Source organism: Mesorhizobium sp. L-2-11, from assembly GCF_016756595.1.
GTDB lineage: Bacteria > Pseudomonadota > Alphaproteobacteria > Rhizobiales > Rhizobiaceae > Mesorhizobium.
This window is the reverse complement of the sequence record NZ_AP023259.1, coordinates 57672-173014: the sequence shown is the minus strand read 5'-3', so window position 1 is coordinate 173014 and position 115343 is coordinate 57672. Positions and strand designations below refer to the sequence as shown.

Here is a 115343-nt window from a genome sequence, read left to right as displayed (position 1 = left end):
GGCGATAATTTCGAACTGAAAATCGCTCCCGCTTAGCATAAATAAAAATCTAGAGAATCCTTCATATTCCTCATTTTTATAATTTTCTGCCAGAACAACATCGTACGGAAGCTGCTTCTGGCTATTTAGAATGCCATTTACCGACATATGTATGCAAAACTCAAAATACAATTCGGGAATGCGATCCTTTCCGCCGGCCCGATACCTAAAATGCACCCTCGCATCGGTACCGACATAGGAGACGCCAAAGTCCCCATACCCACTTGAGTCATAAGGCAATTGCAGGAATTCTTTCATGAGACTTGCCTACTCTTACCAGAGACCGGTTGCACGACCTATTGCGCCTAGAAGTCCGCCACCCGAATTCCCGTTAGACGCACTCGCACTTCCGGCAGATGCACCTGAACTCTCGCTCTTTGGCGCAGAAATGGTCTGCCCAGGAGGTATGTTGTTTCTTTCAAGCTGAGCTCTCAATCGATCCATTGCGTACTTGTCCTTCGTCTTATCTACAATATTCCATTGTGACCGCGGTACATTGGCGCGCTCCAAAGCAGTCGCCGTGCGGGTGTTCATAATATACCCTTTTCCATTAACTCTCCCGGTTTCAACCGAGAGTTGGCTTGGTTTTACTTGTCCACTTTTTATCGCAGAGGCGAGGTCATCAATCGTACTTATTTTCGTTCCAGCCAATTTTGAATATTGTGCTCTGCCGAACGAGCTGAATGTTTCGCTAAATGTCCGTTGAGCGTAGCTTAGGCCCCTTAAGGTGCTTGCTCTAGCCATGCCTTGGCCGATACCCAAAGCGACGCCGCCGGTAGGAGCAGACGCAGCGCCAAGCGCCATATTTGCCAACGCTTCCGTCTCACTTGTCTGCGCTATATCGTCAGGCGTGGTGGGGGTATTGGCTTCGGTGGTAGAAGCGAAGTAGCCTACTATCGCACCGGCGACCCACCCTCAAATATGACCATTTGGATCGCTTTTATTGACAGGATCATTTTCGGCGTAGGCGTATCTGTTTGTTCCGACCCCCGGCATTGTCGGGTCCATCGTGTCGGGAGATATGAAACGCACCGGAGTAGCCTGAGCCCCGCTGGAAAGTGGCAACAAGTGTGGTCTGAATGCCGAAGCGGCGTAACCGCCGGCCGTGCCGGCGACCGTCATCGAGATCGCCAGCATGACCGCCAGCAAGCGTTGAACGATCCTTCCAACTCCCATTTTCAGTCCCCTGCCTCTTCAAATGGTATTCGGTATTCAGTTCAGTTTCGGCTCGCGCCAGCCAAGCGCTTCTGCCTTGGCGAAGGCGTCCTGATTGGCACGTGAAAGCTCAATGGCGCGCGGCATTTCTGCCGGCGGAATGTCTTTCTCGGCCGGATATTTGCGAATGAAGTCGCGTTCGAGCAGCCGATAGTAGGCCGTGCCTTTCTTGGTCAGCGAGTAGGCATCGGCCGGATTGGCTTCGATCAGCACATCGGCAACGGCGATGGCTTCGTCATAGCGGCCTGCCGCCAGCAGAGCATCGAGAGCGCCGGTCGCGATCAGCGCAAGTGTTTCGTGGCGATTCAGTGTCTTGAGATAGACGCCATTGGCAACCGCCTGGTCTGTCATTGGCGCAATCTTGCGATAGTGTTCGTCGCGGGCGAAGCCGGCCCCGCTTGTCGTTTCAAGATTCCATGTCTTGCCTGTCGCTCGGTCGGTGAACTTTACGAACACATGGAGCGGCGCTGTCGAGAGGGCGAGATCGAGGCCGAGCTTTTCGCCAAGGGCGAGGAACAGCATCGGCATAGAAACGCAATTGCCCTTTTTCGTGGCAAGGTAGCGCGTCAGCATCTGCGCGCCGAACTGCTGGCCGAAAGGATCGGCCAGATCGTACTGGAACGGTTTCTGATCGTTCCAGTGTCCCGGCTCATAGATGAACGCCCTCAGAGCCTTCATCTTTTCCATGTCGGTTGCCGCCTCGGCCGGCGGCAAGGTGGACAGCATCTTGCCGACAATCGCCACCATGCCGTCGAGTTCAGCAATCGTGGCCGCTTCATTAATCGACGGATCGGCGAACCTGTCGACCGCGATTTTGGTGCGGGCGAAGCTCATCTCGCTGGCGGGGGCATTGAGGATCGAGCGCACGAAGGTGACTGGCGATTGCGCCTCGCCGGCAATAGCCGGCCACGTCGCTACGACGAGAAACAGCGTCAAGCCGAGCTTTGCGACGGTGCGATGCATAGGCCCCTCGTAACCGCATCGACTGCCATCATAATCGCGCCCGGGCCCAAAGATAGTGGGCAATCTCCAGTTGCGCACAAAAAACGATAGAGGGCGCGACTCTCGGTCGCGCGGTGGGCGAAGATACTCCGCCACATTGATTTTCGCGCCGGGCCGTTTTTGTCATGGAGCAGCGCGAAGGATGGCCTCAACTCGCTTGGTGGGCTTGGGCCATCGGTACTCGCCGGTGAGCAGGATATGCGCCCAGCCGAGCGGCGAGATATGGGCAAGCAGTTCCGGCGGCACGTCGAGCCCCGTATTTCTGCGCTGCAGGACGGCTCGCCCGAGATGAACCGTGTTCCAGTAGATGATGATGGCGGCAAGCAGATTGAGACCCGCTATGCGATAGTGCTGGCCTTCCGTGGTCCGGTCACGAATCTCGCCTTGCCGGCCTATCCGCAGGGCGTTCTTGAGCGCGTGATGTGCCTCGCCTTTATTGAGACCGATGCGCGCACGACGCTGCATGTCGACATCGAGGATCCATTCAATGATGAACAGCGTGCGCTCAATGCGGCCGACCTCGCGAAGGGCGAGCGCAAGATCGTGTTGGCGCGGATAGGAAGCGAATTTGCGCAGCAGCTGACTGGGCGCCATGATGCCGGCGACCATGGTCGCAGCACTACGCAAAATGTCGGACCAGTTCGAGACGATGAGGTCCTCTCTGATCTTGCCGCCGACGAGGCCGCGCAACTCGCTAGGTGTGCCGGCAGGATTGAACACGTAAAGACGCTTCGACGGCAAATCCCGGATATGCGGAATGAACCGGTAACCCAGGATCGAGGCGGTGGCGAAGACATGGTCGGTGAAGCCGCCGGTATCGGCGTATTGTTCACGGACACGCTGGCCGGCTTCATTCATGAGGAGACCGTCAAGAATATAAGGCGCCTCGCTGACGGTCGCCGGAATGAGCTGGGTCGCGAAAGGGGCGAACTGATCGGACAGGTGTGTATATGCCTTTACACCTGGTTCGTTGCCATATTTGGCGTTGATGAGATTCATCGCCTCGCCCTGTCGCGCGGTCGGGAAGAACTGGCCGTCACTGGAAGCGGTCGCTCCCATTCCCCAGAATTGGGCCATCGGCAGACGGCCTTGAGCCGCGACCACCATGGCGAGCGCCTGGTCGATGGCGTCGCTTTCGACATGCCAGCGCGAAAGGCGAGACAATTGCCAGTAGTCGTGGGTATTGGACGCTTCCGCCATCTTTCTTAAGCCCAGATTGAGCCCTTCGGCCAGCAGTACGTTCAGAAGGCCGATCTTGTCCTGGCAGGGAGCACCGGTTCGTAGATGGGTGAAGGCTTCCGTAAATCCGGTTGCCGCATCGACATCCAGAAGAATGTCGGTGATCCGCACTTCCGGCATGCGCCGGTAAAGATCGAGGATCAGTTCGTCGGCGTCCTGCGGTGTTGCCGCAGTCAGCCGTTCAAGATGCAAGGTACCGTCTTCGATGCTGCCGAGCGGAATGGTGCCGCTCCGGGCGGCTCTGGCCAGCCGCTTCAGTCCATCCGCCATTCTGGCCTTGCGATCGGCAAGCCATGAGCCGGGTTCGAACGGGACCGCCAGCCTTGTTGTGGCCAGAGCAGCCGACATCGGCACCAGCGCTTGTTTGAGATCGGCATAGCGGCGGGAATGGGCGAGCCATACGTCGCCGGACCGGAACGCGTCGCGTAAATGGAAGAGGACCGCTACTTCCCACAAGCGATGGTCGCCGTCATCCTGCGCCTTGAGATGGCGGTTCCATTTTGATGTGGGACGCAGAAAAGTTGTCGGTTGCGACGGTGTTTCGCGCTTTTCCCGGATCAGGGCGATTGCTCGCATGAGCGGTTCGGCCACGCTTGCCGCCTGTATTTCCAGGCAGCGCAGCATGCGCGGCGCATAGCGGCGGAAGCGATGAAAGCCCTGGATGACATGAGCCAGTGGATCGGCGGCAAGGGTGTCGGTCAATTGAGATGCCGTAGCGACCAGTTTCTCCAGCTCCGGCCAGCCTGGCGATGTGGCAATCGCCGTTTCAAGCGAAATGCCGTCGTTTCGTGCTTCGAGCATTGCCGTGCCGAGACCGGAGAAGGCGCGCAAGGTGTCGGTTACGGCCGTTTTGGCATCAGCAACGCGTCCATCGCAAAGCCGTTTGGCCTCTCGCCAGGTCTTGCCGACGATCCGGTCATGCGTCTCCACAACAGCATCGCCAATCGCCGCGGCCCACTCCACTACGCAAACGGCAAGAATAGCCAGGCGCCGCTCCGTTCCGATATCGCGCAAGCCATCGGCGAAATATCTCTCGCCCTGCCGTCGCAGACGGGCGATCCGATGTGGCGGAACATCATCGAGAACCTGTGGCTTCAATCCTAGCCCTGCCAGAAATTCAAGGCGGTCGAGCAGACGGTTCGCCAAGGCAGAGTTGTCACCCGGTTCGGTTCTGCGCAGCCAGACGAAGCGGCTGACATTGCCCTCCGTCATTTCTGTCAGCAGCATATCGAGCCGATCGCGGATCGGCTGATCGAGGCGATCGGTAATCCGCATCTCGATCCGGCGTTCGGCTGCCACAAGGGCGTCGGCGCAGAGTCGCTCAATCATCGAAATCGCCGGCAAGATGGTTTGAGTTTGGCGGCATCCATCGACAAATCGCCGTGCGAGATCTTCATTGGAGCGGGAATCTTCGGCCTGCGCGTCAAGCGACTCTTTCAGTTCCCGTGCGCCGCGGCCTGCGAAATTCTTGTAGCCGTAGATAGCGCGCAAGGCCTCCATATGCTGCTGGCGCGTTTGCCGGCGAACGGCATAGTTGAGCAGCGCGTCGCCGGCCACGCCGATCTGCGCGGCGATGAACGCAAGAACCTGGTCAGGAATGACCTCGCCCTGATAAAGCGTCCGCCCGGGATATCTCAGCGCGCAAAGCTGAAGCGCAAATCCCAGTCTGTTCTCGGGACGCCGCCGTTCCCGAATATGGACCAGATCGTCGTCGGCCAAAGTGTAGTGCCGCAAAAGTGAGACTTCGTCGGTCGGCAGGTCGAAGAGGGTAGCGCGTTGGCGATCAGTCAGAACGGAACGATGAGCCATGTTTCTTTTTTATCCCGAGGAAAGGATTGAGAATTCTTGTTTGTGAAATGGAATAAGGTATATTCACAATGGTTATCGCACCTGGTTGCGCGTCAATGCCTCAAACACTCGTTTGTGAAACATGCTGATCGGATACGCCCGCGTCTCCAAAGCCGATGGAAGCCAGTCGCTCGACCTCCAGCGCGATGCGCTCCTCAGTGCCGGCATTACAGAACAGCACATCTATTCTGACCGTGCATCAGGCACGAGAGATGACCGTCCCGGTTTGGAGGCCTGTCTCAAAGCACTCCGTAGTGGTGACGTGCTTGTCATCTGGAAGCTCGATCGGCTGGGCCGCAGCCTGCATCATCTGGTCAAAACCGTAACCGAGCTCACCGATCGCGGTGTCGGCCTGAAGGTCTTGACCGGTCAAGGGGCGCAAATCGACACGACAACGCCAGCCGGGCGGCTTTCTTTCGGCATCTTCGCCGCCCTGGCCGAGTTTGAAAGCGAACTTATTCGCGAACGAACGATCGCCGGCCTGCAGGCCGCACGCGCCAGAGGCCGAAAGGGCGGGAGAAAATTCGCCCTTACCAAGGCCCAAGTTCGGCTAGCGCAAGCCGCGATGGCAAATCGCGACACCGCCGTCTCCGAACTTTGCCAGGAACTCGGGATCAAACCGGTGACATTGTATCGATACGTCGATCCTACCGGCCACCTTCGCGACTATGGCAAGCGTGTCCTTGCCGCTTAGGGTGTCATTTCACACTCAGCCGGAACCGACCCCAGCTTCTCTCGGTGGTGCCCTACGGCCTGATCGTCTTTCCCGGCTCCGGCATCACCGACAACCTTGCCGACAAGGCCCGTCGGCTTGGCATCCCCGTATGGCGGTTCGCGGAGGGCGGCGCGTGAAGCGCCGCGCACTGTGCCGCTACCAGCGCTATCTCGACCAAGCTCCCGGCGCTCGAAACGCCGGGGGCTATGGCTCGTTGCCACGTTTCAGAATGTCGTGCTCGCCTGCTGCGTTTGCATTCGACGACAGATCGGGGAGGATCCTGCGGCTCGGCGCCGGTTCTTGCAAACCTCGTTCGGACTCCCGCCTGAGCTTGGATTCGCCCACGACCCTTCTTGCTGCGTCGCTTGATTTCGACCGTGAAGCTACGGACAGGAGATTGCATTGGCGTCGTTCTTACGCTTGGGCAAAAAAAGCCGGGAATGCTGTCGGCCGATCTTCGCCGAACGAGCCGACGCCCATTCGATCCTGCATGGCGGTCAAATCGTTGCCTGTTGATTTAAGCAGTTGTCGGTCCGCTATGCTTCGGCTTTGGCTGATGCAGCCGACGCCTAACATTCGCGCGCAGTGCATTGCGCACGTCCTTGTCCACCACGGCCAGGTCGAACCATTCCCGATCGAAATATCCTCCACACCACCGCTTGGTGTCGGCGTGTTCGGGGTCTGTCTTGTCCGACATGATTTCCAGGAAGTGCTCATACCCGGGAATACCGCCAACATCTTCGGGCGGCCTGGCGCGCGCTCCATCGATGCAGGTCCCGTGTTTGGGCGCGACTTCAAGGGCAACGAGTTCCTCGATCATGACAGTGTGGGACCAATTATCGCCGAAGTCATAGATGTATTTGAACACGGCTCCCCGCGCGAAGTCGCGGAGGCGAACCTCACGACAATCAAAGACGCGGGGGTCGTCTTTAGCGGCATCCTCCGTCAGGAGCTCGACATCGCCATAGCGCAGACCACCGATGTTGAACTCGTGCAAATGATAGTTCCACCAGTTGAAGGCCGCCTGAATGGCAAGGTGGAGCTGCTTAAGAGTCCAGCCTGACGGCAAAACAAGTCGACGCCATATTTTCTGCTGGATCTCATCCAGCGAAACGTGAATCTGGACTGCGTTGATGGCTTTGAACATTCCACAAATGAACAGGATGGTTCGCCGATGATCAAGTCGTAGCAGTCCATCTACCTGTCGGAAAAGCCGTGCGGAAAATCCGCATGGCGTTTTGAGACGCTCTGGTCGGGCCGTCATCGTTCCTCAAGATATGCACATCCCCGACATGCGCGCGAGGGAGAGCGAGGCTGGAGAGGGGCGGGCTATTGGAGAGAAAGGAGAGACACCATGGCGATGATTTTTGTTGGCGGCTCGCGCGACATCGTCGACCTGCCCAATCCCGTGGTGGAACGCATCGCGTCGATCGTGGCAGCCGAACACGGCGTTCTCGTCGGCGACGCACCCGGCGCCGACACCGAAGTGCAAGCTCTGCTCGGTGGGCACGGCTACGAACATGTCGGCGTCTTTTGCGCCAGTGATCAACCGCGAAACAATCTCGGTGATTGGGCCGTCTATACTGTTCCACCGCCACAGGGTGCCCATGGCTTCGCTATACAGGCGCAGAAGGACCGCGAAATGGTCCGGCGCGCCGACTACGGTCTGATGATCTGGAACGGGACGAGCCCCGGCACCATCCTCAATGTGCTGCGGCTTGCAATGGCCGAAAAGCCCTGCGTCACCTACGATGTTGGCAATGGGTTGGTCACGACCACCCGCGACGTCGCCGACTGGCAAACCATGCTGTCATGCGCCGACCCGGAGATCTGGGATGTGTTGGCAAAGCGCATGACGCCCGATGAGCGGCTCGCGATGACACCGGGATGAGCGCCGGAGGCCACGCAATGGTTGGCTACGCTATCGCGCGGCACCGCATGCGGCGAGTGACATCGCGGCGGCGGCTCGGAGCCGACGACGGGCGTTCCGTTGGCCCGTCGGCGACAATGCCCGCGCGCCTGGGTGCTATCCCGATTGCGGCCGTGGCCAATCGGCCCCTTCCTGGACCGGCCGGCCACTGATACCTCACTGCAGGTCGCCCCAGAGGAAGTTCAACATCATGTTTTGCCTCGCCGTCAGCGGCCGGCGCGACAGCGCGGATACACAATGAGGCGAGCGCCGCACTCGGCGAAGTAGCCCCTCGCCGGACCGCTGCGACCGGCGAAACCACAACCGTTCCGATTGCCGGGGTGGGCGGGCTGAGGCTGTGCGAGCCGACGCGCTCTCGCTGGAGCAGGCGCTCTTGGGATGACGGTGAAGGGCGGATGACGGGTGCGGCCAACCCGATCCAGCGGTCGCCGGCGGGAGCTGGCGGGGCGCGATCGGAGCGGCAGGGGTAATCGCCCCGGCTTCGGCTGCAACGCGAACCAATCCCTTTTCATGTCGCCTGTGTAGAGGACCGCCTGCTTACTACGGTCAACCCCTGGCGGGGTACTCTCGACGAAAATTCAGGAAAATTCGATTTCTGTTTCTTGGTTTGCGGGCAGGCGAAGGGCCTGTCCGCATTTTTCGGCAAATAGAATTTTCCAGAATTTGCGCCGCGATGACCGCAGCAGGACGGCCCTCTCCTTCGACGCCATCGGGAATGGTTTCCGATGCAACCGAAAAGGAGACATCACCATGGCTACCACGATCGCTAACCTCACCACCAAGTCCGACGGCTCGATGGAAGGCGTCTTCGCCACGCTCCGGGTCAACGCCCCGATCACCGTCGTGCCGAATCCCTCCAAGGCCAGCGAGGAAGCACCCGACTACCGCATCCTCAACAAGCGCACCGGCTTCGAGATCGGCGCGGGCTGGTATCGCCGGTCGCAGCGGTCCGGCGAGGAGTACCTCTCCGTCAAGATCGAGGCGCCCGAGATCGGCGTGATCTTCGGCAACGTCGCCCCGGCCCCCGGCGGCGAGGAGAACAAGAAGGTCATCCTCTGGAACAACCCGCAGTGAGGTATCAGTGGCCGGCCCCCCCAAAGGGGCCGGCTTCCCAACCGGCAAAAGGAGGTTGCAATGAGCCGCTACATCATCACTGTCACCGGACACGACCGCTCGGACCCGGAAGCCATCATCGGCTACGACCCGCCGCTGCGGACCTTCTTCCTGCAGGCGTTCCCCCACGACGTGACCGACGACCCCGCACTCTGGCTCGGCACTCAAGGTCACGCGTTCGAGAGGCTGGAGGATCTTCACGACGCAGCCATCACACGCGGCTATGGCTTCATGCCACTGCCGGCGGATGTCGCGGCGAAACTCATCGAAGACGCTGCCGGAGCGGCAGCCGACTGGGCCTCGCCTGATTTCTGAAACGGGTGGCATTCATAGGGCTGGCGACGGAGTGATCCGTCGCCAGCCTTTTATGCGTGCCGACCACCACGACCCTCAATTGCCGAACCTCGTCGATGCCCCGGTCGCACGATCGAACCTCCAATTGCCGACGCGTCTTTCATGGCGGAAGGCGAAAAACGGTATCGGGGAATGTCCAATGACAACGATCGGCCGGCTCAGCAGCAGACAGCCGCAGAGCCTCGGAAGCTTCCTTCTGCTCCGGGGCTGGTCAACCCGGTCAGCCGGTGAGCGCGTCCTCAAGCGCCTTGGCGGACGTAGGTCAGCTTCGTTGACAAACAGGGCCGTCAAAGATGGACAAACTGGCCGCCAGGCGCGACCTGCTGAATGAGATCGAAGTCGATCGTGTTGGCCGTAAGCAAGGGCAGGCCGGCCTTGACGGCGGTGAGATAGATCAGTGCGTCGTTCAGGCATTCCTTGCGTTGATGTTTCTGGAAATTCTGGGTGCGCGACAGCGTACCGGCAATGACGCCGGCATCGATCCAGATCTGATGGTCGGGGATCAGCACGCGGCTGTCTGGGATACTGGCGAAGAGGGTGGCGTAATGATCCCGGACCGGATGCCAGTCCGGCCTTGCCGGATCGTAATTGGCGACGCCGGTGGCGAGTTCGGCCAGACAGACCGAGCAATGGAACAGCAGCGAGCGGTCGACCAACCGCCGCGCCACATCCGGCAGGGTACCGGCCGCGGCCATGATATAGATATTGGTGTCCGGCACGAATGTCGGCCGCCCGGTAGAGCCAATATCGGCAACGCCGACAAGTTTGTCATGCGCTCTCGGTATCAGCTGGGCGCGGCGTCGTTCTGGCTTGTAGCGCCGCAGCGGGGCGCGCAGGTCAGAACTCAAGCTCGTGACCCGGGCCGAGCTTGCCGTGGGTGCGTTTGAGGAAGGAGACCACCGGATCAGGCTGGGCCAGTGTGGCCAGCGCGAGGATACCGAGATCGGTCGGGGAATCGATCCCGCTCTCCCGCTTGGCGGCTTCGACCAGCGCTTTCGGCGCACGGAAGGAGAGATGTTCCGTTCTGTCGCCATCCAGCAGACCGGCGCGGCGCGCATCCTCAATCGCCACGGCCGCCGCTGATCGGTTCGCGGATTGCCTGGTTGCGGAGACTTTGCTTTCCCCCCGCTTCAGTACGCGCGCAGTCGCCATGTCCAACTCCATCTTGCCTTGTGTGCAAGATAGAGCGTATTGTCACACAAGGCAAGATGCAGTGTCAGTGATAGGATGAACTCGACCAGGTGTTGTGTGCGGCGGGCAGGCTGCCTGTCTTGATGGACGCGGGCGAGGGTTTAGCTGCCGGCGTGCGTAGCCCAATCCTGGTGCAGAACGTTTCGATTTCCGTCTGATCGAGAAGGCGCAAATTTTCGAGCGACGTCGAGAAGCGGGCGCAACCGCCGACGACATCGCCGTTCCAGTAGGAAACCTCCTGCGAAATCCCGGTGAACAGGCGCGAGAGGAAATTGCGCCGGCGAATGGTGCACGGATTGCCCCTGGCGATAAAATCGTCGGTGTCGAGTTTGATCCTGGTGATCTCTGTCGCATGGAAATACGGTATCGGGGCGGATGCGGAAGCAGACTGTTCAGTGAGCAGGAACAGCCTGATCCAATTCAGTCTGACGCCCTGAAGGTCGTTGGCCAGGATGCGGTTCAGCACGATATCGCGGCCGAAGCCGGAACTGTGGAACGACGCCATATGGGAGAGGCGGCTGACCAGCACGATATCAGCGCGCGCGATCATGTCGGTGCGATCGAGCACAATCGCATATTCACCGACGCAAGGCTCGCCGGCATGACCGGGATAGAAAACCTGCTGCATATTTTTGTCCCTCTTTTTGTTTGAAAGGGCGATCGAGAAGCCCATTGTGCCGGAACAGTCCTCAATCATCACGGCAACGCCCTTGATATCGGTTTCGCGCAGTTTTTGGTCGAGGGTCAAGAGCGTGACGTCGGCGACCTTCGTGTACACATAATGGAAACAGTCGAAATTGTTGAGCGAGCGTTTGCCGATGCCATGTTTTTCCGCCACGGCTACGGCGTTGGTGAGCGTCTACCGGAACACCGGCCTTTCAAATGCGGCTCCTGCTCCTCGACGAACCCTCGTCCCCCGCGTATTGACGATGATCCTCCCTGTCCTCCCCATGACCTCACCCCCGGTGCAGCAATTCGCCGCTGTCGATCATGCGCAGGTTCATGTCGGCGGGCGTCTTGATGAGCAGTTGGGCGTTGAGTGCATGCAGGTCACGCGGCTCGGTGCAGGCCAGCCAGGCGCGGAGCTTGTAAAGACCGGGCTGAAGATCGGCGCCAAAGAGGAAGGAGACGGTTTTTTGCTCTCTGGCGGGCATCGGGATTTCGCCATGCTGGGAGCCGATCGAGCGATCTTCGAGCCAGAGCGAGGCAATGCAGCCGGCATTGACAAAAACGTTGGATCCGGTGGTGGCGCGGTATTCGACGGCGAGTTGCGTGCGGCCGGGTTCTGTGACCTTCAGCCAGCCCTGGAGTTCGACTGAGGTGAGGCCGGTGTAGAGCACACCGTTGCGGGACAGTTCATTGAGGGGAATGGCGCCGCCGATATAGACAAAACTGCCGACGCTGTCGGCCGGGATCTCTGGAAGATCGTCTTTTTTGGCCGGCGCAACGCGGGCGATGGCGAGCGCGCCCCGCTGGTAATCTTGGCTCGCACCGGCATCGTAGAAACCCTGCTTTTTCGCGCCATCGTTCCCGGTGGCGGGCAGGCGGTCGTTGCCGTTTGATGACTGCTGTCCGGCAGTGCCCAGACGCTCGATCAGTGAATCGAGTTTCTGCTCGATGCGGTCCAACTGCTTCTGGGTTGCTGCCTGCTGGTCTTGCGCCAGGGCGACGCCGGAGCCGTCGACAAAGCTCAACGCTGCGATCGCAATGCCGAGCGCCAGTGCGCGCATACTTCTTCTTTGCATCATGGTGATGATCCTTCCTTGGGTACGGTTCCAAAATCTTCGCGCGGCGCTGGCGCCACTTTTATGCCTTGCAGCGGCCGGCCAGGAGCGACAGCAGGCGTATCGTCGAGAGCCGGCTCTAAGGTTGATCCGGGCGCGGGCGGTTGCGACGTCTGTGACCCTGCGGCCGAAGACGCATTGCCCTGTTCGAAATTATCCGGAGCCGACGTCGTGCCGGCGTTCTTTCCAGCGCCGGTCATGGGGCCGTCTGCGTGGCGAGCGACATCCTGACCGATACTGACAGCCAGAAAGATCAAAGCCAGAACAGCGGCGATCGTGGCATAGCGGAACAGCGGATCGCGCCTGAACAGGGCAGGAACAAGTTTGAGCCAGCGCAGAAGCGTCGCGCGCACAGATGAGAAGAGGGTTTCAGGCGTCATGTGGTTGACCCCTGCCGCTCGTGTGTCGCCAGGGCCGTTTCGATGTCACCTGGCTCGATGGTGATAATGGCGTCGCGGCCGGTATTTTGGCCACCCTTTGTCGCGAGGCGCATGGCCTGCGCCTCACGCGTGCTTTCCCAAAGCGTGCGGATTGCGCGGGCATTGCCGAAGGACATTTGGTCCGACTTTTGGCCCCCACCCCGCTCCGCCTCCATGCGCACGCAAGCAAGGTTGGCCTGGCCCTCGGCCGCGGCGTCGAGCACAAAGCCCTCGCGTGTTGCGAGGTTGCGAAAAATCCCCGCCAGCTCTTCAGCCGAATAATCCTCGAACATTATTGTCCTGGTGAATCGGGAGCGCAGGCCGGGATTTGATTCGAGGAAGCGGCGCATTTCGCCGGTATAGCCGGCGGCGATGACACACAATCGATCGCGATGGTCCTCCATCAGCTTCAGCAGCGTGTCGATCGCCTCGCGGCCAAAATCGTTTTTTTGGCCCTCGGGGGCCAATGCATAGGCTTCGTCAACGAACAAGACACCGTCGAGTGCAGCCTCGATGGCCTCCCGCGTTCTGATGGCGGTCTGTCCGATATAGCCGGCGACAAGCTGGCTGCGATCGACCTCGACGACATGGCCGGATCTGAGCAGGCCGAGTGCGAACAGAATCTCGCCCATGAGACGCGCCGCCGTGGTTTTCCCGGTGCCTGGATTGCCGAGAAAGATCAGATGCAGGCTTGGGGGTGCGGTGTTGATGCCGTGGCGCCGACGTTCCTGCTCGGCCTGCAGCACCGCGACCAGCTTTTTGACTTCGGCCTTGACGGAGCGCCAGCCGGTCATGGTGTCGAGTTCGGCCAGCACGTCACCGAGTGGCCGATGTTCTACTGGACGGATCGGCTGAGACGGTTTCCGTTCAGCGCCTGCTTGCGCGTCCCATTCACCCATCGAGAATTTCGGCGATACCGGCACGCCATATTTGTCGGCATGCGCCAACCGCCAGCCCATGACGGTAATCGCAACGATCAGAATGATGCCGGAATAGGTTTCCAGCAGGGCGAGCACGATGATCAGGACGGCAAGGCCAGGGATGATGGGGGCCAGAATGCGCTGCATCTCTTGCCGCCTCAACCCGACTGAGCCTGGGGCGCGAAACGGTTCTGCGCGACCTTAGCGACCATTTCGGGTCTGCGGAAATAGATGGCGCGGCCGCAGCGCAGCGGTTGTCTGCCCTGGACGAAAACGAACTGCTCGTCGGCCCGGGCGTCGGCGAGGATTTCTGAGACGGTCGCCAGCCTTCGGCCGCGTTCGGATCTCTGTTCCGACGCGCCAGTCGAGGCGGTCCCGATCTCGAGCGGTCTTGCGCTTTTTCCGCGATTTGTTGTCGCCGAGCTCAACACCACGCCGTGTTCGCCCAGCGCCTCGGAGACAACGCGAGCCTGTTCGAGCGAGCCGATCGCCGCATAGGATCGCCAGGAGGCACTTTCGAACCAGGCGCTCTTGCCGCCGTCGCCCCACTGCTCGCGCAGTTGTCCCTCGGACTGATAGAGCATGACCAGTGTAATGCCGTATTTGCGGCCGGCATCGCGGGCGCGGGCCAGTGAGGTCATGTAACCGAGGCGTGCGACCTCATCGAGCAGGAAGACGACACGTCCGCCGGGCAAGACGCCGTCGGCCTCATAGACGGCATTCAGCAGCGCGCCGACAACGACGCGGGCGAGCGCCGGCGTCGATTCCAGCACCTTCATCGGGATGTTGATAAAGAGATCGAGATTGCCGGAAACGAGATCGCCAGTGCGAAAACTGTTGCCCGACACCAGTTTCGCATAGGCGGGATTGGCGAGCCATTCGGTCTGCTCGCTCATGTTGCCGTAAACACCGGAAAAGGTTTCTGCGACCAGTCCCATCAGCTGGCCGGCGAGATGGCGGGCGCGATGCGAGGAGGAGTGTTCAAAAATGCGCGCCAGTTCTTCGCGCATTTTCTGCTCCGGCAGAGCGAGGCGTTCCGCCAGCGTGACGAGGTTGCGTCGGTCGTCCGACAGGTTTTTGTCGAACACGATGTCGGAAAGCAGGGCCTCGACAATGGCCTTGCCACGGCCCTCGAAAAAGGCCTTGCCGGAGGCGCCGTGCGGCGCGTCACGGGTGGCTGACACTTTCTCCCCACAAATCCAGTCGACGACCGAGCGGATGTCGCCGTCGATGAGCGGCGACCCTTTTTCCAGCCAGTCGAGCGCATTGAAGGCTCCGGTGCCCTTCATCGGATCGATTGATACGCCGCGCCGGCCCATCGCCGTACGCGCGCCAGTGAGCATCGGCGCCAGCTCGGCGGAGGGATCGAGGGTGACGATCGGGCCACGCCAGGTGAGCAGCGTCGGCACGCAGACGGACACGGTTTTATAGGCGCCCGAGCCGGCGAAGACGAGGCCATGGGTGCCGCCCCAGGAGAGGTCGAAAGTGAGCAGAGGCGACTTGCCGCCCTTGCCCCAGCTTTTTGGTTCGCGCGGATCAAACTTTTGCCCCCGCCGCGCGGGCGCATCCTGATCGACGCGGTAGGCTTCGCCGACGACGACGCCGCCAAGATCTTTTGTGCCCGGTGACCTGTTGGCGCCGCCAAAGAGATTTTGCGCTTCGCGAATGTCCATCCAGTCGGCGTGGCCAAAAATGTCGGACGATGCGCGCTCGACCGGTTTGACGTCGTGGGCGCGCAGTGATTTGCCCATCAGCATCCTGATGCCTGCGACGGTGGCGAGAAAGCCGATGACGGCGGCGTAGAAGACGGACATATCCGCCGTATTCAAAATGGCGAGCCAGGGATAGGTCGGCCTCAGCTCGAGCAGTCGTGTCGCTTCCGGCCAGACAGTGAAAACCGTTGCGGCGGCCATGCCCAACACGCCGGCGATGGCAGTGAGGGGCAGCACCATGCCGGATCGGCGCAGCAGGGGCGGATTCAAGCGGTCGTCGCAACACCTAAACGAAGGAGGTTGCGATGGGCATCCAAAAGCGACGATCACACCGTTCTGGACGAGCGCCGTTGCCGTCACCGGGACGTCCGCCAGTGGCGGAGAGATCTGAACTCCAGCGATTCTGGTTGGGGATCGCGCAAGGAATGACAAGCGAAGATGCTGCGCTGGCTGCTGGTATGTCGCAGCCTGTTGGAACCAGATTGTTCCGACAGGCGGGTGGCATGGCACCAGCGATGTTCAGATCTTCGAGCAAGCCGCCGTCCGGGCGGTACCTCTCGTTTGTGGAACGTGAGGAGATCGCACTACTTCGCGTTCAAGGCCTTTCGAGACGCGAGATCGGTCGCCAACTTGGCCGATCCGCCTCAACCATCTCCCGCGAGCTACGACGCAATGCCGCGACGCGCAGCGGTGGCCTGGAGTATCGTGCATCGACAGCCCAATGGCATGCCGAGCGATCGGCCCGTCGACCCAAACCGACCAAGCTTGCGCTCAACACGACCTTGCGCACTTATGTTGAGCAGAGACTGGCCGGCGTCGTCATGACTCCGAGCGGCGCTCCCGTTCCGGGTCCCGCCGTTTCGTGGAAGGGCCGCCGGCATGGCCCGCGAAAGAATCGGCGGTGGGCCACGGCCTGGAGCCCGGAACAGATTGCCCGACGCTTGCCGATCGACTTCCCGGACGACGAGACGATGCGCATCAGCCACGAAGCCATCTATCAGGCCCTTTTTGTTCAGGGCCGGGGAGCGCTACGCCGCGAACTGTCGGCCTGCTTGAGAACGGGGCGCGTGTTGCGGGTCCCCAGGGCGCGCGTACGCGGGCGAGGCAAGAGCTTTGTCTCGCCGGAGATCATGATCAGTCAACGCCCCGCCGAAGCGGTCGATCGCGCGGTGCCGGGTCACTGGGAGGGAGACCTCATCCTTGGTCTTGGCAGCTCGGCGATCGGCACGCTGGTTGAGCGTACGACGCGCTTCACGATGTTGCTGCATCTTCCCCGACTTGCAGGGCTGTCCGGGGAAAGTTTTGAGTGAATCGAAATGCCACATGTGCATGCCCCGTAAAACGGGGTTTGTCCGTCTTTTCTCTGGTTGTCGAGACTCAGAAAAGGAACGGGGCATGCGCTTTGCACCTAGCATCTTCGGGCAGCTTCTTGAACCCATCGATCGGCGTCAATTCCAAGCAATTGTGGATCGCCACGACGGGGATGCGTACGACAAATCGTTCAGAAGCTGGGATCATCTGGTGGCGCTGATCTATGCCCAGTTCTGCGGCAGCAGCAGCTTGCGTGGCCTGGAAGCCGGCTGGAACGCCAACAGCCAGCATCATTATCACCTGGGCAGCGGTCCGTTGATGCGTTCGACCTTGTCGGATGCCAACAGACGGCGTCCGGTCGCCATCTTTGCCGAGGCGTTCGGTCTGGTGGCGAACCTGCTCGACAGGCAAATGCGGCGCGAGGGCGAAGCAATGCTGCGGCTGATCGACTCGACCCCCATTCCGCTCGGCAAACTGTGCGATTGGGCCAAGTCGAACGGGCGCATTCGCGGCATGAAGGTGCATGTCGTCTATGACCCGAAGACCGACTGTCCGCGCGTCCTCGACATCACCGACGCCAACGTCAACGACGCCCAGGTCGGTCGCCAGATCACGATCGAAGCTGGAGCGACCTACGTGTTCGACAAGGGCTACTGCCATTATGGCTGGTGGACGGCGATCGCCGAAGCCGGATCGATCTTCGTGACGCGGCCCAAATCCAACATGAGGCTGGCGCTGCTGCGTGATCGCCCTATAGCCGAGCCGCAGGGCGACGGCTTCCTGGTTGTGGAAGACAGTGAGGTAAGCTTGGTCAGCAAGGCTGCTTGCAAGCTGCCGATGCGGCTGCGTCGCCTGCGCGTTCAGCGCGAAACGGGCGACACCATCACGCTTTTGACCAACGATCTGGAGCGCTCTGCCGTCGAGATTGGACGGCTTTACAAAGGCCGCTGGCACATCGAGCTTCTGTTCCGATGGATCAAGCAGCACCTCAAGATCCGCAAGTTCCTCGGCAACAACGGCAATGCAATCCGCCTGCAACTCTTTGCCGCAATGATCGCCTTTGCGCTGCTGCGCATTGTCGCGCGCACCCGCCGCGTCACTATTCCTATCTTGAGGTTCACAGAACTGGTCGCTCAATACTTGTTCGGGCGGCGGAAACTGCACACCATCGATAAGCCGCCACCGGTCAATCCAAGCCGACCAAGGGACCGAGCCTCTCCCAATCAGATGGCCTTCATTTATGAATAACTTTCCCCGGACAGCCCTGCGACTTGCGGGGCATGGCGAAGCTCCGCGCATGAAGAATGGCCCTGCTCTCGCGGGACACGGAGCTGAAGCCGTGCGTGACGCGATTACGCGCACCATCATCACCTTGCCCGAAGAGTTGCGGCGTTCGCTGACCTGGGATCAGGGAGCCGAAATGGCTCAGCATGATCGTCTCAAGATCGACGCGGGTGTCCAAGTCTACTTCTGCGATCCGCAAAGCCCATGGCAGCGTGGCACCAACGAGAACACCAATGGACTGCTGCGTCAGTACTTCCCGAAAGGCACCGACCTGAGCGTCCACAGCGCCGACGAGATCGCCGCCGTGGCCGTGGCCCTCAATGCCCGACCGAGAAAAACTCTGGGATGGAAAACACCCGCAGAAGCGCTTGACGAGTTGCTGTCGCGAGTGAACACAATCGGTGTTGCGACGACCGCTTGAATCCGCCAGGAGAGCCGCCGCCATTGTGATGGCCGGTCCGAACAGCGCGATCGATGGCCATGCCGCGTAACCAAGTCTGTAGATCACCGATGCCGGCGACAGACCAGTCCGATACCAGTCGAGCAAGGCGTCGCCCCACAGTGCATGCGCGTAGCGCCAGGCCGGGTACCAGATGACGAGCGGCAGGATGGCGACGGCTGCCTTGAATAGTGTCTTGACGAGATCGTAGGACAGCCGCCCGAACATTTTTTGCCCCCCGCGTCAGTGCCAATGGCCGTTCGGATCAAGATTTTGTGTTGCGCTCGCGATCGGACTCTGCCGCGGAATGAACGCGCCGCACGCTGCCGCTCTGTTCCGCGGCAAGTGCTGCGACGACGTCGTGATCCGCCAGCCCTTCCCAGTGCTGCATGACTTTGTTCCAGCGCAGGCCGGCGCCGCGCAGGCGGGTCGCGAATGGGGTCGGCAGCGGTGCAGGGAAGATGACGATCAACGGTTCGGTTGTTGCGTTCTTGCCGACCGTAGCCTGATCGAGCGCGGTTTTGCCAGCCTTCGTCCACCCGGCGATTTTTGCCCTGTCGCCTGCGTCAGCAGCAAGCGACAACAACGCACCATAAAGGGCGGTTTCCTCCAGGTCCAATAATCCGGCGCGCTCGATGAGGGTCCCGGCTTCGACGAGGCGGCGGGTGCGCTGCTTGCGTTCGTCCGCCTTGAGTTTTGCCTCCTGCTGGGCGAGTTTCGCCCGCTGCTGCTCCAGGCGGCTCATGCGTTCGGCAAGTGAGGTGCGGGCCATGAGGAGACTCTCCGTATTTTCTCCGTCCACCAAGCCCGACCGGATTTTGCCAGCCGAAGCCAGGCTCTGCAACCCCCTTTTGTACGCGCTGTGGGCTGCAACCGGCGCCCCACGCAGCTTCCGCAGTTCCGAGTTCTGCCACGTTGCCACGGGTGTGTCCATGGCAGGCCCTCTCGATTTGTCCAGACGCAATATGCATTCTTCGAATGCTTGCTTGCGTCGGGCCGCCGGTGATGGCATCCTGCGGCAATGGCCATCGCTTTCGCCCGTGCCCGCTACATCTCCCGCTCTGACGGCGGCAGCGCGGTGCGCTCGGCCGCCTATAACGGCCGCGAGGCGATCAAGGCGCAGCGGACGGGGGAGGTGTTTTACTTCAAGCACCGCGAGGCGCCGGACCATCACGAGGTGCTTTTGCCGGATGGCGCGCCGGCGGAACGGGCATCGAGCGATGCGCTGTGGAACGCGGCCGAGGCCATGGAAAAGCGCAAGGACGCGCAATTGGCGCGTGAGCTCGTGTTGGCGCTGCCAGCCAATCAAGAGCTTGGTCATGACGATCGCGTCGAACTGGCGCGGTCCTTCGCGCTGGAGCATTTTGTCTCGAAGGGGCTCGCGGTCCAGCTAGACGTCCATGCGCCGCACGGGGCGGAGAGCGAGGGCGAGCGGGCCAATCATCATGCGCATTTGTTGATCACGACACGGCGGCTGGACGAGAACGGGTTCGCAGCAAAAAAAGCGCGCGATCTCGATCCGGTGATCAAGCGGGGCGGCGGCCGCGCGATTGTCGCCGAGGGCGAGGCCTGGGGGCAATTGTGGCGCGATCATCAGAACGGGTACTTTGCCGAGCAGGGGCTTTCGATCCGCGTCGATGCAACGAGCGCGGTGCCACAGGAACATATCGGACCGATCCGCATGCGCACGCCGGGCGCGGAAGCGAATGTCCTGGCCGAGCAGATCAGGCGAGCGAACGAAGAAGCGGCGCGCGATCCCGAACATGTGCTGGCTGTCTTGACGCGCAACCAGGCGAGTTTTTCCGAATACGATCTCGACCGGCATCTGAAAAAGCACATTCAAGACGAGGGCGAACGCGCGGATGTGAAGGGCAAAGTGCTCGGGCTTGACGATGTGCTGGCGCTGCATGACCGGGAGACAGGCGAGCGTGCAGGGCGCTGGACAACGCGGGCGGTGCGCGACCAGGAGATTTTGGCGCTTGCCGATGGACGGCGCGTGGCAGGAGGCGGGCATCGCGCTATCGGCGTTGGGGATCGGGACCGTGTGATGTCAGCGCGGGAGCTACGTGCGGATCAGCTTGCCGCGTTCGATCATGCGACTGGGTCCGGCGGGCTAAAAATAATCGAAGGGCGGGCCGGTACGGGAAAGAGTTTTGCGCTTGGCTCCATTCGGGAGGCGCATGAGGCGGCGGGTTACCGGGTTGTCGGCCTGGCGCCGACAAATGCCGTGGCGCAGACGATGAAGGAGGATGGCTTTGCGCGCTCATCAACCGTTCATGCCGAGCTGTTCCGGCTGAAGAACGGACGCGCGCAGTGGGACCGGCGCACTTTGGTCGTGGTCGACGAGGCGGCGATGATGGACGCCAAGGTGACCGGCGAGGTGTTGCGCGAAGCCCGGTTGTCGGGCGCCAAGGTTGTGCTGGCCGGCGACGACCGGCAGCTCGGCTCGATCGAGCGCGGCGGGCTGTTCACCGAACTGAAAAAAGACCACGGCTCGGCCGAGATCACCCAGATCACCCGCCAGAAGGTCGACTGGCAGAGAGAGGCGGCGCACGATCTTTCGGACGGTCGCTTCGAAGACGCGCTGCGGGCCTTTGCCAGAAACAAGGCGGTGGTATGGACGTCGAAGCAGGATGAATTGCGAGAAAAACTGGTCGAGCGATGGGCCAAGGATGCTGCTTCCAATCCGTCGGCATCGCGGTTCGTGTTCGCCTACACCAACAAGGATGTCGATGCGCTGAACAAGGATTTGCGCGCGGTGCGTCGCGAGCGTGGTGAACTCGGCGAGGATTTTGTGTTTACCACCAAGCATGGCGAGGCCGCGTTCGCGGTCGGCGACCGGGTGCAGTTCACGGATACGCTGAAAGGCGCTGGCATCTACAACGGCAACGCCGGCGTGATCACCAACATTGACCGGAACTTTGGCCGCATCGGTGTCGTGCTCGATGCGGCGGCAGGCCGTGAAGGGCGCAAGGTCGAATGGTATGCGTCGGAGTTTTCTGGATTCCGGCACGGCTATGCCGGCACCATCTACAAGGGCCAGGGCAAGACGCTCGATCATACCTATCTCATGCACACGCATCACTGGCGGGCGGCGTCGAGCTATGTCGCGCTGACGAGGCAGCGTGAGAGCGCGACGATCTTCGTGGCGACGCAGACTGCGCGGGATTTGCGGCAGCTCGCCCGCCAGATCGGCCGCAACGAGATCAAGGCGGCGTCGGTGGCCTATGCGACGCGCGATGAACTGAGCGCGGAACAACGGGCGAAGCTGGACGAGGGACGGGCGGCGGAGAATGCTCGGCCGGCGTTGCATGTTGGGCAAGTTCAGGATGGCCGGGAAAAGGAGCAGCAGCCGATGGCTTCAGTTGTCGAAGAGGCACGCGCGGGTACGCTTCGGACAGATCCGCGCACACCGGAAATGCAGGCCGGCGCAATCGCAGGGGACGCGGAGAATCAGCGCCAGGGTACTGAGCATCAAGGCGCAACGCCTGAGCCCGTCGTGGCGCAGAAGTCAAAAAAGGCAGGAAACAGCGATCGTCGTGGGCCAGCCGATGATCGGGCCGTCGCAGGCAAAACCGAAACTCGGCAGTCTGTTCCAGGCGCCAGAAATGAAGAGGGATCGCCCGGCACCACGGCCGACCGGCCAGCGGACGTGAGGGTGCTGATAGCTGCATTCCAGGATGTGAATGCTGGTGGCAATCGCCGCGACAGCCTTGGGCGAGCGCTCGACGAACGAAGCATCGCTGCTGCTGTCAGTCGCGATGCGGATGTACAGCGCGAGCGCGACGCTCGCCCGATCTATCTGGAGACCGCCTACCGTGATCCGAAAGCGGCAACCCAGCGTCTCGATGACATTATCGCGCGGGACGGACCGACAAGTGCTGCGCTTCGTCTATCGGCGGATGAAGGGCTGCTTGGCGAACTCCGGGGCAGGGAAGGGTTCTTCGCCGGCGCTAAGGCGCGTGAAGAGCGGGAGGCAGCTCATAGAGCAACCGAGGCGATCGGTCCGAACATTGTCCGGACCGCCGAGTTCGAGAACCGGGCCGCGCAGGCCTATCGCGGTGATGTGGAAAAGCAGATGAAGGCTGACGCGGTGGAGGTAAGGGATGTTTCGGATCGGGCGAAAGCCGCGCTCGGAAAAATTGCGGTGGCCAAGGATGATCGCGAGCGGGCGGAGGCGTTCAAGGCGGTGTCAGCGGATCGCGAGATTGGACGGGAAATTGCGCTGTTTCGGAAATCGGTCGAGGGACGTTTCGGTGAAGACGGCGCACGCGAAATTGCTCGTGCGACAGCCTCGAACAAACCGTTTGAACATCCATCCGTGCCGAAATCCGAACAGGGCAGGTTGGGTGAGGCCGCCAAGCTCTATTCCGCGGCCCGATCTGGTGAAGTCGCGTCCAGGCAACAGGCCGAAACTGAGCGTCTTGCAGCGCGAGAATCGCAGTCGACACGGCTGAAACAGTAGGGAAGCGCCGGGGGCCGGCTGTCGTTATCCCGTCGGCGTCGCAGGCCGCGGCGAATGACTACTCTTTAGGCAAGGTGGTCGTTCATTGTCACAAATGGGCCCGGTGCAGTTCAGAGCTGTAGATCAGCAATCGGCGAGTTGCCAAAGATGCTCTTGTACTCTCAGCTGAACTGCGAGGGCTGAGGTCGCGCGATGCACCTTCAGGAGCCGGGCGACCTCGGCCGGCTTGATATCGTCGTTGATGAGCTGTCGCGCATGCGCGACCTGGTCGGGGGAGGGCAGGGGAAAGGGCAGGTGGCAGTCCCAACCGCATCCCGCGCGCCCTGGCCGCGATCCGGCGCGGGGCATCAAATAGCTCAAACTTCCCTAAAGTCGTAGCGAAACCCGCGAACCTCCCAAAGCTCCGACAGGGTCGGGGTTTCTTTCAAAAAACGAAGAACCTTCCGAGCCGCGATCAAATTGTAGGGGAACATTCCAATAGATGCGTGCCCACAATTCAGCCGCACGACCTCAGGTGGAAGATTGCACTTCGCCAGCAACTCAATGAGACGCTCAGAGCCTCCTGGGCGCGCAACCGTATCGTCCTTACCGAGCAAGAACATCAAATCCAGACGAGGACGTGTAAGGCCGAAAAGATGCTTCTCTAGATCGATGAGACCCCAAGCGGTTCTTAGCCCTTCCAGTGACATGGACGGTTCAATACGACCACGTAAGGCCGTCATGGTCTCCGCAGTCCAGACGAGATCAGCAGGGCTTCCCGGCGATACCATGAGAACCGCCTTATCAACCTTCTGCTCTTGGGCAGCAACGAGACCCGCAACAGTGCCACCCAAACACATTCCTACAACCGAGATTTTCTGATACCCCTGACTATAAAGCCAACGAACAATCTTACGGCCATCTAAAACAGCCTGTCTCATCGACTGGACGGTGCGCCCTAAATTCGCGTTGAAAAGTTTTTCCTCAGAATAGTCATTCGAAGCCCGCCCAAAATGATACGGAAGTGTAGCTTCAATAATCGTTATACCCTTTCCAGCGAAGTATTTGGAAAACTCCGGATATCGGCTCCGAGCATACCAATGATGGAACACAACAAGCGCATGCTGTTTCAATCCGCTATCCGTAACAACGCATTCAAACGTGTTGTTCGCCTGGTCTTCAGTTGAAATATCAGATTGGAAGATAACACTATCAGCTTCTTCCCTTAACGGAGTGGCTGGCAATATAGGCGCGAAAAACGCCTCGCCCTCGGAAATTTTATTGAAGGCCAATTCGTCAGAACCATCGCAAGAATATGGAATCGCCTTATCATGAATTCGCCTCTGACGTTCCAATGATCGCAGGATGTGCTTACGATCATAACGGCGCGCTAGATAACGGAACATTTTCTCTCCTTTTTCTTTGCAGGTTGGAAACCTTCATCATGAAACCAATGCTGAAATCCCACCGGACTTCATTCGCCCGACAAAGGCGCGGCTGGACATCCCTCCACGCTATTTAGCGCCCTATAAAGGGTTGCTCGATGCACCTTCAGGAGCCGTGCAACCTCAGTCACTGGCTTGTCCTGGGCGATGAGCTGACGGGCGTGCGTGACCTGGTCGGCCGATAGAGTAGGGGAGGGACCGAACCGCACTCCACGTGCCCTGGCCGCGATCCGGCCGACGCTGGTGCGCTCCACGATCAAGGATCGCTCGAAATCCGCAACGCCGGCGAACATGGTCAACACCATGCGGCCCGCCGGCATCGTCGTGTCGGCCCATGGCTCGGCCAAAGATCGCAAGCCGGCCTCGGCCTCCCTGATCCGCTCGGCAATGTCGAGAAGGTCGCGCGTCGATCGGGCGAGGCGGTCTAGCCTGGTGACCGTCACCACGTCGCCGGGTTGCAAATGGTCGAGGAGCTTCACAAGCTCGGGCCGATCGCGCTTTGACCCGGAAACCTTTTCCTCAAAGAGGCGAATGCAGCCGGCCGCGCCAAGCGCCGCGCGCTGCTGGTCGACGTCCTCGCCCTGGGTGGAGACCCGGGCATAGCCAATCATCATGGTCGGGTTTCCTGTCGCAAGTTATGTCGCAACGACAATTACCACTTGCGACAAAGACATGCGACACAAAAACTGCCTGATTTTCAGGGCAGACGGCCGATCTGTCGCAGGTTTTAGGAACTATGCGACGCAGCAACGATCTGCCGAATAATGGGGAAATAAGGGAGACGTCGCTCTGGACAACCTGATCCGGAAAGGCGCCGCGACGCTCTGAGGGTAGAATGCTGGCCAAACCAAGTGTCCTATTCGCAAACCACGCGGTACCGCTTGCCGGGCTCGCTGACGTTCTTGCAGGCAAGCACCTTGTGCGGCTCGGAAGAGGAGAGCGGCGGACTTGCGGCCCGCCATACGACTCTCTTTGATGTCTTTTGACTTGCCGAACGGCGCGGTTCGAGCCTCTCCGGCTCCTGTGGCGCAACCGGAAACACGCTGGTTTCGATCTGTTGCTGCTGCAGGCGTGGCGGCTCTTTGTCAAAGAATCGCCTGGCATCAAGCGATCTCGGAATAATCACCGTACCATCATCGCTGTGCGCGCAGCCGCTGCCCAACAGTAAGGCCAGCCCCAGGAAAAAAGGCAGTATCCGTCCAAACATAAGCATAACCCTTGGCGGGCATCTACCCCGGCTTGCGGGTCGCCGACAACCGGCGCAATGGACACGAAGAAAGGGCGGCATTGCTTGCCGCCCTTTCCGAGATTGTTGAGTTGCGTGGACCTCAGAAGCCGCCGCCGCCCATGCCGCCGCCGCCCATGCCGCCAGGCATGCCGCCGCCAGCCGACTCCTTCTTCGGAGCCTCGGCGATCATGGCTTCGGTGGTGACCAGCAGGCCGGCGACCGAGGCCGCATCCTGCAAGGCCGTGCGAACGACCTTGACCGGGTCGACGATACCCATGGCGATCATGTCGCCATATTCGCCGGTCTGGGCGTTGTAGCCGAAGGTCGCGCCCTTGTTGTCGAGGATCTTGCCGGCAACGATCGAGGCTTCCGCGCCGGCGTTGGCCGCGATCTGGCGGGCCGGAGCCTGCAGCGCACGACGCACGATGCTGATGCCAGCGGTCTGGTCGGAGTTTGCGCCGACAGCGTTGATGCTCAGCGAAGCGCGCAGCAGGGCAACGCCGCCGCCGGGAACGATGCCTTCTTCGACGGCTGCGCGTGTCGCGTTCAGCGCATCGTCAACGCGGTCCTTCTTTTCCTTGACTTCGACTTCCGTCGCGCCGCCGACGCGGATCACCGCAACGCCGCCCGCGAGCTTGGCGAGACGCTCCTGCAGCTTCTCCTTGTCGTAGTCCGAGGTGGTCTCCTCGATCTGCTGCTTGATCTGGGCGACGCGGCCCTGGATCTCTTCCTTCTTGCCGGCACCGTCTACGATGGTGGTGTTCTCCTTGGAGATCGACACCTTCTTGGCGCGGCCGAGCATGTCAAGGCCGACGTTCTCGAGCTTGATGCCGAGGTCTTCCGAGATGACCTGGCCACCGGTGAGGATGGCGATGTCTTCCAGCATGGCCTTGCGGCGATCACCGAAGCCCGGCGCCTTGACGGCGGCGATCTTCAGACCGCCACGCAGCTTGTTGACGACCAGCGTGGCCAGGGCCTCGCCTTCGACGTCTTCCGAGATGATGAGCAGCGGCTTCGAGGTCTGCACGACGGCTTCGAGAACCGGCAGCATCGCCTGCAGGTTGGAGAGCTTCTTCTCGTGCAGCAGGATGTAGGCGTCCTCGAGATCGGCAACCATCTTGTCGGCGTTGGTGACGAAGTAGGGCGAGAGATAGCCGCGGTCGAACTGCATGCCTTCGACGACTTCGAGTTCCGTCTCGGCGGTCTTGGCTTCCTCAACCGTGATGACGCCTTCGTTGCCGACCTTCTGCATCGCTTCCGCGATCATCTTGCCGACCGACTCGTCGCCATTGCCGGCGATTGTGCCGACCTGGGCAACCTCTTCCGAGGTCTTGATCTTCGTGGCGTTCTTGATCAGCGTCGAGACGACGTCGCTAACCGCGAGGTCGATGCCGCGCTTCAGGTCCATCGGGTTCATGCCGGCGGCAACAGCCTTGTGGCCTTCCTGGACGATCGACTGCGCCAGAACGGTTGCGGTCGTGGTGCCGTCACCGGCGATGTCGTTGGTCTTCGAAGCAACTTCGCGGACCATCTGTGCGCCCATGTTTTCGAACTTGTCTTCAAGCTCGATTTCCTTGGCGACGGTGACGCCGTCCTTGGTGATGCGCGGGGCGCCGAACGACTTGTCGATAACGACGTTGCGGCCCTTGGGGCCGAGCGTCACCTTCACCGCGTCGGCGAGGATGTTGACACCGCGCAGCATGCGCTCGCGGGCGTCACGGGAGAATTTTACGTCTTTGGCAGCCATTTTGTACTCCTGGGCATTTCGCCCGAAATTCAGATTGGATGGTACGGATGAAAGGCAGCGGCGTGTTAGCCGATGATGCCCATGATGTCGGCTTCCTTCATGATCAGAAGGTCTTCGCCATTGAGCTTGACTTCGGTGCCCGACCACTTGCCGAACAGGATGCGGTCGCCGGCCTTGACGTCCAGCGGAACGAGCTTGCCGGCTTCGTCGCGGGCGCCGGAACCGACGGCGATGATCTCGCCTTCCTGCGGCTTTTCCTTTGCCGTGTCGGGTATGATGATCCCGCCGGCGGTCTTGGATTCGGATTCGACTCGGCGAACGACCACGCGGTCATGAAGCGGCCGCAAATTCGACTGTGCCATTTTTACTATCCCTGGTGCGCAGGTTGAAAGGTTCTCCGTTGCCGGAGGGTGGTTAGCACTCGCTATTGGGGAGTGCTAAGATGATCGTGAGATAGGCTGTAGGTTCGTACTTAGTCAAGACGGGCGGGGGGACGGACCGGAGGGCAAAAGATGTGGAATCGGCGCGGAAGCCTGCCCCCGTTACGGTGCATCCAACTGCCTAAGCGAGCGTTTCGGCGTAAGTTCTGGGCCGACTTTCGTCTGTGTTAAAAAATGTGAAATTATGTGAAATTAACGGCCGAGCAGTCGGCCGGAATCGACGGCCAGCCGAACAGTCTTGAGCCTTTTGCAATTCATCCCTAACCTCGGGTTGCATCGCCAAAAGGAGCGCTCATCGCTTCGGCAGGCACTTGCAGAGCATGATCGGGAACGTCGTGTTGAGGCGATATTCCCTCGGGTTCGGGTAGCCTATCGAAGCGAGATCTTCGACCAGTTGCTTACGGAGCTCGATATCGTGATGAAATACCCAGACGTTGAATCAGGTCTTAAAGATGAAGTCCCTTGGTCGGACAGCCTGACCGCGTACGACAAGGAGCACTTCACGACCTACATGAGGTTTCTGGATGCGTCCGCCGACGATGCCAGCTATGAGGAGATGGCGCAGGTCATCCTCGGCATCAATCCGGCGGAAGAGCCGCAACGCGCGCGGAGAGCCGCGAGAAGCCATCTCGATCGGGCGAACTGGATGATGAAGACCGGTTGCAAGGAGTTGTTCGCCTAAATGAGGGTGAACGGGCGGCGACACACGCTGCTTGTTCAGACGTGATCACGGCGTCCGCCACAAGAATGGCGTGACATCCGGGCCTGCGGGAATACAGGCTTCCGCCGACGTCTATTCATTGTCAAACTCCGCTCCTCGTATAGGCGGAAGATTCGCTGCGCCGATGCGTCTGTGCGTGGCCGTGCAGGTCAGCGGCGGCCGCAGTAGCGGAGTCGGCTTGCTCGCCTACTGGGGGACTTCTCGCCGCTACTTTCTCTTGAAATCGTCATCGCCCTGACAAGAGCGCGACGCTGCGCGAGCGGCTGCTCGCCTGCATCGGGGCCACGATCAGTATTGCGTTGACCGGCGTGATCAGGGGGATCGCCATGGCGCGGCGGGCCACATGTGGCGCTGCTCGTGGCCCCGATGGGCGCCTCCGCCGTCCTGCTCTTTGCCGTGCCGTCAAGCCCGCTCGCGCAGCCCTGGTCTATCATCGGCGGCAATTCGATCTCGGCACTGGTCGGCGTGACGGTTGCGCTTTTCGTGCAGGACCCGGTGAACGCGTCGGGCCTCGCTGTGGCGCTGGCAATCGCTGCCATGTCATTCACGCGTAGCCTGGATCCGCCGGGCGGTGCCGCGGCGCTGACGGCCGTGCTCGGCGGACCGGCCGTGCTCAGCTTCGGCTTCCTGTTCCCGCTGGTGCCGGTGGCGCTGAACTCGACAATTTTGGTGGCGCTCGGCTTGGTCTTCCACCGGCTGTCACGGCGCAACTATCCGCATGTCCATGCACCCGCCGCCAGCAGCCACGGCACCACCGATCCGCCGCCCGCGAAGCGCGTGGGCTTCCGTCCCGAGGATGTCGATGCGGCACTCGCTGCTTTGGACGAAACTTTCGTCGTTCGGGCCGACGGCTTCCTCCCGGCCTTCCCGCAGCTTCGCCTTCACACGCGCGGCGGCGGGACTTGTAGTGATAGGTCGACGTGTCGAACTCCAGAACCCGGCATGCCCGTCGGATCGAAACGTTCCACTCATCACACGTCTCCGCCACCAGCTCGCGTTTGCGACCAGGCCTCACAGTTTTCGGCGAATGACGTCCTGCAGCATCTCCTTGTCCAAGGACAGATCGGCCACCAGCTTCCTGAGCTTGCCGTTCTCGTCCTCAAGCTGCTTCAGCCGCTTCATCTTGGTCGGCAGCAGTCCGTCGTATTTCTTCTTCCAGTTGAAGTACGTCGCCTGGCTGATCCCCGCCCGACGACAGATCTCCGCGACGGGAATTCCGTCCGACCCCTGCTTCAGAATGAACGCCTTCTGCGCGTCCGAGAACTTCGATGCCTTCATCGTCTTCCGCTCCTCCCAGCCAAGGGATGTTACCGCGGAAAACTCCGCTTTCGAACGATCCAGTTTTCAGGGATCAGAGCATTTCTGTTACGCCGTGTGGTGCGGGCTGAGCAACCGGCGGAGGCGCGGAGCCTTCGATCAGCACAGCAGTGACTATGAACCACGCTTGGCGCAGCGCAACGCGTCAATGACGGCCCGGGGAGCCAGAGCTTATCACCACCAACGTGCGACCCGCTTACGCGCTTAGGCCGCGCTGTTCTTGATCACGCGCAGTTCGTGGTTCCCCAGCCGCCGGGAAGCGGCGGCCCTACCATTGCCGATCGTGTGCTGAGCGAAGTCGGAAATCGGGCAGGGTCGGCCAAGTAGGTAACCCTGGATCGCATCGCAGGCTTCTTGCCGCAGGAAGGTCAGCTCCGCGTCCGTTTCAACGCCCTCGGCCAGGACCGGGAGCTTGAGGCCCCGAGCGAGGCCAAAGACCGCACGCATGACGGCAGCCGCCTCATCGCTGGTATCCACCGCCCGCACTAGAGACTGATCGACTTTGATCTTGTCAAACGGGAATGCCCGCAGATTCGATAGCGACGAGTATCCGGTGCCAAAATCATCCATGGCGATTTGAACCCCAAGGCTTTTGAGCTGACGCAAGACAGCGAGCGCCCGCCCGATATCCTTGATCAGGCAGGTTTCGGTAATTTCCAGCTCGAGGCGGGACGGATCGAGACCGGTTTCTTTCAGCACTGCCCCGACCAGCTCGGATAAATTTCCGCCGTGGAGTTGCATAGCCGAAACGTTGACGCTGATTGCCAGCGGTTGTTGCCAGCTTGCCGCTTCGGCGCAGGCGGTCCGGAGCACCCATTCACCGATCTTCAGAATGGCGCCACACTCTTCAGCGATCGGGATGAACACCGCCGGCGGAACGGCGCCGCGTTCAGGATGATCCCACCGGAGCAGCGCTTCGAAACCGAAGACCTCGTTGGACACGAGTTGCGCCTGCGGTTGATAGACGAGGCGGAGTTCCTTGCGCGAGATCGCGTGACGGATGTCGTGCTCGAACTGACGGCGATCGCGCAGATGCTCACCCATGGCCGGCTCAAAAACGCAATAAAGGCCACGCCCCTGCATTTTGGCCTCATAGAGCGCAGCATCGGCATGGCTCAAAAGCGTCTCCCGATCGGGTGCATCGTTCGGGAATACAGCGATGCCAAGGCTGGTGCCGATGGTGACGCCGGCGGGCAGGTTGCCGCCTGTGTCGTTGAATGCGTCCAGGATGGCCTCAGCAGTGCGCGTCGCATAGCCCGCGCTCGGCAGACCGGGAACAATCACAGCGAACTCGTCGCCGCCCAGGCGCGCAACCATCTGCCCGGGCTTAAGGACGCCTCGGATCTTCTCGGCCACGCACTGCAGCACGGCGTCTCCGACGAGATGGCCGAAGAGGTCGTTGATCTCCTTGAAGCGGTCGAGATCGAGGAAGAGGACGGCAAGGCACCGCTCAGCGCCGCGATGCGTCGCAAACTCGGCCTCCAGCTTTTCGTTGAAGCTCGTGCGGTTTGGAAGCTTGGTCAAGGGATCGTGGTGGGCAAGGAAATGAATTTCCTCCTCCGCCCGCTTGCGCCCGCGGATATCGCGCACGGCAAGAACCTGGTGTTGCTTGCCGGCATAGAGCATGCTGTGCCGGATCAGCTCAACCGGGACCGTACTGCCGTCCGTCGCGCATAGCCCCACCTCCAGCGGCGTTTGTGCAGTGCCCGTGAACTCGCCTTGGGAAACCGTGGGAAAGAAGGACGCGAGCGGGCGGCCGGCTGGCTGAGAGCCGTCGACGCAGGCAAGCGCGGCGAAACTGCGATTGGCTGCCACGATCTCGGTTTCGTTACAAACGATCAGCCCCTCGACGGCCGCGTCGGCCAGCTCCTGCATACGCGCAGCCTCCCCGGCGCGACGGAGATCGCGCACATCGAGGGCGAGGCCGATGATGGCCAAAAGGATGATGAGGATCGAAACGATGGCTACGCCAGCCGCCATCCAGTCCGCAGGCAACGCCGTTGCGGAAATGACAATGCGCGGGTCTGGCATGATTGCAGCCGCGGCCATCGCCGTGAAATGGTGGCAGCAAATCGCTACCGTCAACACGAGGGCGCCGAGCGACTTCCACTTGACCGTGTTGGCGTGAAGGGCAACCGGCAATGCGGCCGCGCCGAACAGCCCGCCAAGAATGATTGACGCGGCGACGAGCGGCAGATCCCACACGACGCGGCCCGCGATCTCGAATGCGGCCATGCCAGTGTAGTGCATCACCGCGATGCCGCCTCCGACGATCGCACCGCCGAGCCAGCGTCCATGTGGAACGCGTGGCGAGATGCCGATCGTGAGACCCGTGCCGGTCAAAGCGATCGCGGCCAGCAACGACATGATCGTCAAGGCGATGTTGTAGCCGCTCGGTACGGCGGGCTGGAAGGCCAACATAGCTATGAAATGCGTCGCCCAGATGCCGAAGCCGGTGGCGACCGCGGCGACGGCTAGCCAGATCCGTCGCATCTCGCTTTCACTGCGCCCGACATGGTGGAGGAGGTTCACGGCCGTGAAGGAAGCCAGGGCGCAGATAAAGGCCGCTAGCGCGACCAGACGCAGATCATGCTGCGTCGCAATGCAAGTGTAGACTTTCAACATGCACTTCCCCCAGGCAGGATGATCACCCGTCTGGCGAGATATCTACGGCCAAAACTTGAACAAAACGCTTAAGCGGAAAACCCGCTTCGAGCTGGCGCTTGCGGTCGACGATGTCAGGCGGAGATCCCGTGCAGGGGCTAATCGCTGCGCAGCATCTTTGCTTCAAGTGCGGCTGCCACGAAAGCTTTTCGAAGAGCTAGTGGAAGGGCCTCACCACGCAATCCTGCAGACAGGCGTCCATCGCTGCCTTCCGTTGCTCGGTCTGATCATGAAGATCGCGCAGCAGGATAGCGGCTGCATCACTAACATCGAACACGATGCGCTCTGAGCTATGGCGGCTAACCTGAACAACGACCCGCCTCTCAAATCTGCATAAGCCGGTCATCTCCGCGCCCCAAGGCGGCTATGCGGCAATAGGCTCAGCTCGTCTTCTTCCCGAGCCGAGCGTGGTTCCCGCTGCGATCGTGAAATCTCTACGCAAGGCCCTCTCGACGTGCCCTGCGCCAGCCTCACTTGCGTCGCCGACGGCCTACGCGCGCACTTTTCCACTGCCCGACTTGCAGGCTGCGAGCCACTGCATGGCGGAGGTTGCATCTTCCAATATGGCGGCCTGTTTCGCAAAACCGAGAAAGGCGTTGCGCGCTGCGCTAACAAGTTCTCGCCCAGCGTGTGCCTCATAGCACGCCCTGAGGGCGGCATCGTGAGCCAGGTCTCTCCGATCTTCTGGCCATTCGTTTAGGAAATCGATAGCGTCGGCAAGACTGGCAATCTCCTGCACGATGTATGCTGCACGTTTCACGAAAAGTGGGCTACTGAAAGCCTCCGGGCTCATTCGTTCCTCCCCATCCTGCTGAACCGCTAGAGCGGGATGAGATTACCTGCGGTCATAGCCTGAGTTTGCGAAGTAATTTGAGCACTCGAGCGGTGTGACGCGGTTGAGAATCTGGCCGATGGCGTTGCAGACCGTTTCAACGGTGCGCTTTGCGGCCTTTCGCAGCCAGTGCTTGAGCTTGGCGAAGAGCTGTTCGATCGGATTGAGGTCAGGCGAGTATTTCGGCAGGAAGAAGAGCCTCGCGCCGGCCTTTCGGATGGCGCGACGCACGGCCTTGCCTTTGTGGCTGCCGAGATTGTCCATCACAACGATGTCGCCCGGCTGGAGAGTGGGCACGAGAACCTTCTCGACATAGAGGAGGAACCTCTCGCCGTTGATCGGCCCGTCGATGAGCCAGGGCGCTTCGACGCGATCATGACGCAGCGCAGCCAGAAAGGTCATTGTCTTCCAGTGGCCATTGGGAACTTTGGCCTTGATCCGCTGTCCGACCGGTGCCCAACCCCTGAGCGGGGCCATGTTGGTCTTGGTCCAGGTCTCGTCGATGAACACCAGGCGGGCGGGGTCGATCCGGTCCTGATACAGAACCCATTGCCTCCGTCGGCGCGCAACATCGGGACGATCTTGCTCGGCGGCGATCAGCGTCTTTTTTTGTGAGACAGCTTCTCGGCGTGCACGAACTCCCACACCGAGCGGTAGTCAACCTTCAGGCCACGCTCGCCAAGTTCGGCCACAAGCCCGCGCAAGGTGAAGTCCTTCTCCCGGCAGCGCTCGACAAGCCAGTCGCGCCACGCTCCCGATATCTTCTTCGGCTTGTAGCCGCCCACTTGGCGGGGCGCCACGCTCCCCGTCTGTTCCACCCGCTTCAGCCACTCGATCGCCGCGCTGTAGCTGACGCCAAATCGAGCAGCCGCCGCGCGCCGCGAAAGCCCTTCAACCTTGACCGCCGCAACAACCCGTTCGCGCAGGTCCATTGAATATCCAACCATCAATGCTGGCCTCCTGCCCAGCAGCAAGGTTGAATCAGATCATCGCTGATTTGGGAATCCCACGACTCCCATAAATCTCATCCCGCTCTAGTTTGCGTTAACAGGCGCCTCATCGCACCCGCCGACGATTGCAAAATGTGTTGTCAGGGCAATGACGGTTCAAGGGGGAAAGCAGCGGTGTGATGCTCCCCGGTAGGCCAGCAGGCCGAACTGCTGCAAGAGCGGCTCATCAGGTGGCAAAAAAATCGACATCGTTGCGACCATTGCGGACGAATAATTTTTGTATCCTCCGGCGTTGACCCACCACCAGGATGCGGCTCCGACCTCTCCGGAAAAGTCTGGCGCATATGAATGCCGGTCGATCGCGCGATCTCCGAAACACTAGACTTAGACTATCGTCAGCCTCAAACGTCGCTGCGACCAGCCGCTCCTTTGCCTCCGAGACCACCGCCGGCGCTGCTCGGCCGACGTGATCACCTCGATCGGATGCTTCGTCACAGGGCTATTCGCAGTGCTTGCACAGGACTTGCGGCCTTCAGCCTGCCTGAGCAAGGCAACGTGACCGTCGAGATACGAGACAACCAGACCATCGCCGCAAAAGTGCCGGTCCTGCTATTCAAGTACCTAGCTCCTGACCCACCGGCTCCGCGGCAATGCCAGGAATTTCGCTTATCCGGACAGGCTTTCCGATTAAATAGCCTTGAGCTTCATCACATCTGACGCATCGCAGATAGTCGAGCTGTTCGGGAGTTTCTACGCCTTCGGCTGTTACCTCAATTCGAAGCTCATGCGCCAACTCAACCAAGGATCTTACAATCGCGGCACAGTCCGCATCGGTGAGCATATCCTGGACAAAAGATCGGTCGATCTTGAGGCGCGAAAGAGGCAATTTACGAAGATAAGTCAGTGATGAATAGCCGGTGCCAAAATCGTCAAGAGCAACTGTGACGGATAGCGAAATTAACGATTGTAATAATGAAATCGTTTCTTCAAAATTCGAAATCAGCACAGTTTCTGTGATCTCGACCTCGAGTCTTCGGGGCTCCAACCCGGCTTCAGCCAAGGCCACTACAATTCCATCAAGCAAGGCCTTGTTCTTAAGCTGCACCACCGACAAGTTGACGGAGACCCGCAAGTCGCGCGGCCAGCGCGCCGCTGCCAAACAAGCCGTTTTGACGACCCAGTGTCCGATGGAGTGAATCAAACCCGTTTCTTCAGCGATGGGTATGAACTCCGACGGAGAGATCGGGCCAAGGGTCGGATGCTGCCACCGCAGAAGCGCTTCAAAACCTCGGATGCGATCGCTCCCGAGGTCGAGAAATGGTTGAAATGCGAGCCAAAGCTGGTCATTGGTCAGCGCAGATGGCAGATCGCGTTCAAGAGCATGGCGCCTTGCAGCAGCTTCATCGTCGTTTGCGCTGAAAAACTGAATGGAGCCCGCCCCCAGCGTCTTGGCCCTGTATACCGCGGTGTCGACGCACCGCAGGAGTTGGTTGGCATCCAAACCGTCAGCGGGGGCCAAAGCGACACCTATAGAGGCCCTGCAATATATTTCGCGCCCTTCGATCAAGAACGGGGCGCGCATGGCCTCTATGATCTGTTTGGCCAAGGACCTGATCTGATCTGGCCTGATATCGCGCGTAGCGATTATTGCAAATTCGCCGCCCTCCAACCTGGCAATGCCATCGCTCTCCCGCGTCGATCTCCGAAGTCTCGCAGCTACTTCGACCAAAAGGGCATCCGCCATGGCTCGGCCAAAGCGATCATTCACCTCGGCAAAGTTGTTAAGATCGAACAAAAGCAACGCACAGTGCTGGTCAAACTGCTTTGCGTCCGCCAACGCGTTCTCCAGCCGCTCGTTGAAGCTGAACCGGTTTGGCAGTCTCGTTAGAACATCCCTGCGAATGGCATTTTCGCTTTCCGCTTGCAGAATGAAGCGTCGGGTAAATTCGACCGCGTGGGCAAGCACTGCACGAAACAGCGTGATGGCGTAGCTCACTATCAGGATTGCGACGGGCAGATTGACTGCGTCTCCCACCCACACAATGGCAACCGCCGAACCGACGAAGATGGGCAGCGTATACGCGATGGCCGCAACAGGAATCGTGGAAAAAGAAGCGGCACCGCCTGCGATCATCCCGGCGCTCAGGCAGGTAATGACGACCTGGGCTGCGTTTGTTGCCCCACCGAAGAACAGAACGGGAAGGGCTCCCCACCAGGTGCCGAACAGGAACGCGTTCCGCACCAGGTTTTGCGTTGTTCGGCGAGACACTGACCTTGGTTTGACTGACTGAAATGATGATCTCGCTCTTAGGCCTACGAACCCGGCGGCGACGATGATAACACTCGCCCAGAGGATGGATTTCGTCTGGTCCGGGGAGCCCCAAAGCGCCATGACAAGAGTGGCCGCATTGAGTATGTTCGCAGCCATACCAAGAGGCGTGTTGCGAAGCACGATACTGACCTGCTCCGCCCTGATTCGGCCGGCAAGTGGTTCGATCGTCGAGGGGCCGCCAAAAAAACGCAGGTCTCCCGCCAGAAGATCACCGAGCCTTGCGGCAGACAGACGCTGCATCACTCTTTCACCCCCCGCGCGAGAATAGTTAGCTGCGTGTTGGTCCCCTAGCACCGAACAATTCGGAAAAAGTAAATTCAAACCGCAAAATTTGGACAACCCGGTTGGGAACCAAAGAGGTTCCTGAATTCGAAATAATGAAAAACCCGGGGACGACTGCAGGTCAAGAGAGCGCGCATCCTCCATAAGCAAAGATTGGTCTTAATGGGTCAACATGTGACCAGCACAGCACTTACTCTGCGGTGATCGAGGCGGGCAGCAGGGGCAGCATTGTTGGAATGCGAAGCCCGCGTGGACCGAGGGGGCGTCTGCCGTCCCCGCCTTCCCCCAAAGTTGAGAGGGGGCTGGAACATACCCAAATGGCGCAATCGATCTTGTGCACGTAGATGTTTGGCACGCGCTGCGGATTCCGAGATCATCGCGCGCACCGTTCCGATTTGATCGCGCGCGGCATTCCGAAGTGATGGCGCGCAGCATTCCGAGAATTACCCGCGCGGGATTCCGACACGATCGCGCGCAGTTCGGAGTTAGGAGAACCTGATCCTTGGGGCATGTTCCGGTCGGGCAACGACCGGAGGAATGGATGCCGACGAGGAGGGTTAGGATGCGCCACGTGCGCGAGATTTTACGTCTGAGCTTGGAAGCGGGGCTATCGACGCGGATGGCTGGCGAGCGTGCCGGGGTCGGGCCGACGACGGTCCGGGATATGCTGAAGCGGTTTGCACGCTCCGGGCTGAACTGGCCGGTCCCGGCCGAGATGAGCGATGCCGACCTGGAAGCTTGCCTATACGGCTTACCTGGGATGAAGCCCGGCCGGCGCAAACAGCCGGAACCGGACTGGTCGGCGGTAGCACGTGAGCTGAAGCGCAAGCATGTGACGCTGCAGGTTCTGTGGGAAGAGTATGTCGCCGCCCACCCGGATGGCTATCGCTACAGCCGTTGGTGTGACCTGTTCCGGCGCTGGGAAGGCCGCCTGCCTCTGACGATGCGGCAGAGCCACGCGGGCGGTGAGAAGATGTTTGTCGATTACGCCGGCGACACGGTGCCGGTTGTAGTCGACCGCCGGACCGGTGAGGTGCGCGATGCCCATCTGTTTGTGGCGGTGCTCGGCGGATCGAGCTTGTCATTTGCCTGCGCGACGTGGACCGAGCAGTTCGCGGACTGGATCGAGGCGCACAATGGCGCCTTCGCCTTCTTCGGCGGCGTGGCCCATCTTCTGGTCCCGGACAACGCGAAGGTCGCGGTGATTAAGGCGTGTCACTTCGATCCGATGGTCAACCGCAGCTACACCGACATGGCGCGTCATTACGGCACGGCGGTGCTCCCGGCAAGACCGAGGAAGCCACGCGATAAGGAGAAGGCTTCATATTGCACCTTGTTCGGTTGATTGAGCGGTAGTGGATTGAAGGCGAGCGGGATAAGGATGTTTTCCAGCGTTTCCCTTAATTATGGTGCGACCTGCGGGAAGTTCCCAGAGGCCGCGATTATGGTTATCACTAAAGCATTTGGTGATGAGGCCTTGGCGGCCCCACGCATGGACAGTCGTCAGAGATATATTGAACCGGATTGCAACTTGCTTTGTGGTGAGCATTCCTTTGTCGAGAAGGCGCTGACGACGACTTGATAATCTATAGGCATTGCGGATGTGGGCGATCTTCTTGAGATTATAGGGTGAGCCTTCCCACGTTCGAAGGCCGCGCTCGTTGAAGATTTCGGCGATCTGGCGATCGCAGTGAAGATCGAGCAGGCGGTCGACCTCGGCGACCAGATCAGGCTTAAATTTGCGGATCTGAGCGATCGGCAGCGGCCGATCCAGGGTCAAGGAGCGCGTCGCTCCGCCAGACAAGCTAACATGGACCGTGATCTTGTCCGCCTTGATTAGGGTCACGTCGGCGATGAGCAAGCGCAGGATGCGCTTGCGTTCACGCACGTCGACGCGGGGGTCGCTCCAGATCCGAGGGAACTGCTCGGCGAGATCAAGGATGCGTTGGCGCATCTCGGTGTCGAGGGCGGCGGCCTCCTCGGGCGCCCGCCGCTCGTAGTCCTCGACGACATCGGTGTGCAGCCGCAGCTTCTCGTTCCATTCAGCCTCGAGGGCGTCGGCGACGAGACGGTTGTCGGGATCGACCTTCATATAGCGTCGCTGGGCGAGTTCGGCGTCGTAGCGCGTTCGTTCAATATGTTGGCGACGCAAGTTGTCGGTCTCGGCGGTGCGGGCTTCCAGCTCGCCCTGTACCGCGAGGCTGACCTCCAAGGTCATCGGGGTCATCAGCTTGACTAACAGCGCGCTGACGGCCGGGTCGACCACCTTGCCCGGCACCGACTGGCAGACCTTGCCGCCCCGGCGGGTGGCGGTTTCCTTGCAAACGTAGGTCGGGACTGACTGCCCATGTTCCTGACTATACTGGACGCTCATGCGTTCGCCGCATAGGCCGCAAAGGACGCGACCCTGAAGCAAGCCTGGTCCCTCCCGGACCGGGCCGGCTTTGCGGTGTATGGTATAGGCTTGGGCGTTGTCGGTGAGCTTTTCCTGGTTCGCCTTGAAGCGCGCCCAGTCGATGTAGCCCGGATGCATGTCGGGCATGACGACTTGCCAGTCAGCCATTTCCACCTTGATCTGGGACACGCCGCCTCCGGGCCGAGGGCGGCCGTGTGATCTTCCATAGACAAAGGCGCCTGCATATCTCGGGTTATGAAGCACCTGCAAAATGCGAGCGTGACGCGGCGGCGCCCACAACACCTCGCCTTTTTGCGTGCCTTTGCGCAGCCGTCGTGGGAACAGGATGCCTTCGTCCAGGAAGTACTTGACCGTCCGGGTCGCGCTGCCGAGGCGCTCGAAGGTGGCGAACACCAGGTGAAGCGCGGCCTGCACCTCGGCATCGGGGTCGAGATCGAGGGCGCCATCAGGCCGGTAAACCAGGCCGACAGGCGCGCCGATCCGAAGCTCGCCGCGGCGGGCCTTGTTGATCTGTCCACCGCGCATACGGGCTTTGAGGAAGTGCAGCTCGGCTTCGCTCATAGTTCCTTTGAGCCCGAGTAACAGCCGATCGTTAAAGCCGACCGGGTCGTAGATGCCGTCTTCGTCGAGGATCAGGGTGCGGGTCTGGCCGCAGAGTTCGAGAAGCCGATGCCAATCAGCCGAATTGCGCGCTAATCGCGAGACCTCTAGCCCCATGACGATGCCGGCCTTGGTTAGCGCGACTTCGCTGACCAACTCCTGGAAGCCGTCGCGAGAGACAGCGCTGGATCCGGACTTGCCCAGATCGCAGTCGATGACGTGGATACGATCAACGGGCCAACCGGCGGCGATGGCGCGATCACGCAACGCGTACTGTCGCTGGGTGCTCTCGCCATTCTCGGCGACCTGTCGCAGTGTCGATTGGCGGATGTAGAGGTAGGCATCGCGCCGGAGGTGATCGGTGGTGATTTTGAGATCAGGCATGTGCTGGCTCCGCGGTTAGCGTGACAACAAGACTGGCTAAAATGACGATAAGCTCATTGGTGGCGGTCGCGCCCGGCATAGGCGGTCGATACACCGGGCGTGTCAGCGCCGAAGCGGGGGGCGTGGACATGGCCTTGATCCAAGCGGCCATACCTTGACGCCGAAGGGTGCCCAGCCCTGCGGCGGTAATTACTGGGGCGCCAAGCACGACCGCCCGTAACTGTTCGTAGGCGTCGACAAGATTGGCTGCGCCGGCGGTTAAAGAGAGTCGGGTCGTTTTTTTTGGCGCGCCATCGCCCGTTCGAGACTTCGTCGGTGCACGGTGATGCCAAAGCGCGCTGTGATCTCGGCGATGCATTGCGGCAAGGTCAGATCTGGCCTTGCCGCCTTGAGTTCGTCGACAAAGCCAACGATCTCTGCCGAGAGCTTGTGCCCATCCTTTGGTCCCCGCTGCTGGGGGATCAAGCCTGCCAGACCGTGATCGGCCAAGGTGCTTTGTGCCTTGTAGAAGGTTGGCCGCGAGACCCCGAAGACGCGGGCCACATTGCTGATGGGCACGCCATCGGCTTGATGGCGACGCACCATCTCGTAGCGCACCTGGACAAGGTCCTTGGCGTCGAAGGAAGGGATTGCTGATGAACAGGGTGTCGCTGATGGCTTCGGGGTGGGGGTTGAGCGTGCCGTCCCGAGCCAGGGCCTCGCCCTTTGGATCGTCTAGCACCGGCTTTGGTTTGGCCATGTCCAACCTCAAAACTGATTCGTAAATAAAAATACGCCTCACAAGCTAAGCTGTCAAATGCCGCAACCTGATATGAATCCCCAAAATGCCTGATACTACAGGCAACATTGAGGTCTCTTATCGCTCGATGCGGCGTATTTTGCATTACAATAGCGGTGTAATTGTTTTTACGCATCGCCCACCTCTATTGACGAGGAGACCTGCTCCAAGATGCCGAGCAGCCGCTGCAGGTCGACTATCCGGAAAGCGGCACGCCCAGCCGCGATCCGCCGGAATGGATCGGGCGGCGCCATGTCCGTCAAAGCGACGGCAATGGTTGGCAAAGTCCCGTTTGCCGCCCGATAGATTACCCGGTCCTCGCCCCAATGCGGGCTACGGCTGACCACCTCGAAGATCTGACCAAGGAGTGGGTGGAAGGGATGTGTGATGCGCACCGCAAGACCGGTCGTACCCACACGAGCTGCAGTTGACGGCTTGATCCAAGGCGAAAGTCGAGGCCTGTGTCGGCATTGTCGAACGCTGGGTCCTGGGCCGCTTGCGCAACCGGATCTTCTACAGCCTGGCCGAGGTGAACGCGGCGGTCGCCGAATGCATCACCGATCTCAACGACACACGGGTGCTTCGCCAGTTCAGCAAAACGCGGCGCCAGCTGTTCGAGGAGATCGACGCGCCGAACCTCAAGCCGCTGCCGGCGGAACGGTGGGTCCACGCTGAGTGGAAGCGTTGCCGAGTCGGACTCGATTATCACATCGCGATTGAGCACCACCATTACTCGGTGCCCTGGCGCTTCGCCCGCCGCGAGGTCGAGGCTCGAATTACCACACGCACCGTCGAAATCTTCCTCGACGGCGAACGCATCGCCGCGCACATGCGTGGCAGCGGCAACGGGCGGCATACGACGATCCCCGAACATATGCCCTCGAGCCATCGGCGCTACCGTGAATGGACGCCCGTGAAGATCCGGGAGGAAGCGGCGCGGATCGGGCCGATGCTGTCGTTGCTGGTTGAAAAGATCATTGAGGATCGGCCGCATCCCGAGCAGGGTTACCGTTCATGCCTCGGCATCATCGGGCTAGCGAAGCGCTTCGGCGCCGAACGCCTGGAAGCGGCCGCGCGGCGCGCGCTGGAGATCCAGGCGCGCAACTATCCCTCGGTCAAATCGATCCTCGAGAAGGGGCTCGACAAGGTTCCGGCGCGCGAAGCCCCGGACCACACGCCGATCTTCCACACCAACATCCGGGGCTCCGGATATTACAACTGAAAGGACTACAATGCTCAAACATCCGACACTCGAACTGCTGGGGCAACTCGGCCTGGCCGGCATGGCCCATGCGTTCATCGAATTGGAAAGCAACAGCGATGCCGACAACCTCAGCCACGCCGAATGGCTTGCCCTGCTGCTCGATCACGAGGCGACATACCGTAATGACCGGCGCCTTGCGCTCCGCCTTCGTCATGCGCGGCTACGCCACCATGCCGTGCCCGAGGATGTCGATTACCGTGCTGCGCGCGGTCTCGATCGCCGGCTGTTCGACAAGCTGCTCAAGGGCGACTGGATCGCCGCCCATGAGAGCTTGGCCATCGTCGGGCCGGCCGGGGTCGGGAAGAGCTGGTTGGCCTGCGCCATCGGTCACAAGGCCTGCCGTGACAACCGTTCGGTCCTCTACACCCGGCTGCCGCGGCTCATCGATGACCTGTCCCTGGCCAAGGGCGACGGCCGCATCGCCGCGCGCATGAAAAGCCTGGCCAGGGTCGATCTCCTTATCCTCGACGATTGGGGCCTCGAACCGCTCGACGGCAATGCCCGTCACCACCTGCTCGAAATCCTCGAAGACCGGTACGGGCGGCGCTCAACGCTGGTGACCAGTCAACTCCCGGTGGCCCGCTGGTTCGATCTGATCGGAGACCCAAGCAGAGCAGGATGCCCCTGTCATTGATCGGCTGGTGTCTCACATCACGGTAGTTGACCGTCGACACGCGCTCTGTGGACAGCGGTTTGAGGTGGCATCACTTCGGTCGGGGCGCGGACCTGCCTTTGTTGTCATCCGCCTGCCGGATGGGCGGTTACGCAATATCCGCCGGTCAGTGACGGATTTGTCGCGCGCTATCGATGATGACGATGAGCATCGCGGCGGGACTGAAAAGTTAATATCCGTTAGAATTTTGCTTCCTTTAGTGTATTATGTGCGAATCACCTTTGGTAACTCAATAGCGAATTGCAATGGTTGCTCATGCATTAGCACTTCGGATGGCGGTATCTCTTCCGGAGGCCAACGTTCCACTGGTAAGGATCAAGCGAGACTCGCCCAATCTTTGGAACGATCTCCCACCGGTATGTCAGCACCAACTCGCGCAGATGCTTGCGACTCTGATCCGCCGGATGCCGCCGACCGCGCCGGCGGTGAGGGAACAGTTTGATGTTGGCCGTCCCGGGTAATTCTGACGAGCGGCTCACGGCCGTCCGGCGTTCAAAGTTCGCTTACGTTTATGTACGCCAATCCTCGATAAACCAGGTGCGCCACCATCAGGAAAGCACCGAACTTCAGTACAGCTTGGTGGACCGAGCCGTCAGATTGGGCTGGCCGCCGGATCGTGTCGTCGTCATCGATGAGGATCTTGGAAAATCGGGAAACGGCCAAGTCGAGCGCGGCGGCTTCCAACGGCTCATCGCCGAGATCGGGCTCGGCAACGCGGGTCTGGTGGTCAGCCTCGATGCATCTCGATTGGCACGCAATAACCGAGATTGGCATCAACTCCTCGAGTTGTGTTCATTGTTCGGCGTTATCATCGCTGATGGCGAGCGCCTCTACGATCCCTGCGCTTATCACGACCGGCTGCTGTTAGGGCTCTCGGGGATCATGAGCGAAGCAGAGTTGCATCAGATCCGCATCCGCCTGCATCAAGGGGAGCGGCAGAAGGCGGCGCGAGGCGAGCTTCGCATACCGCTGCCAGGTGGCTTGGCGTACAACCGCTCCGGCCAGATCGTGCTCAATCCTGATGAAGAGGTGCAGGCTCGGCTGCGTCTGGTCTTCGACAAATTTAGGGAGCTTGGGACCGCGCGACGCGTTATGCGTTACCTGCGCACGCACGACCTACGCATACCGGTGCGGCCGCTCCGCGGGCCGGGACCCCATGAGCTGGTGTGGCGAGACGCCACCATCGCCCATGTCCATTATATTTTGCACAACCCGGCCTATGCCGGCGCATATGTCTACGGCCGGCGCCGAATAAATGCGGTCCGCCAAGGTCCGGGTTCGCACCGCGCAACCTCGAAGGTGGCCATTGACGACTGGGAGGTTTGCATCAAAGACGCACACCCTGGTTATATTGACTGGGAGGAGTTCATGGTCAATCAGCGCCGCCTCGCCGACAACACCAATCGATACGAGGCCGGCCACCGCGGCGCGCCGCGCAAGGGCATTGCTTTGCTGCAGGGCTTGGCGGTTTGCGGCCAATGCGGGCGGCGGATGACCGTGCGCTACAGCGGCCCCGACAGTGCATGCCCCGTTTACTGCTGCCTGGCGGACCGCAACCAGACCGGCAGCTCTCTCTGTCAGGAGGTTCGGGCGCCCGCAGTAGATGAGTTGGTCGCCCAAACCCTCCTGAAGGCGTTGGAACCTGACCAAATCGCCATCGCCATCGCTGCGCTCGACGAGATTGCGGAGGAAACGCGGAGCCTCGAGAAACAATGGACGCTACGGCGGGAACGTGCGCGGTATGACGCCGAGCGGGCTCGACGACAATACGACACCGTGGAACCGGAAAATCGTCTCGTCGCCAGAACCCTGGAAAAGGCATGGGAAGACAAGCTGCGCTTGGTCGATGAGATCGAGCAGGAATATCGTCGGTGGAGAGACCGAGAGCCCTTGGTGTTACAGACACAGGATCACGCGGCGCTTCAGCAACTCGCCGAGAATTTGCCGGCTATCTGGCACTCAGAAACGACCCAACCAGAAGACCGCAAACGTATCTTGCGCTTCATCGTGCAGGAGGTCGTTCTCGACCAGAAGAAGATACGCGGCCAGGTCGCCATCAGGATTCTTTGGCAGACCGGCGCAACCAGCCAACATCAAATCCAACGCCGAGTTCAATCTTACGATCGAGACTATGGCGAACTCGAGCTTGTGCGTGAGCGGATCACGCAACTCAATGCTGCGGGCGATATGGACAGGCAAATCGCCAAAAAATTGAACGACGAGGGCATTCGTTCAGCCCGAGGCAGACCATTCACCTACGAGAACGTCTGGCTTCTGCGCCACCGCTGGGGAATCCCGACAGCCAAGATTAACGGTGTCGCAGCCAATCCGACACGCTGGCCTGATGGGACCTACTCTGTACAGGGCGCTGCCGCTGCAATCGGCGTGACGGCTCAAACCATCTTCGATTACCTCGCCCAGGGACTTATCAACGGTCGGCAAAGCACGAAAGGCCAGCCTTGGCAGATCAGCCTTTCCAGCGACCAGATCGATCAACTTCAACGCCGACTGCAACGGACCAGGCGATCAAGGAAAGGTGCATCATGAAGCATTCGCGGATCCCACCTACGCCGATGCCATCCTCGACCGCCTCGTTCACAACGCTCACCGGCTCGAACTCAACGGCGAATCCATGCGCAGATCCATCATCTCCGCTGCCGCTTGACCGAACCGCAAATGCAGTGACATCTTCCCCGACGATCAGGTGCTCCACCTGCGCGCGATCAGATCGGAACGCTGCGCGGCATCAGATCGGAATACATGCGCGCCATCGTCGGAATCCGCACGCGCTAAGGAAAGGACTTGGTCCGCAGTCCGATTGGATTCAAATCGATGAGATCCCTGACACATTCAGTCCGTCTTTACCATTCGCCGCTAACTTGGACGGCGCGGCCAAGGTTCTGAGTACCGCAGGCAAAAGGCCCGCTCCGGAAAATGGAGTGGGCCCTTTGAACCGCCCCGGGTTTTCCGGAGGCCGTTTCGTTTGAGTCACGCGGCCATGGCTGGTTCTTCCAGCATGGCATAGTAGCGTTCCTCGGCTTCGGCCGGCGGGATGTTGCCGATGGGCTCCAGCAGCCGGCGATTGTTGAACCAGTCGACCCATTCCAACGTCGCGAACTCGACGGCCTCGAACGAGCGCCATGGTCCGCGTCGATGGATCACCTCGGCCTTGTAGAGGCCGTTGATCGTTTCGGCGAGAGCATTGTCGTAGCTATCGCCGACACTGCCCACCGAAGGCTCGACGCCGGCCTCCGCCAAGCGCTCAGTGTATCGAATGCTGACGTACTGGCTGCCTCTATCGCTGTGATGGATGAGCCCGCCTCCCTGCACGGGCCGCCGATCATGGAGAGCCTGTTCCAGAGCGTCCAGAACGAAGCTGGCATGCGCCGTCCGGCTCACCCGCCAGCCGACGATCCGGCGAGCATAGGTGTCGATGACAAAGGCGACATAGACGAAGCCCGTCCAGGTCGCGACGTAGGTGAAGTCGGAGACCCACAGCATGTTCGGCGCCGGGGCATGGAACTGGCGATTGACGTGATCGAGAGGGCATGGTGCCGCCTTGTCGCTCACCGTGGTGCGGATCGGCTTGCCGCGGATGATGCCTTCGAGGCCCATGGCCTTCATCAGGCGGGCAACCGTGCAGCGGGCGACATCGAAGCCCTCGCGCTGCAACTGCCGCCAGACCTTGCGAACGCCGTAGACGCGGAAGTTCGCCTCGAACACGCGTCGGACCTCATCCTTCAAAGCCTCATCCCGCTTCGCCCGAGCCGACAGCCGGGAGGGATCGATGCGCTTGGCGACATGGTCGTGGTAGGTCGACGGGGCGATCGGCAGCACCTTGCAGATCGGCTCGACCCCATGCGCCTCGCGGTGATCGTCAATGAATGCGATCATGGCTTGAACCGGCGGTCGAGCTCCGCCTGGGCAAAATACGCGGAAGCCTTGCGAAGGATCTCGTTGGCCTGGCGAAGCTCGCGGTTCTCGCGTTCCAAAGCCTTGAGTTTCGTCGCCACATCCGTAGGCACACCGGCTCGCACGCCACTGTCGCGCTCGGCCTTCTTCACCCACTCATGCAGCGTCTGCGCCGTGCAGCCGATCTTGGCGGCGATCGACGACACCGCCGCCCACCGCGAGGCATGCTCGCCTTCGTGATCCAGAACCAGCCGCACCGCACGGGCTCGGACCTCGGGAGAGAACTTGTTGGTCGTCTTGCTTGTCATGGCTCCACCTTCTCAGGAGTTGGAGCCTCCGATCAACCCGGCGCGGTTCAGATTCATCCAGCCCGACAATGGCGGTCAGGATGTTTTCGTCCACATTTCCGCTGTCGAGCGCGCGGGCCTCTCGACGCTGAATGAAGGTCAGAAAATCAATTATGAGATCGAACAGGACCGCCGCACAGGCAAGTCCTCTGCCGGCAGGCTCAGCAAAGCCGGCTGAATTTTCGCCTGCGTCCCGGCAAGATCGAAGGAACGCGAGGTAAGGCGGGGATTGGTCCCCGCCCTTTCTTGATCCGCGCGGATCATGCCGGCAGCAGCTGCGCGCTCCAGAACGACCCTTGAGAGATAAAGTCAGGCTGCGACCTGCTTGCGGGCCCGCTTCGCCGGCGCCGGCGTTTCCGACTCTTTCGGTTTGCGGCCGAGACCCATGGTCTTGGCCAACGTCGAGCGCGCCGCCGCGTAGTTCGGCGCGACCATCGGATACTCTGCCGCCAGGCCCCATTTGGCGCGATATTCGTCCGGGGTCAGCCCATAGTGGGTTGAAAGATGGCGCTTTAGCGATTTGAATTTCTTCCCATCCTCAAGGCAGACGATGTAGTCCGCCATCACCGACTTCTTGATCGGGACCGCAGGCTTGAGAGCCTCCGGCTCTGCTGCGGAGACGCCTCCGGCTGTGCCTTTCAAAGCCGCGTGCACTTGGCCGATCAGGGCCGGGAGATCGCCCACTGGGACAGGATTATTCGAGACATAGGCTGAGACGACATCGGCGGTAAGGTCGATGAGGGTGTCGAGATTGTGATTGGCTTCTTCTGTCATGAAACTCTCCGGGTGGCTTGAAGACAGCAGGCGAAGTCCTGCTACATAGTGGTGGCTGTCGCTGAAAGCAATAAACGGTCTCGGCAGGCTAAGTATCGCCATAAGCTAACTCTAATACGTCGGCCCCGGTGATCGTCGGCTGCGCCCGGAACCGATGTCCGGCCGAGCCGTTTTGAGCTTCTGTGGTTCCAAAAAGTGACGAAATTCCGCGCTCCATGAAAATGCGGCTTGGTGAATGGAAGCTGCTCTATGTCTGGCGTCGTCTTCCACGGACTGTTTGATTTTCTCGCGATTTGACCGGCCCTCTGGAGCTTGGTCCGAGAATGAAGTCAAACACCGGTTGGGGTTCACCGATAGCTTGCAAGGCTCCTGGGATTCTTGCCGCGGCTTCGGCCTGTTCGGCAAGTGCTGCGGGTGACATGCCGAGCGCATGCTCGAAGCTATGATCGGCCGTGTTCATCAGCGTACGAACCGCAGCCACCTGCTTACCCTCGCGGATCTTCACGCCGGCCGCCGATAACAGCCCCTGAAGGCGTCCGAAGCGGAGCGCCTCGGTCTGCAACTTGCCACAGACCTTCCCAAGCCTCATGGGCTTCCACGTATAGGTCAGCAAGGCTGGCATCTCAACGACATGCCAGTAGACCACGAGACCCGATCATCTTGGTGCACTGAAGCTTGCGAGTCCGGGCGTCTTCCCAAAACCTCATTTTTTGCCGGCGCTCGGGGGGTGATCATCCGTTCAGGGTGTCACGGGTGTGCTACACGGCTTTGATGGCTATTGGTTCGATGTTGCCGCACACGGATGCGTTGCCTGCCCGGCAGATACGCGCATGGGACGGAAAGCTCTTTTCCGGCAGCCAGCGCCCGGCGTGTACGTCGTCACCGTGAACTGGAAACGGCAGTCGCCGCTTGAGCACTGATAAAGCCCCGGCCGTGCGCGTCGCTTGCCCGTATCCCGCCCGGCTATCGCGATCGAGTGTTTGTAACCGCAGGCGGGACAGATCCTGCCATCCGGCCAAACCATGCTTTCCAGCAGCCGCAATGACCTTCATCACGGAAGGCCGCGATCCGTGTCCTCAACAGTACGAATGTTGGAAAGCCCGGCCAGCATCGTTTCACGCATTGTCATCCCTCTGGATCAAGTCTGGAGAATCGCACGATAGGCTTAGAAAAGAAGGGATTGCTATCTTTGGTTGATAAAGGCCGCGTGTCTGCGGGAACCGCTCTTGTTCCGACCCCAGGTTCCTAGGCGTTTCTCCTCTTGCCTTCCATGATGTCCAACACGGCGCGGGCGGCGTCGAGCACGTTCGTGCCCGGGCCGAAAACACCTGACACGCCGTGATCCAACAAGAATTGATAATCCTGGCGAGGCACCACGCCTCCGCAGATGACGACAATGTTTCCCGCGCCCTTTCGCCTCAACTCCTCTACTAGTTGCGGGAGTAGCGTCTTGTGGCCGGCGGCGAGTGCCGACACGCCAACTACAGACACTTGCGCGTTGATCGCCATGTCGGCGGCCTCGAGCGGCGTCTGAAACAAAGGCCCGGCAAGAACGTCGAAACCGATGTCGCCGAAAGCTGACGCGATGACTTTCGCCCCGCGGTCATGACCATCCTGCCCGAGCTTAGCCACCATAATCCGCGGTTTTTGTCCGAGCTTGCGAGCGAAGTGATCGAGCCGTGAAACAAGCGTCTGGAACTCTGGCTCATGCCCGTAGGCAGCACCGTAGACTTTCGAGACCACTTCCGGTTTTGCCGAATGGTCGCCAAAAACCTGGCGAAGCGCATCCGAAATTTCACCCACGGTAGCACGTGCCCGGGCAGCTTCCACAGCTGCTTCTAGGATGTTGCCCCCATTGGAACGCGAGACGTTCTGCAAGGCGGCAAGTGTCTCTCCCACTCGCTTGGGATCGCGCTGGCGTTTTGTTCGTTCGATGCGAGCGATTTGTGATTGCCGCACGGCGGCGTTGTCGATGTAGCGGGTGTCGATCTGCTCTTCGGACTCGAGTCGATATTTGTTGACGCCGACTATGACTTCTTCGCCCTTGTCGACGGCAGCCTGCCGGCGGGTTGCAGCCTCCTCGATCATGCGTTTGGGCATACCGGTGGCGACCGCCTTGGTCATGCCGCCCATCGCCTCGACTTCCTCGATCAATGTCCAGGCTTTCTCGGCAAGCTCATTGGTGAGACTTTCAACATAGTAGGACCCGGCAAGCGGATCGACAACCTTGGTCACGCCGGTCTCGTGTTGGAGGATCAATTGAGTGTTGCGGGCGATACGCGCGGAGAACGCCGTCGGCAGCGCGATCGCCTCATCAAAGGAATTGGTGTGCAGCGACTGCGTGCCCCCCAGCGCCGCGGCCAGCGCTTCATATGCCGTGCGCACGATGTTATTGTAGGGATCCTGCTCCTGAAGCGATACACCCGAGGTCTGGCAATGGGTGCGTAGCATCAGTGAGGACTGCTTCTTCGGCTCAAATTCCTCCATGATGCGTGACCACAGCACACGTGCGGCGCGCAGCTTGGAGGCCTCCATGAAGAAATTCATTCCGATGGCGAAGAAGAACGAAAGTCGGCCCGCGAAATCATCGACATTGAGGCCTTTGGCAATTGCCGCTCGAACATATTCGCGGCCATCGGCCAGTGTGAAGGCCAGTTCGTGCACCAGTGTCGCACCCGCCTCTTGCATGTGATAGCCGGAGATGGAAATCGAATTGAATTTAGGCATCTCCTTCGCCGTGTATTCGATGATGTCAGCGATGATCCGCATCGATGGTTCGGGCGGATAGATGTAGGTGTTGCGGACCATGAACTCCTTTAGAATGTCGTTCTGGATCGTTCCTGAAAGCTTTGCCCGGGAAACACCTTGCTCTTCGCCGGCTACGATGAAGGAGGCGAGAATCGGAATCACTGCGCCGTTCATCGTCATGGAGACCGACATCTCGCCCAGCGGGATACCATCAAACAGGATCTTCATGTCCTCGACGCTGTCGATCGCAACGCCGGCCTTGCCCACATCGCCCTCGACGCGCGAGTGGTCGCTGTCGTAGCCGCGATGGGTGGCCAGGTCGAAAGCGACCGAGATTCCTTGCTGGCCGGCGGCGAGCGCCTTGCGGTAGAAGGCGTTGCTCTCCTCGGCCGTCGAGAAACCTGCATATTGCCGGATGGTCCAGGGACGACCGGCATACATGGTGGCGCGTGGGCCCCGCAAAAAGGGCTTAACACCGGGCAACGAGTCGAGGCCGTTAATGCCAGCAAGATCAGCCGCCGTGTAGAGCGGCTTGACGGAGATGCCTTCCGGGGTCTGCCAAGCTAAACTGTCGGGCGATGCCTTCAATTCGCGCTCGGCTAATTTCTGCCAGTCCTCATAGGTCACGTGGTCGGCCATCGCTTCGCCCTCATTCGAATTCCATGATGACTTCATCGACAGCGAGGCTGACGCCAGCTTCCGCAGCGATACGGCGGATGGTTGCCTTGCGCTCGGCTCGCAGCACGTTTTCCATCTTCATCGCTTCGACGGTCGCAAGCACCTGCCCGACCTCCACCTTGTCACCTGCCTTAACCGTGACGGAGGTGATCACCCCGGGCATCGGGCAAAGAAGCAGTTTCGACGTATCCGGCGGAAGCTTTTCGGGCATCAGCAACGCCAGTTCAGCAATGCGAGGCGTGCGTACGTAGGCCACCACATCCGCACCGCGCCAGCGCAGACGGATACCTGTTGCGGCGGTTGCCGTTTTCACGCCGAGCGTCTCATCGTCGACGGTGAATTGTGCGTGGGATCTCCCCGGAAGCCAATCGCTGGAGATCGAGATAGGAGCACCCTCGCTGAATTCGACGACGGTCTTGCTGCCCAGTTCCCCGACCGAGGTTGAAAAGCTTTCGCCTGCGACAGTCACCACCCAGTTACGGCCGACGGCGCGGCGATGATTGTCCAACGCGCCGGAAATCTGCACGTTGCGCTTCTGGGCTTCCAGATTGATAAAGACGGCGACCGCCGCGAGTTTCCTGGCATCGCCCATGGGTGGCTCGACTCCGGAAAAGCCGTCCGGGTATTCCTCGGCAATGAAAGCCGTCGTCAGCCGGCCCTCGCGAAAGCGTGGGTGATCCGTGACGGCAGACAGAAACGGCAGATTGTGGCCGATACCTTCGACCTCAAAATCGTCGAGCGCCTTGCTCATCGCATCGATGGCGCCAATGCGGTCGGGCGCCCACGTGCACAGTTTGGCGATCATCGGATCGTAGTACATTGAGATCTCGCCACCTTCGAAGACGCCGGTGTCGTTCCGTATGACGGTGCCGTCTTTGTGCTTCCCCTCGACCGGCGGACGATACCGGGTCAACCGTCCGATGGACGGCAGGAAACTGCGGTACGGATCTTCCGCATAGAGCCGGCTTTCTATCGCCCAGCCGTCGAGTTTCACGGCGTCTTGCGTGATCCGCAGCTTTTCGCCCGCCGCAACCCGGATCATCTCTTCGACTAGATCGAGGCCGGTGATCAGCTCAGTCACCGGATGCTCGACCTGCAGCCTTGTGTTCATCTCGAGGAAGTAGAATTTCCTGTCGCCATCGACGATGAATTCCACCGTCCCGGCGGAGAAATAGCCGACGGCTTTGGCCAGTGCTACCGCCTGTTCGCCCATGGCCTTGCGAGTTGCTGCGTCGAGGAACGGTGACGGGGCTTCCTCAATGACCTTCTGGTTGCGGCGCTGAATCGAGCATTCGCGTTCGCCTAGATAGACGAGATTGCCGTGCTGGTCGCCGAGCAGTTGAATCTCGATATGGCGAGGCTGGGTGATGAACTTCTCGATGAATATGCGGTCGTCGCCAAAAGAGGATTTCGCCTCGTTCTTGGAAGACTGGAAGCCCTTTCGTGCCTCGTCGTCGTTCCAGGCGATGCGCATGCCCTTGCCGCCACCGCCGGCCGAGGCCTTGATCATCACGGGATAGCCGATATGGCCGGCGATCTTCACCGCCTCGTCGGCATCGGCGATCAGGTCCATGTGGCCGGGCACGGTCGAGACACCCGCGGATGCAGCGATCTTCTTTGAGGTGATCTTGTCCCCCATCGCCTCGATGGCGACCGGCGGTGGGCCGATGAAGGCGACGCCTGCCGCCCTAAGCGCCTCGGCGAAATTGAAATTTTCCGACAGGAAGCCGTAGCCGGGATGAACCGCGTCTGCGCCCGTGGCTTTCACGGCATCGAGGATCTTGCCTATTGCGATGTAGGACTGGCTGGAAGGTGCTGCACCAATATGAACAGCTTCGTCGGCCATCTTCACATGCAGCGCGTCGCGATCGGCATCTGAATAGACTGCGATCGTGGCGATGCCAAGTTTTCTGGCCGTCTTGATGACGCGGCAAGCGATCTCGCCACGATTGGCGATGAGGATTTTTCGAAACATTAGTTTGTCCAGGTGTGGGGCTCTCGTGAGCACAAGCATTCCATAAATATTCGAGTCGAAGAGACAGCAGTGACCGCAAAGCCTGCGCGTTCGAGGAAGCGCTGCGCGTCGTTTTCGGCAAGCAAAACGATCTGGACGCTGTGGTGCTTTACCGCCGCCAAGGTCAGGATTCTCGTCAGGACATAATTTCCGATGCCGCAGTTCCGTGCGTCGGGCAGGAGATACAATTGTTCTATCTCCAGAACATTCTGCCTTTCGGAGAGGGCAAAGCATCCGACGTCTTCATTTTCACGTTGGATGATCCAGCTACCATCAGGAAATGTTTCTCCCATTCCAGGTCGTGGAGTCCAATAGCCAAAAATGGCTTCTGACAACCTTCGCAACGCTGAGCGTTCTAGTTCGAGGATGAAGGGCTCGTCCTCGCCGGTCGCCCTTCGCAAACTGACATGGCAGGGCTTGGCGATCTTCATTGTGTTCTCAAAGCGGGATCGTGTCGTGTTTCTTCCAGCGTGCATCGACGCTCTTGCCGCGCAGAGCGGCAAAGGCGCGGGCAATGCGTCGGCGAGAGGAATGCGGCATGATGACTTCGTCGATGAAGCCACGTTCGGCAGCGACGAACGGATTGGCGAAACGCTCCTCGTAATCCTTGGTGCGTTGGGCGATCTTATCCGTGTTGCCAAGTTCGGAACGATAAAGGATCTCAGTCGCGCCCTTGGCGCCCATCACCGCAATCTCGGCCGTCGGCCAGGCGTAATTCACATCGGCGCCAATGTGCTTGGATGCCATGACGTCATAGGCACCCCCATAGGCCTTGCGCGTGATCAGCGTCACCATCGGTACTGTCGCCTGCGAATAGGCGAACAGAAGCTTGGCGCCGTGTTTTATCACCCCGCCAAATTCCTGGGATGTGCCAGGCAGGAAACCTGGAACGTCTACCAGTGTTAGGAGCGGAATGGAGAACGCATCACAGAAACGGACGAACCGCGCGGCCTTGCGCGAGGAGTCGATGTCGAGACAGCCCGCAAGCACCATCGGCTGATTGGCGACCACGCCCACTGTCTGACCTTCGATACGCACGAATCCGGTGAGGATGTTACGTGCGAAAGCAGCCTGGATCTCGAAGAAATCGCCCTCATCAGCAATCGCCAGAACCAGCTCCTTCATATCGTAGGGTTTGACCGCGCTGTCAGGGATCAGCGTGTCGAGCCGCATCTCGATTCGCGAGGGATCATCATTGAAGCGGCGTACCGGCGCCTTCTCCCGATTGTTGAGCGGAAGGAAATCAAACAGAGCGCGGATTTGCTCCAGCGTCTCCACATCATTGTCGAAGGCGCCGTCGGCGACAGACGATTTCGACGTATGGGTGCGCGCGCCGCCAAGCTCTTCTGCTGTTACAATCTCATTGGTAACGGTCTTCACCACATCCGGCCCGGTGACGAACATGTAGGAGGAATCCCGCACCATGAAGATGAAATCGGTCATGGCCGGCGAATAGACGGCGCCGCCGGCACAAGGCCCCATGATGACGGATATCTGTGGTATGACCCCTGAGGCATCGACATTGCGCTTGAAGACGTCGGCGTAGCCGGCGAGTGAGGCCACTCCTTCCTGAATGCGTGCGCCGCCGCTGTCGTTAAGTCCGATCACCGGTGCGCCGTTGCGGACCGCCATGTCCATGATCTTGCAGATCTTCTGGGCATGCGTCTCCGAAAGCGAGCCGCCGAGCACTGTGAAATCCTGCGAAAAGACGTAAACCAGTCGGCCGTTGACCGTGCCCCAGCCGGTGACGACGCCGTCACCGGCAATCTTTTGGCCGGCCATGCCGAAGTCGACGGCGCGGTGGGTGACGTACATATCGTATTCCTCGAAGGACCCCTCATCGAGGAGCACTTCGAGACGTTCGCGTGCCGTCAGCTTGCCCTTTGCATGCTGCGCGTCGATACGCTTTTGGCCGCCACCAAGACGTGCTTCGGCGCGCCGTGTTTCGAGTTGCTCAAGGACAGCACGCATCAGCCCACTTCCTCAAGGTACCTGATAGGCCGACCGGGCGAGATTGCTTGCGCTGCTCTCACGATTCCTTGGGCATCGATTCCGTAATGGCGATAGAGATCGGCGATGGTGCCGGTCTGTCCGAAATGCTCCACTCCAAGCGACCGTGTTCGATGTCCATAGACCGCGCCAAGCCAAGCCAATGTCGCCGGATGCCCGTCAAGCACCGTTATCAGTGAACAGTGCGAAGATACCGCGTCAAGTAGACGCTCGATGTGACTGCGCGCGCGGACGAGGCCGTGCTCTCGCGCCTTCTGGGCTGCGGTCCATCCCGCGTTCAGGCGGTCGGCCGAGGTAATTGCCAGCAATCCCACGTCTCGCCGATCCTCTGCCATAAGCCCGACCGCTTCGATGGCTTCAGGTGCCACTGCACCTGTGTATGCGACGACAACCTGCGCGTTGGGACCTGGTCTCCGCATCCAGTACCCGCCGTTGACGATGTTTTCCGCAAAACTGCTATCAATCTCGCGTTTGGGCTGCTCGACTGATCGCGTTGAGAGTCTTAGGTAGACCGCTCCGCCGACCGCATCCCGCAGCCACGTCACTTGATCGGGCTCGGAGTTACCCGACCGCTGCATATAGTCGAAGGAAAACCGCAAGATCGTCGCGAGTTCATCGACGAAAGCAGGCTCGAAGCTGGCAAGCCCATCCTGCGCCATACCAATTAGGGGCGTAGCGATCGACTGGTGAGCGCCGCCCTCCGGCGCCAGCGTGACCCCCGAAGGCGTAGCGGCGATGATAAAGCGAGCGTCCTGGTAGCAGGCATAATTGAGGGCGTCGAGGCCACGTTCGATAAACGGATCATAGAGCGTGCCTACGGGCAAGAGCCGTTCTCCGAAAATCGAATGGGAAATCCCCAGCGCCGACAGCATGATGAACAGGTTCATCTCGGCAATGCCGAGTTCCATGTGCTGGCCGTTGGGCGAGAACTCCCAGTTGAAGGTGGAAGGGATGCGCTCCTTCTTGAACAGATCGACCATCGCTTCCTTTGCGAACAGGCCACGACGGTTGACCCACGCACCGAGATTGGTCGACACCGTGACATCGGGCGATGTCGTAACGATCCGCTTTGCAAGGGCACTGTCCTGCTTGGCAATCTCGTGCATCAGCAGCCCAAAACCCTGCTGTGTCGACATGGAAGGCTGGGCCGCGACAGTCAAGGTAGGCGGCACTGCCACTGTCGGCGCGTCATACCGGCGCCTCCCTTTGGCATTGAAAGGCGCCGCTTTTACGAAATCGGCCAAACGTTTTGCCGGTAGGGTAAGACCCTCGAAGGGATCCCATTCGTGGCCAGGACGGACGTGCAATCGGTGGCGCAGTGTTTCCACCTGCGTCGGCGTCATCAGTCCGGCATGATTGTCTTTGTGCCCGGCCAACGGCAAGCCGAAACCCTTGATCGTGTATGCGATGAAACACACTGGGCGATCATGTGAGCGCGCATTTTCGAAGGCGTCGAGCAGCGCGGGCAGATCATGCCCTCCAAGATTGGCCATGAGGCGAGCCAGCTCTTCGTCCGAACGGCGTTCGATCAACTCGGAGACTGGACTTTGGTCGCCAAGATCATCCAGCAGTCGTTTTCTCCAGGATGCTCCACCCTGGAATGTCAAAGCCGAATAAAGTTGATTGGGACATGCATCGACCCATTTCCGAAGTGCCTCGCCACCTGGTTCCGCAAAAGCGGCTTCGAGTAAGCGTCCATATTTGAGAATGACCACGTCCCACCCAAAACTCCGGAAAATGGATTCAAATCGTTCCCACAAACCCTCCCGGACAACAGCGTCGAGGCTCTGGCGGTTGTAATCTACAATCCACCACGTATTGCGAAGCCCGTGCTTCCAGCCCTCCAGAAGTGCCTCGAAGATGTTGCCCTCGTCCATCTCGGCGTCGCCGATGAGTGCCACCATCTTTCCGTCGGGAAGATTTGAGGCCAAGCCCTTCGCGTGGAGGTAATCCTGCACGAGTGACGAAAATAGCGTTTGCGCGACACCTAGACCCACGGAACCGGTCGAGAAGTCGACGTCATCGATGTCTTTGGTCCGGGAGGGGTAGGACTGTGCACCCTTGTAGGCACGGAAAGCCTCGAGTTTCGCACGCGTCTGATTGCCGAAGAGATATTGAATCGCGTGGAAGATCGGACTCGCGTGGGGTTTAACGGCGACCCTGTCCTCCGGTCGCAATGCCGCGAAATATAGTGCGGTCATGATGGTTGCCAACGAAGCCGACGAAGCCTGGTGACCGCCAACCTTCAGCCCGTCATCGCTATCGCGAAGATGGTTCGCGTTGTGGATCGTCCACGTCGCGAGCCACAGGACCTTCTTCTCGAGTTCCGTCAGTGTCTCTAGTCGTAACTCGTCCATCGCCCCTCGCTGTAGCGTCTAGCTATTCAGTGGAACATGCTACTGGACGCGTTGCGTAAGTTGTGGCTAAACTTTATCGGTTGACTGATCATTTTTAGCTCAGATGGCCAACCAATTAGAGGAAAATGAAAATCTGTGCCAAAAATTGAAATTGACGCAATCGATCGAAAAATCCTCGGCGTTCTCCAGTCGGACGCTCATGCCACAACCGAAGAGCTAAGCGAGATCGTCGGACTGTCGCCGTCGCCGTGCGCACGTCGCGTTCGCAATCTCGAAGCCTCCGGCGTTATCAAGGGCTACGTGGCGGTCATAGACCAGCTAAAGATTGGCCTACCGATCAGTGTCTTTGCGTCGATAAAACTGGAAAGACAAAGAGAAGAGGAACTGGACCGGTTTGCTACCGCTGTGCAGCGCTGGCCCGAAATTGTCGAGTGCTATCTCATGACCGGCCAACAAGACTACCTGCTCCGCATCGTTGTCAAAGATCTCGAAGCCTACGAGGCATTTCTCAAGCAAAAGCTGACGCGGCTGGAGGGGGTGGCGTCAATCGAGTCAAGCTTTGCACTGGGGCAGGTGAAGCACTCCCAGGCACTGCCTATAGGCGACCCCGGTTAAGGCAGGGGTTTGCGGCAAAGGCATTCGAGATGGGCTTGGGGGTGACGGCGCGATAGTCCGGCACGGTGGCTCGTGCGGTCAGCCTGTTTGTACGCTGCCAATCAATAGAGGCCACGGTCGATCCGGCGCAGCTCTTGGTAGCAGCCGGGGCTGCGAGTTTTGTTCGCCGCCTCACGCGCGCCGAGGTCCGCAAAGTCGCCCGCGGTCTAAGGCTTGCAAATCGGATTCAACGTGCTGGCTGAAAAGGAGGCCGGCACGGATGGGCAAGCCTTACTCGATGGATCTTCGCACCCGGTTGTAGGCGTCTGTTGAGCAGGGCGGGCTGTCGCGGCGGCAGGCGGGCAGCGCGCTTTGGGTTTGGATCAGTACCGTCATCCGGAGGGTGAGACGTCAAGGTCTTGGACCGCAACTTCCTGATAGAGACCACCAGGTCATGGGGGTTCCGCCCCAGTGATCCAGCGAGTTTTGATCAAGCCTGTTCGATCCCGTGGACGCTCGTGTCGGAAGAGCTGCCTTATCGGAGGTCCACCAGTTTGGAACGAACCGCAAAGCCTACGAGGACAGCCGCCCGCGCGGGCGCCGCTCCATCGAAGGAATGCGCCCGATGGAATTGGTCGTTGGAGACGTGCACCCTATCGACGCCCACCTGACGCGGGCGGATTGGCTCGATTTGTACTGCGAAGCTGATCGGGTTCCTTGATTGGGGGACATCATGTGGGGCGGCCGGGTTGGACGGTTCGCCCGGAGCCGCTCGCCAATGGCTTATAGTCACCTTGCACGCGACCTTCTGTCAGTCTTTCCAGGCCTCTGCACTGTCCCCGTTATTCACTGCGAGGACGGGCTCATAGGTTACACGTACGATGAGGTGCCTGATCTTGGTCGCACCCACAACGGTATCTATTATGCGATCGGCTACTGCGGGACCGGCGTTTCGCGTGCCAAGGTGGCGCCACTCATGGAAGCTCCCGACGGCGCAACTGCATTCGATGACATCATTTTCCCTGTCTTCCCGGTCCATCCTATCGCCAAGCGCGCCGTACCATTCGTTGAGAAATGGGCGCGCCGCGTCGTTTTATGCTGCAACTTCTTTCGTCAGGCGCCGGCCTGCCGAGACGGTTCTTGAGGCCGCACTCGGACAAAACTTCCCGTCGCTTGCGGTAGAGGCCGGAGCGGCGGCATTTTCCCGGCTGCTTTGCCAGAGCCGAACCCCGTTGATGAGGCATTGACCTTCCGGGAAGTCGCGCAGAGTACGGCGCTGAGCGCGGACAGCTTCTTGACCGGGGGATGGGGAATCTCTCAGTTTTGGAGCGACAAGTTATGCCAATGGAATCTCGGGAAGCTTTTCAGGTGCGATCTCGCTTAGAAATTCAGCTTCTGAACCCTTCACCAATACGACTTCCTCAAGCTGGAATACCCCGTAATCGACTTCGATCTTCGGCTCGATGTGAATAATCATACCATCCCGGAGGATTTCTGATGACGCCTCGGCGACAGAGGGTGGCTCGGTCAGATCGACCCCGGATCCATGTCCAATGCGGGATGCCGCACTATAGAATGGGATGTTTTCCCGGTCCACCTGTTGCCGGAATCTCCTATAGATGTCACTGCACTGTTCACCTGCTTTGATCGACCCAGCCGTCTCCAGCGTCAGCTTCCGAACGGTCCCATACATCGACTGTTCACGGTCTGAAACATGGCCGGCTTTTGCAATTCGGTTGATGTCAGAAATACTACCATTCACCACGCAGCCGATATCGACCCAAATGTAATCGTCATGCTCAAGCCTGCGTTGCGTCGGGGGCATACTGTAGGCCATGTCCTTCAAACCGAACCGAACTGGTAGCCAGGGAATCGCACTTGCCCCGCGCTGGATCAATTCGCTGCGCAGAATGGCAGCGAACTGCTCTTCCGTATCTCCAATTCTCAGGTGCCGGAGTGCAGCAAAAAACGAATCAGTCGCAACCTTCAGAGCCTGGCGCTTATGAGCGATTTCCTCTTCGTCCTTGACCATTCTAACATCCCAAATGATGTCGGCAGCGTCGACCGTTGCTGAGCCCCTTTCGCTTCCGAGAATTTTGTGAAGCCCATGAACTCCCCGGCCGAACATGTCCATTCCATAATCAATTGCAATGGCGGCGTTCCGGTTGACGCCGCCATTCAAGACCTTTGACAAGGCCGACACACTTTCTGGCACCAAGCCATCGTAATAATGAAACTGGATTTGCTGGGGAAAACCTTGATGCGCTTCCGCAGTTCGCCTTTCCACGGCGCTTACGAGGACATGCAAAAGACGTTCGCGTGAACAGGCAATTGCGTAGAAGGGCCGCGATTTCGATGCCCAGAACAAGGTCCGAAAACCGCTAAAGTACTCAAAATTCTCGCGATCGGTTAGCACCAGCGCGTCAAGGGACGCTTCCCTCATTCTCGCAAAAAGATCGTCCAGGCGGCTCCCGACAAATTTGCTGACTTGAATTGTCAAAGATATGCCCCTGAAATTCTGCGGGAGATGGCTATCTCTCCAAATGCGCTTGACAGGTTGGTATACCGAGTATTCTTATATGTCAAGCCTCAGTGACTCTAAGACATCGATGTCGGTGGTTGCGGCGTAGCGGGGGATCTGAGTTGAAGGAGTGGTACTTGACTGAGGATACAGTAAGAAGCGGCATACCGGCATCCGGACTAATCACCCTCTCAGATACGGAGTGGATGAGATCGGTACGTAGGGAACTCCATCTGATACCGGAGCTGGGTTTCGAATTGCCGCGCACCCGCGCCTACGTTGCCGAAAAGCTTCGCGAGTCAGGCATTGCAATTGACGAGAGGGCCTACGGTCGTTCGGGCCTGGTCGGCGTTGTTAAAGGTGGCCTACCAGGACCCACCATTCTCCTGAGGGCAGACATGGACGCGTTGCCCATCGAGGAAGTCGCGGATCGACCTTGGCGATCGACAATCGCCGGGAACAGCCATGCGTGTGGCCACGACGGGCACATGGCTGTCGCTCTCACAGTTGGGCGGGTGGTGTCGCGACGTGCCAGAGAGTTCCCTGGGCGGCTAGTCTTATGCTTCCAGCCCTCCGAGGAACCCGGGGGAGGTGCCAAGGCGATGATTGCGGACGGGGTCATCGACGTCTACACCCCGGACTACTGTATAGGTCTCCACTTGTGGAGCGAACTCCCAACAGGCCAGCTTGCATGCCACGCCGAGGCGGTGTTCGCCTCTACAGACAAGCTGTCATGGAAAATCCGCGGAAGTGGCGGCCATGGTGCGATACCCCATCTGGCCACCGACACTGTCTCGGCGCTTGCAAGCTTGTTGCAGCTTAATTCAGTCTTGGTAGCCCGTGAGGTCAACGCGATGGAGGCAGCTGTCATCAGCGTCGGATCGATTGCATGCGGTAAGATTCACAATGTGATCCCGGCCGAGATTGATATCGGGGGGACGCTGAGGACCCAATCCAATAGCGTGCGAGACATGCTGCTGCGCCGGCTCGCCGAGATCGCTCGCGACCTGTCGTCCTTGTACAAGGTCGACATTACCTTCGACGCGTCAGGATCGATTCCTCCCTGCATCAGTAATCCCGAGGTCGCAGGCCTTGTTAAGGAATCCGCCCAATCCCTCTATGGGGGAGACATTACATTTTCGGAATACCGAACTATGGCCGGCGAGGATATGGCAGAGTTCCTGGCGCGCATCAAGGGTTGCTATTTCCTGTGCGGCTGCAAGGACGAAGCGCAGGGAATCGTGGCACCACATCACACCCCCGAGTTCGACATCGACGAGCGGGCGATGACCATCGGAGCCGAAGTCATGGCAGAGGCAATCAACCGTCTCGCTCGGCTTCCTGCCGCGAGTTGACTATGGCCACATCACTCGCCTTCGCTCAGCGCTCCCTATCCCATCATCCGGTAGAGTACCCCCTCTTTCCGATCCTGCGTGAAGGATGCCCGAGGTCCTCCACCGCTGCTGTCCAATTTCCTCTCGAACTGGTTTTTGACTATGGGGCGGCAGCAGTCCTTCGGTCGGGAGGATTGGCTGACGCGGAGCAGTGGTCAGCGCTACTTCCCCCGTCGCACGATAAGCTGGATGTTGCGGTGGGCAACACTCCGCTGATCAACATTTCGAAAATAGCTCCGGCTGCAATGGGCGGCAGGCAGATCTTCGTAAAGGATGAAAGCCGGAACCCGACACTCAGCCACAAAGACAGACTTAACAAATATACCGTAAGCGCCGCTCTTATGGAGGGAGCGCACACGATCGTTGCTGCTTCGACGGGAAACCACGGTGTTTCAGCTGCGGCAATGGCGGCCCGGGCGGGCATGAATAGTATCATTTTCACGACACCGGATGTGAGTGAAACGTTCAAAGCAATGCTGCGAGCCTTCAATGCAAAGTCGATCTTCGTGAAAAGCGAGGAACGCTGGTGCAAGATGCGAGAGTTGTGTAGTGACCCTGGTTTTTACTCTGTCAGCAACCTGACGCCGTCCAGCCACACGGGGCACCCTTGGGGAGCGGAAGGGTATAAACCGATTGCATACGAGATTATCCGCGACCTCAAGGGCAGGGCGCCATCCGTCGTTGTCGTACCTACCGGCTACGGCGAACTCCTCTTTGGCATTTATAAGGGCTTCCATGAAGCCTTACTGCTCGGAGCTATAAACAGAGTGCCCAAGCTTGTCTCGGTAGAACCGGCGGCGAGGGCGCCGCTGTTTCAGGCGGTCCAGAGCGGTTGCGACATCAGGCATGTCGAACCCCTTCCCACTCGGCAACTGGGTACGGCCTGCCTGGTAAATAGTTATAGGGCGGTGGTCGCCATACGCGAATCGCAAGGCGAATGCGTAAAGGTCGACGATACGAAGGCAGGGTCTGCAGATCAGCTCCTCCGCAGGTTCGGACTATGGTTTGAGCTTTCGTCGTGCGCTGGGTTTGCTGCCCTCGACCAACTCAGTTTTACCGATGACGGGCCGGTCGTGCTGATCGCCTGTTCTTCCGGCATCAAGGAACCGTTCTAAACAGTTTACAGAAAACAACGAGCTAGATTGTGTAAGCTGACTACGCTGGAGCTAAGTGGTCCGCTCGCAGATCTATGTAGTAAGCGACCCGATCCAGCGGAGAAAGCACTGTACCATACACGTCAATCGGACCGGCGCTGAAATGATAGCTCCTGCGAAGTATTGGGAATGATTCCGGTACAGCGAAGTGCATCTGAACTTCTGGTTCGGCAAGACAGGCATCAATCAGAACCCTGTGCTCGCGCAAGTCAAATCCATGCTCGTTAGCTATCTCATAAAGAAATTTCGTGCCGGCATCGTCCAAAAAGCCATCGGGAACGTTCTTCGAGATGTAACTCGTATCAAACATGGCCACCATGCCGTCGATCGAGATGGACTTTTTGACGCAAAAGTACCTTCCTTCCTTATAGGCGAAGTGCTGAAGGTTCTTATCCTGGATTTCGCCTTCGGTGATCGAGACGAGTTGCAATGACACGGTTTGATGGCTGTCTCGGGCGGCTTCCTTAATACCGCGAAGCGCCATGCTTGCGGACACTTCTTGCACAAACCGCCGATGTTCGCGCACGAAGGTGCCCAAGCCCGCGTGGGACTGGACTAATCCCGCCAGTTGAAGGTCCCTTATCGCGCGCTTTACCGTAATCGCGCTGACGTCAAATTCGGTAGCCAACATCTGTACAGACGGCAGCGATTCCCCCGGCGGATACTCGCCAGTAATCATGCGCTCCCGCAGAGCGGCCCGGACGAGCGAATGAAGAGGCTCCTGGCTCGCTCGCGAACTGATCCTGCCATGCACGGCGTTTATCTTGGCCAAGTTACGCGCTCCCTTCCGACTTCGGCCGTTGCAACAGCCAGTATACCTACCTACAGTCGCCGCCGTCTCATGGGAAGACGCGTCGACCATAATCCACCCAACCATCGCGGTTTCCGACGGCATCATTTCCCGAAGCGCCGGACTGCCGGCTGGCCCGCAGATTGTAGAAGTCGATTTGCCCCTTAGTGTAGAAGCTGGCTCAGAAACTGCTTGGCCCGGATGTGTCGGGGAGCCTTGAAAAACTCGTCGGGATCACCCTCTTCAAGGATCTCTCCGCCGTCCATGAATACAATCCGATCAGCGACATTTCTGGCAAACCCCATCTCATGGGTGACGCAAATCATAGTCATCCCATCTTCGGCGAGGGCCGTCATCGCATCGAGGACTTCCTTCACCATTTCTGGGTCCAGCGCAGAGGTGGGCTCGTCAAAGAGCATGATCTTGGGCTTCATGCAAAGTGCGCGTGCGATCGCGACACGCTGCTGTTGACCGCCTGAGAGCTGGTGGGGATATTTGTTGGTCTGTTCTGGTATACGGACGCGTCGTAAATTTGCGTAAGCCACCTCCTCCGCCTGCTTGCGTGTCATTCCCCGCGCCCGGACAAGCGCCAGGGTACAGTTCTGCATTACGGTAAGGTGCGGAAACAGATTGAATTGCTGGAATACCATGCCCGCATCCCGACGGAGATCTGGGAGGCCCTTCATCCGTGGGAGCAACTCGACTCCGTTGACGACAATGCGCCCGGACTGGTGCTTCTCGAGCCGGTTCACGCATCGGATCAGCGTGGATTTGCCGGAACCTGATGGGCCGCAGACGACGATTCTCTCGCCCGTCATCAGTCGCAGATTGACGTCTCGCAACACCTGGAAGGATCCAAACCATTTTGACACGCCTTCCATTTCTATGGCGACGGTCTTTCCGAAGTGGGCCTGACTCTCGTTCATTTCTACTCCGCAGAATGGTCAGTCAATGGGACACCGTTGTGAGTCCTAGGCGGCGCTCAAGTCGACCGATGAAGAATACCGCGATCAGAGCGAGGGCTAGGAACAACACGCCGGAGACAAAGGTTGGCTCGGCGTAGCGATATGTCTCTGAGGCCACGTCAAAGGCTCTGCCTAGCATCTCGGGAACACCTAGAACGGCAAGCAAAGGCGTCGATTTAAGTATTGAGACCGAATACGCGCCAAGCGGAGCCGCGACATTCCTGAGCATTTGCGGAGCGATAACGAAGATCGTTGTATCGATCCGCCCTAGTCCCAAACTTTCCGCTGCCTCACTCTGTCCGCGGGGGATCGCATCAATGCCCGCCTTGAACACCTCGGAGATGTATCCGGAAAAATAAACGCTGAGCCCGAAAATCCCGACAAACATGGCTGGCAGCTCAACACCGTAATATGGAAGGACAAAAAAAAGGAAATAGACCTGAACCAGAACAGGCGTTGAGCGGATCACATCAACCAAGAACTGGGTGATCGGCCTGGCGATTCTGCTTGATCTTCGTAGAATTTCCCACGCGAAGCCAAGGACCGTAGCCCCCAGCGAACTAAGGATCGCAACCAATATGGTGTTACCGATACCCTCGAGGACGCGGGGAAAAATCTCGATCGCAAAAGCGAAATCAAATTTCACGGGATACTCCCCTGTCTCTGACAAATCTTCTTTCTAGGCGTCGGCCCAGAATCGTGATCGGATAGCAAATGACTAGGTAAGCGAGCAGCAGGCCAGAATATATTCCGACTGGATCATAGCTGTAGTTAAACAGTTCTTTCGCTCTGAATGTCATGTCCGCAAGAGTCAGTAGCGACACGAGTGAAGTGCCCTTGATCAACTGGATGACCTGATTGATGAAAGTGGGGATCATTGCGGTAATCGCTTGCGGCAACTCGACCTGGTGGAGCACCGTGAATCGTGTAAGGCCCAGAGCGAGTCCAGCTTCGGCCTGCCCGCGATCCAGAGACTGCAGCGCTGCGCGTACGGACTGACTCCCGTAACCTCCGGTGTTCATACCTAGGACCAGACCGGCCACAGTCAGTGCGGATAAGTAGATCCCGAATGCTGGTAGGGAGTAGTAAAATGCGTAAAGTAGCACGATGACGGGTGAACTCCGCCAAAACTCTATGAACGCAGTCACTGCCCACCGCGCAGACCCCTGCGAAAAGTGTTGCAGGATTCCCGCGATCAGAGCAAACGGAACCGCATACAACAGTGCGACCAAAGTCACGCTTAGCGTGACACCAAAGCCGCTATAGATCCCGAGGAGGATTTGGGGGAAGCTCATGGCAAGTTGCCCGTTTAAGTGCGACCGGTCACGTTACACCAATATCCCCCGCGCACATTCATTGGAGTTTCTCTCCGAATGAAATCTGGCGTCCGTGTCGCATCTGCGGGAGCGGCATAAGCTCAACGAGCGCTGCCGCACTCGCTTGGCACGCAATCTGAGAATCGACAAGCTACAGCTCCCATTTTTTTTAAATTATTATACCCGGTATACCGATAGGTCAATTCCATGGCTGACATTTTTCTTGCGGATTAGGAAGGGGTTGCCGGAGGAGGGCGGTCTTGGTATTCTGGGTATACCAAGTTTACGCGGCATGTTGCCGTTTCAACCTATGCTTTGGTGGACAATGATTAAAGCATCTGAAGATGACTTCGAGTTGGGGACCGACGAGCTGTTGGCCGGCATTCAGGAATGGGTCGAGATTGAGACCCCCAGTTCCGATGCAGCTGCCGTCAACAGGTTGGTCAGTCTCGTAGAGCAGCAGGCTCAGTTGGCAGGTGCAGTCACGGTGCGACACTCAGGTGCGAGCGGGTTCGCTGACCTGCTGCTTGTTGCAACACCTGGGGATTCGCAGAACCACGGCGTGCTTGTACTAAGCCATCTCGACACCGTCCACCCAGTCGGAACCCTGAAGAACGGACTTCCGATCCACAGAGAAGGCGACCGCGCTTTCGGACCTGGAATTTATGATATGAAAGGGGGAGCATTCATTGCTTTTGCCGCGTTATGCCACCTCATTCGGCATGGCCTTCCGCGCAAGCTTCCCGTTCGCCATTTGTTTGTGCCGGATGAGGAGGTGGGGAGCCCGACTTCGCGGGCAATGATCGAGAGTGAGGCTCGTCGTGCGAAGTACGTTCTGGTGACCGAGCCCGCACGTGATGGGGGGAAAATTGTTACATCTCGAAGTGGTGGAACGGCCGAGTTTAAGCTGCATATTGCCGGCCGCGCCGCGCACTCACTGCATCCCCGATCTGGCCGTAGCGCCATCAAGGAACTAGCGCGGCAGATCCTCGATCTCGAAGCAATGAACGATTACGATGCCGGCCTTCATGTCAATGTTGGAATCGTAAATGGCGGAACAAGCACTGGAATCATTCCCGACTCCGCGGTCGCTGAAATCGGATTGAGTTCTCCGTCGTCAAGCGCGGCCGAGCAGGCAATCCAGTTGATCAAGTCCATAAAATCTTACGACCCTGATGTGACTGTGCAAATTGAAACGCAGTTAGGCAACCGTCCCGGCTATGACCGGACACCAGCAATCGATGGGCTCTTCGCACACGCGCACGGGCTTGCGGCCGAACTCGGATTTGAACTGATAGGGGTGAACGGCCCTATCGGAGGAGATGCCAACTTTGCAGCCCAGTATGCGCCAACTCTCGATGGAATGGGTCCGGATGGCGAAGGTGCGCACTCGTTAAGCGAGCAGATAGTCATATCGTCTTTGGTCCCAAGGGCCAGGCTTCTTCTCAACCTCTTCCGAACACTGGGCTAAAAAGGTCTGGGCGGCGGCGGGTCGACCGCGGCCGCCCGCTACCATTATTTATCGCTGCAGATTTGCTGCGCCGTGACGTCTTTTGCCACCTCGGCTTCGATATCATACTTCTTCATGATAGCTGCCACAGTTCCATCAGCCTTCATTTCCTGGAGTCGCTTATTGTAGAAGTCCTTCAAGTCCTTATCATCCAGCCGAAAGGCTATGGCTGAGTATCCTGCGATCTCTCGCCCGTTAGCCAAGACAAATCCCTCGAAAGGCATAGCACGTTCGATTTCGCCGCTGAGTTTTGGATCACGGATGAAAGGGCCCACGGACGTTGAAGCTGCCGGCACTCCATCAATGCGACCACCAATAACTGCGGCGACGGCTGCATCGAAATTCTCAAACGAGATTATCTGGTCTTTTGGTACGCCGGCGGAACTTGCATGTTCCAGCGCTGCGCTACCTCGGTCGGCCCCGATCTTCAGTTCGCTGTTGCCAGCGATGTCCTTATACGAATGGATGTTTTTCGGGTTGCCTTTTTTCACAATGATTGCGTCTTTCATCGTGAGATCGGGGTCACTAAAAGCTACGGCGGTGCAGCGCACAGGCGTGATCCACATTCCAGCAGCTACCACGTCAAATCGGTTGGAAACAAGCGATGACACGAGTGCGGGGAATTCAGAGTCAACAAACTGAATATCCTTGATACCGAGTGGCTCAAAAGCCGCTCGCACCAAGTCCGGGCTGAAGCCAGAAGCTGTTCCGTTGTCACCCGGAAAGCTCCATGGCCGGTACCCACTAGCGATACCGATGGTAACCTTTCCCTCTGTTTTGATCTTTTCCAGCGTGCTTTGGGCGAGAGCTGGCATGGAAATAGTCGTGAGCGAAGTCAGTACGAAAGCGCCGAAAACCAGTGAGCGTCGTGTGAATCGAGACATATGCATTCCCCTTTATAAGCTTTAGACGGGACCAATATACATGGTATTCAAGGTTAATCAAGATGGCCAAAAGCTCCGGACCGTCAAAAGCTTTCTGGCCGCAACAGCGCCAGCCTCAAGCGCAAGGTGGTGATATCGCGATCGACGTTCGGCAGTCGCTCAAGGTGTTGCGTCTGAAAGCTGGTCAGCGCGCCCCAGCGCAGCTCGTTGTTAGACGCTTCCGCGAGCCTGATCTCCGGTGACACGGTCCTAGGAGTGAAAATCAAAAGCATGCAGGTCGTTCGCGCATCAAAGATGCGGGCATTATGTGGCGCGCCTGCCGGCCTCCTCTCCCCCGCAGGCGCTATCGGCAGAACCGTGGACAGAGTGATTGCTCAGCGGCCGCGATCAGATTGACTGAGACAGCATTCATTGTCGTCCGATTTTTCTTTTGCAGCTTCTCGAACACAAACAGCTTTCCGCCGCGCACGCCGTCTTCAAGTGTTCTCACTTTCGCCAAATGCGCCGCAATCGCGCTGGCCAGCATGCAGTCCGTCCCGCGCATTGATGTGGCAAGGCGCGGTGCGTCGAAGTGGTTGGTTCGTGATCGGAGCGCAACAGGAATATCGGTCGATTGGGCTCCCGATGCATGGCCACCTCGATAAGCAGAGCCCGCGCGCCGGCTGCCAGCAATTCCCGGCCTTGCCTGATTGCTCCGTCGTCGTCGACCGCTTGCTTCGCGCTCAGAAGCGCCAGTTCGATGAGGGTGGGTATGACCAGACGGCAAAGCGGCAGCAGATCACGCCTTATGGCGGCGATGGCGCCGGCTTCCAGAAGCGTCCGGCCTGATGTCGACGCCATCACCGGGTCCAATATCGCCGGCAAGTGCGGATTTTCACACAGCACCGCCGCAACGGCTGCGATGATTTCGGCAGTCGCCAGCTTGCCGATCTTGATGGCCGTCACCTCGTTGGCCTGCAGCCCCGCTCATCTGATTGGCCATCAGACGAGATTGCGAATGATGAATTTCCATGACGGCGTCGTGCGTCTGCACCGTTAGCGCGGTGACGGCAAGGCAGGTGCACACGCCAATCGAAGATAGCGTCTCGATGTCACGCGCAGTTCCGGCGCCCCCGCTGGAGTCCGACCCGCCAACGACAAGCACATGCGGTTCTCGCCTCAGCGCCATCGCTCCGTCTTTTCGATCCATTCTCGTGTGCGCGCTTCGGGATCGGCATTCACCGTGATGTCGGTGACCGACCACTGCCGCGCTGTCCGCGCCGGCCTCGAAAACAGCGTCGAGCCTCAGGGTTAAGGCCACCAATCGCAACCAATGGGATCGGGCGACCCGGCGCTTCCACTCGCCGATCCGTTCGAGCCCTTGCGGCGCCCATTTCATCGTCTTCAGGATGGTCGGGTAGATGGGGCCGAGCGCGATATAGTCGGGCTCGGCAAACATGGCCGTTTCCAGCTCGACATGATCATGCGTGCTCAGCCCGAGCCTGACGCCGGCTGCCCGTATTCGCGCCCGGTCGGCGGTCTGCAAATACTGGCCGAGATGGACGAAGGTGCAGCCTTCCTCGATTGCCAGGCGCCAATGGTCGTTGACGATGAGCTGGCACTGATGCTCGGCGCACAAGGCCTTTGCCTTCCGGATTTCGGCGCGCAACCCGGCCTCATCCATGGTCTTGATACGCAGCTGCACCAGCCTGACGCCGAGCGGCGCCAATCGCTCGATCCAGGCGGCGCTGTCGACGATCAGGTAGAAGGGATCAAGCTTCATGAAAAACCGCCCTGCCGAATGTCGGCGTCGACGGCACGGCGACATCGCGCGGTTCGAGCATTCCCGAACCAAAAGCTTCGCGACCGGCTTCGATCGCCTTGCCGAACGCACGCGCCATGCCGACCGGATCGGCCGCCCTGGCGACCGCCGTGTTCAGGAGCACGGCGTCGAAACCGAGCTCCATGACCGTTGCGGCGTGTGACGGTCGCCCGAGGCCTGCATCCACAATCAGCGGAACGTCGGGAAAAGCCTGCGCATTGCGCGCAGCGCCGTGATGTTGATAGCCCGCCTCGAGTACCCGCTCGGCGACAAGCAAACGATCCCCGCCGAGGTCGCTGCTTGGCAACAGCGGCTCAACGCCGAAGGCGCTCAGATCCAGTGGATGTTCACCACCGAAAAGGCTCGCGCAAAACTCCGCAAAGCCTATCCCGTCAAGGAGTCATAATCTCTGTGGAACGGCACTAGACGGGCAGTAGGAGTGACGTGACCCTCCGATCGGCGCGATAGCGTCCCAGCAGATTGTAGACGGGTCGACAGGCGCAGTTCGGCGGCGGCGCGATCGACTGCGGCACGACGCGCTCCAGATCCATCGAGGATCCTGTCCAACTCGCGTGCTACCCGCCGCGCTGCCAGCCATTGCTCATCAGTTGGCGACAAAGAGGCCGGGCGAGTTTTTGGGTGTGCAGTCGGTTCGGCAAAATCGGCAGTAAGTTCTCTTGCCTGGAACCGTCAGAGCACACTCAAAATATGATCAGCGGTTAGGACGACAATTGGCGTCTCAGACTAACGCAGGTCGCTTACGATTGCAGCCAAAACATCGATTGGCTTTCTGCACGTGATAAGATCGCTGAGCACCGAAACGCGGCTCACCGTAAGGCTCGTTAGAACTTGCTGGTTTCCCTGAACACTTCGAAGGTTGCGCGGATGTGGTCCGCTACTGCCTTGACCGGCGCGCTGGCATCCGGCGCCACCAGCATGGCGAGATTGTAGGTGCCGATGTCCGGCATGCCGTTCTTCGGGCAAAGCTCGACCATGTCGCTGCCGAGGAGGGATTTTGGCAGCGGCGCGACGGCAAGGTCGGCCATGATGGCGGCGCGCTGGCCGGCCGTGTGCGCGCTCTTATAAGCGACGCGATAGTTGCGGCCCTCGCGGCCAAGCGTCTCCAGGGCGCCGGCCAGCCAGGCGCAGCCTTCATCCCACAGCGACACCGGCAACGGCTCGCGCAGATGCGCGCAGCCGCCCTTGGCGCCGGCCCAGACGATCGGCTCGGTCAACAGAATTTCGGCGCCGAGCGCGCTGGTCTTGTAGGAGTTGGTCAAGAGTGTGATGTCGAGCGCCCGGTCATCCATGCGGCGGCGCAGATTGCTACTCTGGTCGATGGTGACGTCGACCGCGATCGACGGATGCGATTGCGCGAAACGCTTCAGCACATGCGGCAGCACGCGCTCGCCATAGTCGTCAGGCGAGCCGAGCCGCACCACCCCAACAATGTCGGGGATGATGAACTTGGACACCACTTCACGGTTGATCGACAACAGGCGGCGGGCATAGCCGAGCAGCATCTCGCCATTCGTGGTCAGCGTCACCGAGCGTGCATCGCGCGCAAACACCGAGCGGCCAAGAATGTCTTCCAGCTTCTTGATCTGCATGGAGACCGCCGATGGCGTGCGGAAAACGGCATTGGCGGCGGTCGTGAAGCTGCCGGTTTCGGCGATCGCCACGAAAGTGCGCAAAACGTCGAGATCGAGCAGTGGCAAAGGATGATTGAGCGGGGCGTTCATTGCGACCAAACTTCAATTTTTCTGATGAGAACGGTCATTCCATTTAGAGGATTGTCAACTCCATCGAAGCAGCAGGCATCGATAGCGGCCATGAAACGACCACGACACGGACCTGCGCGAAACGCTTAGAGTGCACTTTCTCGAAATCCGCACCCTATGCGTTGTACGCCGTCTCAGACCGCCAGACTCACGTTGTAATCGGTCAGGAAATCCTGGAGGCTAAGGATATGTTCCACCCCCCTGAGGTTGTCGGTCGCATTGAGTAACGCACGAGACCCGTCGACGGACAGCAATGGTGCCACTGCTGCATTGGGGTCATTCAGCAGCGTGGTGAACCGGTTGCGCAGCATTGTGCCGTAGGTTGGATCCTGAATATGCGGATATGCGCTCTTGACTCGCTGCAAGACCGACTGCGGCAGGAGGTCCGCGGTGGCGGCCCGCAGCAGGCTCTTCTCGCGCTTGTCGAAAGTCTTGTGTGCCCATGGGGTGCCAAATACGTATTCAACGAGGCGGTGGTCGCAGTAGGGGACCCGCACCTCGACACCAAAAGCCATGCTCAGCCGGTCCTTGCGGTCGAGCAGCGGCGGCAGGAAACGCGTGAGAACGAGGTAGCAGACCTCACGCATGCGACGTTCGAGTGGATCGGCCGAGGCCGGCCCGGTCAGGGCGGGTACTTCAGCAAGTGCCCTGCGGTACTGCTCGGCGAGGTAGTTGGGGAGATCAAGCTTCTCGACGAGGCCGGGGTCAAGAGACCGCAGTGCGATATCGTCGCTGACATTGTACCAGGGAAACGTGTCGCACTGAATTTTCGCGGGATCGTGGAACCATGAGTAGCCGCCGAAAACCTCGTCGGACGCCTCGCCGGATAGGGCCACCGTTGAGTGTTGCCTGATCGTGCGGAACAGCAGATAGAGCGAGCTATCTTGGTCGCCCAAGGTCAATGGTAGGTCGCGGGCATGGAGGGTGGCAGCCCGCACGCTTGGGTCCATGAGTTCGTGCGCGGACAACGTAATGTCCGTGTGGTCGGTACCAACGAACTTCGCGACCTCCTGCACGTACGGCCCGTCGGGTGTGGGCCGCCCCGGGCCGGGGGTAAAGTTGTCGGTGTGGCCGACGAAGTCGAGGGCGAAGGTCCGGATCCGCTCGTCGCTGAAGCGCGCGGCCAGTGCGGTCATGGCCGAGGAATCAAGCCCACCCGACAAGAGCGTGCATAGCGGCACGTCGGCGATGAGCTGGCGCTGGAGTGTGTCGTCGAGCAACTCGCGGACGCGCCGAACGGTGGTGGGCACATCGTCAGTGTGCTCGCTGTCACTGAGCTGCCAGTAGCTCATCTGCTGGATGCCGTCGCGGGTCACGCGGACGATGTGGCCGGGCCGTACCTCACGCAAACCGCGGAACACGGTGCCGTCCGGGTCGGGGATGGCGCATAGTGTGCGACGAAGCCCGTCAGCGTCCATGGCCGGTTCCGCGAGACTATTGGCGAGGATCGCCTTTGGCTCGGAACCGAACAACACTCCATGTTGGGTGGGATAGTAGTAAAGCGGCTTGATGCCGAGCCGGTCGCGTACGAGAAGCAGTTCGCGCTTGGCGGTGTCCCAGAGTGCGTAGGCGAACATCCCGTTTAGTTCGCTCACCGCGGTGCAGGGATCCCGTCGGCCCCACTCGCGGTGGGCGTGCAGCACCACCTCGGTGTCAGTGCTCGTGTCGAATCGATGGCCCAGGGCGACGAGCCGTTGACGCAGCTCACGGTAGTTGTAAGTCTCGCCGCCATAGACGAGCACCAAGGCGGATTGCCCGTCCTCCTGGTGCGTCATAGGCTGGCGACCGCCCTGGATGTCGATGACCGCCAGGCGACGGTGTCCCAGTGCCGCAGGCCCGTCGATCCAAGTCCCCTCATCGTCCGGACCACGATAGGCCATGGTGCCCGTCATGTCGGCAAGCTCCCTTCGTGCGTCGGGACTTTCTAAGTCACGATCGAAATCAATCCATCCACAGATGCCGCACATATTTTCGCTCCTTGCCTTGGGTAACTCGCGCAACGGGCACCACACGCGACTGTCCTAGCGACGCATGGCGCCCGTCAGACCGCGCCGATCGCGCTTTCCAATCGAAATTCGCCAAAAAGTGGCTCTCCTGCTATTCGCTGCAATTACCGTGCCCAACAAACGGAGCTGAAGGAGATCAAAGCCGGTGGGACGTGGCGCCGCACAATCGACCCAGCATTCTCGCCAACTGTGGGCTGTCCTGAGATGCTAAGGTGTAGCTGTCGCAAGTGAAGCCAAAACAACTTTCTGTGGAGCTTGTCGGGTTTCCGACACAAGCTTGAGGAAGCTGCGGGCGGAAGACGGGCGATCGTCGGTGACGATCTCGTCCAGCTTGGGGCTTTCCCGAGGCGATCAGCCGTCAGAGCGAACGGCGGCGACAGGATTGCGCGCGGTCCTAGCTGACGTCGGTTCTGACTCGCGGCCACGGGGCATTGCTGAGATCGAGAAGCTGACCGAACTGCCAAGGTTCGTCCGGCTGCTCGCTAAGCATTCGGGGCAGTTGGTCAACTACTCGCAGTTCGGCTCGAGCATCAATGTCAGCCATAAGACGGGACAGCGCTATGTTGCGCTGTTGGAGCAAATGTTCCTCGCGCTGAAGAGAAGAGCCGAATCTCCCTCAGCTTGATCACCAACATCCCCTTTCGGCCATCAGAAAGAGTATTGGTGAGGACGCGCCGGCTACGGTGCAAACTGAGAGCCTTCTCTGATTGGGGTCGTTTAGGTCAAGCCACTCCTGCACTTTTTTCTGGACCGTCCCGTAGGTCACTCGCTTCTCTTCGCGATCGGCGCTCTGGCCGCCGCATGATGGGGTCAGGAGAGCGAGGCGTCTCAATCTGTTTCACGACCTTGCCGAGTTTTGGCCGGCAGGTTCGGGACTCTCAACGAGATCGCCTCGCCCGTCGTCCCCACGGAACGATTCAGGCATCGCCCTTTCGGGCAAAAGCTTTGTTCGTGTTGCGTGTTCCTTTGATCGGTCTCGGTTCACGCCGCCAGTGTGGCAGGCTCCTTTCCAAAGCGGAACTCGGTCGCGTCGGCCCACATACGGTGCAGAATGACCGCCAATTTGCGGGCCACCGCCACACGGGCGCGCGCCATGCCGCGGCGCCTGGCGATGATCATGCCCCAAGCCCTGAGGCTGGACCATTTCTTCGAGCGCACCAGCAGCGTGTGGGCGGCCTCGTAGAGGGCGGTGCGGGCGAGTTCATCGCCGCAGCGGCTGACCCTGCCTTGGATGTCGGTCTCGCCGGACTGGTAGCGCGCCGGCGTCAGCCCCAGATGCGCCCCCACCGCCCGCGAGGAGCCGAACCGCTCCGGCCGGTCGATCGTGGCGCGGAAGGCAAGCGCGGTGATCGGCCCGACGCCCGGCGTGCTCATCAGCCGCCGGCAGACTTCTTCATTGCGGGCGATGTCGAGAACCTGCTTCGTCAGGCGGGTAAACTCTCCCAACATGACGCCGAGGATCGCAAGAAGCGGCTCGACCATCGCCATCATCTGGGCGTCGGCGCCGGCCAGTTCCCGCACGCGGCCGGCAAAAGCGCTGCGCGACGGCAAGCCCAGTTTGACGCCGGCCTCGCGCAGCATCGCCCGCACCACGTTCTCGATCGAACGCATCTCGTTCAGCACCGTGCGGCGGGCAACCAGCAGCGAGCGCCAAAGCCGGCACTGCCGGCTCTTGACATGCACCTGCCGATACCAGCCGGTGCGCATGATCTGCGCCAGCGCGCGGGCGTCATTGCGATCGGTCTTGTTGGGCATGGTCTTCATCGCCGCATTGGCCTGCCGCGTCTCGATGCAGGTCGCCGGCAAACCTTCGGCGTGCAGTCCATCGTGAAGCCAGGCCGTCAGCGAGCACGCTTCCAGGCCGATCCGCTCAAGCGGCAAGCCGGTCCCCTTCAGCGCTTCACACAACGCCTGCGGATCGCTCAACGCTCTCGCCTCCTTCACGATCCGGCCAGTCTCGTCGACAATGCAAATAGAGGTCTCTTCCAAAGACACGTCCAGTCCGGCAAAGTACTTCATGGCTGCTCCTTCCAAATGTTTGTGGCGACTCACATCGACCACGTTTTCACATTTCGACAGGAGCAGCCGCCATCATCTGGCTCGGCAGAGACCCCAATCACCCCATCTGACCCGAAACTCTGGTTTGAGCGGGGAACTGGTTGAGTGGCCCCGTCCGTTGTGATTCGCTTGAGTTGTCTAGACTTGAGCGAGGTCACAACATGGGTTGGACGGAGGCCACCCGCCGGCAATATTGCCGCGCGGGGCAGCGGGATGCAAATGCGTTGACGGACAAGGAATGGGCGCAGATCGAGCCGTTCCTGCCGGGAGCGAAGGCGACGGGACGACCGCGGACGACCGAATTGCGGGCGGTCGTGGACGCGCTCCTCTTTATCGCCTGGACGGGCTGCCAGTGGCGGGCATTGCCTGAGCGGTTCCCGCCGGTTTCGACGGTTCAACGCTATTTCTATGCCTGGCGGGACGATGGGCTGTGGAAGACAATCAACTTCCACCTGGTGGCGGCGGCTCGCGTCGCCCTCGGTCGCGAGGCGAGCCCCAGCGCCGGCGTCATTGACAGCCAATCGGCAAAGGCCACGGACGTTGCCGGTCTGCGTGGCTACGACGCCGGCAAGAAGATCAAAGGCCGCAAGCGCCATATCATCACCGACACCGAGGGGCACCTGGTCGGGCTGACGGTGCATACGGCCGATATCCAGGACAGGGATGGGGCAGTCGGCGTCATCGCCTCCATTCGACAGCTTTACCCGTGGTTGCGCCATCTATTCGCCGACGGCGGTTATGCCGGAGAAAAACTGACGCAGGCTCTGGCCGATCTGGGCACGTGGACCATCGAAATCATCAAGCGCTCCGACACGGCCAAAGGCTTTGAGGTGCTGCCGCGACGATGGGTCGTCGAGCGAACTTTCGCCTGGCTGGGACGTTGTCGCCGGCTCGCCAAGGACTTCGAGGCGACCATCGCCAGCGCCGAGGCGTGGATCTTCATCGCGTCGATCCGCCTCATGCTTCGCCGCATGGCAGCTCCGCGTCGTGCCTAGCCGAGTTTCGAGTCAGATGGGGTGATTGGGGTCTCTGCCGAGCCAGATGATGGCGGCTGCTCCTGTCGAAATGTGAAAACGTGGTCGATGTGAGTCGCCACAAACATTTGGAAGGAGCAGCCATGAAGTACTTTGCCGGACTGGACGTGTCTTTGGAAGAGACCTCTATTTGCATTGTCGACGAGACTGGCCGGATCGTGAAGGAGGCGAGAGCGTTGAGCGATCCGCAGGCGTTGTGTGAAGCGCTGAAGGGGACCGGCTTGCCGCTTGAGCGGATCGGCCTGGAAGCGTGCTCGCTGACGGCCTGGCTTCACGATGGACTGCACGCCGAAGGTTTGCCGGCGACCTGCATCGAGACGCGGCAGGCCAATGCGGCGATGAAGACCATGCCCAACAAGACCGATCGCAATGACGCCCGCGCGCTGGCGCAGATCATGCGCACCGGCTGGTATCGGCAGGTGCATGTCAAGAGCCGGCAGTGCCGGCTTTGGCGCTCGCTGCTGGTTGCCCGCCGCACGGTGCTGAACGAGATGCGTTCGATCGAGAACGTGGTGCGGGCGATGCTGCGCGAGGCCGGCGTCAAACTGGGCTTGCCGTCGCGCAGCGCTTTTGCCGGCCGCGTGCGGGAACTGGCCGGCGCCGACGCCCAGATGATGGCGATGGTCGAGCCGCTTCTTGCGATCCTCGGCGTCATGTTGGGAGAGTTTACCCGCCTGACGAAGCAGGTTCTCGACATCGCCCGCAATGAAGAAGTCTGCCGGCGGCTGATGAGCACGCCGGGCGTCGGGCCGATCACCGCGCTTGCCTTCCGCGCCACGATCGACCGGCCGGAGCGGTTCGGCTCCTCGCGGGCGGTGGGGGCGCATCTGGGGCTGACGCCGGCGCGCTACCAGTCCGGCGAGACCGACATCCAAGGCAGGGTCAGCCGCTGCGGCGATGAACTCGCCCGCACCGCCCTCTACGAGGCCGCCCACACGCTGCTGGTGCGCTCGAAGAAATGGTCCAGCCTCAGGGCTTGGGGCATGATCATCGCCAGGCGCCGCGGCATGGCGCGCGCCCGTGTGGCGGTGGCCCGCAAATTGGCGGTCATTCTGCACCGTATGTGGGCCGACGCGACCGAGTTCCGCTTTGGAAAGGAGCCTGCCACACTGGCGGCGTGAACCGAGACCGATCAAAGGAACACGCAACACGAACAAAGCTTTTGCCCGAAAGGGCGATGCCTGAATCGTTCCGTGGGGACGACGGGCGAGGCGATCTCGTTGAGAGTCCCGAACCTGCCGGCCAAAACTCGGCAAGGTCGTGAAACAGATTGAGACGCCTCGCTCTCCTGACCCCATCATGCGGCGGCCAGAGCGCCGATCGCGAAGAGAAGCGAGTGACCTACGGGACGGTCCAGAAAAAAGTGCAGGAGTGGCTTGACCTAAACGACCCCAATCAGAGAAGGCTCTGAGGAAGATTCAAACGGCACTTCTGGGGAGTATTGCTCCGGCACTGAACCCACGGCGTGTTTGGCACTGCGCACGCACTGGCGGTTCGCCATGTCGCTTCGCCCCCCTCCAGGCCCTTAGACGGTAGAATATCAGCCGTCAGACTTGGGCGTCACGGCCGCTCTCTAGACCCGCGGTTTCCCAATTCTACCGAGTATGCCAGCCGATCAAATGGCGATTCGGCAATTCCAAAGACCGAGAAGGAAGGGTCTACCGTGGTTAACTTGTAGAGGCGTCGGAGTGTTGGATAACCATTAGGAATCCCGAATGCCTGTTGTGCCGCCTCTGAGGCTGGTGCGGCATCAACAAGTAGCCTTGTATTCCGAAAGCGTGTTCCTTGATCGCGCAGTGCATCGCTTACAAGCTTATCTCCAAACTCGTCAACGACTTTGTCGTTTAAAGAAAGCGGCAAGTAGGACGTGTCGAATATTATTGGCTTCTCCTCGGCTAATATATGCTTTCGTATACAAAGCATTGTTCCAGTTGGTGCATCAAACTCCTTGAAAGCGGGATCGCGGATTATCTCCCTTGTCACCGATGTTATTTGAATCGGCGGTCTATGCCTAGATCGCTGAAAAACTCCACTCGATATGACGCAGAAATCTAGGTCACGAATGAACCTGCGTCTCTCTCGTACGAAGATTCCAAGTCCAGGGACGGTACGAAGGATTCCTGTAGGCTGAAGGTCTCGCAGCGCACGCTTGATAGTTATTACGCTTACGCCGAACTCCTCTGCCAATGCGGCGATGGGTGGCAGAGGCTGCTCTACTTTGTATTTGTTTTCCATCACTCGCCGCATAATCTCTTGTCGTACCTTTTCGTGCAAACTAACCGTAATTGGTCCAGTCATTCGGCAATCTCCCAGTAGGTATGCTAAGCGCAACCTCACGCCAGTTATAAGTCGAGCTACGACTTGATTGATCTGATTTTGACCGAAGGCGAAACCGGCTTAGCAAGGCGGTTGCTTCATCAACATCAAGCGGGTGCCGCAGCGTAGTTAAAAGAAAAACCCCGAGCGATACAGGGTTTGTGATGCCTATGCGACCCCGCGTTGTTGAAAGTTATGCCAGATTGGCGATGCATCCCATTTAAGATGACGTTATTTGCCATCTCGACGTAGGAAATATGCAGAATCAGCGATGCTTCGAGGTCACAAACTTAACAGTTGAAGCCATCAAAGCCATGAGTGCAAATGGTATTGAAAGTCGACAATAAAATTGCAAGCTTCACTATTAACATTCATGGCCAAGTATATACTCAAAGATATTCTGAGTTCCGACTGATCCGCAGTAAGTGGCGCCTGTATCGCGAAAGCCTGATTTTAGATACACCTTTCTAGCCATTATATTGCGGACGTTTACTGCAAGCATGAGGCTGACGGCCGCTGGTCGGGTAGTTAGGATCCATTCTGCGGCAAGTCTCATGGCTGCCTTGCCATATCCACTGCATTGATACGCGGGCCCCACGCGAAGACTGTGCAACGTGATCGCGCCTGGTGGTGCCCATTCCGGCACCGCCTTTTTTTCACGCAGGACAAAAAACCCAACGGCTTCCTCGCTGACCACGATCGAGAAGGGATGCTCAAATTCGGAACAAGTGCTATTTCGAAGCTCCGAGAACACCACGTGCAACGGGTCCACAAACTGTTCCTGCTCGGGATCAAGCTTCAAATGGACGACTGCGGCGTCGTCAAAGCGAGACAAAGCTCTCAGGGTCGCATAGCACGCTTCGGAAGTAGGCGTGATCGCCCTGCCGTGCGCGCCCCCAATCGGTTCCAGAGGATTTTGCTTTATCGACTGCGAAGGCAAGCGGGTTCCGGAAGATGACCGGAGGAACGAACGTCCGCGCGCATGGTCCATCGGGCTGCAAAGCACTTCATCGCGAGTTCGCCTGCCCCAGGCGAAATAGGACCAGCCCGTCAGTTTTTCCGTGGGCGCAGCGACAGCCGCTGGGTCTTCGCGCATCGATTGAAGCCATCCAGAAACAGACGCGAGCCGGTCCTCGTTATAAACGGTCTCGACGTAACGATGTCCCTCATCAGGAAAGATGGCGACGACTTTCTTGCCAGGATTTTTCTGTGACCACCAGTTCGCAACTCCATATGCAGCACCACTGGTAGGGCCCATAAAAAGCCCATGGTCCCGGTGTAACTGGCGAGTCACGTGAAATGCTTCTGCTGGCGTCAGCCAATGCACCTCGTCGAAGTGTCTGTGATCGACATTGGAGGGAACGATGCTACCTTCCAGCCCGCTGAGGTGTCGCTTGCTACCAGGTTGCCCAAACAGACCTGACTTGGGCGAATCAACGCCAATGGTATGCAATCCCGGGAACGGCACTCGTAGGTACTTGGACGTACCGCACATGGAGCCTCCTGACCCGACGGGGCCAACCAGGCAGTCGATCTTTCCAACTCTCTCGATGAGCAACTCCGCTAATTTCGCGTAGGCGAGCGGATTGTCCGGATTTGAATGATGGGAGGGCCAATAGCTGCCGGGTATCTCTTTAAGATACACGCTCAGCCTGTTCAAGCGCGCCTGCTGAAATCCACCACCGCGCGCTGGCTTGTCCACAACGTCCAAGTGCACATTAAGCTGGGCGAGGCGTGTATGAAGGTGCCGATCAAGCGCCGAGTCGCTCACCAGTGTAAGTTTGTAGCCGTACTGTGCACAAAGCATGGCCAAGGCAAGCCCAAAATTCCCTGAAGACGAGTCGCAGATGTTGGCACCTGTTTTCAGCAATCCTTGCTCCACAGCCCGTTCCAGAATGAACCGGGCAGGTAGAAGCTTCATGAGAAAAAAGCTGGCGCCATACAGGCCATCTCGCAGTTCGACAATTCTCGGATTCTCAAAATCCTCCAGGTTGCGCATCAGAACTCGGCTCATCACTTTGTGTTGCTCCCAGGTCCGATTCAGTGCCGGAAGATCGAAGTCTCTAAACCTAACTCTGTCAGGTCACGCATCGCTAGATCCATGCTTTCGGGGCTTCTTTCGTTCGCTGGGTCGAACATTATGCCGACAACTGTCCCGCTGTGAGCAACCTGTACGCCTAGACCGCGATGGCGAGTGCAAATCGCTTCGATATCGGACAGGCGGGGTTTTGGGAGGAATCTCTCGTTTATTAGAGCGCTTGCGGTAGCAACTCGGCCAAGCAGACGAAGATCGGACTCGTTGATCGCTCTCCGCATAACACTCCGGAGCGGCCGAAAGACTCCGATCTCAAACGGATTATACTGAGCCGGCTTGAATAAAAGGGTGTCAACAGTTTGGCTGGGAGTTGTGTCTATGCTGATGAAGTCGATCGCCGGAAGCGGCTTTCTGAACGACTCTATCACAAATCCTTCGCGATGTGCGAAGAGCACCGCTTGCTGCGAAAACAGCGTCGAATCGCATGCCGTCTCCGCACTTACCGCAATTTCCATTACGCGATGAGGTGTTGATTGGAGGTCCAGGTAATTGAGAACGGCCAAGATGCTGGCGAGCACATCAGCGGTAGATGAGCCCATGCCGCGCCCAATGGGGATGTTGCTTTCTATTGTCAGATGTCCGCCAATCGTGATCCGGGCGAATGTCTTGAGCGCGAGCTCCACGGCGCGTTTTGCCTTTTCGCAATGCCGTGGGGTAACGGACAACCTCTCTTCGCCGTTCGTCTTGAACTTGGCTTTCGACTTGAGGTGGCGGCAAGGCAGCGATATCAGGCCACGGTGCAGACGAGCATATTGGTCCTCAAAAATGCCTTGAACGAGTTCGCCATGATGACCGATAGCTTCACCGCATCCTTCTGTTGCGCGCATGGTAAACCTCGCCATTTAATTGAATACCTAAGTGAGACTTACGTTTGCTGCCCGCTGCCCACGACATCAAATCGGCGGGATTTGCTACCGCCTTACGAGAAAAGCCTCAAAAATCGTGCCAACTCCAAAGAAAGACCTAAGAGGTATCTTTCTGGAAGATATTCAACGGCTTAATGAGAAGGTCTGAGTCGGTTCGAATAGCACTTGTCGCAAACGTGACAAACACAACGGTAGTGTCGTTCATTCATTGGGCCAGGTGTCGTTTTGGGTGGCCGATAGAAATCTAAGATAATGCGCTTCTCACCCCATCGCTCGACGAGATTAGACGGCAACGCCGACCACACTCCGCCAGAGAGCCCGAGCGACATTGCCGTGAAGCGCATTTATGAAGGCGCGACGTGACCCTTCATCGCTCCGGTCCACTGCGCCGCCGGGTCGGACCTCGACACGAACTTCGGCTTCACCTCGCTCGCTGCACCCCACGCGGCATCGTCCAACGTGTCGAGATACTCCTGTACCGAGCGGCGTGTTGCCGCCATCGTCTCCCAGTCGACCTGCTCCGATCCCTCGGCTGAACGCTGCTTGTTCGCGTCCGCTCTGATGAGGCTGGCATCGACGGCGAAGCCCTCGTTGCCGACGAGACCTTCTTCGATGCACCGGCGCACCGTAGTCTCGAACAACTCGCGCAGCAGATCGCTGTCGCGAAAGCGGCCGTGCCGGTTCTTGGAGAAAGTGGAATGGTCCGGGACATCACCCTCCAGGCCAAGCCGGCAAAACCAACGATAGGCGAGATTCAGATGCACTTCCTCTCAGAGCCGGCGCTCGGAACGAATACCGAAGCAGTAGCCGACGATCAGCATCCGAATCATTAGCTCCGGATCGATCGAGGGCCGGCCGATCTCGCTGTAGAACGGCCGCAGATGCGAGCGCAGCGCGGACAGGTCGACGAACCGATCAATCGAGCGAAGCAGATGGTCTGATGGCACGTGACGTTCGATGCTGAACTCGTAGAACAGCGCTTCCTGCATCACGGTCCGCTCGCCCATCATCGACTCAATCTCCTTTTCCCAAGGAGACTGAATGCTTTAGAACGGCTTCAAGCCGGACTTTTTCAACACAATCGTCGAAAACGAGGCATTGGCGCCCTTGGGTTTCTGGGGAGCTCGTGATGTTCAAGGGCCGGCCAAGTTCGACCTATCGGTGATCCTGCTGTGCGTCCTGGTATCTGGCCGCCCAGTGATCTGGAAGATGGAAGGCACTGGATGGTCAAGGGCAGCCGAGACCCGCCGTGCCGCTACGTCTTCTGCGACACGGCCAACCCCCTGCACTATCGCTTCCGGCGCGGCCGATCCGAATCGGTCAAAGCCGGCACCTCACAATGGCATTGAATAGGATCCTCGCGGCATCAAACGCAGTGTCCGGCCCATGCTCGGCTTCAGTCCTTCGCCGGCGCCGTCCCCGACGAGATCGAAATGGTCGCCACGTTGCGGAAACGACAGGCGCGGTACATCTTCAATCCGAATCCCCTATCCGAGCAGTTCGAAATCGTCGCATTAGTGGAAAACAGATGCGGCCCGCCGTTCTGCACCCAGCATCACACTTTGCGACCGAACCGCCGCGCCGGCGCATGAGCGCGGGATCGAGCCGCACATCCCTGTCTTCGATAAGTCAGAGCGCCGCGATGGCACCTTCGAGCGGGCAGAGTTCAGCTATGATCGCAGGCGCGATCTTTACACCTGTCCAGGCGGCAAGGAGCTCAGGCAGTATCGTCGGCGCTTCGCCTCACCCCGCGACGGTGTCGACGACGAGGGCTTCATGCGTTACCGCGCCAGCAAGCTCGACTGCGACGCCTGCGCTCTCAAGCCTCAATGCTGTCCGAACGCTCCAGCCCGCAAGATCCTGCGCTCCATCCACGAGGGTGCGCGCGACATGGCCCGTGATATCGCCGCCATCGACGCCTATGTCACCTCGCGCCGCGAGGGAAAGAAGGTCGAGATGCTTTTCGCGCACCTCAAACGCATCCTGAAACTCGATCGCCTGCGACTACGGGGACCGAATGGCGCCCGAGACGAGTTCCACTTGGCAGCCGCCGCCCAGAACCTCCGGAAACTCGCCAAGCTGATCCCGGTGCCGACGCCGAAACCGGCGTGAGAGGCCCTGGCCTCCGAACATCCTCAAATGGCGATCAACGAACACGCGGTCATCAGCGTCATCAGCCGACTTCTTCAACACAATCCGACAGAAGCGGCAACTTCCATATTCGGGAAGCGCACCGGCCGGGGCGGTAGGGCGACTTGCTTCCCCAAGCGCGTCCCGGTCATCAAGTTAGCCAAATAATCGACGCGACTAGATCATGACAAATCTGTGGGCTGGGGCTGCGGTGGCCGGCCGCGACGGATGGAACAAAATGGCTGGAGTCGCACACGCATCAGCCAGCCCATTCAAACGCACCATCGTGAATACGATAGGCTAAAAAATTGAAATGCAATCATATTCTCACTTTCTCCTCGACCAAGTCGAATTGGCATGAGATTTGAGTCATGCAGTGCAAAGCTGCGGGAGCTGTCTACCGGCCTTCCTTCTCAGCACCCCAATTGAAGAAGCGAAGGGAGAATGCCAAGTGCCAACTTGCCGTCACTCCGGCATGGTCGCTGGCCCGTTTAAATCGGGAGATAAAGAACCATGGGCCTGCAGCGGTGTAAAACGAACAAGACGGCCCGTGGGGCTGTAGTTCTGCCGTTTCGCTATTTTGAAGTGTAAAGTGAGGGCAATCGAATCATGGATATACCCAAAAAACCGTTTGGTGCGAACGTCGTCGAGGCACTCTCCGTGCCGCAATTCATACAAGTCTCGCACAATCTCCTTGCCGCGAAATTCGATCTAATGAAATTTACACCTGCGAAGCACATTCTCGATACTGCACTGGCAAACGGACATTTAAGCGCCGGTGGACATGTTGTTGAAAGCAGTTCCGGCACATTCGCCTTAGCTCTATCTATCCTGTGTTCTTTATATAACTTGCGCCTTACGCTTGTTACCGGTCCGACGTCGCAAATCGTTCGCTGGAGACTGGAGAATTTGGGAGCAGCCTTGCATACTGTCCACACCAGCAAAAATTGCGAAGGTGGGATTCAGCAAGCGCGTCTGGAGGTGTTGTCCACATTGCGCTCATCAATGCCTGATAGTTTTTGGCCGCAACAATACACGAACCCGTTGAATTCTCTCTCTTATGGACCGATTGCGAAGCGAGCCCTCCTAACACAGCCAAAAATCCATTCTGTGGTTGGCACGGTCGGTAGCGGCGGATCGCTCTTTGGAATTGCATCCATCTTGCAACGCGAGAACCCGGATTTAGAAGTAATCGCGGTCGACCACAATAGAAGTGTGATTTTTGGTGCCCAGGCCGCGCGGATCAGCAAGATGTGCAGGGGAACGTTTGAACAAATTCTCGCGATGGGAGCAGGAATACCCATGGGCAACGTGAATTTCGAACTCTGCGACGAAGTTCATTGGGTGCCAGTTCCGAAAATGGTTCAAAAGGTCCACGATTTCCATCGGCAAACTGGAATGCTTGTCGGGCCGTCAAGCGGTGCCGCTCTTGCTGTGGCAGAGTGGCGTGCAGCTCAGGATCCTTCGCGATACGTCCTGACTATTCTCCCAGACCACGGCGTCCGTTATGTGGAGACAATGTTTGATCCCCGATGGTTGAACACCTGGAATGAGGATCTTGCTCGGGATTGGCGAGGGCCAAGAGATATTTCTTCGCCAGAAGAGGTATCGGAGGGATGGTGTCGATTCACATGGGGTCGACGAAGATACCGAGATGTCGCCGGGAGCGATCCGGCGCCCCGCCCCGCCGGGTATGATCCGTGAGATGGACGTGCACTTTTATTGCGGATATCATCAAAAAGACGGGACATCGGTTTCGCAAAATTCGCGGACATCAGTGCTTGGGCAATGAGAATGCACGCATCGTATAGACCATCAGGGCGGGGCATCAATCTTCCGCGACAATCAGCTTTTGCTTGGCGACATCTGCACTGGTGCTGCCAGGCGATGGTTTGCAAATTGTGGCTATTCGACACGGGTCGGAAAAAGGTCTGATCGACCAATCGATTAAGTCGACGCTACGCTGAAGTGCAATCTGGGTCTCAGGAAGCACCCTTGCCGCGCGCCGGCCAGAGGGCGCCGAACAAGGTATGCGCTTTGATGGCGCTGGTGGCGGGCTGTCTAGGCCGCGTGCCACGGCGCGCCCATTGGGATTGGCCCATCGGCTTGTGCTGCGGCATAACGTAGTCACTGGCTCTTGGAACATTTCATGGCCAAACCAGTATTATTATACCCGGTATAACAATTCGGTTTGTTGTTTCAGTCAAGGTGATAACATGTACGATAGGCTTCTCGTGCGCGCGGATGAGTACCAGGAACGCATCGACACACTTCGCAAGTGCATGGCAGAACAATCTGTTGATGCGTTCGTGATCTCAGACCGAGACAACTTTGAATATTTCAGCGGCTACAAGTCTCTGTTCTGGGCGTCCAAAGCCCGGCCTTATTTTCTGATCGTTTGGAAAGACAGCGACGCAGTGATGGTCGTGGCAGCCGCTGCCGAAGCGAAGACATTTTCTCAAACGCCCGAACTGCCTGGAGGTCTGGTGCACCGGCAGTATTCCGGCTTCGTTGAGGGTGCGGTTGAGAAAGTGATCGAGGTTCTCGGGCAGACCGACCTTCGCAGAATTGCGCTGGATTACGGATTCGAGAGTTTCGGCATCGGTTCTCTCAGTCTAGTAGAAAAGCTAAAGGACCAGTTTAATACAGCACAGCTTCTAGAAGGTGCGGATTTCATTTGGCCAATCCGAATGATCAAGACACCGGTGGAAATTGCCCAGAAGCGGCTTACGCTCGAAATTGCGCATGACGCGTTCCACCATTGCCTGAAGAACGTGACGCTGGGAATGACGGAAAAGCAGTTTGCTAAGGCATTGACGATGGACCTGATCGAGCGTGGCGCTGAATCTGTTCCATGGCTGCCAGTGCGTTTCGGACGCAAAGATTTCGCCTATAGTCTCCCGCCAACCGGTCGGGCGCTGGCAAAGGATAATTTCATCTGGGTCGATATCGGTTGCCGCATGTTTGGTTCGATTTCCGACGTCAACCGGATTGCCAAAGCAGGGCGCGCCACCAACGAAGAGCAAAGGATCTACACGCAGGTCCGAAACATGACGATTGGGACCTTGTCTGCAATGAAGCCAAGTATGACCGGCGCCGATGTCTATGCCGTGTTCGAAGCGTTTGCCAAGCAGACTGGGTTAGGGCTGCCGAGTGCAACCGCATCCCGGATCGGCCATGGGTCTGGACGCAACCTGACGGAGCCACCCTCGATTGCGGCCACCTCGAAGGAGGTGATTCAGGAGGGGATGATCATCCACGTCGAGCCGAAATACGAACTGGACGGCGGAGTATTCCAGTTGGAGGAGGTCGCCGTGGTGACGGCGGACGGCGCCGAACTCATTTCAAAGCTTTCCGAAGAACGGTTCCCTGAAGTTCTGCTCTAGTTCCAAAGTATTCGCATGCGGAACAATAAACGAAGATCTGAAAGTCTTCGTCGCGAAACTATGTTCTCATCCGCCGGTTGTCCGATACCAAATATTTGTCGTGAGGAAGGAAGCAGATAAAAGACGCGAGGGCCAGTGAGCTTCTTCCACATCATGCGAGGAATATTCGAGGGCTTCGACATCACCGCGGCCGTAACCATGCTTCGCCGTGGCGATGATATCATCATCGTCATCCATGAGGGCAAGGGATGGTTCGACCCGCTGTCGGATGCAAAGGGCGACGTCTATTCACTGGTGCAACATCTGGACGGCGGCGATTTCCTGGAAGCCTTCGTGCAGGTAGCCTCGCTTGTGGCATTCGTGCCGAGTGAGCTCGAATGGAAACGGCAGTCCCGGGAGATCGAACCCGACCAGTCCGTCCCGCAACGATGGGCGGCGCGACGCAAGCCGTGGCGCGGGTCGGCGACATGGCGCTATCTGCGCGATGAGCGCCACATTCCCGAACAGGTCATCAGGACAGCGATCACTCAGAACGTTCTGAGGGAAGGTCCGCGCGGCAGCATGTGGGCGGCCCACAGCGACGCGGCCGGTATCGTCACCGGCTGGGAGGAGCGCGGCCCGCAATGGCGTGGTTTTGCGGCCGGAGGCGGCAAGGTGTTGTTCCGGTTGGGGACGATGACGGCCACCCGCATCTGCGTCACCGAAGCGGCGATCGACGCCATGAGCCTGGCCGCGATCGAGCGGATCCGGCGCGACACGCTGTATGCTAGCACCGGCGGCGGTTGGTCGCCGGCGACGGACACGGCGCTTCGCCTGTTGGCAGGAAGGCCGAACACGCGGCTTGTAGCGGCCACTGACGCCAACCCACAGGCGAGGCATTCGTGTCGAGGCTGCGTGAGCTTGCCGGCGAGCTCGCCTGTGACTTTGAGCGGCTGAAGCCGCTCGCCGAAGACTGGAACGCGATGCTGCAGGGATGTGGCATCCGCGTGACGGCGCCGATCACTCAACTGTGCCGCAGATTGAAGATCGCCGGCCCGCGCTTTGCCATGGTCATCTCAACTCGAAAAAGTGCGCCGCGCTGGCATGACAGCCGGTTCGCGCCGCCAAACTGGGGAAGGCAAGAAGGGAGAAAGGAAACCCGGGTGCCGCATGCCCGCCGTTCGCGTGCAAGGGTGAAGCTTCGCCCGGCTACGCCGGCCCTTGACCCGCCCGGACGGACAGGCGGCCGCAGGGGAGGGTCATGAAGGGCTGAAGATGATGGGCATCCACGAGGGTTCTGTTGCAAACTTTTTCGTTACGGGTTGTCTGGCAAGTGACCTCCGACATTTTTTTAGGAGGTTTGTGATGTTCAGAGGCCGGCATTTCGACCGATCGGTCATCCTGGTGTGCGTTCGCTGGTATCTGGCATATGGACTGAGCCTGCGCGATTTGAAGGAGATGATGGCCGAGCGTGGCATTAGCGTTGATCATTCGACGATCCATCGCTGGGTTGTTCACTTCTCGCCCTTGCTGCTGGAGCGCTTCAACCGGCGCAAGCGCGCAGCGACCGGCAAATGGCATGTTGATGAAACCTACATCAAGGTCCGAGGGCAGTGGATGTATCTCTACCGCGCTATCGACAGCGTCGGCGACACGGTCGAATTCTATTTCAGCGAACATCGGGATTTGCCGGCGGCCAAGCGTTTCTTCAGGAAAGCGCTGGAGCGCCATGGGCGTCCCGATCGTGTCGTCATCGATGGTAGCCAGACCAACCAGGAGGCGATCGTTTCCTGCGATACGACACATCGATTGCAGGATCGCTGCAGGCGCCGACCGAAGCCGATCCGAATCCGCCAAAGCCAATACTTGAACAACCGGATCGAGCAGGACCATCGGCGGATCAAGCGCCGTGTTCGGCCGATGCTCGGCTTCAAATCTCCCGCAGCCGCAAGCATCATCCTCGACGGCATCGAAATGCTTCACATGATGCGCAAACGACAGGCGAGGTTCGCCTTCAACCCAAATCCGTCATTGGCCGAGCAGTTCGATATCCTCGCCGCCGCATAAGCACCGCCCGCCATCTCTTCTTGCTTCAGTTCAACAAAAATTTGCAACAGAACCATGTCGAAAGCTACCGGCGCAGATCCGCCATGGAAGCCAAACGCCAGCGCGGCAGGCCCGCCTCCTACGCGACAATCAAAAACATGCACGAGCTTGTCGCGGAGCGACGATCAGAAAACGACGAAAACCTTGCCAGCGACAATCAGCATGATAATTTGCCCATGACCGCGCTCTGAGAGTCTCATCCAGATTGTCGCGCAGGTCTCTCCCAGATCGCCGCGCTATACCATATGCCAGATACCAGCGAACGCACACCAGGATGACCGATCGGTCGAAATGCCGGCCTCTGAACATCACAAACCTCCTAAAAAAATGTCGGAGGTCACTTGCCAGACAACCCGTAACGAAAAAGTTTGCAACAGAACCCGCGACAATGGCCACGGACTTTTCCTGACGTAGCGCGGCGCGGCTTCCGGCATCCTTGCCGCGGACCTCGTCCTCGACCTTCCACAATTCGGTCATGGCGATGATCGAATCCGTCGCGGCCTGCGAGACCCCGCTGATGTGCAGGTCGTAGAATTTGCGCCGCAGGTGAGCCCAGCACCCGGCGAGCCGGATTGTTTCATTGCTGCCGGCTTTGGCCCGTGCCTTGACCAGGTTGGTATAGGCCGAGTAGCCATCCACTTGCAGGATACCGCTGAATCCGGCGAGGTGGCGCGCCACGCAATCCGCACCTCTGCTGTCTTCAAAACGATAGGCAACCATTGGCGGACTGGTTCCGCCATAGGGTCGGTCATCCCGTGCGTAGGCCCACAACCAGGCTTTCGTGGTTTTCCCGGAACCAGGGGCAAGGGTGGGCAAGGTCGTCTCGTCGGCGAAGACCCTTTCGCCCTCCTTGATGCGCTCCAGTATGTAATCAGCAAGCATCTGCAGCTCGAAGCCCAGATGCCCCATCCACTGCGCCATCAACGACCGGCTGATCTCGACGCCGTCGCGCAGATAGATCGCCTCCTGCCGATAAAGCGGGAGGCCGTCGGCGTATTTGGAGACGGCGATATAGGCGAGCAGCCGCTCCGTCGGCAGCCCGCTTTCGATGATGTGCGCCGGCGCCAGAGCCTGGACCACGCCGTCACGGCCCCGGAAGGCGTATTTGGGACGGCGCGTGACGATGACCTGGAACTTCGGCGGCACGACGTCCAGCCGCTCGGATCGATCCTCGCCGATCAGAACCTTTTCAAGCCCCTCGCAGTCGGCCGGGATTTCCGGCTCGACGACCTCCTCGATGCGTTCGAGGTGGGCAGCAAAGCCCTTGCGCGGACGCGGGGCGCGCTTCGGCTTGTTCCCGACCGCGCGGTCGAGTTCGCTCCGGATTTCCGAAAGGCCGGTCTCGACCTCTTCGAAGGCAAAGGAGGCCTGCTCGTCGTCGATGGCCAGGCGTAGCCGCTCGGAACGCGTGCCATGTTGCGTGCGCTGTAAAACTTTCAGGATTGACGTGAGATTGGCGATCCGCTCGCTGGCGCTTTTCTCGACAGCTTTCAGCCGGGCGACCTCCGCCTCAGATGCTGCGATCCGAGCGTCGGCGACTGCGATCCGGGCCTCGCTTGCAGCCTGCTCGCGAGCCATGGAAAGGATCATCGCCTTCAGCGCATCAACGTCGTCGGGAAGGGCAAGACCCGGTAGAACCATGGCAAGCAACAGAGCACAAAAACAGCCGCTTTCCCAACCGTTCCAGCCGCATGATTCATCTTGCCGCAGGCCGGTTTCAGCCCGTCGATAACGGCCGCCTGACCCTGGCCGGACGAATCTTTTTCCAGTCCAGTCCGGCCAGAAGCGCCATCAACTGGGCGTGGTCGAGACGCATGCGCGCGGCCGATATCCCCGGCCAGCAGAAGCTGTGATCTTCCAGAGTCTTCGAATAAAGACAAACCCCGCTGCCGTCCCACCACACGATGCGAACCCGGTCCGCACGCTTCGAACGGAATACGTGAAGTGCCCCCGAGAAGGTTCTGTTGCAAACTTTTTCGTTACGGGTTGTCTGGCAAGTGACCTCCGACATTTTTTTAGGAGGTTTGTGATGTTCAGAGGCCGGCATTTCGACCGATCGGTCATCCTGGTGTGCGTTCGCTGGTATCTGGCATATGGACTGAGCCTGCGCGATTTGAAGGAGATGATGGCCCAGCGTGGCATTAGCGTCGATCATTCGACGATCCATCGCTGGGTTGTTCACTTCTCGCCCTTGCTGCTGGAGCGCTTCAACCGGCGCAAGCGCGCAGCGACCGGCAAATGGCATGTTGATGAAACCTACATCAAGGTCCGAGGGCAGTGGATGTATCTCTACCGCGCTATCGACAGCGTCGGCGACACGGTCGAATTCTATTTCAGCGAACATCGGGATTTGCCGGCGGCCAAGCGTTTCTTCAGGAAAGCGCTGGAGCGCCATGGGCGTCCCGATCGTGTCGTCATCGATGGTAGCCAGACCAACCAGGAGGCGATCGTTTCCTGCGATACGACACATCGATTGCAGGATCGCTGCAGGCGCCGACCGAAGCCGATCCGAATCCGCCAAAGCCAATACTTGAACAACCGGATCGAGCAGGACCATCGGCGGATCAAGCGCCGTGTTCGGCCGATGCTCGGCTTCAAATCTCCCGCAGCCGCAAGCATCATCCTCGACGGCATCGAAATGCTTCACATGATGCGCAAACGACAGGCGAGGTTCGCCTTCAACCCAAATCCGTCATTGGCCGAGCAGTTCGATATCCTCGCCGCCGCATAAGCACCGCCCGCCATCTCTTCTTGCTTCAGTTCAACAAAAATTTGCAACAGAACCTTTGTACTTGCTCTTGCGGATACGGATCGGCTTTAGCGCTCGTCGCGATCGATTCCGCAGACGGTATTCGGCGTCGCAGGAAATGATCGCCTCATATTGGTCGGGCTGCCGTCGATGACGATGCGATCCGGTCTGCCGTGGGCCTCCAGGGCCTTCCGGAAGAGGCGCTTGGCTGCCGGCAGGTCGCGGCAGGTACCAGCGCAGGCACAGCAGGATCACGGATTGATCATTGATCGAACTGACGGGCGTTTGAACATTGCAGCTCTCCGAAAATGATCGTGGCTCCTTGCCACAGTGCTGGTGATCAAGACGTAGCAACAGATCCGCGGGAAGCGGTGGCGATTGGCGCTGACGGGCGAAGCGATCATCACTTCGTCCTATGCTCCAAAAGCTGACGGCCAGTCAGCGTGCATCGGCAGTCCCCTGGGAACCATCACCATGTCCGGCCAGAATGGCTGAATATGAATTGTGCATGACGGCGGTTCCACCGATAGGCGCTAGTATATTTGCTTGTTGTGATACCGGAGACCGCAATGGACAATACAGGCGGGCCATGGCCCTACGATGCTCCCGACGACGCTGAAACCCGTTGGGTTGCGAGTCTGACAGGAGGAACGGAGGATTTTATCCAAGGCTATCAGGCTCTAAGGGCGCAGCAAGCGGCCATGGAGCGGCAAATGAGCGAGTTGAACCTGGGCGGCTCCACTGCTGATCCAGACAGAGGTGCGATTCGGCGCACGTCCGTGGGTGGGTCGATGCGCATGCCGCCGCCGCCCGACCTGCAGGACAACCAGTTCAGCAGCGCGCGCCACAGTATAGACACGTCTTACGCAGCCTCGAACCGCTCGCGCTCCAGGCATTCGACCGCCTCGTCGGAGGCCTATTCCTCCTTCTCGGAGGAGCCGGCAATCGCCCCCCAGCCGAAAAAAAGCGGTGGATTGAAATCGTTCCTGAAGACAGTGAAGAAAGCCTTCGTCCCGAGCAGCGGCAGGAAATCGTCCGAGGGTTCGAGACAGCAAACGGAGCTTGTCCTTGAGTCGACGCTTCGCATTGATTCTGCCAAGCGCGGGCGCGCGGACGGTCCGGACGAGCGCCTCTTTTCCGAGTTCAGGGCCGCAATGGACGAGGCCAGGAACAGGGACCCCGACAACAGCCATGCCGCCGGTACCGTCAACAATTGGTTATCCGCCCTGCGCGGGTTCAGCGGCTGGCTCCAGAACCAGTCCGGCTTGACAATTGCCGGCCTGCTTTACGACAGCACTCTGGCTGACCATGCGGCGGCGTTTGTGGCCGAGGGTGGCAACAATCGTGTCCATAGAGCCTTGGAGGTCCTGCGGGATTTCCTCGCCGGGAACGTTAGGAAGTCCCGGCCCGCCGCTGAGGACGAGCACCTCATTTTCGAGTTCAAGACCGCAATGGACGAAGCCAGGAAGAGGGACCCCGACACCAGCCATACCGCCTCTACCGTGAGGAGTTTTGGATACTTCCTGCGCGGGTTCAGCGTCTGGCTTCAGGTTCACCCCAGATACTTGTCAATTACCGAACTGCTTGACAACAATGACAGCACTCAGTTGGCTGCCCGTGCGGCGGCATTTGTCGATGAGGGTGGCGACGAACGTGTCCACCCAGCCTTGAAGCTCCTGCTGGATTCCCGCGCCGGGAACGTTAGGACGCGCCGTACCCTGGCCCCTTATCCCGACGACGCCCGCCTAATCGACGGTTTCTGCAAGCACAGCTTTGGGCCGGAGACGACTGCAGCACAGAGGGGCACTATCAACAAGTTGGCCAGCAGGCAACGCGGGTTTAGTGATTGGCTCCGAAGGGAAGGAAAGCCGAGCATAGCGAGCCGACTCAACGGCAATCAGGAGCAGATAGACGACGGGTTGAAGGATGATTTTCGGGCATTCAAGGAAGCCAATGGACCGACCGGGGGCGGCGTGGCTTTAGACAAGCTTCAGAAGTACCAACGGGTCGTTGCGCCTAACGAAGCGTGGAGAATGCCCCCTGAGCAGGCGGGTTGGCCGCAGCAATCTGGCCAGTCTCCAGTGTCAGGTTACGATCCGGATCCGTTGTGGGATGAGCTGTCCGAACGCGGACGGCTGGGGCCTGCCGGGTCGAGCTCAACCTGGTCGCCGCAGTTGCCATCGGGTTTTGATCTAAATCAGTGGCCGACGCCGGAAGCCGGGCCATCGTCGTCTGCAAGGGCTCGGTCAGCACACATCTACAGCGGGCTTGAGCCTCTGGTTGATTTGCCGTCCACACCGCACGAGCTTCGCGATGATGCTTATTCTGCGCCGGTATGGGCCGGCCCATCAACTCGCACCCGGGAATTACCTGACATTGGACACTTACTTGGCAAATGGGACCACGGCCCCCGACAGGCCTCGTACGTTGTGATTGACCTCCTGCAGAACAGCTGGGTCGCGCCAAGCCAGTTCGCTCCACAGACAAGCTTCTTGATCAACGGTGAGCTTTACACGGCCGAGCTGCAGCTAGACGGAGAGGTTCATCTCACCCATCACCCTGGAGCTTGGCTCGGCGAGAGGCAATGGCTGGGCGACGAGCACATCTCCAGGGATTACGATCTCCTGCGGGGCGAGTTGCAGCAGATCGATCCGGGTCTGGCCGCCCGGACGCGGCTCGTGGATCCCCCTTTTGTCCAACTTCTGCGATTCAGCCCCGCGCGCTGGCAACGCCACTTCCGGGCGATCGTCCGGGACGGCGGGCACGGTTCGGATACGGCCGACTTCCTGTTCCTGCCGGTGAACGATGCCAGTGCTGCTAATCTTCAGGAGCGCGGCAGCCACTGGTCGCTGCTGCTCGTCGATCGCCGGGACCGAGAAAACCTGGTGGCCTATCACTACGACTCCTACAGGGTATCCCGTCACGAGGACGGCTCCTCTAAGGGATACAATCACGAGCGTGCAAAGGAGCTTGCAGACCGGCTGGGCGCCCGGCTGGAGTCACCCGAAATGGCCCGGCAGGATAACACTGATGATTGCGGCGTCTTTGTGGTGGACGGCACGCGGGCGCTGGTTACAGGATTGGCACAAGGGCTGCCACAGCCGCAGCACCTTAATAACCTCGTCATTGATCGGCGGGCACTGCAAAACCGGCTGCGACGCTGATCCGCGCGCCTGCGCGAATCCGATGATGCCCTTGCGCTGATGGAGCTGAATTGGGCGACTGGAGCTATGGTGGATTCGGGTGACGAGGCTGGTCAAGCGGCGCTCGACATTCTCGCCTCGGTCCGGTCCAGCGCTTCTGCCTCGCAACTCTCAAAACTGGCGGCCAACAGGCTAAAATCGTCAGAACTTCGGAATCAGGACACTCTCATGATTGCTGACAATGGCCTTTGGCGTAGAAATTGGCCCGCCGATCCGATCGGCGGTCGAGGCGCTTGTACGGCGGATATGAGGTGCAAGAGGCGGGACTTGAACGTCGGTCAACAATCTCTCATCCGCGGGTCGGGCCGCATGACCTTGTTTCGTTTGGGGCTGCCTCTGTCTAGATGGCGAGCATCGAGGCTCATAGTGGTGACGAGGGCTCCCCGGCATTGTCCCGCCTCCAGCGCCGCATATCGCGCCGAGGCTGATCTTGGGGTTTTGCGATCTCCTCTGCTGGCTGTCTGTCAAATAGCGGTCACGCCGCCTTTGGCGCGGATTGAACCGTGCAGGCGATCGACCAGATGAAGCCCACCATCTCGCGTGCGATGGCGACGTTGACGACGTTGGCGTTCTTGCCGCGCGCACTCAGCCGACGGTATCGGGTGCACAGCCGAACCTGCGCTTTCCATCCGATATCGCGAACGACTTTTGGCAGCGCCTCGATCCGGTCGACCTTGTGCCGGCCGATGCGCGCTCTCATCCGGTAAGCCCAGGCGCCTTCGACCAGCGCGCGCCGGGCATGGCTGTTGCCGGTCTTGGTGATGCCGCCGCGCCAGACGGTCTCACCACTCGATTGCTCGCCAGGCACCAGGCCGAAATAGGCCATGAGCTGGCGTGGATTGGAGAACCGTGTGAAGTCGCCGACCTCCGCGACCAGCACCACGGCATTGATCAGCGCGATCCCCCGCATGGCCTGCAAGGCGTCAACAACCGGGCGCTGGTTCCATTCCGGGAGAAGGCTGAGTATCTGTTCCTCGACCTGCTGCAGGCGCCGTTCCGCATCCATGACGGCATCGACGTAATCCTGAAATGCGATCTGCTGAGCGGGATGTTCGAAGGCCAATGTCGAAAGCCATCGCCGGTAAGCCATTCGCCAGGCCGTCCCACGCTCGTGCTTGCGCCCGTGACGCAGCAGAAATCCCTGAAGATGTTGGCGCGCTTGCGTCACCACTTGTCGTACGACGCTGCGTAGCCGGACCAGGTCGCGCATGGCTTCGTGATCGGCGTCGGGCACCCAAACGGGGGTCAACTCACCGGCTCGATTGAGGCGGGCGAGCATGGTGGCATCGCGGCGGTTCGTCTTCAACCGATCGCCGGGCTTCCGCGGAATCAGCGACGGCGCCACCACGTCGCACCGATGGCCAAGCCTCGTGAGTTGGCGATGAACGCCATAGCCGCACGGGCCAGCCTCATAGCAAAACGCCAGTGGCTTGCCGGACCGCCTGAGACGATCGCACAGCTTGCTGATGGCAGCAGCGTCATTGGCAATCTCGCCGAGATATTCCACCGAGCCGGAGTGCGGCGCGGCGAGGTTCTGTTGCAAACTTTTTCGTTACGGGTTGTCTGGCAAGTGACCTCCGACATTTTTTTAGGAGGTTTGTGATGTTCAGAGGCCGGCATTTCGACCGATCGGTCATCCTGGTGTGCGTTCGCTGGTATCTGGCATATGGACTGAGCCTGCGCGATTTGAAGGAGATGATGGCCGAGCGTGGCATTAGCGTTGATCATTCGACGATCCATCGCTGGGTTGTTCACTTCTCGCCCTTGCTGCTGGAGCGCTTCAACCGGCGCAAGCGCGCAGCGACCGGCAAATGGCATGTTGATGAAACCTACATCAAGGTCCGAGGGCAGTGGATGTATCTCTACCGCGCTATCGACAGCGTCGGCGACACGGTCGAATTCTATTTCAGCGAACATCGGGATTTGCCGGCGGCCAAGCGTTTCTTCAGGAAAGCGCTGGAGCGCCATGGGCGTCCCGATCGTGTCGTCATCGATGGTAGCCAGACCAACCAGGAGGCGATCGTTTCCTGCGATACGACACATCGATTGCAGGATCGCTGCAGGCGCCGACCGAAGCCGATCCGAATCCGCCAAAGCCAATACTTGAACAACCGGATCGAGCAGGACCATCGGCGGATCAAGCGCCGTGTTCGGCCGATGCTCGGCTTCAAATCTCCCGCAGCCGCAAGCATCATCCTCGACGGCATCGAAATGCTTCACATGATGCGCAAACGACAGGCGAGGTTCGCCTTCAACCCAAATCCGTCATTGGCCGAGCAGTTCGATATCCTCGCCGCCGCATAAGCACCGCCCGCCATCTCTTCTTGCTTCAGTTCAACAAAAATTTGCAACAGAACCATGTCGAAAGCTACCGGCGCAGATCCGCCATGGAAGCCAAACGCCAGCGCGGCAGGCCCGCCTCCTACGCGACAATCAAAAACATGCACGAGCTTGTCGCGGAGCGACGATCAGAAAACGACGAAAACCTTGCCAGCGACAATCAGCATGATAATTTGCCCATCGTATTGCCTCACCCTGGAATGCTCCCGAACGATTTTCCGTTGCCTCACCATAATGTTCCCCAGGGCTAGGATTCGATCAATGGGCGATCGGCTCGATTGCCGGCTCCACGTGTATTGGGCCGAACACCATCGCGTGTGCCTTTTCCTTCCGCCAGATCTTCAAGCGGCGCTGCAGCGTGCGCAGAAGTGGATCAGGATATTGCCCCGGCTGCTCCGCCTGCAGACGCACCAGTAATTCGCGGCTGGTCCGCCAGGGCTCTTCGTCGAACCACGCGCGCAGCTGGCCTGTGACCTTCACAAGCGGATCCGGTCGACGACGACCCCGCTTTTGCATCGGCTTGGCTCTTGCGGTGGGGCGGACTTCCCCCTCCTTCCAGGCCGTCCGCAGACCCGACAGGAACTGGTCCAGCGCCGGATCGTTCACCACCAGCGCCGGCGTGCAGGATTCATCGGCAATTTCGACGAGGCGCTGCTGCGCCGATCGCATCTCCTGCAGCAGCTTTACCGGGTCCAGCCTCGCCTGTGTTTGCGCCAGCCTGGCCCGAACCGGTTCAGGCGTGCGTGGATCGGCCAGCAGTCGCTGGCACGGTGTTGCCGCAGGGTGATAGCGCTTGCGCATGCGGGCGCCGTCCCGTTCCTTTCCGGCCAGCTTGAAGGAGGGCTGAAAGAAGTTCACGAACAGCCGCACCGTTGCGTAGAGTTGTGCCAGAGCCGCAGCGGCTTTGAGTCCCTCCAGCCGGCGATAGCCGACGATGCGCCGCACCACGGCGCCGTTCTTCTGTTCGACGAAGGCCTGGTCATTTTTGCGGTAAGGACGGCAGCGGGTGAACTCGATGCCGGCCTCCTGACAGTAGTCGCGTATCGTCTCGTTCAGGAACACGCTGTCATTGTCCGTGTCGAATCCGAGAAGCTGAAATGGCAGGAGCCGACGTAATTCCGTCAGCACCTCGCTCAGCAGCTTCTGCTCACGCACCAGCAAGGGCGCGCATTCCGTCCACCCGCTCGCGATGTCGGTAAGACAAAGCGTTTGTATGAAGCTTCCCCGCGCCGTCGGTCCGCTGTGCGCCACCAGGTCGGCCTCGACGAATCCAGGCGGCGGATCCTGCCAATCGGAGAAGGTTCGGATCGGAATGCTGCGCCGCAGCGCGGTGGACGCTGTGCTGCGACGGCGTCTCGGCCCACCAGCGATGTCTCGAACCTCGCGAAGAGCGCGATCGATCGTGGCCGCGCTCATCGCCAATAGACGTGTACGGATCTCGGCGGTTAGATGCAGATGCCCGTGACGTTCCATCGCCTCCACCAGAATCGGAATCAGCATCTTCAGACGCTTGCCGCAGATGCGATCCGAAGCTTCCCAGAGCACGATCAGCGCTTCGCGCACCGCGTCGTCATAAAGCCGGCGGTCCGGCCGCGGCCCCGAACGATGCGCCGGTGGTCCACTCCGCAGCAAACGCATGGCATGCTTGCGGTGAAGGCCGCTCACCGCCGCGAATTCATCGAGAATGCGCGTCTTCTCTGCCCGATCGCCTCGGGCGTAGCGCTCCGCTACCACTTTCACCAGCTCATCCCGCGTCGCCATGCTTATCCGCCTCATCTGATTTGCTCCCGCCCCAAAACTGCGGGGAGCAAATCAGATGAGGCAACGACCTAACATCCGGGAGCAGTTCAGGCGATGCAATGCGCCATGACCGCGCTCTGAGAGTCTCATCCAGATTGTCGCGCAGGTCTCTCCCAGATCGCCGCGCTATACCATATGCCAGATACCAGCGAACGCACACCAGGATGACCGATCGGTCGAAATGCCGGCCTCTGAACATCACAAACCTCCTAAAAAAATGTCGGAGGTCACTTGCCAGACAACCCGTAACGAAAAAGTTTGCAACAGAACCTCTCGCCGCCGGTCTGGTGAAGGACTACGAGGCCAGCTGCCGAGCGCGGTCGCCATGCTTCATGGACGACTTCGAAGCGGCAATTGCGCATCTGAGAATGCCGATCACTCACCGCCGCGCCATCAGGACCACGACTCTTCTGGAACGTCTGTTCGTCGAGGAGCGGCGCAGGCTAAAGATCATTCCCAATGCCTTAGGCGAGAAGCCCGTTCTCAAGCTCATGCTCGGCGCCATGATCCGAGCTGCCGAGCGGTGGCGGGCAATCAGGATCACCGACTTCGAGCGCCGCCAGATGACCGCCGTCAGGTAGGAACTCGATCAGGAATACGAGACCCAAAACGATCTCGACAAGAAAACAGCGGCAAAGGAGCCCCGCCAGAATTTATCCAGCAGTTCCCGGATTTGACCCAATAGAGAGCCGTAAGTGCTGAAAAGTGCACGTAGGGTTCGGGGAGGATAAGCGCAGCTGCGCTTCTTACTCCACTCCTGATGGGCCGCGGCTTCTGCTACCTCGTTGCTGTGGTCCAGTGTTTCAGGCGCAAGGTATTTAGCTGGCGGCTGTCGATCACCATGGATGCGGCCTCTTGCATTGAAGCCCTCGAGGAGGCGCTGGCGAAATACGGTAATCCCGAGATCTTCAACTCCGATCAGGGCACCTACCTGCATGCCTATACTAGCGTGCCGGGGGCACGCACCGCGATCGCCCGGTATCTGATCTTCTACAATCCTGTTTCATAACACCCATCTGTATATGTCATTGAAGCGAATAGGCTATCCTGATCGGGATGCGATCCCGCGGGGGCATTTGGGGTTTTGTCGCGCGCGACGAACAATCCGCTGGGCTTCCGGCTTCCAAGTTCCGATCGCTTGAAGATCCAATAGGGAGGCGCATTGCCTCAAGCAAAATGTTACCGATAGTGCCCCTATTCCGAACGGGATGGACAGGTCGTGCCATTCCCGTTCGGGGGACGGATGGCGGGGCTCAGCATGGCGTCACGGTCGGCACTGATAGCGGCGATCATGGAGCGTTATCGAGCGGCGTGTCAAGATGACAAGCGGCGCATTCTGGGTCAATTCGTGGCGGTAACCGGCTATTATCGCAAGCACGCGGTCCGTGTTATGAACCGTCGTGAGCAGAGGCCGTCTGCGGGCAAGAGCCACAGCCGCTTTTACGGCAGCGATGTCCGCGAGGCGCCTCATCGTGTTGTGGGAGGCTTCGGAGCGGTTGTGTTCCAAATGTCTTAAGCCGTTGATCCCTGTCTTGTTGCCTGCGCTTGAGCGACATGGCCGGTTAGCACTCGATGAGGCGCTCCGCGGCAAACTGCTGACAGTAAGCTCGGCGACGATAGGTCGGCTTTTGACCGAGGTGCGGATTCCGACGTTTTTCGGCCGTGTATTCCAACTTGAAGCTGGCCGCCGTTCCGACGTGAAGCCGGCCACCATTCCGATCAGTTCCGGCCACTTTGAGACCTGAGAAGGAGCACCTGGGTCAGCAACTTTGGCATGACGGTCCTTTGGAACAAGGGACGCATGATGCCGGCAAAGAGAAGGCTGACCATGAGACATCTACGACAAATGCTGCGGCTTGCCGGTGACGTCGGGCACCCAGGTTCTTCGCAGCACTCGCCTTGGCACGGGGCGACGGCCCGATACGGCGCCGATCGTCGTTGAGCTTTTCGGGCCCCCCTACCGTCGAGGATGAGCAGGTCGGTTCTTGCCAGCGCCTTCAGCATCCTGGCGGCCACAAAATCGACCTCAACAAAGCCGGGCGGCGGATCATTCCAAGTCGTCTGTGAAGAAGGTTGATTTCGGGATCGGAGGCGAAGCGGGAGCATTCCCACCCGCCATATCAGAGCTGATATGGCGTCAGGCTGATCGCGGCCGGATTGGTGGCACTGCAGCGGACGTGAGCAGTACCAGGAAGAAGGCACACAAAAGCCTCAGCCAGTTGAGCAGGAGGCTGAAGTTATAGCCGACGGCTGCAAGGACAGCGTTGTTGGCATCGCCCTCGGAGAAGGCCAGGAAGTTGCGGCCCATGCGGTGGTCGTTCTTGAGATGGCCGATGACGGGTTCTACGGCGGCCCGGCGTCGCAGCGCCCGTTTGACGGCCTGGGTGAGGCCGCGCTTGTAGCCGGCGACATGGACCTTGAACATCTTGTCCTTCGGCGCGTTGTGGCCGCGGTAGCCGGCATCGGTGACGATCTTGCCGAGGCTGACGCCGATGGTGTCCTCGATCGCCGGGATGATGGTCGCCAGCGTGTGGCCGTCATACGGATTGCCGGGCAGCGCCTTGACATGGGCGACGAACTGGCCGCCGCGGCTGCGCTGCAGCGGGGTGGCGACGGAGACCTTGACGCCGAACTCGTAGGGCTTGTGGGCCTTGCCCTTGCCAATGCACTCGATCTCCGGAGCGTGCAGGGAATACACCTTCTTGCCCCGCTCGCGCTGGCGCTGGTCCCTGACGCGCCGGGCCAGCGACAGCGGCAGGGCAAAGACCTGCATCAGCTCTGGCCGCATGGCGAGCTTGCGGACGATGTCGCGGATCACCGCTCCCAGCATGGTGCGCAGGCGCTTGAGTTGCCGGTTGGCCCGCTTGAATTGCTTGGCATGGGCATAGCGCTGATGCTTGATCAGCGCGATCTTGCCGACCCGCGCATAGGACTGGCGCAGGGCAATGCCATGCTTCCTGGCCAGCTTGACCAGCCGCTCGCGGGCGCGATGCATCAGCTTGGCGTCGGTCGGGAAGGTGATGGCCTTTTCCTGCACGGTAGTGTCGACGATTACCGCGCGGAAGTCCGACGGCTTGGCCGCCCCCAACCTGGTCGCCGCCGCAAGGCTCTCCTGGAGCAGAGCCGTGAGCCGTTCTTCGCCCATGCGCAGGCGCCAGCGCGTCAATGACGTGCGGTCGAAGGGCAAGCGGTGCTGGAAGAACTCCTCGCCGCAGAACAGCTGGTAGTAGGGGTTCTCCAGCCAGCGTTCGCACAGGCTTTCGTCGGACAGGTTGTGCATCGACTTGAGGATGGCCAATCCCGCCATCAGCCGGGTCGGCAAAGGCGGCCGGCCAGGATCGTCGTCATAGACCTCGCCCAGCCGTTCTTCGAGGAAACGCCAGTCGATCGTCTTGGCCAGCTTCACCAGCGCATGATCCATATTGAGAATGTGGTCGAGCCGGGATCGCAACAGGTCCGTCTGGCCGCTCTCGCGCCGTTCCTTCGGTCGCATCGCTCGCTTCCCTCGCTGCTTCGTCATCGTCTCGAATCACGCAGAACAAGCGCATCCAATTTGCCGGAAACCGCAGCCCAAAGCCACGAAATTCGGCAATCTGAAAACCGAAATCAGGGGAAATTGTTAAACGGAATCAAAGCATTCCGAGTTTTTCACGGACGACTTCCAATCGCCGAAGGTGCGAACTAGCATCCCACCATCGCAGATGCCATCCTCGATCGCCTCGTCCACAACGCCTATCGCATCGAACTGACCGCTTCCTGTTTCATCGGTCAGTTGAACACGCGTAGGGCGTTACCTTGAGCGACTATGCGGCCGGTGCGGGCGCAGGGAGAGAGGCTTTGACGCGCTTCAGCTCGCTGCCGACACTACCAATTCCGTCCCGCAGCGTCTTCCCGATCGTGATCGGAGCGAAGGCCGCCGGAGGGTTGTCAAGCAGCTGGATGTATTCGCTTCCGTCGAGGTATTGGAGGACGGATTCGATGATCGCTTCACCGCGCTCGATCGCATCAAACCTTGCCTCGGCCCCTTGCCTAGTAATGTCAGCAAGCTCGTTCGCGACCGCAATATTGATCTCCTGGAAGAGCTCGTCGATCGGATTCCATGTTCCGCCACGGGCTTTTACATCGTACTTCTCGTTGATTTTGCTCTTCGTCTCCTCCCAATGCACCAGCGCGCCGTCGAGGCGCGCTTGCCATTTATCTTTGATGCTCCGAACGGACGCGAGGAAATCCCCTTCCAGCTTATCCGTCTTCTTGAGCCCAAGCACGGCGATCAGCTGATCGTCATCGCGGAGCCGCTGCTCCAACACGGCAATCAGACGCTCCAAAATCTCGCGCTTGTTTGCAGCATGGCCTTCTTCTTTGGGCCATTGCGATGACACCATCATGGCGATTCTGTCGGAACTCGCGTTTTCCAGAGGATAAGGAAGCCGTCGCTCTTGTGCCTCTGCCTTGGTCATTCGAAACAGGGTTTCTACAACCTCGTCTTGATCGACCTTGTCTGTCGCAACACGGTCGAGATTGATCCCACCTATGATGATCGTTTCCCGCTCAACGTCGTCTACGCCTGCTTCGTCCGGCTTCGCAGGACGATCCGTTTGCATCTCGTCGTCATCGGGCGCCTCGTCCACATACTGGAGATTTCTCCGATTGTCGTCGTAGGCCAGCATCAATAGCAGCCGGCAAGTGAAGTTGTGGAGGGCATTTTCCCGCTCTTCAAACGGCGTTGCGGTCAGTATCGCCTTGAGCCAATCGGCGATTTTACTAGTCAATGGCCCCAGCTCGGCTGTTTGCATTAACCCCGTTTGCCGACTGATACGATTGGAGTGAGCTGCGATTGACGCTGCCGAAGTGGCTATGGTTTGCTTCAGTGCTTCAGGGAGAGCTTCCGCAGCGCCTTCCGCCAGGTTCTCTTTGACGACTTCGACGACTTCCTGATTGTCATCTGAAGGCAGGTCGTCAGAGTTCGCCTGGGCTGCTATTTCAAATCGATTGAGGTCTTCTTCACTCAGGGGTTGAGCCTCCTGTATGTCCGGGAGGCTTACTCTCAGGTCCTTGAAATAACGCCTCATTTGTGTCTTGATCGCCATAAATTTGGCCATGCCTCCCTTGGCCAGCCGTACGACAATGACGCCCTCTGGGTTCATCCTCCCCGTACCAGATCTCAGAAACTTGAAGTCAACAGGTTCCTGAACACCTTTGGGAGTTTTATAGCGCATATCTTCCAGAGTTCGCCGCAGGCTTGTCAGGCCTTTCTTCCGCACTAAAACCACTGGCTTCTTTTCGCCGGCAATGACAATTGTGCCAACGGCAAAGCAGAATTCCAGTCCTTCTTTGGCTCGGGTGCTCCTCATTACGGACAAGAACCGCTGCGCCATTTGTGCACTATGTACTTGGCTCATTATATGTCTCCAGAATGGTTGTCGTAGATTGATTACGTTGAAGGATGGACCAAACGGCGTCGGTCAACGGCATTTGTAGCTCAGGCAGTCAAAGCTTCAATCGGGATTTGAGCACGACTGTCCCGCTGGTAAATCCTGATTTGGCGTTGATGTCTTTCACGAGTCGTTCGATGGCCTGCTGAAAAAGATCAGCGGAAACCAAAGGCACGCCGGAGAGGCGAAAAACGTCGTCAGTCCGCTTGCATGGGATCCGTCGTGGGACCTGCGAGTCCCATCCGCATTTAATCTTTCGGCAGTCTCGGTGGGCCGTCGTGCAGATGAAATCCACCTGTGGTAGCACCTCTCCGTTTGAGCGGCAGGACGTACGTGCGGCAGCAACAGTGGGCCTCCTCAGATTTGCGGGCATCGGAATCGCGATAGCATGTTACGAGATAGCGGGTTGGTCAGGTTGTCGGCCTGGAGGATGAATGTCGCCCAGTGGCGGCCAGCCGCTATCCGTACATAAACCTCGTCGGTCCCTTTTTGAGGATGCGCCTTCCCTTCGTCCAATAGTCGAAACAACGCCCAGGGACCCGCCTTCGAAAGGGCAGTACGCTCGAAGCCGTTGAAAGTGACCGAAGCGCCACCGAGGCCGCCGAGCGTGGGCCAATGGATGCGCACAGGTTTGTATGCTCCTCGTCGCTGCGTGATTTGCTGGCCATCGATCTCCACCACCACCTCGTCGGTCGACCGATCGGTATCGGCGACGGTTAGCAGAAAATCCATTGAGGGCTGACGGCCGGCATCCTTGAACATAGAGTCCCGGATTGCGGCTGCTCGCTTGAACTGTGCCAAGGCCTCTCGGTCGATTTGTAAATCGACGCTTCCCGTTGATTGTACCTTCCACGGGCCCGCGGACCTATCAACAAAGTGAGCCAAGTGCTGCGCAAAAAACGTGTCGATAACCCCGTCCCAGCTGAACAGCCGAGCGAAATCTCCTAAAGGAACGTCTCGACGGGATTTGCGGTCGAAGGGATACCGCCCTGCGGTTGCCCGCCGGCATAAGTCGCCAGCGCCATCTGCCCACACGCTAGCGACATGACGCTTTGCCTCGATCATGGAGAGTTTCGAGCTGAACCGGACGACGCTCAGGATCCATTGCTGAATGGGTCGCGGCAGATTGGCGGCTCCCGCTTCGATTTTGCGGATGGCGATAGCGGTTTCATCATCCTTCGCCAACGAGTGTGAGCCGGCGAGGTCCTGCATCTCACCAATCGATTGGTAAAGAGCAGCAAGATCGCTTACCGCGCTGTCGATCGGCGCTTGAGCACCTGGGGGGCTGTTTGGTGGCACATCGACAAGTTGGTGTAGCCATTGAAAATGCACATCCGTGTGGAGCTGGCTATGGCTTTCAGGAGTGTCGGCGACAAGCGGCGATTGGAAGATTGCCTGAAGGTCGCTTGCCGATGGTTCCTGAGCAGTGCCTTTAGCTTCGGTCGGCATATCGGGCTCGGGCGGTTCGCCGAGCTTGGTCTCCTGTGCCGCTGCGGCGAGGAATAAGCGCATAGGCGAGGTGGGTGCTGAAAGCGCGTTCAACGTTCGCATAGCGTCATCGACACTCGCCATTGGCCGCAGCGAAATGTCATTAATGAGTTCGTCCCAACCGAAGGCAAACTCCTGAAAGTAGAGATCCATCGCCGCACGTCGCAGCGTCTCTTCCGCCTCACCTGTGGAAGTGGTCGCCTGATCGCCAAGAACCCAACCTTCTGCGGCAATCGCGTCTGCTACCTGTGGCAGTAGGCGCAGGAATGTCCCATAGAAACCGGCTCGGGTGTAAATACCGGCGATACCGGTGTTGAGGGGCTGTCCTGATTTGCGGATCAGGACGTCCCCCGCCATCGGTCCGGCGTGGTCGGATAGACGCCATGTTGGTAAGTTGGCGGCCTGAGTACTGTTTGTGATGATGTTAAGCACACGACGCGGCATCGAGAGGGTCTGGAGTTTTGCGCGGCTCTTTTCGATCAGTTCGCTATTGAGGCTGATATTTGCCAGCGGGTTGTCCAAAAGGGCATCGAGGTGATCGGCCAGCGACCGGCGAAGGGCGGCATCGGCCTCAGCCGGAAACAGCACTTTCCAGTCGAGGGTCATCCACTCATTGATGTCCCCGGGCTGGAACGGTCCACGTCCCCCAAGCATCAGATATATTTTCAGCGCATGATAGAGGAATGGGGGATCGTCCTGGTGTTCCGCCAGTAGTGTTTCCAGTCGGAAAACTAGGCGCGGCAGCAAGATCGTCCTTAGGCCCCGGCGATAGGCCGCATGCGCTTGTAACCGAAAGTTTTCACTTTGATTTAGATCTAATCCCGATAAATTGTTGTTGTCCGCTCTGGCGGCTTCGTCAAAGTCGGTCTTCACGGCGCGTAGCCGATCCAGCAGCGGCAGAACTGGTCGGAGATCGCAACTGTCTACCCGGTCAAGGCGCAGTCTCCCCGCTTCCTTAGCATAGCTGCTGACCGCTAGACGAACCCCTTCGATCAAGTGGACATTGCGACTGTAGCTGACTATCAAGAAGGCAGCCGCTGTGGCCATAGCTGCCGCGATTGTTGCGCACAAGCCATATCGAAGCCACCGCTGGCGCCCTTCGACACGGGGGTGGGCTTCAACAAGTCCAGCGTTGGCGAAGACGACTTGGCGAAGCAAACGAGTGATGAAATAACTACGCTTCTGGTCGGGTGAAATAGGGGTGGTCGGCAGAGAGATGCCGAAGGTCCGAGACCTGGCGCTCGCAATGCGATCAAAGGGCGCACCCACCTGCATTCCGCTCACGAAGTAGATGCCGCGGAGCAAGATCGGGTCCTCGTAGGCGTTGCGAGCGAAGGCCTCCTGCAGAAACTGATAGGATAGATGCTTGAGGCTTGCGACCTGCTGTGGGAAGCCGAACACAAGCGCGCGACGGTGGATGTTGCTCTCTTGCTGTAGTCGTTCAAGCAGCCTGTCATTGAGGCGCCCGACGAGTGTGTCGTATTCTGCTGCGTAAGATTCCATCGGATCGCCGTCACTTTCCGATGACTCTTGCGCGAAAGTGAAACCCCATACGGCCTCGCGCCCCTCGCGGCTGAGGTCGTCGAAGAACTCATTAAATCCCGCAATTAGATCGCTCTTGGTGAGCAATATATAAATCGGCAGCCGCAATCCAAGTTCTCGATACAGATCAAGGATCCGCTGCCGGATGCATTTGGCGTGATCGAAGAGTTCCTCCTCGGATGACAAACTCAGCTCGTTTATCGCGATTGATACCAACACCCCGCTCAGCGGCTGGCGCCGACAGCTGCGTCTGAGGAGGCGAAGGAAACCCTGCCATACCGCTTTGTCCTGTTCCAGGTTGCGCTTCTGAAGCACGTAGTATCCGGGAGTGTCGATGAGTACGGCGTCATCGGTGAACCACCAATCACAATTGCGGGTGGCCTTGACCACGCCGACCGTTTTACGGCTGAGTTTTTCCGCCAATGGGAAGCTGAGGCCGGAATTTGCAAGGGCGGTGGATTTTCCCGATCCGGGCGAACCGATAATCACGTACCACGGCAGTTGATCGAGCCACCGCGTGCCGAGAAAGCCGTGACGATGAAGCCGCTTTAGCGTCATACGAGTTTCGCGAAAGCGAGCTGACATGTCCTCCAGCTCTTCTTCGGCAGCGGCGCTGGCTCGCGCTCCGCCCCAATCGGAAGAAGTCGATCCTGCACCATCCGCCTCTTTGTGCTTTGTCCAGATCCCGTCCAGCGTGCCGGACACTCGGGTAAGGAAAAAGTCTTCAACGTTGCCCCGGATCATGTAGATCACGACGTAGGCAATCGGCATCAACGCTGACGCCGCAAGTTGCTCACCAAGGCTGTCAAGGGGGATGTACCCTCCAATTGAGAGGTGCCGTCCAAAAATAAAGATCGGAGCACTCACCAGGGCGACTGCTGCGATACCGAGCCATTTGCCTTGGAGCGCTCTCTTGAATGACTGCATAAGCTGACTCTCAGTTTGGCTTCGTGATTATGATTTCGATCCGGCGGTTCTTGGCGCGGCCTTCTGGCGTCTGGTTCGAAGCGATCGGTTCTCCGCTCCCTCTGCCCTCCTCCCGCACGTGGCCCGGCTCACTCATAGTCGATCTAATAATCTCAGCCGCCGCCTTGGCACGCGCCATTGAGAGGTCTTGGTTGGAAGGATAGGCACGAGATTGGATCGGCATCGAGTCTGTGTGTCCGGTCAAAAGAACCGCCCCTGGTTGCTCGTTCAGCGCTCGCCCAATCCGCAGAAAAAGCGGCACGAACGAACCCTGCATGATCGAACTTGCGGAGTCGAACATCCCTGAGGCACGGATGGTAACCAGGATCTGCTGCGCGTCCTCGGTGACAGAGACCAACCCATCGCGGATTTCGGCGCCTAAAAAGCGACGCAGTCGATCGCCACTCATTAGGATTGGGGGCGGTGCTGCGGTCCTCGCCAAGCTCACCGCTCCACGCGGCGGTAGCGTTGCCAGCTTAGCGAAAACCGCATTCGACTGGCCATCGAGTGCAAATAATAGCCCGGTATAGAGCGACAGGAGGGCTACTGCTCCGAAAGCGCCGGCGGCCCAGGATGGAACGAATCTGCTGGACTGTCTTCGCGCTGTGGCGCGTTCTTGCCAGTGTGGGGATATGTCACGCTCGAAGTCACCGCGCGCTGCCCGAATCAGGTGGTACGTGTCCTCGCACAGCACGCTAAGTTCGGAGGCTCCTCGCGCGGCCACCCGGAAGCGACCTTCGAAGCCCAACCGCATGCAGTAGTAGAGCAACTCCAGCAGATCGAGGTCGTTTGCCGGGTTTTTTTTCATTTGCTGTAGAAGCTCGAAAAAGCGGTCGCCGCCCCAGGTCTCGCCGAACAACGTTCCGACCATGCTTCGTGTTGTCCAGACGCTGTGGCTACCCCAAGCCGTATTCAGAACGATGTCATCGATCGTGGCACAAAGAGCATATTTGCTGATCTTGATCATCCGCGTTGGCAGTCCGCGCGACATTATCCGACGCTCGAATGCATCGATCCCTCGCAACACCCGCAGGCGTAACTCCTCGACATCAAGTTGATCCGTACTGCTCTTGAGGTGAGCACAGAGGCCCAACAGCGCTGCCGCAGCCGCGACCAATGGATTGAGCCGGTGAAGCGTTAGCGTTTCCCAGAACGGCTGGCCTGATATCGGCGGTGACGAGAGAGCCGAAGGCCCAGGGCCGACTGCAAGGTCGGAACTTAAGACGGTACCCTCAGTCGGTATGGCTACCGGTGCCATTGGGCGGACTCTCTTATTCTGGCTTGTGCCTTGTGCACGTTGGCGATGGTCTCATGACCCGGAGGCCAAAACTCGACGGCAACGCTCCGCGTTTCAGTCTCGATGTCGGAGACGGCGGCGTCGAAGACTCGGCAGTACTTGTTCCAAAGCCTGGCTTTCCGGCTGCCGGGCCAGAGCTTCCTAGTCCGGACAACCGAGGCCTCGATCGCTTCAGGGCAGAGGCGTTCACGGACACTGAGTAGAGCCTTGTGCAGTGCCGTTAGCATCGAACCCTCTTGCGCTTTGATGTCAGCAAAGGCCTGCTCGACGGCGAGGTCTCCATGAAGGAGCCGCGGGATGTCGGCGCATAGAGCCGCGCGCAAGGCGTCCTTGGCATCCAGCATAAACTTCTGGGTGTTTTCGATGAGCTGCGCGGTGCTCGTACACTGAAGGCCGGATTCTTGCCGGGCGTGCTCGCAAGCGGAGACGGTGCTGCTGAGACCGACGAAGGAATTCAGAAGCATCCGCCCAGCACGATCCATGATGGTTGAAATATCGGCTTGCCCGAAATCTGCCAGAGATAGCCCACAGGCGGCAAGAAAGGCCGCTATAGCAGCATGATTTTGGCCGCCAGAATCGGTCTGCCCAGCCACCATCGAACGTGACGGCTGCTCAAGCGCCGGCGGTGACAGGGCCAGGCCGGTTTCTAGAGGAGAGTTTTTGTTGACGCTGGTGAAGCTTGGCGCAATTGTCGACGCCTGTTTGGCTATGAGCTCTGTCGCAAGATCCCAGTCCTCCGGGATGACCTCGACGCACGACGCCGGCTGCACGAAGATGCCGGCCCGGTCCCGTATATAATCTGGATAACTGTCCATCTGCCAGGCGCCCGCGGTGGCTGGCGATAAGTCTTGCTCAGCGTCCAAGAACGACGACGGCGGAAAGTCTCTATCGAAGGGCTCGACGAACAATTCCCCGAGTCGAGTGGTCCTACCAACCGATATGGCAGGAGCCATCTCAACCACCCCCAGAAGATTCGACGCCTTAAGCGAGCCTACAGTGCGCGGCTCGCCTTCGGCAGAATCCCCCATGGAAGCTGCATCGACCTTGATCATGTAGCCGCCAATTCGAACGATGTCACCGGCCGTCAAGATAACAGGCAGGTCCGACGGCAGCGGCTTAGCCCCTTCATTCAACGATGTGCCATTGCCGCTGCGCTCGATCAGTACAAATTTCTCCTCCGCACGTTCGATCGAGAAGCGGTGCGTCGAGTCTGTTTGCTGATCGTCCGACAGAACAAACCCATTGCCATCGGACACGCCTACCGACAATCCGCCAGCTGACTCAATTAGCCAGCTTACGCCGCGTTTACCCGATAGGCCGGCTTCCGTATTCGTTACATGTAGAACCAGTGGCATTTTGAATCCGAATTGACGAATGGTGGCTATTGGGACCGAATGGCCCAGAGTGCCATGTCGAGATTTGGGAAATCACCGGCCACGTGCAGCGCCAAGCCAGCCGAATGAGGCATGTCCTTCCAGAGGCGGCTCTGCTGATCGATTTCAAAGTAAGTGACGCCGACATGGAAGGGGATCTGCCGTGGGGCGACCGGGAGACGGTTGATGCTGATCCCCTGCAGCGCGACATTGACCAACTCTTTGATCTTCTCAGCCGGACCGATCTTAATTTGGGTGGGAAACTCGCGCTGTAGCCGCTCGGTCTCGACATCGGCTCGCACGGCTATCACGAAGCTCGCAGTCGTAAACAGCGAACGGTCAAGCACCTCGGCGAGATGGACACCGTATTTATACTCCTGCAGCGGCAACGGTATCGCCGTCCGTTCTAACACAGTGCTTAGCGAGGATCGAATTGAGCTCATTACCGGCGCAAAAGTGTGCGACAGAGCGTCGTGCTTGTAGCCTGCGAAGGACGGGGGACGCTTCTCGGCCCGCGAAAACGTGGCCAGCTCACCAGCCAGCTGGACCGTGAGGCCGTACAGCCCCACCGGGTTCACGCTTGCGACTTTGGAAAGGTAGTCGAAGTAGGGCTCATAACGATTGATCGCCTGGAGCAGGAGGAAATCAGCAATCTCGGCCACCCCGTGCGTGCCCGACTGCGACACCCGGGCAGCCAGCGCCTCACCACGATGGTGAAGCAAGCCGGTGATTTCAGTCACGTAATTCAAAAGGACAGGCGAACTGGCGCAATCAGGAGTTGGTGGGATGTAGTTCTCATCGAGAACGATTTGACCGTCTGCTCGGACCTCAAGTAGGCGGGCTATAGGAAGACAGGCGAACCCCGCGCGATTTGCTGCGTCTGGTAAGAGCTGAAAACGCAGCCGCGCCACCTCGATGGAGGCGCCGCCTCGCTCGCCCGCATTTGTGTCGACAAGATCTTGGACTGCAACCTCAAAGCGGGTCGGGACGTCGATTTCTGCTCGCGCATCCGTTTCCACCGCCCCTGGTTGATAGAGGGATACTGCCAAGTGGATAAGCGAGTCGCGGAGATGGCCCGGAACCCCGTACGGAGTGGGCTGGTCGGCGTCATCTGGAATGCTGAACGGAGTCCCGTCCGGCAAAACGCCACACGCTGTTTCAATAGCGATCTTACCCAAGCCAAGGAGCTCGCGATTGAGTCGGAGCTGAGTAATGCCCCAACCATAGCCATGCAAAACGACCGTTCTGCTGCGCACCAGCTTTTCGATATAACGGTCGTTTTGCTGAAAATGTTGCGGCCGGAGGAATAACCCCTCCGACCAAACGACCTTATTGTCCCAAGACATCCACCTCGCTCCGCGTCCTTCGACAAATCGAGTCTCCAATGAGACGACTGTAAGGCATCTTTCTGAGATCCTTGTATGCGCAGTTGGTATGCAGTTATTAGCGACAGGAATGCAGGCTCGCTCTCACCATCGTAAAGCCATCGGAGTTCCTGCAGGGGCGATGTCACCTTAACTTGCGTCGAGACGCCGGAGACGTTCTGCCTTGCGGATTGATTTCAGGCCGTGGCTCCCGCCACAGCTTTCCACTGCGCGATCGCTTGGAGGCGGTGAACGCGGCTTTGGAATGCGGAGCGTTGTGAACGGGGTGGAACGAAGAGATTTCGGATGGCGGAGAAGACAGAGACGAAGCGCTGAAGGCTTCCCGGTGATCGAAAGCTCTGCACGTTCGTTCCCGCTTTCGCAGCGGCACATGTGAATTCTCGGCGCGGATGTTCAGGCCCTTATGCGATCGATGTTCGACGTTCGGCATGACTTTGGCGGCGCGCCGGGTTCTGTTGCAAATTTTTGTTGAACTGAAGCAAGAAGAGATGGCGGGCGGTGCTTATGCGGCGGCGAGGATATCGAACTGCTCGGCCAATGACGGATTTGGGTTGAAGGCGAACCTCGCCTGTCGTTTGCGCATCATGTGAAGCATTTCGATGCCGTCGAGGATGATGCTTGCGGCTGCGGGAGATTTGAAGCCGAGCATCGGCCGAACACGGCGCTTGATCCGCCGATGGTCCTGCTCGATCCGGTTGTTCAAGTATTGGCTTTGGCGGATTCGGATCGGCTTCGGTCGGCGCCTGCAGCGATCCTGCAATCGATGTGTCGTATCGCAGGAAACGATCGCCTCCTGGTTGGTCTGGCTACCATCGATGACGACACGATCGGGACGCCCATGGCGCTCCAGCGCTTTCCTGAAGAAACGCTTGGCCGCCGGCAAATCCCGATGTTCGCTGAAATAGAATTCGACCGTGTCGCCGACGCTGTCGATAGCGCGGTAGAGATACATCCACTGCCCTCGGACCTTGATGTAGGTTTCATCAACATGCCATTTGCCGGTCGCTGCGCGCTTGCGCCGGTTGAAGCGCTCCAGCAGCAAGGGCGAGAAGTGAACAACCCAGCGATGGATCGTCGAATGATCAACGCTAATGCCACGCTCGGCCATCATCTCCTTCAAATCGCGCAGGCTCAGTCCATATGCCAGATACCAGCGAACGCACACCAGGATGACCGATCGGTCGAAATGCCGGCCTCTGAACATCACAAA

80 protein-coding genes, 23 pseudogenes and 1 other annotated feature (2 of these 104 cut by a window edge) are annotated in these 115343 nt (G+C 59.3%); of the genes and pseudogenes, 36 read left to right on the top strand and 67 right to left on the bottom strand.

The features are described from left to right. The 4 genes from JG739_RS33595 to JG739_RS33580 form a co-directional block, all read right to left on the bottom strand. Positions 1–297, bottom strand: partial view of a hypothetical protein gene (locus JG739_RS33595; RefSeq protein WP_202362814.1) — the 5' portion only. The gene continues 51 nt to the left of window position 1, outside the view; the window shows 297 of its 348 coding nt (coding positions 1–297); its start codon is at positions 295–297; its stop codon lies off the left edge, out of view. A 657-nt stretch (positions 298–954) separates the two neighbouring features. After that, positions 955–1188 (bottom strand): RHS repeat-associated core domain-containing protein, encoded by a 234-nt coding sequence (locus tag JG739_RS33590; protein WP_202362815.1) that lies wholly within the window; start codon positions 1186–1188, stop codon positions 955–957. 63 nt (positions 1189–1251) lie between these two features. Further along, positions 1252–2217 carry a transglutaminase family protein gene (locus JG739_RS33585; protein WP_199202862.1) on the bottom strand — a complete coding sequence of 322 codons (966 nt, stop codon included), beginning with the start codon at positions 2215–2217 and terminating at the stop codon, positions 1252–1254. 162 nt (positions 2218–2379) lie between these two features. Next, positions 2380–5304, bottom strand: coding sequence for a Tn3 family transposase (locus JG739_RS33580; protein WP_199202861.1), 2925 nt, complete (start codon positions 5302–5304; stop codon positions 2380–2382). Positions 5305–5425: 121 nt separating this feature from the next. Here JG739_RS33580 and JG739_RS33575 point away from each other — a divergent pair, with 121 nt between their 5' ends. Further along, on the top strand, positions 5426–6037 hold the full coding sequence (locus JG739_RS33575) for a recombinase family protein (protein WP_199202860.1): 612 nt from the start codon (positions 5426–5428) through the stop codon (positions 6035–6037). Positions 6038–6575: 538 nt separating this feature from the next. Here the strand turns inward: JG739_RS33575 and JG739_RS33570 are convergent. After that, complete coding sequence (locus JG739_RS33570) at positions 6576–7205, bottom strand: plasmid pRiA4b ORF-3 family protein (RefSeq protein ID WP_199202859.1); 630 nt, start codon at positions 7203–7205, stop codon at positions 6576–6578. 207 nt (positions 7206–7412) lie between these two features. On the opposite strand from JG739_RS33570, the gene JG739_RS33565 reads away from it, so the two are divergent. From JG739_RS33565 to JG739_RS33555, 3 genes are all read left to right on the top strand, one after another. After that, on the top strand, positions 7413–7949 hold the full coding sequence (locus JG739_RS33565; RefSeq protein WP_199202858.1) for a hypothetical protein: 537 nt from the start codon (positions 7413–7415) through the stop codon (positions 7947–7949). 789 nt (positions 7950–8738) lie between these two features. Next, positions 8739–9062, top strand: coding sequence for a DUF736 domain-containing protein (locus JG739_RS33560; RefSeq protein ID WP_027170236.1), 324 nt, complete (start codon positions 8739–8741; stop codon positions 9060–9062). A 60-nt stretch (positions 9063–9122) separates the two neighbouring features. Then, positions 9123–9416, top strand: a complete 294-nt coding sequence (locus tag JG739_RS33555; protein ID WP_199202857.1) for a hypothetical protein — start codon at positions 9123–9125, stop codon at positions 9414–9416. Positions 9417–9742: 326 nt separating this feature from the next. On the opposite strand, the gene JG739_RS33550 is transcribed toward JG739_RS33555, so the two are convergent. The 7 genes from JG739_RS33550 to JG739_RS33520 all read right to left on the bottom strand — a co-directional run bounded on the left by JG739_RS33550 (position 9743) and on the right by JG739_RS33520 (position 15751). Further along, complete coding sequence (locus JG739_RS33550) at positions 9743–10303, bottom strand: type II toxin-antitoxin system VapC family toxin (RefSeq protein WP_199202856.1); 561 nt, start codon at positions 10301–10303, stop codon at positions 9743–9745. Next, positions 10293–10607 carry a hypothetical protein gene (locus JG739_RS33545; protein ID WP_244750031.1) on the bottom strand — a complete coding sequence of 105 codons (315 nt, stop codon included), beginning with the start codon at positions 10605–10607 and terminating at the stop codon, positions 10293–10295. Before JG739_RS33545 ends, JG739_RS33550 begins: the two co-directional genes overlap by 11 nt. 64 nt (positions 10608–10671) lie before the next feature. Continuing rightward, entirely contained in the window at positions 10672–11484 is an 813-nt protein-coding gene (locus JG739_RS33540; RefSeq protein ID WP_199202854.1) for a hypothetical protein, read from the bottom strand. Between the two features lie 118 nt (positions 11485–11602). After that, positions 11603–12340 carry a hypothetical protein gene (locus JG739_RS33535; protein ID WP_244750030.1) on the bottom strand — a complete coding sequence of 246 codons (738 nt, stop codon included), beginning with the start codon at positions 12338–12340 and terminating at the stop codon, positions 11603–11605. Positions 12341–12390: 50 nt separating this feature from the next. Then, on the bottom strand, positions 12391–12810 hold the full coding sequence (locus tag JG739_RS33530; RefSeq protein ID WP_199202852.1) for a hypothetical protein: 420 nt from the start codon (positions 12808–12810) through the stop codon (positions 12391–12393). Then, on the bottom strand, positions 12807–13916 hold the full coding sequence (locus JG739_RS33525; protein WP_199202851.1) for an AAA family ATPase: 1110 nt from the start codon (positions 13914–13916) through the stop codon (positions 12807–12809). Before JG739_RS33525 ends, JG739_RS33530 begins: the two co-directional genes overlap by 4 nt. A gap of 11 nt (positions 13917–13927) precedes the next feature. After that, positions 13928–15751, bottom strand: a complete 1824-nt coding sequence (locus JG739_RS33520; RefSeq protein WP_244750029.1) for a type IV secretory system conjugative DNA transfer family protein — start codon at positions 15749–15751, stop codon at positions 13928–13930. A gap of 35 nt (positions 15752–15786) precedes the next feature. Here JG739_RS33520 and JG739_RS33515 point away from each other — a divergent pair. The 3 genes and pseudogenes from JG739_RS33515 to JG739_RS33505 all read left to right on the top strand — a co-directional run. Next, a pseudogene (locus tag JG739_RS33515) lies at positions 15787–16767 on the top strand (IS30 family transposase); the annotation flags it as partial. A gap of 109 nt (positions 16768–16876) precedes the next feature. Then, the gene (locus JG739_RS33510; protein WP_199202850.1) at positions 16877–18040 is read left to right on the top strand and encodes an IS4 family transposase; all 1164 of its coding nucleotides are present in this window, start codon (positions 16877–16879) and stop codon (positions 18038–18040) included. A 28-nt stretch (positions 18041–18068) separates the two neighbouring features. Then, positions 18069–18497 (top strand): annotated as a pseudogene (locus tag JG739_RS33505) (IS30 family transposase); the annotation flags it as partial. A gap of 283 nt (positions 18498–18780) precedes the next feature. On the opposite strand, the gene JG739_RS33495 reads toward JG739_RS33505, so the two are convergent. Beyond that, positions 18781–19287 (bottom strand): conjugal transfer protein TraD, encoded by a 507-nt coding sequence (locus JG739_RS33495; protein ID WP_199202985.1) that lies wholly within the window; start codon positions 19285–19287, stop codon positions 18781–18783. A gap of 249 nt (positions 19288–19536) precedes the next feature. Here JG739_RS33495 and JG739_RS33490 point away from each other — a divergent pair, with 249 nt between their 5' ends. Then, on the top strand, positions 19537–22980 hold the full coding sequence (locus JG739_RS33490; protein ID WP_199202849.1) for an AAA family ATPase: 3444 nt from the start codon (positions 19537–19539) through the stop codon (positions 22978–22980). Between the two features lie 356 nt (positions 22981–23336). On the opposite strand, the gene JG739_RS33485 is transcribed toward JG739_RS33490, so the two are convergent. From JG739_RS33485 to groES, 5 genes are all read right to left on the bottom strand, one after another. Next, entirely contained in the window at positions 23337–24365 is a 1029-nt protein-coding gene (locus tag JG739_RS33485) for an alpha/beta hydrolase family protein (RefSeq protein WP_199202848.1), read from the bottom strand. A 68-nt stretch (positions 24366–24433) separates the two neighbouring features. Beyond that, entirely contained in the window at positions 24434–25018 is a 585-nt protein-coding gene (locus tag JG739_RS33480) for a recombinase family protein (RefSeq protein WP_199202847.1), read from the bottom strand. A 242-nt stretch (positions 25019–25260) separates the two neighbouring features. Continuing rightward, a complete protein-coding gene (locus tag JG739_RS33475) occupies positions 25261–25611 on the bottom strand; it encodes a hypothetical protein (protein ID WP_199202846.1) in 351 nt (116 codons plus the stop codon). 121 nt (positions 25612–25732) lie between these two features. Beyond that, complete coding sequence (groL, locus tag JG739_RS33470) at positions 25733–27379, bottom strand: chaperonin GroEL (protein ID WP_199202845.1); 1647 nt, start codon at positions 27377–27379, stop codon at positions 25733–25735. A gap of 65 nt (positions 27380–27444) precedes the next feature. Then, positions 27445–27741 carry a co-chaperone GroES gene (gene groES, locus JG739_RS33465; RefSeq protein WP_010913529.1) on the bottom strand — a complete coding sequence of 99 codons (297 nt, stop codon included), beginning with the start codon at positions 27739–27741 and terminating at the stop codon, positions 27445–27447. Between the two features lie 496 nt (positions 27742–28237). Between groES and JG739_RS33460 the strand changes: the two genes are divergently transcribed. Both JG739_RS33460 and JG739_RS33455 read left to right on the top strand, forming a co-directional pair. Next, positions 28238–28501: a DNA -binding domain-containing protein gene (locus JG739_RS33460; RefSeq protein ID WP_199202984.1), complete on the top strand. Its 264-nt coding sequence runs from the start codon at positions 28238–28240 to the stop codon at positions 28499–28501. Between the two features lie 365 nt (positions 28502–28866). Beyond that, a pseudogene (locus JG739_RS33455) lies at positions 28867–29452 on the top strand (HPP family protein); the annotation flags it as partial. Here JG739_RS33455 and JG739_RS33450 read toward each other — a convergent pair. The 5 genes and pseudogenes from JG739_RS33450 to JG739_RS33430 all read right to left on the bottom strand — a co-directional run. After that, positions 29433–29818 (bottom strand): annotated as a pseudogene (locus tag JG739_RS33450) (transposase); the annotation flags it as partial. The pseudogenes JG739_RS33455 and JG739_RS33450 sit on opposite strands and share 20 nt — an antisense overlap. Positions 29819–30061: 243 nt before the next feature. Beyond that, positions 30062–32482: a bifunctional diguanylate cyclase/phosphodiesterase gene (locus JG739_RS33445; RefSeq protein WP_199202844.1), complete on the bottom strand. Its 2421-nt coding sequence runs from the start codon at positions 32480–32482 to the stop codon at positions 30062–30064. Positions 32483–33011: 529 nt separating this feature from the next. After that, a complete protein-coding gene (locus JG739_RS33440) occupies positions 33012–33314 on the bottom strand; it encodes a DUF982 domain-containing protein (RefSeq protein ID WP_199202842.1) in 303 nt (100 codons plus the stop codon). A gap of 42 nt (positions 33315–33356) precedes the next feature. Beyond that, positions 33357–34300 (bottom strand): IS630 family transposase gene (locus JG739_RS33435; RefSeq protein WP_446720497.1). Its coding sequence is split into 2 segments (ribosomal slippage): positions 33357–33964 and positions 33964–34300, totalling 945 coding nucleotides; the frame shifts between segments, so codons are not numbered across the junction. Between the two features lie 616 nt (positions 34301–34916). Further along, a complete protein-coding gene (locus JG739_RS33430) occupies positions 34917–36875 on the bottom strand; it encodes a putative bifunctional diguanylate cyclase/phosphodiesterase (RefSeq protein ID WP_199202840.1) in 1959 nt (652 codons plus the stop codon). A gap of 604 nt (positions 36876–37479) precedes the next feature. Here JG739_RS33430 and istA point away from each other — a divergent pair. Next, positions 37480–38235 (top strand): annotated as a pseudogene (gene istA, locus JG739_RS33425) (IS21 family transposase); the annotation flags it as partial. 3 nt (positions 38236–38238) lie between these two features. Here istA and JG739_RS36585 read toward each other — a convergent pair. The 3 genes from JG739_RS36585 to JG739_RS33410 form a co-directional block, all read right to left on the bottom strand. Continuing rightward, positions 38239–40317 carry a recombinase family protein gene (locus JG739_RS36585; RefSeq protein WP_446720522.1) on the bottom strand — a complete coding sequence of 693 codons (2079 nt, stop codon included), beginning with the start codon at positions 40315–40317 and terminating at the stop codon, positions 38239–38241. Between the two features lie 258 nt (positions 40318–40575). After that, on the bottom strand, positions 40576–40914 hold the full coding sequence (locus JG739_RS33415) for a helix-turn-helix domain-containing protein (RefSeq protein ID WP_244749628.1): 339 nt from the start codon (positions 40912–40914) through the stop codon (positions 40576–40578). A gap of 309 nt (positions 40915–41223) precedes the next feature. Continuing rightward, the gene (locus tag JG739_RS33410) at positions 41224–41511 is read right to left on the bottom strand and encodes a Y4bD/Y4pK family protein (protein ID WP_199202839.1); all 288 of its coding nucleotides are present in this window, start codon (positions 41509–41511) and stop codon (positions 41224–41226) included. A gap of 26 nt (positions 41512–41537) precedes the next feature. On the opposite strand from JG739_RS33410, the pseudogene JG739_RS33405 reads away from it, so the two are divergent. The 4 genes and pseudogenes from JG739_RS33405 to JG739_RS33390 form a co-directional block, all read left to right on the top strand. Then, positions 41538–42317, top strand: a pseudogene (locus tag JG739_RS33405) (Mu transposase domain-containing protein); the annotation flags it as partial. Between the two features lie 10 nt (positions 42318–42327). Next, positions 42328–42975: pseudogene (istB, locus tag JG739_RS35865) on the top strand (IS21-like element helper ATPase IstB); the annotation flags it as partial. 498 nt (positions 42976–43473) lie between these two features. Continuing rightward, positions 43474–45579, top strand: coding sequence for a recombinase family protein (locus JG739_RS33395; RefSeq protein ID WP_199202838.1), 2106 nt, complete (start codon positions 43474–43476; stop codon positions 45577–45579). Next, positions 45575–45697, top strand: a pseudogene (locus tag JG739_RS33390) (ATP-binding protein); the annotation flags it as partial. The gene JG739_RS33395 and the pseudogene JG739_RS33390, both read left to right, overlap by 5 nt. Positions 45698–46020: 323 nt before the next feature. On the opposite strand, the gene JG739_RS33385 reads toward JG739_RS33390, so the two are convergent. Next, positions 46021–47252, bottom strand: a protein-coding gene (locus tag JG739_RS33385; RefSeq protein ID WP_244749615.1) for an IS3 family transposase whose coding sequence is annotated in 2 segments (ribosomal slippage) — positions 46021–46961 and positions 46961–47252 — 1233 coding nt in all. Because the reading frame shifts where the segments join, the coding sequence is not laid out codon by codon here. Further along, positions 46852–46968, bottom strand: a sequence feature (AL1L pseudoknot). It overlaps the preceding gene by 117 nt. Here JG739_RS33385 and JG739_RS33380 point away from each other — a divergent pair. Continuing rightward, the gene (locus tag JG739_RS33380) at positions 47251–47469 is read left to right on the top strand and encodes a cold-shock protein (protein ID WP_199202983.1); all 219 of its coding nucleotides are present in this window, start codon (positions 47251–47253) and stop codon (positions 47467–47469) included. The two genes, JG739_RS33385 and JG739_RS33380, sit on opposite strands and share 2 nt — an antisense overlap. Positions 47470–47600: 131 nt before the next feature. Here JG739_RS33380 and JG739_RS33375 read toward each other — a convergent pair whose 3' ends face one another. The 8 genes and pseudogenes from JG739_RS33375 to JG739_RS33340 all read right to left on the bottom strand — a co-directional run bounded on the left by JG739_RS33375 (position 47601) and on the right by JG739_RS33340 (position 57872). Then, the gene (locus JG739_RS33375; protein ID WP_199202982.1) at positions 47601–48065 is read right to left on the bottom strand and encodes a MucR family transcriptional regulator; all 465 of its coding nucleotides are present in this window, start codon (positions 48063–48065) and stop codon (positions 47601–47603) included. Between the two features lie 247 nt (positions 48066–48312). Then, the gene (locus JG739_RS33370; protein WP_244750028.1) at positions 48313–48678 is read right to left on the bottom strand and encodes a hypothetical protein; all 366 of its coding nucleotides are present in this window, start codon (positions 48676–48678) and stop codon (positions 48313–48315) included. Between the two features lie 252 nt (positions 48679–48930). Then, positions 48931–49188 (bottom strand): annotated as a pseudogene (locus tag JG739_RS33365) (transposase); the annotation flags it as partial. A gap of 122 nt (positions 49189–49310) precedes the next feature. Continuing rightward, positions 49311–51452, bottom strand: a complete 2142-nt coding sequence (scpA, locus tag JG739_RS33360; RefSeq protein WP_199202981.1) for a methylmalonyl-CoA mutase — start codon at positions 51450–51452, stop codon at positions 49311–49313. A gap of 10 nt (positions 51453–51462) precedes the next feature. Further along, a complete protein-coding gene (locus JG739_RS33355) occupies positions 51463–53466 on the bottom strand; it encodes an acetyl-CoA carboxylase biotin carboxylase subunit (RefSeq protein WP_199202971.1) in 2004 nt (667 codons plus the stop codon). Next, complete coding sequence (locus JG739_RS33350; protein WP_199202970.1) at positions 53466–53936, bottom strand: GNAT family N-acetyltransferase; 471 nt, start codon at positions 53934–53936, stop codon at positions 53466–53468. The genes JG739_RS33355 and JG739_RS33350 overlap by 1 nt, the downstream gene beginning before the upstream one ends. 7 nt (positions 53937–53943) lie before the next feature. Beyond that, positions 53944–55476 (bottom strand): acyl-CoA carboxylase subunit beta, encoded by a 1533-nt coding sequence (locus JG739_RS33345; RefSeq protein ID WP_199202969.1) that lies wholly within the window; start codon positions 55474–55476, stop codon positions 53944–53946. Further along, positions 55476–57872: a transketolase gene (locus JG739_RS33340; RefSeq protein ID WP_199202968.1), complete on the bottom strand. Its 2397-nt coding sequence runs from the start codon at positions 57870–57872 to the stop codon at positions 55476–55478. The genes JG739_RS33345 and JG739_RS33340 overlap by 1 nt, the downstream gene beginning before the upstream one ends. A 135-nt stretch (positions 57873–58007) precedes the next feature. Between JG739_RS33340 and JG739_RS33335 the strand changes: the two genes are divergently transcribed. Together JG739_RS33335 and JG739_RS33330 are read left to right on the top strand one after the other, a co-directional pair. Further along, positions 58008–58487, top strand: coding sequence for an Lrp/AsnC family transcriptional regulator (locus tag JG739_RS33335; protein WP_199202967.1), 480 nt, complete (start codon positions 58008–58010; stop codon positions 58485–58487). A 757-nt stretch (positions 58488–59244) separates the two neighbouring features. Further along, positions 59245–59610, top strand: a complete 366-nt coding sequence (locus tag JG739_RS33330) for an FAD-binding oxidoreductase (RefSeq protein WP_202367937.1) — start codon at positions 59245–59247, stop codon at positions 59608–59610. A gap of 192 nt (positions 59611–59802) precedes the next feature. Here JG739_RS33330 and JG739_RS33325 read toward each other — a convergent pair whose 3' ends face one another. Further along, a complete protein-coding gene (locus JG739_RS33325) occupies positions 59803–60966 on the bottom strand; it encodes a M24 family metallopeptidase (protein ID WP_202367936.1) in 1164 nt (387 codons plus the stop codon). Positions 60967–61193: 227 nt separating this feature from the next. Between JG739_RS33325 and JG739_RS33320 the strand changes: the two genes are divergently transcribed. Continuing rightward, complete coding sequence (locus JG739_RS33320) at positions 61194–62342, top strand: M20 metallopeptidase family protein (RefSeq protein WP_199202964.1); 1149 nt, start codon at positions 61194–61196, stop codon at positions 62340–62342. A gap of 236 nt (positions 62343–62578) precedes the next feature. After that, complete coding sequence (locus JG739_RS33315) at positions 62579–63496, top strand: threonine synthase (protein WP_202367934.1); 918 nt, start codon at positions 62579–62581, stop codon at positions 63494–63496. 40 nt (positions 63497–63536) lie between these two features. Here the strand turns inward: JG739_RS33315 and JG739_RS33310 are convergent, their stop codons facing one another. The 4 genes from JG739_RS33310 to JG739_RS33295 form a co-directional block, all read right to left on the bottom strand. Next, a complete protein-coding gene (locus JG739_RS33310) occupies positions 63537–64307 on the bottom strand; it encodes a GntR family transcriptional regulator (RefSeq protein WP_202367933.1) in 771 nt (256 codons plus the stop codon). A gap of 182 nt (positions 64308–64489) precedes the next feature. Further along, positions 64490–65251 (bottom strand): amino acid ABC transporter ATP-binding protein, encoded by a 762-nt coding sequence (locus JG739_RS33305; RefSeq protein ID WP_199202961.1) that lies wholly within the window; start codon positions 65249–65251, stop codon positions 64490–64492. A gap of 22 nt (positions 65252–65273) precedes the next feature. Beyond that, positions 65274–65936, bottom strand: coding sequence for an ectoine/hydroxyectoine ABC transporter permease subunit EhuD (ehuD, locus tag JG739_RS33300; protein ID WP_199202960.1), 663 nt, complete (start codon positions 65934–65936; stop codon positions 65274–65276). Beyond that, positions 65926–66585, bottom strand: a complete 660-nt coding sequence (locus JG739_RS33295) for an amino acid ABC transporter permease (RefSeq protein WP_199202959.1) — start codon at positions 66583–66585, stop codon at positions 65926–65928. The genes ehuD and JG739_RS33295 overlap by 11 nt, the downstream gene beginning before the upstream one ends. Positions 66586–66679: 94 nt before the next feature. Between JG739_RS33295 and JG739_RS33290 the strand changes: the two genes are divergently transcribed. After that, on the top strand, positions 66680–68077 hold the full coding sequence (locus tag JG739_RS33290; RefSeq protein WP_244750045.1) for a M20 family metallopeptidase: 1398 nt from the start codon (positions 66680–66682) through the stop codon (positions 68075–68077). A gap of 44 nt (positions 68078–68121) precedes the next feature. Here JG739_RS33290 and ehuB read toward each other — a convergent pair whose 3' ends face one another. The 7 genes and pseudogenes from ehuB to asnB form a co-directional block, all read right to left on the bottom strand. After that, entirely contained in the window at positions 68122–69000 is an 879-nt protein-coding gene (gene ehuB / locus JG739_RS33285) for an ectoine/hydroxyectoine ABC transporter substrate-binding protein EhuB (protein WP_199202958.1), read from the bottom strand. 83 nt (positions 69001–69083) lie between these two features. After that, complete coding sequence (locus JG739_RS33280; protein ID WP_202367931.1) at positions 69084–69272, bottom strand: hypothetical protein; 189 nt, start codon at positions 69270–69272, stop codon at positions 69084–69086. A gap of 71 nt (positions 69273–69343) precedes the next feature. Further along, positions 69344–69945: pseudogene (locus JG739_RS36160) on the bottom strand (bifunctional hydroxymethylpyrimidine kinase/phosphomethylpyrimidine kinase). Continuing rightward, positions 69875–70762 (bottom strand): thiamine phosphate synthase, encoded by an 888-nt coding sequence (locus JG739_RS36155; RefSeq protein ID WP_274609476.1) that lies wholly within the window; start codon positions 70760–70762, stop codon positions 69875–69877. The pseudogene JG739_RS36160 and the gene JG739_RS36155 overlap by 71 nt, the downstream one beginning before the upstream one ends. Further along, positions 70752–71041, bottom strand: a pseudogene (locus JG739_RS33265) (thiazole synthase); the annotation flags it as partial. The gene JG739_RS36155 and the pseudogene JG739_RS33265, both read right to left, overlap by 11 nt. A gap of 602 nt (positions 71042–71643) precedes the next feature. Beyond that, positions 71644–72543: a LysR substrate-binding domain-containing protein gene (locus tag JG739_RS33260; RefSeq protein WP_199202956.1), complete on the bottom strand. Its 900-nt coding sequence runs from the start codon at positions 72541–72543 to the stop codon at positions 71644–71646. A 173-nt stretch (positions 72544–72716) separates the two neighbouring features. After that, entirely contained in the window at positions 72717–74549 is a 1833-nt protein-coding gene (gene asnB, locus JG739_RS33255; RefSeq protein ID WP_199202955.1) for an asparagine synthase (glutamine-hydrolyzing), read from the bottom strand. 336 nt (positions 74550–74885) lie between these two features. Between asnB and JG739_RS33250 the strand changes: the two are divergent. Then, positions 74886–75204 (top strand): annotated as a pseudogene (locus JG739_RS33250) (DUF4143 domain-containing protein); the annotation flags it as partial. A 365-nt stretch (positions 75205–75569) separates the two neighbouring features. On the opposite strand, the gene JG739_RS33245 reads toward JG739_RS33250, so the two are convergent. After that, the gene (locus tag JG739_RS33245; protein WP_199202953.1) at positions 75570–76607 is read right to left on the bottom strand and encodes an IS110 family transposase; all 1038 of its coding nucleotides are present in this window, start codon (positions 76605–76607) and stop codon (positions 75570–75572) included. A 200-nt stretch (positions 76608–76807) separates the two neighbouring features. Here JG739_RS33245 and JG739_RS33240 point away from each other — a divergent pair, with 200 nt between their 5' ends. Both JG739_RS33240 and JG739_RS33235 read left to right on the top strand, forming a co-directional pair. Continuing rightward, positions 76808–77641 (top strand): IS5 family transposase, encoded by an 834-nt coding sequence (locus tag JG739_RS33240; RefSeq protein ID WP_199202954.1) that lies wholly within the window; start codon positions 76808–76810, stop codon positions 77639–77641. 122 nt (positions 77642–77763) lie between these two features. Next, positions 77764–78801 carry an IS110 family transposase gene (locus JG739_RS33235; protein ID WP_199202953.1) on the top strand — a complete coding sequence of 346 codons (1038 nt, stop codon included), beginning with the start codon at positions 77764–77766 and terminating at the stop codon, positions 78799–78801. 439 nt (positions 78802–79240) lie between these two features. Here JG739_RS33235 and JG739_RS33230 read toward each other — a convergent pair whose 3' ends face one another. From JG739_RS33230 to JG739_RS33215, 4 genes and pseudogenes are all read right to left on the bottom strand, one after another. Further along, positions 79241–79978 (bottom strand): GntR family transcriptional regulator, encoded by a 738-nt coding sequence (locus tag JG739_RS33230; RefSeq protein ID WP_199202952.1) that lies wholly within the window; start codon positions 79976–79978, stop codon positions 79241–79243. A 382-nt stretch (positions 79979–80360) separates the two neighbouring features. Then, entirely contained in the window at positions 80361–82010 is a 1650-nt protein-coding gene (locus JG739_RS33225) for a pyridoxal-phosphate dependent enzyme (RefSeq protein ID WP_244750043.1), read from the bottom strand. A gap of 26 nt (positions 82011–82036) precedes the next feature. Further along, positions 82037–82918, bottom strand: a complete 882-nt coding sequence (locus JG739_RS33220; RefSeq protein WP_199202950.1) for a GHMP family kinase ATP-binding protein — start codon at positions 82916–82918, stop codon at positions 82037–82039. Between the two features lie 401 nt (positions 82919–83319). Continuing rightward, positions 83320–83967 (bottom strand): annotated as a pseudogene (locus JG739_RS33215) (transposase); the annotation flags it as partial. 577 nt (positions 83968–84544) lie between these two features. On the opposite strand from JG739_RS33215, the pseudogene JG739_RS33210 reads away from it, so the two are divergent. The 5 genes and pseudogenes from JG739_RS33210 to JG739_RS33190 all read left to right on the top strand — a co-directional run. Beyond that, positions 84545–85069: pseudogene (locus JG739_RS33210) on the top strand (transposase); the annotation flags it as partial. Between the two features lie 627 nt (positions 85070–85696). Continuing rightward, positions 85697–86791 carry a pyridoxal-phosphate dependent enzyme gene (locus JG739_RS33205; RefSeq protein ID WP_199202949.1) on the top strand — a complete coding sequence of 365 codons (1095 nt, stop codon included), beginning with the start codon at positions 85697–85699 and terminating at the stop codon, positions 86789–86791. A gap of 512 nt (positions 86792–87303) precedes the next feature. Continuing rightward, complete coding sequence (locus tag JG739_RS33200; protein WP_199202948.1) at positions 87304–88473, top strand: M24 family metallopeptidase; 1170 nt, start codon at positions 87304–87306, stop codon at positions 88471–88473. A 153-nt stretch (positions 88474–88626) separates the two neighbouring features. After that, a pseudogene (locus tag JG739_RS33195) lies at positions 88627–89444 on the top strand (DUF3991 and toprim domain-containing protein); the annotation flags it as partial. Positions 89445–89817: 373 nt separating this feature from the next. Beyond that, positions 89818–90519: an IS6 family transposase gene (locus JG739_RS33190; protein ID WP_006329070.1), complete on the top strand. Its 702-nt coding sequence runs from the start codon at positions 89818–89820 to the stop codon at positions 90517–90519. A 423-nt stretch (positions 90520–90942) separates the two neighbouring features. Here JG739_RS33190 and tnpC read toward each other — a convergent pair. Both tnpC and tnpB read right to left on the bottom strand, forming a co-directional pair. Then, positions 90943–92199 (bottom strand): annotated as a pseudogene (tnpC, locus tag JG739_RS33185) (IS66 family transposase); the annotation flags it as partial. Between the two features lie 76 nt (positions 92200–92275). Then, the gene (gene tnpB / locus JG739_RS33180) at positions 92276–92569 is read right to left on the bottom strand and encodes an IS66 family insertion sequence element accessory protein TnpB (protein WP_202367930.1); all 294 of its coding nucleotides are present in this window, start codon (positions 92567–92569) and stop codon (positions 92276–92278) included. Between the two features lie 18 nt (positions 92570–92587). On the opposite strand from tnpB, the gene JG739_RS33175 reads away from it, so the two are divergent. After that, a complete protein-coding gene (locus JG739_RS33175; RefSeq protein WP_199202916.1) occupies positions 92588–93289 on the top strand; it encodes an IS6 family transposase in 702 nt (233 codons plus the stop codon). A 57-nt stretch (positions 93290–93346) separates the two neighbouring features. On the opposite strand, the pseudogene JG739_RS33170 reads toward JG739_RS33175, so the two are convergent. Continuing rightward, positions 93347–93531 (bottom strand): annotated as a pseudogene (locus JG739_RS33170) (IS6 family transposase); the annotation flags it as partial. A gap of 489 nt (positions 93532–94020) precedes the next feature. Here JG739_RS33170 and JG739_RS33165 point away from each other — a divergent pair. Then, positions 94021–96471, top strand: coding sequence for a Ulp1 family isopeptidase (locus JG739_RS33165; RefSeq protein ID WP_244750042.1), 2451 nt, complete (start codon positions 94021–94023; stop codon positions 96469–96471). A 514-nt stretch (positions 96472–96985) separates the two neighbouring features. Here the strand turns inward: JG739_RS33165 and JG739_RS33160 are convergent. Then, positions 96986–98053, bottom strand: coding sequence for an IS110 family transposase (locus JG739_RS33160; protein WP_244750041.1), 1068 nt, complete (start codon positions 98051–98053; stop codon positions 96986–96988). A gap of 59 nt (positions 98054–98112) precedes the next feature. Between JG739_RS33160 and JG739_RS33155 the strand changes: the two genes are divergently transcribed. Next, positions 98113–98814 carry an IS6 family transposase gene (locus JG739_RS33155; protein WP_006329070.1) on the top strand — a complete coding sequence of 234 codons (702 nt, stop codon included), beginning with the start codon at positions 98113–98115 and terminating at the stop codon, positions 98812–98814. A 53-nt stretch (positions 98815–98867) separates the two neighbouring features. After that, positions 98868–99101: pseudogene (locus JG739_RS33150) on the top strand (hypothetical protein); the annotation flags it as partial. 7 nt (positions 99102–99108) lie between these two features. On the opposite strand, the gene JG739_RS33145 reads toward JG739_RS33150, so the two are convergent. Beyond that, positions 99109–100626, bottom strand: a complete 1518-nt coding sequence (locus tag JG739_RS33145; RefSeq protein ID WP_199202461.1) for a DDE-type integrase/transposase/recombinase — start codon at positions 100624–100626, stop codon at positions 99109–99111. 109 nt (positions 100627–100735) lie between these two features. Beyond that, positions 100736–100849 (bottom strand): annotated as a pseudogene (locus JG739_RS36580) (IS6 family transposase); the annotation flags it as partial. A 73-nt stretch (positions 100850–100922) separates the two neighbouring features. Here JG739_RS36580 and JG739_RS36575 point away from each other — a divergent pair. Together JG739_RS36575 and JG739_RS33135 are read left to right on the top strand one after the other, a co-directional pair. Continuing rightward, positions 100923–101327 (top strand): annotated as a pseudogene (locus tag JG739_RS36575) (IS256 family transposase); the annotation flags it as partial. Positions 101328–101395: 68 nt separating this feature from the next. Further along, positions 101396–101578, top strand: a pseudogene (locus JG739_RS33135) (DDE-type integrase/transposase/recombinase); the annotation flags it as partial. A 1209-nt stretch (positions 101579–102787) separates the two neighbouring features. Here JG739_RS33135 and JG739_RS33130 read toward each other — a convergent pair. Further along, on the bottom strand, positions 102788–104143 hold the full coding sequence (locus JG739_RS33130) for an IS5 family transposase (protein ID WP_199202942.1): 1356 nt from the start codon (positions 104141–104143) through the stop codon (positions 102788–102790). A 192-nt stretch (positions 104144–104335) separates the two neighbouring features. Here JG739_RS33130 and JG739_RS36300 point away from each other — a divergent pair. After that, positions 104336–104449 (top strand): annotated as a pseudogene (locus tag JG739_RS36300) (AAA family ATPase); the annotation flags it as partial. Between the two features lie 4 nt (positions 104450–104453). On the opposite strand, the gene JG739_RS33125 reads toward JG739_RS36300, so the two are convergent. The 8 genes and pseudogenes from JG739_RS33125 to JG739_RS36570 form a co-directional block, all read right to left on the bottom strand. Next, positions 104454–106049, bottom strand: coding sequence for a hypothetical protein (locus tag JG739_RS33125; RefSeq protein WP_202367929.1), 1596 nt, complete (start codon positions 106047–106049; stop codon positions 104454–104456). A 390-nt stretch (positions 106050–106439) separates the two neighbouring features. Further along, positions 106440–110039 carry a type VI secretion system membrane subunit TssM gene (gene tssM / locus JG739_RS33120; protein ID WP_199202940.1) on the bottom strand — a complete coding sequence of 1200 codons (3600 nt, stop codon included), beginning with the start codon at positions 110037–110039 and terminating at the stop codon, positions 106440–106442. 10 nt (positions 110040–110049) lie between these two features. After that, positions 110050–111336 (bottom strand): type IVB secretion system protein IcmH/DotU, encoded by a 1287-nt coding sequence (icmH, locus tag JG739_RS33115; RefSeq protein WP_199202939.1) that lies wholly within the window; start codon positions 111334–111336, stop codon positions 110050–110052. Continuing rightward, entirely contained in the window at positions 111324–112730 is a 1407-nt protein-coding gene (tagH, locus tag JG739_RS33110; RefSeq protein WP_199202938.1) for a type VI secretion system-associated FHA domain protein TagH, read from the bottom strand. The genes icmH and tagH overlap by 13 nt, the downstream gene beginning before the upstream one ends. Positions 112731–112756: 26 nt before the next feature. Continuing rightward, positions 112757–114094: a type VI secretion system baseplate subunit TssK gene (gene tssK / locus JG739_RS33105; RefSeq protein WP_199202937.1), complete on the bottom strand. Its 1338-nt coding sequence runs from the start codon at positions 114092–114094 to the stop codon at positions 112757–112759. A 215-nt stretch (positions 114095–114309) separates the two neighbouring features. After that, positions 114310–114569, bottom strand: a pseudogene (locus JG739_RS33100) (DDE-type integrase/transposase/recombinase); the annotation flags it as partial. A 66-nt stretch (positions 114570–114635) separates the two neighbouring features. Further along, positions 114636–115337, bottom strand: coding sequence for an IS6 family transposase (locus JG739_RS33095; RefSeq protein WP_006329070.1), 702 nt, complete (start codon positions 115335–115337; stop codon positions 114636–114638). Further along, on the bottom strand, positions 115337–115343 hold the end of the coding sequence (locus tag JG739_RS36570) for an ATP-binding cassette domain-containing protein (protein WP_199202936.1). Its footprint extends 578 nt past the window's final position; 7 of the gene's 585 nt are visible here — the last part of the coding sequence; its start codon lies off the right edge, out of view; the stop codon is at positions 115337–115339. The genes JG739_RS33095 and JG739_RS36570 overlap by 1 nt, the downstream gene beginning before the upstream one ends.

Bases quoted from the DNA above. Each gene is read 5' to 3' on its own strand.
- JG739_RS33585 (WP_199202862.1), bottom strand. From the start codon at position 2,217: ATGCATCGCACCGTCGCAAAGCTCGGCTTGACGCTGTTTCTCGTCGTA.
- JG739_RS33580 (WP_199202861.1), bottom strand. From the start codon at position 5,304: ATGGCTCATCGTTCCGTTCTGACTGATCGCCAACGCGCTACCCTCTTC.
- JG739_RS33575 (WP_199202860.1), top strand. From the start codon at position 5,426: ATGCTGATCGGATACGCCCGCGTCTCCAAAGCCGATGGAAGCCAGTCG.
- JG739_RS33570 (WP_199202859.1), bottom strand. From the start codon at position 7,205: ATGTTCAAAGCCATCAACGCAGTCCAGATTCACGTTTCGCTGGATGAG.
- JG739_RS33565 (WP_199202858.1), top strand. From the start codon at position 7,413: ATGGCGATGATTTTTGTTGGCGGCTCGCGCGACATCGTCGACCTGCCC.
- JG739_RS33560 (WP_027170236.1), top strand. From the start codon at position 8,739: ATGGCTACCACGATCGCTAACCTCACCACCAAGTCCGACGGCTCGATG.
- JG739_RS33555 (WP_199202857.1), top strand. From the start codon at position 9,123: ATGAGCCGCTACATCATCACTGTCACCGGACACGACCGCTCGGACCCG.
- JG739_RS33545 (WP_244750031.1), bottom strand. From the start codon at position 10,607: ATGGCGACTGCGCGCGTACTGAAGCGGGGGGAAAGCAAAGTCTCCGCA.
- JG739_RS33530 (WP_199202852.1), bottom strand. From the start codon at position 12,810: ATGACGCCTGAAACCCTCTTCTCATCTGTGCGCGCGACGCTTCTGCGC.
- JG739_RS33525 (WP_199202851.1), bottom strand. From the start codon at position 13,916: ATGCAGCGCATTCTGGCCCCCATCATCCCTGGCCTTGCCGTCCTGATC.
- JG739_RS33510 (WP_199202850.1), top strand. From the start codon at position 16,877: ATGCGCTTTGCACCTAGCATCTTCGGGCAGCTTCTTGAACCCATCGAT.
- JG739_RS33495 (WP_199202985.1), bottom strand. From the start codon at position 19,287: ATGGCCCGCACCTCACTTGCCGAACGCATGAGCCGCCTGGAGCAGCAG.
- JG739_RS33490 (WP_199202849.1), top strand. From the start codon at position 19,537: ATGGCCATCGCTTTCGCCCGTGCCCGCTACATCTCCCGCTCTGACGGC.
- JG739_RS33485 (WP_199202848.1), bottom strand. From the start codon at position 24,365: ATGTTCCGTTATCTAGCGCGCCGTTATGATCGTAAGCACATCCTGCGA.
- JG739_RS33480 (WP_199202847.1), bottom strand. From the start codon at position 25,018: ATGATGATTGGCTATGCCCGGGTCTCCACCCAGGGCGAGGACGTCGAC.
- JG739_RS33475 (WP_199202846.1), bottom strand. From the start codon at position 25,611: ATGTTTGGACGGATACTGCCTTTTTTCCTGGGGCTGGCCTTACTGTTG.
- groL (WP_199202845.1), bottom strand. From the start codon at position 27,379: ATGGCTGCCAAAGACGTAAAATTCTCCCGTGACGCCCGCGAGCGCATG.
- groES (WP_010913529.1), bottom strand. From the start codon at position 27,741: ATGGCACAGTCGAATTTGCGGCCGCTTCATGACCGCGTGGTCGTTCGC.
- JG739_RS33460 (WP_199202984.1), top strand. From the start codon at position 28,238: ATGAAATACCCAGACGTTGAATCAGGTCTTAAAGATGAAGTCCCTTGG.
- JG739_RS33445 (WP_199202844.1), bottom strand. From the start codon at position 32,482: ATGTTGAAAGTCTACACTTGCATTGCGACGCAGCATGATCTGCGTCTG.
- JG739_RS33440 (WP_199202842.1), bottom strand. From the start codon at position 33,314: ATGAGCCCGGAGGCTTTCAGTAGCCCACTTTTCGTGAAACGTGCAGCA.
- JG739_RS33430 (WP_199202840.1), bottom strand. From the start codon at position 36,875: ATGCAGCGTCTGTCTGCCGCAAGGCTCGGTGATCTTCTGGCGGGAGAC.
- JG739_RS36585 (WP_446720522.1), bottom strand. From the start codon at position 40,317: ATGCCTGATCTCAAAATCACCACCGATCACCTCCGGCGCGATGCCTAC.
- JG739_RS33395 (WP_199202838.1), top strand. From the start codon at position 43,474: ATGTTGGCCGTCCCGGGTAATTCTGACGAGCGGCTCACGGCCGTCCGG.
- JG739_RS33380 (WP_199202983.1), top strand. From the start codon at position 47,251: ATGGCTCCACCTTCTCAGGAGTTGGAGCCTCCGATCAACCCGGCGCGG.
- JG739_RS33375 (WP_199202982.1), bottom strand. From the start codon at position 48,065: ATGACAGAAGAAGCCAATCACAATCTCGACACCCTCATCGACCTTACC.
- scpA (WP_199202981.1), bottom strand. From the start codon at position 51,452: ATGGCCGACCACGTGACCTATGAGGACTGGCAGAAATTAGCCGAGCGC.
- JG739_RS33355 (WP_199202971.1), bottom strand. From the start codon at position 53,466: ATGTTTCGAAAAATCCTCATCGCCAATCGTGGCGAGATCGCTTGCCGC.
- JG739_RS33350 (WP_199202970.1), bottom strand. From the start codon at position 53,936: ATGAAGATCGCCAAGCCCTGCCATGTCAGTTTGCGAAGGGCGACCGGC.
- JG739_RS33345 (WP_199202969.1), bottom strand. From the start codon at position 55,476: ATGCGTGCTGTCCTTGAGCAACTCGAAACACGGCGCGCCGAAGCACGT.
- JG739_RS33340 (WP_199202968.1), bottom strand. From the start codon at position 57,872: ATGGACGAGTTACGACTAGAGACACTGACGGAACTCGAGAAGAAGGTC.
- JG739_RS33330 (WP_202367937.1), top strand. From the start codon at position 59,245: ATGGCTTATAGTCACCTTGCACGCGACCTTCTGTCAGTCTTTCCAGGC.
- JG739_RS33320 (WP_199202964.1), top strand. From the start codon at position 61,194: ATGAGATCGGTACGTAGGGAACTCCATCTGATACCGGAGCTGGGTTTC.
- JG739_RS33305 (WP_199202961.1), bottom strand. From the start codon at position 65,251: ATGAACGAGAGTCAGGCCCACTTCGGAAAGACCGTCGCCATAGAAATG.
- JG739_RS33295 (WP_199202959.1), bottom strand. From the start codon at position 66,585: ATGAGCTTCCCCCAAATCCTCCTCGGGATCTATAGCGGCTTTGGTGTC.
- ehuB (WP_199202958.1), bottom strand. From the start codon at position 69,000: ATGTCTCGATTCACACGACGCTCACTGGTTTTCGGCGCTTTCGTACTG.
- JG739_RS33280 (WP_202367931.1), bottom strand. From the start codon at position 69,272: ATGCTTTTGATTTTCACTCCTAGGACCGTGTCACCGGAGATCAGGCTC.
- JG739_RS36155 (WP_274609476.1), bottom strand. From the start codon at position 70,762: ATGAAGCTTGATCCCTTCTACCTGATCGTCGACAGCGCCGCCTGGATC.
- JG739_RS33260 (WP_199202956.1), bottom strand. From the start codon at position 72,543: ATGAACGCCCCGCTCAATCATCCTTTGCCACTGCTCGATCTCGACGTT.
- asnB (WP_199202955.1), bottom strand. From the start codon at position 74,549: ATGTGCGGCATCTGTGGATGGATTGATTTCGATCGTGACTTAGAAAGT.
- JG739_RS33245 (WP_199202953.1), bottom strand. From the start codon at position 76,607: ATGAAGTACTTTGCCGGACTGGACGTGTCTTTGGAAGAGACCTCTATT.
- JG739_RS33240 (WP_199202954.1), top strand. From the start codon at position 76,808: ATGGGTTGGACGGAGGCCACCCGCCGGCAATATTGCCGCGCGGGGCAG.
- JG739_RS33235 (WP_199202953.1), top strand. From the start codon at position 77,764: ATGAAGTACTTTGCCGGACTGGACGTGTCTTTGGAAGAGACCTCTATT.
- JG739_RS33230 (WP_199202952.1), bottom strand. From the start codon at position 79,978: ATGACTGGACCAATTACGGTTAGTTTGCACGAAAAGGTACGACAAGAG.
- JG739_RS33225 (WP_244750043.1), bottom strand. From the start codon at position 82,010: ATGAGCCGAGTTCTGATGCGCAACCTGGAGGATTTTGAGAATCCGAGA.
- JG739_RS33220 (WP_199202950.1), bottom strand. From the start codon at position 82,918: ATGCGCGCAACAGAAGGATGCGGTGAAGCTATCGGTCATCATGGCGAA.
- JG739_RS33205 (WP_199202949.1), top strand. From the start codon at position 85,697: ATGGATATACCCAAAAAACCGTTTGGTGCGAACGTCGTCGAGGCACTC.
- JG739_RS33200 (WP_199202948.1), top strand. From the start codon at position 87,304: ATGTACGATAGGCTTCTCGTGCGCGCGGATGAGTACCAGGAACGCATC.
- JG739_RS33190 (WP_006329070.1), top strand. From the start codon at position 89,818: ATGTTCAGAGGCCGGCATTTCGACCGATCGGTCATCCTGGTGTGCGTT.
- tnpB (WP_202367930.1), bottom strand. From the start codon at position 92,569: ATGTCGGAGGTCACTTGCCAGACAACCCGTAACGAAAAAGTTTGCAAC.
- JG739_RS33175 (WP_199202916.1), top strand. From the start codon at position 92,588: ATGTTCAGAGGCCGGCATTTCGACCGATCGGTCATCCTGGTGTGCGTT.
- JG739_RS33165 (WP_244750042.1), top strand. From the start codon at position 94,021: ATGAGCGAGTTGAACCTGGGCGGCTCCACTGCTGATCCAGACAGAGGT.
- JG739_RS33155 (WP_006329070.1), top strand. From the start codon at position 98,113: ATGTTCAGAGGCCGGCATTTCGACCGATCGGTCATCCTGGTGTGCGTT.
- JG739_RS33145 (WP_199202461.1), bottom strand. From the start codon at position 100,626: ATGAGGCGGATAAGCATGGCGACGCGGGATGAGCTGGTGAAAGTGGTA.
- JG739_RS33130 (WP_199202942.1), bottom strand. From the start codon at position 104,143: ATGCGACCGAAGGAACGGCGCGAGAGCGGCCAGACGGACCTGTTGCGA.
- JG739_RS33125 (WP_202367929.1), bottom strand. From the start codon at position 106,049: ATGAGCCAAGTACATAGTGCACAAATGGCGCAGCGGTTCTTGTCCGTA.
- tssM (WP_199202940.1), bottom strand. From the start codon at position 110,039: ATGCAGTCATTCAAGAGAGCGCTCCAAGGCAAATGGCTCGGTATCGCA.
- icmH (WP_199202939.1), bottom strand. From the start codon at position 111,336: ATGGCACCGGTAGCCATACCGACTGAGGGTACCGTCTTAAGTTCCGAC.
- tagH (WP_199202938.1), bottom strand. From the start codon at position 112,730: ATGCCACTGGTTCTACATGTAACGAATACGGAAGCCGGCCTATCGGGT.
- tssK (WP_199202937.1), bottom strand. From the start codon at position 114,094: ATGTCTTGGGACAATAAGGTCGTTTGGTCGGAGGGGTTATTCCTCCGG.
- JG739_RS33095 (WP_006329070.1), bottom strand. From the start codon at position 115,337: ATGTTCAGAGGCCGGCATTTCGACCGATCGGTCATCCTGGTGTGCGTT.